Raw genomic sequence first — 113,302 nt, 5'->3', positions numbered from 1 at the left:
CTACGACGGGCTTCTTCCCATCTGATCGATGCTCACCTGCACCTGCCCTCGCTGGCAGGCTCTCGTGCTGCGTGCGTACGACGACGCGGTCGTGGTGTACGACGAGGGGCCCGGTGATCTCCATGCCCTGGAGCCACTCGCCGCCCAGGCCTTGATGCTGTGCCTGGATGGTCAGCCCAGAACGGAGGCTGAGATCGGCGCCGCGCTGTTTGGCGAAACACTGGATGACGAGTGCGCGCAACTCCTGCGCGAATGGCTGCGCACCTTCGAGCGGCTGGGTTGGCTGGTGTGCAGCGAATGAGCCCACGCACACTCGCTGACCTCGGCGACACCGAACTGCGGCGACGACTCGCGGACGACGGGCTGCGGTTCGCCCTGTCGCCCTTCGTGGTGCACGTTCAAAGCCGACTGCCCATCGTGGCCGAGGGGATTGGCCGCCTTTACGCCGAGCGAGAGGTCGTCGACCCCGCAAACAGCTTTGCGGATTTTCATGTGAGCGTGAACGCCAGCTGGAGCGGGTGGCATTGCAGCTTCGAACTCGACGGCCACCGGCCCTTCACACCCTTGGCCGCCGGCGAGGGTTTTGCCTTTCTGGAATGGGGTCTCAACTGGTGCGTAACGGCGCACTGCCATCACTGGCTGCTGGTTCATTCGGCCGTGCTGGCGCGCGACGACCGCGCCGTGCTCATGCCCGCACCGCCGGGCTCGGGGAAAAGCACGCTGTGCGCGGCATTGATGGACCACGGCTGGCGCCTGTTGTCCGACGAGATGGCGCTGATCGACCCTGCCAGCGGCCTGCTCACGCCATCGCCGCGCGCCATCAGCCTGAAGAACCAGTCGATCGCCTTGATCGCCGGCCGCTGCGCCGACGCGGTGATGGGGCCGATGGCCCACGACACCCAGAAGGGCACCGTCGCGCACCTGCGGCCCTCGGCAGCGAGCGTGGCTGCGGCCACGCGCCCGGCGCAGGCCGCCTGGATCGTGTTCCCGCAGTACCAGGCCGGCGCGCCCTTGAGCGTGCAGCCGCACCCGAAGGGCGACGCCCTGATCGCCCTGGCCTCCAACAGCTTCAACCAGCACGTCCATGGCCGCCAGGGCTTTCTCGCCATGGCCGATATGGTGCAGTCCTGCGGTGTCTTTGATCTGCGGTACAGCCAGCTCGACGATGCCCTGGCCTGGTTCGACGGACTACTGGGCCCCCGCACATGAAGCCGCTCGCGTTTGCGGATCTGCGCACCGCCATGTTCCAGCCGCAGGCCTTGCCCGCATGGGCGCCCGCGCAGTGGGACCGCGCCGTACCACAGGCCCGCACCGCAGACCTGCTGGCGCGCGTGGCTGGCGGTGCCGAGCGCGCTGGCTTGCTGGCGCAACTGCCCGCCGAGCCGTTGCGCCACCTGGTGGGTGCGTTGAAGCTGGCGCAGCGCCAGGCGACCGAGTTGCGCAACGAGGTGGCCCATGTGGCGGCGGCCCTGGCGCCCATCGGTGTTCCCGTGGTGCTGCTCAAGGGCGCGGCCTACAGCATGTTGAACCTGCCGGCGGCTCAGGGCAGGCTGGTGTCCGACATCGACATCCTCGTGCCGAGGCAGCGGCTGGCCGACGTCGAAAGTGCGCTGATGATCGGCGGCTGGGTGAGCACGCACCGTGACGACTACGACCAGCGCTATTACCGCCGCTGGATGCACGAGTTGCCACCCCTGCGGCACGTGCATCGGGGCACCGTGCTCGACGTGCATCACGCCATCGCACCCCTGAGCTCGCGCTGGCACCCGGACGCCGCAAAGCTGCTTGCCGCCAGCCAGCCCATTACTGGTGATGCCGCCGTGCGCGCGCTCGCCGATGTGGACCTGCTGTTGCACAGCGCATTGCACCTCTACCTCGAAGGCGAACTTGAACGCGGCCTGCGCGGGCTGATCGACATCTTTGCCCTGCTCGATGACTTCCAGCACGACCCCACCTTCCTGGCACGCCTGCAGGCGCGTGCCGACGAGCTGGGCTTGCAAGTGCCGCTGGCCTGGGCCCTGCGTTACATGGTCTTGCTGCTTCAGCAGCCGGTGGGTGACGAACTTCGCCGCCGCTGGCCTCAGGCCGATCCGGCCCGGCCGGTGGGCGCGTGGCAACGGTGCCAGGACGCGATGTTCGTGCGCGGCTTGGCCCCGCCGCACGCGTCGACCAGCGACATCTGGTCACCGCAGGCCCGCGCGATGCTTTACCTTCGTGGCCATCTGCAGCGCATGCCGCTCTGGCGCCTGGTGCCCCACCTGGTGCGCAAGGCGGGCCGTGCCTGGTTTCGTCAAAGGAAGTCCGCATGAACCGCCGACTGTGTCTGCTGGCCTGCGTGGCCGGTTGCCTCGTTCCTGTCGCCGCGCGCGCCGATCTGCCTGCCGTCATTGAACGGCTCAAGCCGTCGGTGGTGCTGGTCGGCACCTACAAGGCCACCGACAGCCCTCGCTTTCAGATGCGCGGCACCGGATTCGTGGTGGGTGACGGTCTTCAGGTCATCACCAACCTGCATGTGCTGCCCGATCCGCCCGCGTCGGGTGACGCGCCCGCTCTCGTGATTCAGGTGCGGCAGGGCAGCAGCTGGCAGATGCGTGCGGCCACCCTCGTGGGCCAGGACGCGCCGCGCGACCTCGCCTTGTTGCGGGTTCAGGAAGGGGCGGCCATGCCTGCGATGACGATCGGCAATTCGGACGCCGTGCGAGAGGGCGAGGACGTCGCGTTCATGGGCTTTCCCATCGGTGGCGCCCTGGGTTACTCGACCGTGACCCACCGCGCCATGGTCTCCAGCATCACCCCGGCCAACCTGCCCAGCCCCACGGCGGGGCGCCTGCAGCCGCAGGCGATCCGCGGGCTGCGCGAGGACGCATTCAACCTGTTCCAGCTTGATGGCACCGCCTACCCCGGCAACAGTGGCGGCCCGTTGTTCAACCCGGGCAACGGTGAGGTGTTGGGCGTCGTGAGCATGGTGTTGGTCAAGGGCCGACGGGAATCTGCCTTGAGCCAGCCGTCGGGCATCACTTATGCCGTGCCGGCCCGCCATGTGCAGGCTTTGCTGGAGCGCCACCGTTGAGCGCGGAGCGTGTCGACTGCGTGGTGATCGGTGCCGGCGTCGTCGGTCTGGCGGTTGCTCGCGCGCTGGCGCTCGCCGGCCGCGAGGTGCTGGTGCTCGAACGTGAGGCCGCCATCGGCACGGGCACCAGTTCGCGCAACAGCGAGGTCATTCACGCCGGGATCTACTACCCGGCGGGTTCGCTCAAGGCGCGCCTGTGCGTGCGCGGCAAGGCCATGCTCTACGCCTACGCCCAGGAGCGCGGCGTGGCGCACCAGCGCTGCGGCAAACTCATCGTGGCCAACACGGCCTCTCAACTCGGTGCCTTGCCTGGCATCGTGGCGCGCGCCGCGGCCAATGGGGTGGACGATCTGGTGTTGATCGGCGCCGATGCGGCGCGCGCGATGGAGCCAGCACTGGCGTGCCTGGGCGCGGTCTGGTCGCCCTCGACCGGCATCGTCGACAGCCACGCGCTGATGCTGGCGCTGCAGGGGGACCTGGAACACGCAGGGGGATTGGTCGCGTTGCACAGCGGGGTACGCACCATCGCGCGCGATGGCGAGCAATGGCGCGTCCTGGCGGAGGACGGCACCGAGTTGCTGGCCGACACGGTGGTCAACGCCGCCGGGCTGGCTGCCTGCGACGTGGCACGGTCTGTCGACGGCCTGCCGGCGAATCTGGTGCCCAGGGCGCGCTACGCCAAAGGCAACTATTTCACTCTGGCCGGGCGTTCACCGTTCGCGCGCCTGATCTACCCCGCACCCGAACCCGACAAGCACCTGGCCGGCCTGGGCGTGCACTTGACGATCGACCTGGGTGGTCAGGCCAAGTTCGGGCCCGACGTGCAGTGGGTCGACGACCCGACCGATCTGCAGGTGGACCCGGCGCGTGGCGAGGCGTTCTACGCCGAGGTGCGGCGTTACTGGCCCGCATTGCCCGACGGCGCGCTGCAACCGGGCTACGCCGGCATCCGTCCCAAGATCAACGGGCCCGACGAACCCGCGGCCGACTTCCTCATCCAGGGGCCGGCAGCGCACGGCCTGCCGGGGCTGGTGAACCTGCTGGGTATCGAATCGCCCGGACTCACGAGCTGCCTGGCGATCGGCGAACACGTCGCCGCGGTGCTTACTTCCTGAGGCCGGCGATGGCCCGCGCCGATTCGTACACCAGCGCCGGCCCGCGGTAGATGAGGCCGGTGTAGATCTGCACCAGGTCAGCACCGGCGTCGATCTTGCTCAACGCGTCGGCCGCACTCAGCACACCACCCACCCCGATGATGGGGAAGGCCGGGCCCAGGGCCTGGCGCAGCGCGCTGATCACGCGGTTGCTGGCCTGCAGCACCGGCGCGCCCGACAAGCCGCCGGCCTCCTCGGCGTGCGGCAAGCCCTTCACCGCCTCCCGCGAGAGCGTGGTGTTGGTGGCGATCACGCCCAGCGCGCCCGTGGACTGACCATCGCTGGCGCAACCGTGGCGCTGCAGGGTGGCCGCGATCACGCCGATCTGCGCGTCATCGAGATCGGGCGCGATCTTCACGAACACCGGGATGGCGCGGCCGTGGCGCTGTGCGAGTTGCTCGCGCCGCTCCATCACCGCGCCCAGCAGCGCGTCGAGCGCGGCGTCGCTCTGCAGGCTGCGCAGGTTCTGCGTGTTGGGGCTGGAGATGTTGACGGTGACGTAGTCGGCGTGCGGATACACGCCATCCAGGCACGTGAGGTAGTCCTCCGTGGCGCGCTCGATCGGCGTGCTCGCGTTCTTGCCGATATTCAGGCCCAGGCGCATGGGCACGGCGCTGCGTTCGTTGCGAAACCGCGCGCGCTGCACGTTGGTCAGGAAGGCGTCGAGCCCGTCGTTGTTGAAGCCCAGGCGGTTGATGAGCGCGTTGCGTTCGGGCAGGCGGAACATGCGCGGCTTGGGGTTGCCCGGCTGGCCCTTGGGCGTGACGGTTCCCACCTCCACAAAGCCGAAACCCATCGCAGCCAGCCCGTCGATACAGCGGGCGTTCTTGTCCAGGCCGGCGGCCAGGCCCACGCGGTTCGCGAACTGCAGGCCGGCCAGCGTGAACGGGTCGTTCACGCGCGGCTGGCTGTACAGGCAGGTCAGCGGCGAGTGCTGCACCCGCGCGATGGTGCCCAACGTGAGCTCGTGGGCGGCCTCCGGGTCCATGCCGAAGAGGAAGGGGCGCGCGGCGCCGTAGGGGAGGAGTGACATCGGATAATTCGCAGCTTCAAAGCAACCGGCAATTGTCGCAAATGACCCAAGACGAACTCAAAGCCCTGGTGGGGCAGGCCGCCCTGCAATACGTGACCCCGGGCGAGATCGTCGGCGTGGGCACCGGCTCCACCGTCAACAAGTTCATCGAGGCGCTGTCCACCATCAGGCACCAGGTGCCGGGCGCCGTGTCCAGTTCCGAGGCGTCGACCGCGCGCCTGAAGGCCATCGGCATTCCCGTCCTAGAAGCCAACGCGGTGGAGACCATTGGCGTCTACATCGACGGTGCCGACGAAATCGACGGCCGTGGTCACATGGTCAAGGGCGGTGGCGCGGCGCTCACGCGCGAGAAGATCGTTGCCGCGCAGTCGCGCCGATTCGTGTGCATCGCCGACGAAACCAAGCTCGTGACGACGCTCGGGGCGTTCCCGCTGCCGGTGGAGGTGATTCCCATGGCCACGGCGCGCGTGATGCGCCAGTTCGCCGCGATGGGCGGGCAGGCGCGCGTGCGCCTGAAGGACGGCGTGCCACTGGTGACCGACAACGGCCAGCACATCGTCGACGTCACGGGCCTGAAGATCGCCGATCCGCTGGCCTTCGAGAGCGAGGTGAATCAGTGGCCCGGCGTGGTCACCGTGGGCGTATTCGCCCACCAGAAGGCCAGCGTGTGCCTGCTGGGCACGGCGACGGGCGTGCGCACGCTCGAATTCGGCGCCTGAGGCGTCTCGTGTGCAGGCGCCTGCGACGGGCGCCCTCGCTTCAGAAGCGGATGCCGGCCGGGTTGTTGGCGGGTGGCTGCACGGGCACCTCGGCCGGCGCTGTGGGGGCCTGGGTGTCGGTGCTGGCCGCAGCGGGTGAAGCTGCGCCGGCGGGTGTTGCCTGCGTCACGGCCACCAACGGGCTGGGCGCCGGGCGCCGGTAGCTGGAAGGCAACGCCGACTGCGCCGGGTAGCCGGCGGCATTGAGGTACTGCGTCCACTCGGTGTCGGAGAAACCGCGCAGGCGCTGCGCGCCAATGCTCAGGAAAGGCAGGGACGCTTCGCCCGCGAGGCGCTTGAGGGCCTCGATGTCTTCGGGCGTCGTGACGGTCTTTTCGCTGTAAGGGATGCCGCGCGCGTTGAGCAGGTTGCGCCCGCTGTTGCAGGGCGCGCAGTCATTGCCGGTGTAAAGCAACACCGGATAACGCGAAACCACCTGACGCAGCTCGAACGGCAGGGCAGCGCCCCCGGCCGTGCCACCGGCACCAGCGGCGCGGGCGGCGGGCGTTGCAGGGGCGGCGTTGGCGGCCGGCGGCGGGTTGTCGGAGAACGTGACGCGCCCATCGGGGCCGACGATGCGGTACACGCCCTGGGCCGCCGCCGGCAGTGCGGCGCCCAGGCTCAAGGTGGCAATGACGAGTGCGGTTCGGGTGTTCATGCAGGGTCCTGTCGGCGCAGAGGCGGGTTCGATCAAGCCATGCCCTGGTGACGCAGCAGGGCGTCGATGGACGGCTCGCGGCCGCGGAAGGCCACGAAGGATTCCATCGCAGGACGGCTCCCGCCGGCTTCCAGAATCGACCGACGGTAGCGACGACCGGTTTCGACGTCCAGTGTGCTGTGGCCGTTTTGCTGCGCGGCCTCCTCGAAGGCGGCGTAGGCGTCGGCGCTGAGCACCTCGGCCCACTTGTAGCTGTAGTAGCCGGCCGAGTAGCCGCCCGCGAAGATGTGGCTGAAGGTGTGGGGCGTGCGGCTGTAAGCCGGTGGCTTGAGCACCGCCACTTCGTCGCGCACGCGATCGAGCAAGCCCAGGATGGCCGCAGCGTCGGCCGGAGGTTCGGGCTGGCTGTGCAGCAGCATGTCGAACAGGGCGAACTCCACCTGGCGCAGGGTTTGCAGGCCGCTCTGGAAGTTCTTGGCCGCGAGCATCTTGTCGAACAGGGCGCGCGGCAGCGGCTCGCCCGTGTCCACGTGGGCGGTCATGTGGCGCAGCACCTCCCATTCCCAGCAGAAGTTCTCCATGAACTGGCTGGGCAGTTCCACCGCGTCCCACTCGACGCCGCTGATGCCGGAGACGTCGCGCTCGTCCACTTGCGTCAGCATGTGGTGCAGCCCGTGCCCGAATTCGTGGAAGAGGGTGATGACGTCGTCGTGCGTCAGCAGGGCCGGTTTGCCGCCCACGCCGTCGGCGAAGTTGCACACCAGGTGCGCCACCGGGGTCTGCAGCGTTGCGTTGTCGGGCCGGCGCCAGCGGGCGCGCACGTCGTCCATCCAGGCGCCACCGCGCTTGCCGGTGCGCGCACCGGGGTCGAGGTAGAACTGGCCGATCAGGCGACCATCGCGCTCGATGCGGTAGAACTCCACGCCGGGGTGCCAGGTGGGCGCGCTGTCGCGGCGGATCGCCACCTCGAACAAGGTCTCGACGATGTGGAACAGGCCGCCCAGCACCTTGGGCGCCGTGAAGTAGGGCTTGACCTCCTGCTCGCTGAAGGCGTAGCGCGCTTCCTTGAGCTTTTCGCCGATGTAGGGCCAGTCCCAGGCTTGCGGCTCCGCGATGCCGAGCTCCTTTGCGGCGAAGCTGCGCATGTCGGCCAGGTCCTGCTCGGCAAAAGGGCGTGCCTTGGTGGCAAGGTCGCGCAGGAAGGCCACCACCTGCTCGGGCGAGTCGGCCATCTTGGGCACCAGCGACACGTCGGCAAAGTGGCGGTGACCGAGCAGTCGCGCCTCTTCATGGCGCAAGGCCAGCAGTTCGGCCATCACGGCGGCGTTGTCGAATTCGGGCCTGTCGGATTGCTCGCTGGCGCGCGTGACGTAGGCCCGGTACAGGCGCTCACGCAGTGCGCTGCTGTGCGCGAACTGCATGACCGGCAGGTACACGGGCATCTTGAGCGTGAGCTTGTGGCCCTCCAGGCCGTCAGCGCGGGCGGCTGCGGCCGTGGCCTGCACCACGTCCGCGGGCACACCGGCCAGTTCTTCCGCGGGCACGCACAGGGAAAAGGCGTCGGTGGCATCGAGAGCGTTCTCGCTGAACTTCTGCGCCAGCGCGGCCGACCGCTCCTGAATGTCGGCAAAGCGCGCCTTGGCCTCGCCCTGCAATTCAGCGCCGCCCAGCACGAAGCCGCGCAGGGCGTTCTCGCGGGCCCGGGCCTGCTCCGCAGTGAGTGCGGCCGGGTCCATGGCCTTGTATTTCGCGTAAAGGCGTTCGTCAGCGCCCAGCCGCGTCCAGAACTCGGTGACCTTGGGCAAGGCCGCGTTGTACGCGGCGCGCAATGCCGGCGTGTCGACCACGCTGTTGAGGTGGCTCACGGCACCCCAGGCGCGCGACAGCCGCTCGGTGGCAACGTCCAGCGTGCTGGCCAGGGCACTCCACTGGGCCGGGAAATCGGCTGCGGTGGCCTGTCGCAGGGCGCGGTCGGCCTCGTCCAGCAAGGCGTCGATGGCCGGCTCCACCGCCTCGGGCGTGATCGCGTCGAAGCGCGGCAGGTCGGTGAAGTCGAGCAAGGGGTTGAGCTGGGCGGGGTCGGTGCGAACGTTCATGGCGGTTCAGATGGGGTGTGACAGCGGAAGGTTCAAGCGCCTGGCAGCGGCCGGCCCGCAGGCGACTCAGCCCTGGGATTTCTTGACGCTCTTCTGGCGCACTTTGGCGCGTTTGACCTGGCCACCCGGGGTCAGGCGCTGGTTGCCCAGCACCCGCACCACCTTGATTTCGGGCTTTTGCCCCGGGCGCTTGCCGAACTTGAGCACTTTCACGTCCTTCGGGCCGGGCTTGCGCTCCTCGTCCGCGGCACGGGTCTTCTCGGGCATGGGGCGCCAGAGCACCAGCAGCTTGCCGATGTGCTGGATCGGCGCGGCGTCCAGGGCGTCGGCCAGTTGCTCGAGCATGGACTCGCGCAGCGCGCGGTCGTCGCTGAGGACGCGGATCTTGATCAGGCCGTGGGCCTTGAGCGCGGCGTCGGCTTCCTTCCTGACGGCAGGGGTCAGCCCGTCGTTGCCGATGTGGACCACCGGGTCGAGGTGGTGGGCCTCGGCCCGGTGGATCTTGCGCTGGGCGGGGGTGAGGGTAATGGCGGGCATGGGAGAATTATCGACCACCCCCGCCGCGCTGTGCGCGACCCCCTCAAGGGGGCGGCACCTGCGGCCCGGCAAAGCCGGTTCCGCGGAGCCCTCGACGACTCAACCCCCGGACACCGCATGGGCATCAAGGTTCAAACGCAGAGCAAGAAGGTCAACAAGGCCTGGCTCAACGAGCACGTCAACGATCCGTACGTGCGCCAAGCCCAGAAAGACGGGTTTCGCGCCCGTGCAGCCTACAAGCTCAAGGAGATCGACGAATCGCTCGGGCTGGTCAAGCCGGGCATGGCCATCGTCGACCTGGGCAGCACGCCGGGGGCGTGGAGCCAGTACCTGCGCCGCAGGCTCAGTCCGCAGGGGGCAGCGGTTGGCGAACTTGACGGCGCCATCATCGCCCTGGACCTGCTGCCCATGGAGCCGGTTGAAGGGGTGCAGTTCATCCAGGGTGACTTCCGCGAACCCGAGGTGCTGGCCAGCCTGCAGGCGGCGCTGGCCGCCCGGGGAATCGCCAAGCTCGATCTGGTCGTGTCGGACATGGCGCCCAACCTGTCGGGTATTGCCGACACCGACGCCGCGCGCATCGAGCTCCTGATCGAACTGGCGGTGGATTTCGCCCGCGAACACCTCAAACGCGAGGGTGCGCTGGTGGTCAAGCTGTTCCATGGCGGGGCGTACGAGCCGGCGGTGGCGTTGTTTCGCCGCACCTTCCGGGTCGTCAAGCCGTTCAAACCGAAGGCCAGCCGAGACAAATCGGCGGAAACCTTCCTCGTCGGGCGCGGTCTCAAGGGCTGATTTCAGCCCCGGCGTGAAAAAAGCTAACCCCTCGATTGACATTGACTCGTCACCGTTGGGCGGCAGCCGGGCTTGAAAGTCCTAGAATGCCCGGCATATGCGCATGCGCTGTCATTGCGCCCTCAGGAGCTCTCCTTGAACAATCAGTGGTTCTCGAAAATTGCCGTGTGGATGGTCATCGCCATGGTGCTGTTCACCGTCTTCAAGCAGTTCGATGGCCGGGCCACCGCCGGTGCGGGCTACATCGGCTACTCCGAGTTCCTCGACCAGGTGAAGGCGCGCCAGATCAAGAGCGCCACCATCCAGGAAGGTGCGGGCGGTACCGAGATCGTTGCCGTCACGCAGGATGACCGGCGCGTGCGCACCACCGCCACCTACCTCGACCGCGGTCTGGTGGGCGACCTGATCCAGTACGACGTGAAGTTCGACGTGCGCCCCCGCGAGGAGGGTTCGCTGTTGATGACCCTGCTGGTGAGCTGGGGCCCAATGTTGCTGCTGATCGGCGTCTGGATCTACTTCATGCGTCAGATGCAAGGCGGCGGCAAGGGCGGCGCCTTCAGCTTCGGCAAGAGCAAGGCGCGCATGCTCGATGAGAACAACAACACCGTCACCTTTGCCGACGTCGCCGGTTGCGACGAGGCCAAGGAAGAGGTGAAGGAAGTGGTCGACTTCCTGAAGGACCCGCAGAAGTTCCAGAAGCTGGGCGGGCGCATTCCGCGCGGCCTGCTGCTGGTGGGCCCGCCGGGCACCGGCAAGACGCTGCTGGCCAAGTCCATTGCGGGCGAAGCCAAGGTGCCGTTCTTCAGCATCTCGGGCTCCGACTTCGTGGAGATGTTCGTCGGCGTGGGCGCAGCCCGTGTGCGCGACATGTTCGAGAACGCCAAGAAGAACGCCCCCTGCATCATCTTCATCGACGAAATCGACGCCGTGGGTCGCCAGCGTGGTGCCGGCCTGGGCGGCGGCAACGACGAGCGCGAGCAGACCTTGAACCAGATGCTGGTCGAGATGGACGGCTTCGAGACCAACCTGGGCGTGATCGTGGTGGCGGCCACCAACCGCCCCGACATCCTGGACGCCGCGCTGCTGCGCCCGGGTCGCTTCGACCGCCAGGTCTATGTCACGCTGCCCGATATCCGCGGCCGCGAGCAGATTCTCAACGTGCACATGCGCAAGATCCCGCTCGGCACCGACGTCAACGCGTCGGTGATCGCGCGCGGCACGCCGGGCATGAGCGGTGCCGATCTGGCCAACCTGTGCAACGAGGCCGCCCTGATGGCTGCGCGTCGCAACGCGCGCACCGTCGAGATGCAGGACTTCGAGAAGGCCAAGGACAAGATCCTCATGGGCCCCGAGCGCAAGAGCATGGTGATGCCCGAGGAAGAGCGCCGCAACACGGCCTACCACGAGTCCGGTCACGCGCTGATCGGCAAGCTGCTGCCCAAGTGCGACCCGGTGCACAAGGTGACCATCATCCCGCGCGGCCGCGCGCTGGGCGTGACCATGAGCCTGCCCGAGAAAGACCGCTACAGCTACGACCGCGAGTACATGCTCAACCAGATCAGCATGCTCTTCGGTGGCCGCATCGCGGAAGAGGTGTTCATGAACCAGATGACCACCGGCGCGAGCAACGACTTCGAGCGCGCCACCCAGATCGCGCGCGACATGGTGATGCGCTACGGCATGACCGATGCGCTCGGCCCGATGGTGTACGCGGAGAACGAGGGCGAGGTCTTCCTGGGCCGCTCGGTCACCAAGACCACCAACATCTCCGAGCAGACCATGCAAAAGGTCGACAGTGAGGTGCGGCGCATCATCGACGAGCAGTACGCGCTGGCGCGCCGCCTGATCGAGGAGCACAGCGACAAGATGCACGCCATGGCCAAGGCGCTGCTCGAATGGGAGACCATCGACGGCGAGCAGCTCGACGACATCATGGCCGGCAAGCCGCCGCGCCCGCCCAAGGACTGGGCGCCCCGCAACCCGGTGGGTGGCGGTGGCAGTGGCGGCACACCCGCCGTGACGCCCGACGCCGCACCGAACGCGGCCTGAGCGCCGATCACCATCGCAACGGGGCCGCTGGCCCCGTTGTCATTTCCGCGACGCCCGACATGCGCTGGACCACCTCCCGATACGACATCGACCTCAGCGAGCCCCGTGTGATGGGCATCGTCAACGTCACCCCCGATTCGTTCTCTGACGGAGGCCACCATGCCGGTGCGGCGGCGGCCCTGGCGCATGCCGAAACCTTGATCTCGCAAGGCGCGCACATCCTCGACATCGGTGGCGAGTCCACCCGCCCGGGCAGTCCCGCGGTACCGCTGGACGAGGAACTCGCGCGCGTGCTGCCGGTGGTGCGTGAAGCCGTGAAGCTGGGTGTGCCGGTGTCGGTGGACACGTACAAGCCCGAGGTGATGCGTGCCGTGCTCGACCTCGGTGCCGACATCGTGAACGACATCTGGGCCCTGCGACGCGGTGACGCGCTGCAGGTGGTGGCCGCGCATGCCCGCGCGGGTGTCTGCCTGATGCACATGCACCGCGACCCGCAGACCATGCAGGTGGCGCCCATGGACGGCGACGTGCTGCCCGCCGTGCGCGGCTTTCTGCGCGAGCGAGCGCAAGCGGTGCAGGCGCGTGGCGTTGCGGCCGATCGCATCGTGCTCGACCCGGGCATCGGTTTCGGCAAGACGGTTGCGCAGAACTTCAGCCTGCTCGCGCGCCAGCGCGAACTGCTCGATGACGGCTACCCCTTGCTCGCGGGCTGGTCGCGCAAGTCCTCGCTGGGCGCCGTCACCGGCATCGAGGCACCCGGCGACCGCGTGGCTGCCAGCGTGGCCGCGGCCCTGCTGGCGGTGGAGCGCGGTGCGCGCATCGTGCGCGTTCACGACGTGCGTGAGACCATCGAAGCGTTGAAGGTCTGGCGCGCCGCACGCTGAGGCCGGAGCGCGCGCGCCGATAATTGCGCGATCTCACAAGCACAAGAACCCGAGGAGAACGCTTCATGGCCCGCCAGCATTTCGGCACCGACGGCATTCGAGGAACCGTCGGCCAGGCACCCATCACCCCCGACTTCGTGCTGCGCCTGGCGCATGCCGTCGGCCGCGTGCTCAAACGCACCGAGGCGCATCCCACCGTGTTGATCGGCAAGGACACGCGGATCTCGGGCTACATGCTCGAAGCCGCGCTCGAATCGGGCTTCAACTCCGCCGGGGTCGACGTGGTGTTGCTCGGCCCGGTGCCCACGCCCGCGGTGGCTTACCTCACGCGCGCCCAGCGCGCCAGTTTGGGCGTGGTCATCAGCGCGAGCCACAACCCTTTTGCCGACAACGGCATCAAGTTTTTCAGCGCCCAGGGTGCCAAGCTGCCCGATCAGTGGGAGCTCGACGTCGAAGCCGCGTTGGACGAGCCGCCGCTGTGGGTGCCGGCGGCCGAGCTCGGCAAGTCGCGCCGGCTCGACGATGCGGCGGGTCGCTACATCGAGTTCTGCAAGAGCACCTGCTCGCACAGCCTGAGCTTGAAGGGCCTGAAGATCGTCGTCGATGCGGCGCACGGCGCGGCGTACCACATCGCGCCTGCGGTGTTCCATGAACTCGGTGCCGAGGTCATCAAGATCGGGTGCGCGCCCGATGGCTTGAACATCAATGCCGGGGTCGGGGCCACACACCCCGAAGCGCTGCTCGACGCGGTGAAGCAGCACGGCGCCGACTACGGCATTGCGCTCGACGGCGACGCCGACCGTCTGCAGATGGCCGACCGCCACGGCCGCCTCTACAACGGCGACGAGTTGCTCTACCTCATGACCGCCGACCGGCTGGCGCGTGACGAGGACGTGCCGGGCGTGGTGGGCACGCTCATGACCAACATGGCGGTGGAGGTGGCGCTCAAGGCGCGCGGTGTGCAGTTCGTGCGCGCCAAGGTCGGTGACCGCTACGTGCTGGAAGAGCTGGAAAAACGCGGCTGGCTGCTCGGTGGCGAAGGCTCGGGCCACCTGCTGGTGCTCGATCGCCAAACCACGGGCGACGGCCTCGTGTCGGCACTTCAGGTGCTGCATGCCTGCGTGGACAGCGGCAAGACCATGGCGCAGTTGCTGGCCGACGTGACCTTGTTCCCGCAGACATTGATCAACGTGCGCCTGCAGCCCGGGCAGGACTGGAAGGCCAACGCGCGGCTGGCCAGCGAAACGAAAGCCGTCGAGGCCGCACTGGGCGACAGCGGTCGCGTGCTCATTCGCGCCAGCGGCACCGAGCCACTGCTGCGCGTGATGGTGGAAGCGCGCGACGCCACCGTGGCGCGCAACAGTGCCGAGCGGCTGGCCGACGCCGTGCGGGCCGGCTGATGGCAGCCGCCTTCAGCGTACGCCGCGCGGACTACGCCGATCCGCGCGACGCGCAGGCCGTGGTGGACCTGCTCGATGCCTATGCGCGCGATCCGGCTGGCGGTGGTGAACCCTTGTCTGCACAGGCGCGCGAGCGTCTGGTGCCGGAGTTGGCGTCGCGGCCCTGGGCCTTCAGCGTGCTGGCCTTCGATGGCGACACACCCGTTGGCCTGATCAACTGCCTCGAAGGCTTGTCCACCTTCAAGGCCCGACCGCTCGTGAATGTGCACGACGTTGCGGTGCTTGCCAGTCACCGCGGGCGTGGCATCGCCGAGGCCATGATGGCAGAGGTCGAGCGCATCGCGTGCGAACGCGGCGCCTGCAAGCTCACGCTGGAAGTGCTCTCGGGCAACGCGTCAGCGATGCGACTGTACGAGCGCATCGGATTTGCCGGTTACCAGCTCGACCCGGCCATGGGCACCGCGCAGTTCCTGCAGAAGTGGCTCTGAGCGCCGATCAGTAGAGCAGGAACGGCCGGCGCGCCTCGACCCAGGCGGCCTCGTCGGCGCGTGCGACTTCGTCGAAGGCCTCGGGGGGCGCCTTCACGTCGTCCACCCACTCGCGCAGCAACGGGCTGCCATTGATGAGGTCGATCGCCAACCGGTCGTGTTCGTACTCGTAGGGGAAGTCGCGCCACAGCGGGTAGTCGGGCCGCTGCAGGCGGATGGCGCGAAACGCCAGGGTCTGTAGCCGCCAGGGTTGGAAAGCGGCGTGGTCGTAATGCCGCGGGTCCTCCACGTGGATCTGCACGCCCGCGCAGAGCTTGCCCACGTGCTTGTGAAAGGTGGGCTCGAACCAGCATTCCCGCAGCACGCAACCGCGCAGCCATTGCGGCGCCAGCGCGCGCATGTCCTTGAGCAGGCGGGGGACGTCGAGGTCGGGCGCGCCGAAGAGTTCGAGCGGGCGTGTGGTGCCACGCCCTTCGCTGAGCGTCGTGCCCTCGAGCATCACGGTGCCGGCATAGGCGCGTGCCATCGAGAGGTTGGGCGCGTTCGGGCTCGGGTTGACCCAGCTGCGCTCGCCGATGGGCCAGCCGAAGCCCGGCGCCGCATCGGGCTGCCAGCCCTGCATGGTGATCACGCGGTAGTCCACGTCGAGCCCGAGCGTGTGGATGAACCAGTGGCCCAGCTCGCCCATCGTCATGCCATGGCGCATGGGCATGGGGCCCGCGCCGACGAAGCTTTCCCAACCGGCGCGCAGCGTGAAGCCCTCCACCGGGCGGCCGGCGGGGTTGGGGCGGTCCAGCACCCAGACCGCCTTGCCATGTTTCGCAGCCGCTTCGAGCACGTAGCGCAGCGTGGTGATGAAGGTGTAGATGCGGCAGCCCAGGTCCTGCAGATCCACCAGCAGCACGTCGAACGTGTCCATCATCGCGTCGGTGGGGCGGCGCACCTCGCCATACAGGCTGAACACCGGTATGCCCAGCCGCGGATCGGTGAAGTCGGGTGACTCGACCATGTTGTCCTGCTTGTCACCGCGCAGGCCGTGTTGCGGGCCGAAGGCAGCGCTCAGGCGGATGTCGGGCAGCGCCGCGAGCGCGTCGAGCGCGTGCGTGAGGTCGCGCGTCACCGACGCAGGGTGGGCGAGCAAAGCCACACGCCGGCCGGCCAGCGGGGCGCGCAGGGTGGCGTCGGCCACCAGGGTTTCGAGTCCGATCTGCATGGGGCGGGTGTGTCAGGCGGCGGGCAGGTGCAAGGTCCAGCCGGCGGGGTCGTGGAAGTCGGGTTTGTCGCGCGGGTGGTTCAGCGCGCAATGCGCGAGCCGTCCGTGCGTGTCTTCGAGCACCGCAGTCAGGCCCAGTCGCCACGGACCTGGGGGCAGGGTGCGGCGCTCGATCACGGCGATCAGGTCCACGCCGTCGGGTTGATCGATGCGGTCGATCAGAGGCGGCGCGGCCAGCAAAGGGTCGGGGGCACGCTCGCGCGGCGCATGAAAGGCGTAGTGGGCCCACTGGCCCGCGGGCGAAAAATTCAGTTCGTGGTAGCCCGTGGCGCCTTCGGTAGCGATGAAGGCTTCGAAGCAGGTGTGCTGCCACAGGCCGTCGGCGCGGCCGGTGCTGCCCGGTGCAGGCCATCGGAGCAACCGGGCATCACCGCGCAGGCGGTAGTGCAGCACCAACTCGCGCGGCTCCAGACGGCATTCGGCGGTGAGCAGCAGGGGCACCAGGGGCGAGGCGGGGTGCGCGGGCAAAGGCAGGGGTGTGGTCACGGGCCGCATTGTGTCAGGCGGCAGGTGCGCGGCGCAGGCGCCACATGTCACCAAAGCTTCATGGCGTTGCCACCGCTGGGTCATCGCATGGGCCAACCATGAAAGGCCATGGACAACACCTTGCTGCTCGAAGCACCGTTGCGGTCCGTGGCCCTCCCGGTCGCGGCGCCCACCACCCCCTTGGCCACCACCCTGTCGGTGCGCTGGGCTCGCCACCTCGACGAGGTGCGTGCCGCGCAGCGACTGCGCCACGCCGTCTTTGCCGGCGAAATGGGCGCGCGGCTGCGCACCCCGCTGCCCGGCCACGACATCGACCTGTTCGACGATTATTGCGAGCACCTGCTCGTCACCCCACTTGGCAGTGACGAGGTGATCGGCACCTACCGCGTGCTCACACCGGCACAGGCCCGGCGTGTGGGCAGCACCTACAGCGACACCGAGTTCGACCTCACGCGACTGCGCGGCGTGCGCGAGCGCATGGTGGAGCTTGGCCGCAGCTGCGTGCACGCCGGCCACCGCCACGGCGGCGTCATCCTGGCGCTGTGGGGCGCGCTGGGTGGTTTCATGCAGCGCAACGGGCTGGACGTGATGATCGGCTGCGCCAGCGTGCCCATGCACCAGGACGGCCGCCTCGCCGCCGGCCTGTGGCAGCGGGTGCAGCGCGACCACCTGGCGCCGATCGACTGGCAGGTGCGCCCGCGTCTGCCGCTGCCGTTGGATCGCATCGACCCCGCGCCCGATGTGCAGCCGCCCGCGCTCATCAAGGGCTACCTCCGTCTGGGCGCCAGGGTGATGGGCCCGCCTGCCTGGGACCCGGACTTCAACACGGCCGACCTACCGATGGTCATGCGCCTGGGCGACCTCTCGCCGCGGCACCGCAAGCATTTCCTGGGGGTGGCCTGATGCGCTCGGCCTTCGACGCACTCGGGGGCTGGGCGGCCCGCTCGCGCACGGGCGGCGGCCCGCTCGGTGCGCTGCCGATCGACCAGGGCGGCGACGACGCCCAGACCGACGGCCCGGAGCGCGCCCGCTACCGGGCCGTTTTCATATCCGACCTGCACCTGGGCACCGCGGGTTGCCAGGCCGTGGAGCTGCTGGAGTTCCTCAAGCAGCACCCGAGCGAGACGCTCTACCTGGTCGGCGACATCATCGACGGCTGGCAGCTGCGCCGCAAATGGTTCTGGCCCCAGGCGCACAACGACGTGGTGCAAAAGCTGCTGCGCCGCTCGCGCAAGGGCTGCAAGGTGGTGTTCGTGCCCGGCAACCACGACGAGTTTGCGCGCCAGTTCGACGGGCACCATTTCGGCGGCATCGAGGTGGCCAACGAGGCAGTGCACATCACCGCCGACGGGCGGCGGCTGTGGGTGGTGCACGGCGATCACTTCGACGGCGTGATCCAGTGCGCCAAGTGGCTGGCCTACCTGGGCGACAACGCCTACGAATTCCTGCTGCGCCTCAATCGCCACCTGAACTCGTTGCGCGCACGCCTCGGGCTGCCGTACTGGTCGCTCTCGCAGTACCTCAAGCACAAGGTCAAGAAGGCGCTGAACTACGTGATGGACTTCGAGCGCGCGGTGGCCGCCGAGGCCCGATCGCGCGGCTACCAGGGCGTGGTCTGCGGTCACATCCACCGGCCCGAGATGCGCAGCATCGACGGCACGCTCTATTGCAACGACGGCGACTGGGTGGAGAGCCTGTCGGCCCTGGTGGAGCACATGGACGGGCGGCTGGAGCTGCTGCACTGGGTGCCCGGCGCGCTGCCGCGCACGTCGGACGCGGCGCAAGCCATGGCGCCTGCGCAGGTCCATGCCGGATGGCAATAATGCGGGCATGACCGGCAACCCCACTTCACCCAGGTTTTCCCTCCTCGATCGCGATCACAGCATTCTCGCGTTCAACGAGCGCGTGATGGACTGGGCGCGCCGACCCGATGTGCCCGAGCTGGAGCGGCTGCGCTTCCTCAGCATCGTCTCCAGCAACCTTGACGAGTTCTTCGAGGTGCGCATGGCGCCGCAGCTCGCGGCCGCCAAGGCCCACGAGACGCGCGGCCTCTACACCGCCCAGACGTTCGAGGCGCTGTCCGCCAAGGTGCACGAGCTGGTGGCGCGCCAGTACGCCATCTACAACGACGAGCTGCTGCCGGCGCTGGAAAAAAAGGGCATCAAGATCGTGGCGCACAGCGAGCGCAACGCGCGCCAGCGCCGCCACGTGCGTGAGATCTTCCACCACGAGGTGCAGCCGCTGCTGATGCCGGTGGGGCTGGACCCAGCCCACCCGTTCCCGCAGGTGGCGAACAAGTCGTTGAACTTCATCGTGCGCCTCACGGGCAAGGACGCTTTCGGCCGCGAGAACGAGATCGCCATCGTCAAGGTGCCGCGCATCCTGCCGCGCTTCTTCCGCCTGCCGTCGGTGAAGGGCTCCAAGCAAATCCACTTCGTCTCCATCTCCAGCCTGATCCGCTCGCACCTGAACGATCTGTTCCCGGGCCGCCAGGTCACCGAGTTCTCGCAGTTTCGCGTGACGCGCCATTCCGACCTGGCGGTGGACGAGGAAGAGGTGAAGAACCTGCGCACGGCCCTGCGCAAGGGCCTGCAGCAGCGCCACTACGGCCAGGCGCTGCGCCTGGAGGTCTCGGCGGGTGCGTCCGAGTTTCTCTCGAGCTTCCTGCTCGAGCAGTTCGGCTTGCCGCCGGCTTGCCTGTACCGCGTGCCCGGCCCGGTGAACCTGGTGCGGCTGAATCAGCTCATCGACAAGGTGGACGCGCCCGAACTGCGCTTCGAACCCTACCTGCCGGGCTGGCCGGCGCAGCTCACGCCGGGGCAATCGTTCTTCGAGCGCTTGCAGCAGGGCGATGTGGTGATCCACCAGCCCTACGAAAGCTTCGACGCGGTGCTGTCCTTCCTGCGCGAAGCCGTGGAAGACCCGGATGTGCTGGCCATCAAGATGACCATCTATCGCACCGGTGCCAAGAGCGAGCTGATGGACCTGTTGCGCGAGGCCGTGCGCCGCGGCAAGGAGGTCACGGCGGTGGTGGAGCTCAAGGCGCGCTTCGACGAAGAGGCCAACATCAACTACGCCGAGCGCCTGGAATCGGTGGGTGCGCAGGTGGTCTACGGTGTGGTGGGCCTCAAGACGCACGCCAAGATGCTGCTGATCACGCGGCGCGAGCCGCAGGGCCTGCGCCGCTACGCCCACCTCTCCACTGGCAACTACAACCCGGGCACGGCGCGTGTCTACACCGACCTGAGCTACCTCACCGCCGACGACGCGCTGACCGCCGACATCGATCAGATCTTCCTGCACCTGGCGAGCCAGAACCGCCTGGGAAGGCTCAACAAGGCACTGATGGCGCCGTTCCTGCTGCACAAGGCCATGCTGGACAAGCTGGCTGCGGCGGGCGAGGCCGCGGCGCGGGGCGAGGAGGTGCGCATCACGCTCAAGATGAACGCGCTGACCGACGAGCCACTGGCGCGCGCGCTGGCCGCGGCTTCTCAGCAGGGCGCCAGGGTCGACCTCATCGTGCGTGGCGCGTGCGTGCTCCCCGCGGGGGTGCCGGGTTTCACCGACAACGTGCGCGTGCGCTCCATCATCGGGCGCATGCTGGAACATTCGCGGGTGTTCCTGTTCCGCGTCGGCACCACCGAAGAACTCTGGCTTTCCAGCGCCGACTGGATGAACCGCAACATGCTGCGTCGCGTGGAACTGGCGTGGCCGGTGACGGACGCTTCATTGCGCCAGCGCATCATCGACGAATGCCTCAACGCCTACCTGCACGACACGCGTGACGCCTGGCTGCTGCAACCCGACGGGCACTACGTGGCGGCGGGGCAGGGGGCCAGCGGGCGCGCGCGGGCCGTGCAACATTCGGCGCAAGCCAGTCTCATGCACCGCTATGGCGGCAAGGGATGACGACATGCCCGCGCGCGGGATGGACCTGATCCTCTGGCGCCACGCCGAGGCGCAGGACCACCCCGACCCCGAGTACGGCCTGCCCGGCGACGCCCAGGACCTGGCGCGCCGCCTCACGGCGCGCGGCGAAAAACAGGCAGCGCGCATCGGTGCCTGGCTCGACCGGCAATTGCCCGAAGGCGCGCGGGTCTGGTGCAGCCCGGCGGCGCGCTGCGAGCAGACCGCCATGGCGCTCGGGCGCCGGTTCAAGACCAGCGAGGTCATTGCACCCGAGGCCGAGGCCGACGCCCTGCTCGAACTGGTGCAATGGCCGACCGGCAAGTCGCCGGTGGTGGTGGTCGGGCATCAGCCCACGCTGGGGCAGGTCATCGCACGCCTGCTGGCGCTCTCCGAAGACGACTGCCCGGTGAAGAAGGGCGCGCTGTGGTGGTTGCGCCACCGCGATCGGGCTGGCAATGGCCAGACCGTGGTGGTCACGGTCCAGACGCCCGAGATGCTCTGAGCCGACCGGGTTCAGGCCCGGGGCTTGCGCGCCGCCGGCTTCTTCGCCGGGCTGGCCGCCTTGCGGGCCACCGGCTTCCTGGCCGCCGGCTTGCGCGCCGACACCTGGGCAGCGCCCTTGTCTTTGCCCGCCGCTTTACCCACCGCCTTGTCGGCCACCTTGTCGGCCGGGGCAGGGGCGGCAGATTTTGCCGGGGCCTTCTTCTTCACGGGTTTGGCCGGCGCGGGTTTGTCGGCCCCGTCACCCGCCGGGCGCCCGGTCTTGAGGGTGGGCACCGCCGACAGTGCCGCCTTGTAGGCGGCATCGCTCAGGCCTTGCAGGGCCACCAGACCGGCGCGCAGCAACTCGCTCTTCTTCACGCTGGTGCCCAGCGCGATCGCGCGCGACTTGAGCGCGTCGATGGCGGCGTATTCGTTCTTCGGGATGGTGAAGCTGTCGCGAACGAGCTTGGGCTTCTTGGGGCTGGTCTTGTCGGCGGCGTGGGCCATTCGGCGCTCCTGGGGTTGAAAGTGCTAAAGAGTGTAAACCGTATAAACGATTTACACGAAAGCAACCCTCAGCGGATGTCGGCGCTGAACTTCCATGCGGAGCGCTGCCAGGCCAGCACTTCTTCGCCCAGCAACCAGGCCGACTGCGGGTAGCGCTTGGCCCAGCCGGTGGGGGTGCTCAGCCGGAAACTGCCGGGCTTGAAGACGAGCTTGATCGCCTGGTGCTCGGGCAGTTGGCGCGCGTGGCACAGCAGCACCGCCAGGCGAAGGCAGATGAGCTGCTTGGCAAAGAGCTCGTCCTGCAGGGCTTCTTCGAGCTTCTTGAGCTTGCCGCGCTGGCCCAGCACCAGCTGACTCATGCGGTGCAGTTCACGCAGCGAGAAACCGGGCGCATCCACGTGGTCCAGGATGTAGGCGCCGTGGTGATGGCTGCGCTCGTGCGAGATGTGGGTGCCGATCTCGTGCAGCCGCGCTGCCCAGGCCAGTTTCTGCGAGTAGCGGCCATCGCCTTCGTCGTCGGCAGCGGCGATTTGCGCGAACAAGGCGGTGGCCACCTCGCCCACGCGGCGCGCCTGTGCCTCGTCGGCTGAAAAGCGTTGCGACAACCAGCGCACGGTGCGCTCACGGACGTCGCCGCCATCGGTTTCGCGGTCGATGAGGTCATAAAGTGCCCCATGGCGCAGCGCGCCTTGGGCGGGCAGCATCTGGTCGATGCCGAAGAGGTCGAAAATGGCGCGCAGCACCGACAGGCCACCCGCCAGCACCGGGCGGCGGTCGTCCTTGAGACCGTCCAGCCGCAGGTTGTCGACATTGCCGGCCTTCACCAGGCGGTCGGTGAGCCAGTCGAGCCCGGCGCGCGTGACCAGACCCATGGCCCAGCCGTTGCTCCCCAGCATGTCGGCGATCGCGCTCACCGTGCCGGACGAGCCGTAGGCCACGTGCCACAGCGAGGGGGGGAACTTGTCCAGCGCTTCTTCGAGCACGGCCTTGGCCGCCACCTCGGCGGTCTTGAGCGCAGCGGGCGTGAACTGCCCGCGCGGAAAATAGCGCGTGGACCACGCCACACTGCCCAGTCGATACGACTCCAGGATCTCCGCGCTGTAGCCCTGGCCCAGGATCATTTCGGTGGAGCGCCCGCCGATGTCCACCACCAGGCGGCGCTCGTCGGAATGCGGGAGCAGGCGCGAGACGCCCTGGTAGATCAGGCGGGCTTCCTCGTGTCCGGAGACCACCTCGATCGCGAAACCCAGTATTTCCTGCGCTCGGCGCAGGAATTCGTCGCGGTTTCGCGCCTCGCGCAGCGTTTGCGTGGCGACCGCGCGCACCTGGTGCTTCTTGAAGCCGTGCAGCCGCTCGGCGAAGCGCGCCAGGCACTCCCAGCCACGCTGCATGGCCACCACGCTGAGGTTTTTCTCGGCGTCAAGCCCGTTGCCCTGGCGCACCGTCTCCTTGAGGTACTCCACGCGCTCGATGTGGCCCGAGTGGTAGCGCCCGATTTCGAGCCGGAAGCTGTTGGAGCCGAGATCGATCGCGGCGAGGAGGGTACCGTTTTGCATGGAGAAATCTGGGCCGTCGACCGGGGGGTGCCCGGTCGGGAGGCGCCGATTGTGACGCATGCCCGTGGCAGCCAGCGTGAGTCGCCGCAGTCAGACGCCTCTTTGTGACGCCACACCAGTGTCACATGGTTGTCACGAACGCTGCCTAGAGTGCCGTCTGTCCCCTTTGTTCAACCGCGAGGAACAACCATGAACAGCAAACGCACCCTCCTGAAAACCGTGGCCGCTGCCGCCCTGTCCACCCTGGCCCTCGGCACCGCCCACGCCGCCGACATCACCGGCGCTGGTGCCACCTTCCCGTTCCCGATCTACGCCAAATGGGCGGAGATGTACAAGGCCCAGACCGGCACCGGCCTGAACTACCAGTCGATCGGCTCCTCGGGCGGTCTGCGCCAGATCCGTGCCAAGACTGTGGCTTTCGGCGCGTCCGACGCCCCGGTGAGCGGCGCCGACCTCGACAAGGACGGCATGGTGCAGTTCCCCGCCATCATCGGCGGCACCGTGCCGGTGTTCAACCTGGACGGCATCGGCAAGGGTGAGCTGCGCGTGACCGGCCCCGTGCTGGCCGAGATGTTCCTGGGCAAGATCAGCAAGTGGAACGACCCCAAGCTGGTGGCCCTGAACCCCGGCAAGAAGCTGCCCGACATGACCATCACCGTGGTGCACCGCGCCGACGGCTCCGGCACCACCTTCAACTGGACCGACTACCTGAGCGTGGTCAGCAAGGACTGGGCCGACACGGTGGGCAAGGGCGCCGCCGTCAAGTGGCCGGCACCGACTTCGGTGGGCGGCAAGGGCAACGAAGGCGTGGCCGCCAACGTGAGCCGCACCAAGGGCGCGCTGGGTTACGTGGAATACGCCTACGCCAAGAAGAACAACATCCCCGTGATGGCGCTGCAGAACGCCGACGGCAACTACGTGATGCCGGGCGATGACACCTTCCAGGCCGCTGCGGCCGGTGTGGACTGGTTCAGCGTGCCCGGCATGGGCGTGTCGATGGTGAACGCCAAGGGCAAGGACAGCTGGCCCGTGACCACCGCCTCGTTCATCCTCATGTACAAGGAACCGGCCAACAAGGCGGAGTCGGCCGAAGTCCTGAAGTTCTTCGACTGGGCCTTCAAGAACGGCAAACAGGCCGCTCTGGAACTGGACTACGTGCCCATGCCCGACGCGGTGACGCAGCAGATCCGCACCCGCGTGTGGTCGCAGATCAACAACAAGTGAGTCCGGGGCCCAAAGCCCTTTTCCGGATGAACCCATCGGCAGGCGCTGGCCGGCCGATGGGTTTTTGCAGTTCAATGTCTGTCACAAAAGACCCGGAGGGGGTCCGATGAACACCACCACCACCCGAGCAGACAGCAGCATGCCCACGATCCGCAGCGTCTCCCAGGCCGACGAGCAACGCAGCCACGACCGCATGAGCGCCATCGCAGGCCGCCAGCGGCTGCAGGACGCGATCTTTCACCGCCTCACCCAGAGCTTCTCGCTGCTGGTGCTGATTGCCCTGGTGGGCATCATCGTCTCGCTGTTCATCAACGCCTGGCCGACCTTCAAGACCTTCGGCGTGAAGTTCCTCTGGTACGTCGAGTGGGACATCATCAACGAGGAATTCGGCGCCCTGATCGCCATCGTGGGCACCCTGACCAGCGCGGGCATTGCCATGCTCATCGCCGTGCCGCTGGCCTTCGGCATTGCGCTTTTCCTCACCGAGACCTGCCCGGTGTGGCTGCGCCGCCCGTTGGGCACCGCCATTGAATTGCTGGCAGCCGTGCCGTCCATCATCTACGGCATGTTCGGCCTGTTCGTGTTCGCGCCGATCTTTGCCGACTGGTTCCAGATGCCCGTGCAGCAGCTGCTGGGCAGCATGCCGCTGGTGGGCTGGCTGTTTGGCGGCGCCACCAACGGGCTGGGCATTCTGGCTGCGGGCATCATCCTCGCGTTCATGGTGCTGCCTTTCATCGCCGCGGTGATGCGTGACGTGTTCGAGATCACCCCGCCCATCCTGCGCGAGTCGGCCTACGGCCTGGGCTGCACCACCTGGGAGGTGGTCTCCAAGGTGGTGCTGCCGTACACCCAGAAGGGCGTCATCGGCGGCATCATGCTCGGCCTGGGCCGCGCACTGGGCGAGACCATGGCCGTGACCTTCGTGATCGGCAACGCCAACCGGCTGCCCACATCGCTGTTCTCGCCCGGCACCTCCATCGCCTCCGTGCTGGCCAACGAGTTCGGTGAGGCCGAAGGCCTTCACTTCAACACCCTGTTCGCGCTCGGCTTCCTGCTGTTCTGCATCACCTTCATCGTGCTCGCACTCGCGAAATGGATGATCGTTCGCACCGAAAAAGCCAAGGGCGCCTGAGGACAACGATGATGGAAATGAACCAATCCCTCTACCGCAGCCGCCGGCGCACCAACCTCATCGGCCTGGCCCTGTCGATGACAGCCATGGCCCTTGGCCTGTTCGTGCTGCTGTGGATCCTTTGGGTGCTGTTCTCGAACGGCATTGCCGGCATCGATGCCAACCTCTTCACGGCCGACACGCCGGCACCGGGCTCCGAAGGCGGCGGCCTGCGCAATGCGCTGCTGGGCAGCCTGATGATCGTCGGTCTGTCGGTGCTGGTGTCCACGCCCGTGGGCATCCTGGCCGGTGTCTACCTGGCCGAGTACGGCGACACCAGCAAGACCGCCGAATTCACGCGCTTCGTCACCGACATCATGCTGTCGGCGCCGTCCATTGTGCTGGGGCTGTTCGTGTACGCCATCGCCGTGGCCACGGTGGGCAACTTCTCCGGCTACGCGGGCAGCCTGGCGCTGTCGCTGATCGCCATCCCCGTGGTGGTGCGCACCACCGAGAACATGCTGCGCCTGGTGCCGGGCAGCCTGCGCGAAGCCGCGTTCGCCTTGGGCGCGCCGCGCTGGAAGGTGGCGCTCATGGTCACGCTGCGCGCGGCCAAGAGCGGCGTGATCACCGGCCTGCTGCTCGCGGTCGCGCGCATCAGCGGTGAAACCGCACCGCTGCTGTTCACCGCGCTCAACAACCAGTTCTTCAGCACCGACATGGGCGGCCCGATGGCCAACCTGCCGGTGGTGATCTTCCAGTTCGCCATGAGCCCGTACGACAACTGGGTCCGCCTGGCCTGGGCCGGCGCGCTGATCATCACGCTCACCGTGCTGGCGCTCAACATCCTGGCCCGCGTCTTCTTCCGCGAGAAGGTCAAGGTTTGACGCACACCGCATCGACAGACTTCAAGGAAACCGCCATGTCCGAAACCGCCTTTGCCATCCGCCCCGAGAACTTCGCCGCCAGCAGGACAGCGCCCGACGCGGAAGAGGTGCGCAACGCCCTCGAGGTGCGCAACCTGAACTTCTTCTATGGCAAGTTCCAGGGCCTCAAGAACGTCACGCTGGACATCCAGGAAAGGCGCGTGACGGCCTTCATCGGCCCCTCGGGCTGCGGCAAGTCCACGCTGCTGCGCACGCTCAACCGCATGTACAGCCTCTACCCCGGCCAGCGTGCGGAGGGCCAGATCAACTTCTACGGCGAGAACATCCTGGACCCCAAGCAGGATCTGAACCTGCTGCGCGCGCGCATCGGCATGGTGTTCCAGAAGCCGACGCCGTTCCCGATGTCGATCTACGACAACATTGCCTTCGGTGTGCGCTTGTACGAGAACCTGGCCAAGAGCGACATGGACGACCGCGTCGAGTGGGCGCTGACCAAGGCCGCCCTGTGGAAGGAAGTCAAGGACAAGCTCAACCAGAGCGGCCTGTCGCTCTCGGGCGGCCAGCAGCAGCGCCTGTGCATCGCGCGCAGCGTCGCCGTCAAGCCCTCGGTGTTGCTGCTCGACGAGCCGACCTCCGCGCTCGACCCGATCTCCACCGGCAAGGTGGAAGAACTCGTGCACGAGCTCAAGAGCGACTACACCATTGCCATCGTCACACACAACATGCAGCAGGCCGCGCGCTGCAGCGATTTCACCGCCTACATGTACCTGGGTGAGCTGATCGAGTTCGGTGCCACCGAGCAGATCTTCTTCAAGCCGACCAAGACGGCGACCGAGGACTACATCACCGGCCGCTTTGGCTGATGCCGCGCACCACGGGAGACATTCACATGAGCGACAAACACCTCTCCAGTCAGTTCGACGCCGAACTCAACTCCATCTCCACCCACGTGCTCGAGATGGGCGGCCTGGTCGAGTCCCAGTTGCACCAGGCGGTCTACGCGCTGGTCAACATGAGCCTTGAGTCCGCTGCGCAGGTGCTCGACACCGAGAACCGCATCAACCAGATGGAAATGGCGATCGATCACGAGATCATCTCCACCATCGGCCGACGCCAGCCCACCGCGCGTGACCTGCGTTTCCTGATGGCGATCTCGCGCACCACGCAAAACCTCGAGCGTGCGGGCGACGAAGTGGCGCGCATCGCGCGAATGGTCAAGTCCATCATCGAAAGCGGCACGCCGCGCAACCTGCCGATCTCGGAGCTGCGCCTGGCGGCGGATCTGGCCACCGCGCTGCTGCGTCGCTCGCTCGACTCGTTCGCGCGGCTGGACACGCAGATGGCGGTGTCCATCATCAAGGCCGACGACGACATCGACCGCGAGTACAACGGCTTCCTGCGCAAGCTCATCACCTACATGATGGAAGACCCGCGCACCATCTCGCCCAGCCTGGACCTGCTGTTCCTGGCCAAGTCGATCGAGCGCGTGGGCGACCACGCGAAGAACATCGCCGAACAGATCATCTTCATCGTCAAGGGCGAGGACGTTCGCCACGCGCCGGTGGACAAAGTGGAGTCGGTGGCCGGATGAGAAAACTTCCCCGCGTGCTCGTGGTGGAGGACGAACCCTCCATCGCCGAACTGATTGCCGTCAACCTGCGCCACAACGGGTTTGCACCCACCGTGGTGTTCGACGGTGCCGCCGCCCAGCGTGAGGTCGACGCCGTGCTGCCCGACGTGATCCTGCTCGACTGGATGCTGCCGGGCGAGAGCGGGGCTGTGCTGGCCCGCCAGTGGCGCAAGAACGAGCGCACCCGTACCGTTCCGATCCTCATGCTCACCGCGCGCAGCGATGAAGGCGACAAGGTTCAGGGCCTGGACGCCGGTGCCGATGACTACATCACCAAGCCGTTCTCGACGCAGGAACTGCTCGCGCGCATCCGCGCCGTGCTGCGCCGCCGCGCGCCCGAGATCGTGAACGACTCGGTGACGGTGGGCGAGCTCTCGCTCGACGCCGCGACCTACCGCGTGAGCTTTCGCGGCCGCGAACTCAAGGTCGGCCCGACCGAGTTCAAGCTTTTGCATTACCTCATGAAGCACGCCGAGCGCGTGCACACGCGTGGTACGCTGCTCGACAAGGTCTGGGGAGACCATGTCTTCATCGAGGAGCGCACCGTGGATGTTCACGTCAAACGCCTGCGCGAATCGCTCGGCGAGGCCTCCACCATGATCGAGACCGTGCGCGGTGCGGGCTATCGCCTCACTGCCATGAACAGCGCCGCTCGCCCGGCGCAGGGCACGCCCATGTCGGCCACATGAGTCTTCGTGTTCTCGAGTTGATGCTCCTGGTTGCGCTGGGGGCATTGGTGGGCTGGGCCGCCGATGAGGCGGCCCTGGCTTTTGTGGGCGCCCTCGCGGGCGCTGCCATCTGGGCAGCCCGCGACACCGTGCGTGCGGCGCGCGTGCTGCGCTGGTTCAACAAGGCTGACCCTTCGCGCCTACCCCCCTACGGCGGTTTCTGGGGCGAGCTGCTCGACCGCGCGCGCAAGAGCATCAAGAAGCTGGAGAAAAAGGCGCAGAACAGCGATGCCAGGCTCGAGGATTTTCTGGCCGCCATCCAGGCTTCGCCCAACGGCGTCGTGCTGCTGGATGCGGCCGGTCGGATCGAATGGTGCAACCTCACGGCGGCCAGTCAGCTCGGCTTTGATCCGCAGCGCGACCTGGGTCAGTACGTGCGCAACATGGTGCGCCACCCGGCCTTCAGCGCCTACCTGAACGCGGGCGAGTTCGATCGGGAGATCACCATCGACGGCGTGGGACCGCGGCCCTCGCAGCCCACGAAGATCTCGCTGCAGATCCATGCCTATGGCAAGAAGCGCAAGCTCATGCTCACGCGCGACGTCACCGCCGTGCAGCTGGCGGAGAACATGCGCCGCGACTTCGTCGCCAACGTTTCGCACGAAATCCGCACGCCGTTGACGGTGCTCAGCGGTTTTGTGGAGACCATGCAAAGCCTGGAGCTGAGCGCCGAGGAGCGCCACCAGTACCTGGGTCTCATGAGCCAGCAGGCGCACCGCATGCAGACACTGGTGAACGATCTGCTCACGCTGTCCCGGCTGGAAGGCAGCCCCGCGCCGGGCGCGGGCGAGTGGATGGCCGCGTCCGAGCTGCTGGATCATGTGGCGCAGGAGGGGCGTGGCCTCACGCAGGTGATTGCCACCACGCCGCACCGGATCGAGCCGGTGCCCAGTCCATCGCTATGGGTGTCGGGCGCGAAGTCCGAGCTCATCAGTGCGATGTCCAACCTCATGAGCAATGCGGTGCGTTACACGCCGGGCGGTGGTCTCATCGAGCCGGGCTGCCGCCTGCGCGAGGACGGCTGGGTCGAGTTCTTCGTGCGCGACGCGGGGCCCGGCATCGCGGCCGAGCACCTACCGCGGCTTACCGAGCGGTTCTACCGGGTCGACCGCAGCCGGTCGAGGGAAACCGGCGGCACCGGCCTGGGGTTGGCCATCGTCAAGCACGTGGCGCAGCGCCACGGCGGGCGCATCGAGGTGCAGAGCGAGATCGGCCGGGGTTCGACCTTCACCATCGTGCTACCGCCCACCCGCGTGCGCGAGACCGAGCCCGCCTGAGCAAGGCGAACCGGATCAGCCGCCCACGCGCTGGTAAAGCAGCAGGCTTTCCTTGTTGTCGGTCAGGCGGCGCACGGTCGCCTTGAAGGCCCACTGCGTGAGGTTCACGCGTCTGTCCAGGGTTGGTTGGCTTTCTGGCGACACGACCATCGCCTGGCAGCGTGACGCGTCTTGCGCGGTGCTGCGCACCAGCTTGAGCTGGCCGTGATACTGCAGCGCGCTGACCTGCGCCTGTGTCAGTCCGTCCACCAGCACGCACGCATCGGGCGGCACCAGCGTGGCAATGCGGCGCGAGATCGGGCCGTAGCTGCGCCCGAAGTCGAGCAGCGGCAGCCACAACGTCATCAGCAGCAACCAGCACAGCGTGGCCCCCGCGGCCGGCAGCACGAGACTCTTCCAGATCGCCTCGCGGTGGCGGCCGACGCGCCAGGCCACCAACCACAGCCACGCCAGGGTGGCCGCAGCGCCCAGCAGGAACAACAGCAACGAGAACTCGGGCACGAAGCCCGGTGCCAGCCGGGCCACGTTGGCCGCGGGCTTGGCTGGTACGCCGGTCATCATGGCGAACCAGATCACCCAGATGACCAGGGCACAGAACGAGAAGAAGAGCAGGGTGAACCAGTCGATCAGCGACGACACGCTGCGCCGCAAGGTGGGCAGGGCAAAGGCCGCCAGCGCGGCGAACGCCGGCAGCGCCAGCAGCAGGGCGCGGTCGCGCTCCTGGGCCAGGGTGGTGTGCGCCACCACCACCAGCACGGCCCACAGCGGCAACGCCAGGTGGGGCTGCAGCCACTGGTGCCGCCAGCGCCACAGGGTCCAGAGCGCGAGCGGCCACGCCGGCCAGGTGAACCACAGCAGCAGTCGCGCCCAACTGTCCCAGGGCAGGTTACCCCAGGCGGTGGCCACTTCCGGCAACCGCAGCCCACCCACCCAGACGGCCACGCCCAGCGCCAGCACCCAGGCCGCCAGCGCCAGCCACCACGCCACCGAGGGGCTCGTGGCGGAGTTCTCGGCCCCGCGGCGCAGGTGGTGCCAGCCGAGCAGGGCCAACCAGCCCAGGCCGAGCAAGGCCGCCAGCCCGGGCGCGTGACTGAGCATCAGGCCAAGCAGGCCGATCAACCACCAGAGCAGGCCACGCCAGGCCTGCGGCGCGCCGGGCTGGGCCAGGCGGGCGGCGCCCAGCAGCATCAAGGTTGTCCAGGCCAGGCGGGCAAGATCGGGCGTTGTCTCGTGCGACAGCTGGGCCAGCCCGAGGCAGGCAACCAGCGCCAGCAGCGCCGCGTCGGCCAGGGCGCGGGCGTAGTCGGCGGGTTGGGCCTCGCCCCCGAAGGCAAAGGCCACCGGCAGGGCTGCCGGCTGGCGCGCCAGGTGATAGGCCGCGTACCAGGTGGCCGCCAGCGTGAGGGCGAGCAGCAGGCCGAACGGGATGCGAACCGCGAAGTCAGGGGAAAGGAAAGGCAGCGCCTTGATGAAGATGGCGCCGAGCCAGTAGGGCAGCGGCCCGGCGTCAACCACCGCACTGCCCAGCACGGACGGTTGCCACCACGCGGCGGTGCCGCCCGCGAGCTCGAGCATGGCGCCGAAGGCGCCGACGTCGGCGTTCTTCCAGGGCTCACGCCCGAGGAAGCCGGGCAGCACATAGGCCACGCAGAAGAGGATCAAGGCCAGGCGCGGCAAGCGGCGCACGGCCGACTGGCTCACGATGGCAGGCGTCGGGCGATTCACGGCTGGGGACTATACAAGCCGTCTTTGCGGCACAGGGGGTTCGCCAGGGCAGAAACTCGCGGGCGAAAAAAAAAAGCAGCCGGAGACTGGCTGCTTTTCTTCGGGCAGGGACCGTGCTTACTTGGCGGTCTTGCCGTAGCGGTTGCGGAACTTCTCGACGCGGCCGCCCATGTTGTCCACGCTCTTTTGCGTGCCGGTGTAGAACGGGTGCGACTCGCTGGAGGTATCGAGCTTGTACAGCGGCAGTTCGCGGCCGTCGTCCATCTTGATGGTTTCCTTGGTGCTGGCGCAGGAACGCGTGACGAACTTGAAGTTGTTCGACAGGTCCAGGAAGCAGACGTCGCGGTAGTTGGGGTGGATGCCCTCTTTCATGGCGTTTCCTTGTGTTCGGTTGCGACAGCCGCGCCGGAACCCTTCCGACGTACTTGCCGCCAAGCAAAGCGTGGGATTATAGCGCCCCCGCGCCGCCTTCGGCGTCACCCCCCCAGGGGGCGATGCGAGCGGCTTGGCAAAGCCAGTTCCGCCGCATCCTCGGACCGGGCACGCGCTCCGGAGAATGCCAGGCAATGTGAGTTGAGGGGGAGTTCATCCAGAAACACCGAGGAGCCGGCTTTGCCGGGCCTCAGGTGTAGTCCCCCCTCGAAGCGCCGCAGGCGCGCAACAAAGGGGGGAAGCCGCGGCAGCGGCGCAGGGGGGTTATCCCCCTCTACGCATCATGTCGAAGAACTCGGAGTTGTTCTTCGTGGCTTTCATGCTCTTGAGGACCATCTCCATGGCTTCGATCTCGTCCATGTTGTACATGAACTGGCGCAGGATCCGGGTCTTCTGCAGGATCTCGGGCTGCAGCAGCAACTCTTCGCGGCGGGTTCCGCTGCGGTTGAGCTGGATCGAGGGGAAGACGCGCTTCTCGTACAGGCGCCGGTCGAGGTGGATCTCGCAGTTGCCGGTGCCCTTGAACTCCTCGAAGATCACCTCGTCCATGCGCGAACCGGTGTCGACCAGGGCGGTGGCGATGATGGTGAGCGAGCCGCCTTCTTCCACCTTGCGTGCCGCGCCGAAGAAGCGCTTGGGACGCTGCAGGGCGTTGGCGTCAACACCACCGGTGAGCACCTTGCCCGAGGAGGGCAGCACGTTGTTGTAGGCGCGGGCCAGGCGGGTGATCGAGTCCAGCATGATCACCACGTCCTTCTTGAGTTCGACCAGGCGCTTGGCGCGCTCGATCACCATCTCGGCCACGTGCACGTGGCGGGCGGCAGGCTCGTCGAAGGTGGAGGCGATGACCTCGCCGCGCACGGTGCGCTGCATTTCGGTCACTTCCTCGGGGCGCTCGTCCACCAGCAGCACCATCAACTCGACGTCGGGGTGGTTGGCGGTGATGGCGTGGCAGATGTGCTGCATCATCACCGTCTTGCCGCTCTTGGGCGGAGCCACGATCAGCGCGCGCTGGCCGCGGCCGATGGGCGCAATGATGTCGATGATGCGGCCGGTGATGTTCTCGTCGCTCTTGATGTCGCGTTCCAGGCGCATCTGTTCCTTGGGGAACAGCGGCGTCAGGTTCTCGAACATGATCTTGTGCTTGTTGTCCTCGGGGGGCAGGCCGTTGATCTTGTCGAGCTTGTTGAGCGCGAAGTAGCGTTCGCCATCCTTGGGGATGCGGACTTCGCCCTCGATCATGTCGCCGGTGTGCAGGTTGAAGCGGCGGATCTGGCTGGGCGAGATGTAGATGTCGTCGGTGCTGGCCGTGTAGCTGGTGTCCGGCGCGCGCAGGAAGCCGAAACCATCGGGCAGCACTTCGAGCACGCCGTCGGCGTAGATTTGCTCGCCGGTCTTGGCCCGCTTCTTGATGATGGCGAACATCAGCTCCTGCTTGCGCATGCGGCCGGTGTTCTCGATTTCGAGCGCTTCGGCCTGCTTGAACACTTCGGATACGTGCAGGGCCTTGAGTTCGTTCAGGTGCATGGACGTCACTCCAGCGAGGAGGCGATTGGGATGAGCGGGGGGGTGGGCGCCGAGGTCCGGATGTCGGACGTTGCGCGAAGGAGGCACGGGCGCTGTCGCGGCCCGCTTGCGGCGCATTATGACAGGAATCGCGGCGATCGCGGTCTGTCGCCGAGCCCGCGCGGGGCTCGTGGGCCCGGGCCATGCCCGGGCCGCGCAGCCATCAGGCGAGCTGCTGGTCGATGAAGGCGGTGAGCTGCGCCTTGCTCAGCGCGCCGACCTTGGTGGCGGCGAGCTGACCGTCCTTGAACAGCATCAGCGTGGGGATGCCGCGGATGCCGAACTTGGCGGGCACGTCGCGGTTGTCGTCCACGTTGAGCTTGGCGATCTGCAGCTTGCCGTTGTAGGAACCTGCCACTTCGTCGAGGATCGGCGCGATCATCTTGCACGGGCCGCACCACTCGGCCCAGAAGTCCACCAGCACGGGAGCCTTGCTGTCCAGCACGTCGGCCTGGAAGGTCGCGTCGGATACGTGTTTGATGAGATCGCTGGCCATGATCGTCCTCGGAATCGGTAGGCGGGGGAGGTTACAGTTTCAACGCATGCGACGGAAGATGCGACGGAATCGCCGCGCCTCACGGACGCCTCACGCGAGCGGCCGCATTGTGACAGAAACCCCTTTTTCATGACGCCTGCGACCGCGAGACCTCACAGCGAGTCGGCCCTTGCCACGCAAGACCTGCAAGCCCACTGCGAATGCGGTTCGTGGCCGGTTGCACTGGCACGCATCGACGCCCAGTTGCGCGAGCGCAGCGTTGCGGCTTCGCGGGCCGTCGTCCTGGTGCCGCAGGGCGCCCTGGCCGCCGAGGCGCGCCGCGCCTGGGCCGTGGAGCACGCGCATGGCCGCGTGATGCAGGGCCTCGTGCCGCGCTTCGTCACGACCCGGCAATGGGCCGAGTTGCTGCAGCCCTGGCAGGGCGGCCCGCAGGATTGGAGCCGCGATCCGGCGCGCGATGCCCTGGTGGCGGCGGGGTGGCTCGATCGTGTGGTGCGCGAACCGGTCGAGCCCGGCTTGCGCCGCGAACTGGTGGCGCGGCTGGTGGAAGCGGCAGGGCAGCTCGCCCCCCTGGCGGCCGCGCGCCACCCGCAATCGCGCCAGGCCTGGGCCGACGCCGCGCGGGCCTCCCTGGCACCCCCGGGCGGCGGCAACACGCGCTGGGAAGGGTTGGTTGCCCATGTGGCATTGGCCTGGGTGGGTGCCTGCGGCTTCGACACCGACGCTCTCTGGACGCCCGCCGCGCGCAACGACGCCGACCTTTTGATCCTGTTGCCGGGGCACCAGGCCGACCCGCTGGCCGAGGCCTTGATGCAAATCTGGGGTGCCGCTGGCGTGCGGCTGGGGTGGGGCGCGGCGAGCGGCGAACCGGTCGTCGCATCGCCGCGTGTGCGGGCCTGTACGGATTTCGAGCACGAGGCATTGAGTGCAGCCGCCTGCGTGGTCGATCACCTCAATGCGGGCCGGGCGCCCGTGGCCTTGATCGCGAACGACCGCCTGCTCACACGCCGTGTGAGCGCGATCCTGGAGGGCGCGGGCGCGCGCTTGCGCGACGAGGCCGGCTGGAAGCTTTCCACCACCCAGGCGGGTGCCGCCTTCATGGCACTGTTGCGCGCGGCCGCACCGCGCGCCAGCAGCGACGACGTGCTCGATTGGCTCAAGCTGGCGCCCGCCTTCGATGCGACCGAAGTGCAGCGTTGCGAACGGGCGCTGCGTCGCCAGGGCGTGTCGCTGTGGGCCGCAGCACCATCCGACCACCGCCCCGCGGGCGCCGACGCGCTGCTGGGCGCCTTGCAGGCGGCGCGCCCGCTGGTGCATTGGCTGCGCGATGTGGATCGGGCGCTTGAACTCAGCGGCCAGCGGGCAGTGCTCAAGGCCGATGCAGCGGGCCAGCAATTGATGACACTCCTGCGCTTGGGAGAGGCCTCGCACGAACTCGACGGGCTGGGCGAAACGGCCGGTGAGGGCGGGCGCCGCCGCTGGAGCCTGGCGCAGTTCAGCGCCTGGGTGCGCGAGGTGCTCGAAGGCGCCGGCTTTCAGTCGGGGGCTTCGGGCGCGCCCCAGGTGGTGGTGGTGCCCCTGTCACAGCGCCTGGGGCGCTCTTTCGCGGCCGTGGTGGCACCGGGTTGCGATGAGCGCCACCTGCCTGCCAGTCCCGAGCCCACGGGCGCGTGGACCCGCGATCAACGCCAGGCGCTGGGCCTGCCCGATCGCGAGGCGCTGCGTGCCGCCCAGGCATCGGCATGGGCCACCTTGTTCGACGGCACGCCGCTCGATCTGCTCTGGCGTTCCCACGACGGGGGGGAGCCGCGCTTGCCCAGCCCGTTGCTGGACGCCTTGTCACTTCAGCCCGATGCCGTCGCACTCGAGCCGCAGGAGATCGCATCGCGCGGCACGCCGGCGCCGCAGCCGAGCGCGCCCGGGCTTGTGCCCGAGCGCCTGTCCGCCAGCGCCTACGAGGACTTGCGGCGCTGCCCTTACCGCTTCTTCGCGTTGCGCCAGTTGCGCCTGAGTGAAGCCGAGGAGCTCGACACCGAGGCCGATGCGCGCGACCTGGGCAACTGGCTGCACAACGTGCTGCGGGCATTCCATGAAGCACGCCGTGACGCGCGGCCCGGTGAAGCGGCCGACCGTGCGGCGCTCGACGCCCTGGCCGAGCAGGAGGCCGCGCGCATGGGCCTTACGCACGAGGCCGGTGCCGCCGGTTTTCTGCCGTATCGCGCGCAATGGCCGGCGCTGCGCGAGGGCTACCTGCGCTGGCTGCAGGCGCATGAAGCGCAGGGACATCGCTTCGTCGAGGCCGAAGCGGCGCACGAAGCGCGCGCCGGGCGCTGGACGCTGCAGGGCCGGCTCGACCGCATCGACGACGCTCCCGGCGCGCTGCCGCTGGTGATCGACTGCAAGACCGAAAGCCGCCCCACCACCCGCGATCGCGTGAAGCAGCCCTTCGAGGACACGCAGCTCGCGTTCTACGCGGCACTGCTGGGCGCGCCCGCGCTGCGTGCGGCCTACCTCAGCCTCACCGACACCCGCAGCGGCCCGGACGACGCGGCGCTGCTGGTGGAGCAGCCCGAGGTGCTGGCCGCGCGCGACGCGCTGCTGCAAGGCCTGGTGAGCGACCTCGAGCGCATGGCCGCTGGCGCGCCCATGCCCGCACTCGGCGAAGGCAGCACCTGCGACCACTGCGCAGCGCGCGGTCTGTGCCGAAAGGATTTCCTCTCATGAGCGGGCTGGCCTACCGCATCGATGGCCGCCAGGTACCGTCCGAGGCCTTCTACGCACGCGCCTGCGACCCGTCGCGCAGCGTCGCGATCGAGGCCTGCGCGGGCGCCGGCAAGACCTGGATGCTGGTCTCGCGCATCCTGCGCGCGCTGCTCGCGGGTGCCCAGCCGCAGGACATCCTGGCCATCACCTTCACCAACAAGGCGGCCGGCGAGATGCGCGAGCGCCTGCAGCAGGAGCTGGCGCGCTGGGCCACGCTCGACGACAACGAACTTCACGACGCGTTGTGCCAACGCGGTCTGGATGGCGCGACAGCCCGGATGCTGCTGCAGCCCGCGCGCGGGCTGCAGGCGCGCCTGCGGGCGCAAGGCCGCCCGGTGCAGCTGCTTACCTTTCACGGCTGGTTTGCGGCCTTGCTGCGCGCTGCACCGCTGTCGCTGCTGCAGTCGCTCGGTCTGCCGCCATCGTATGAGCTGCAGCAGGACGACGCGCCCTTGATCGAACGCACCTGGCCGCGCTTCTTCGCGGCGCTCGCGTCCGACCTCGCGCTGCAGGCCGACTTCTTTGCCAGCGTGGCCGAGATCGGCCGCCACAACACCGTGGAGGCCTTGCGCAAGGCCGCGGGCAAGCGCGTGGAGTTCACGCTTGCCGACGAGGCCGGCGTGGTGGAACACAGTGTGGAACCCTTTGGTGCGCTCTACCCGCAATGGGCAACGCTGGAGCGGCCCGCGCTGTCGCTCTTGAACGCCGAAGCGCGCCAGCGCTGGCACGAGCGCGCCAGCGCGCTGGGCCGCGAGGCCAACGCCACACCGCGCAAGGCTGCCGACGCGGTGGTCGATGCTTTCTTGTTGCCAGACGAGCCGCAACGCGCGCCCGAGCGGCTGGCGCGGCTGCGCAAGGCCTTCTTCGTGAAAGACGAAGACCGCTTGAGCAAGAATCTGCAGAAGTTCCCGGCCGCCGAAGCCGCCGAGGCTGAACTGCAGGCCCTGTGCGCAGCCGAGCGGCAGCACACCGCCTGGGCGCATCACCAGCGCATGGCGCGCCTCACGCGTCGCTTCCTCACCTGCCTGGCCGAGCTCAAGCGCGAGCGCGGCTGGGTCGACATGAACGACGTGGAAGGCGCGGCGCGCCGATTGCTGGGCGACGCCGAGCTCTCGGGCTGGCTGCAGCAGCGCCTGGACGCGCGCGTGCGCCACTTGCTGATCGACGAGTTCCAGGACACCAACCCCTTGCAATGGCAGGCGCTGTACGGCTGGCTGTCAGCCTATGCCGGCGCGGGGGCGGGCGAGGCACCCAGTGTGTTCCTGGTGGGCGACCCCAAACAGTCGATCTACCGCTTTCGACGCGCCGAGCCGCAAGTGTTTCGCGCCGCCCAGGCCTTCGTGGTGCAGGGCCTGGGCGGGGCGCTGCTGGCCTGCGACCACACGCGCCGCTGCGCGGTGGCCGTGGTGGACGCCGTGAATGCGGTGATGTCGCGCGCGGTGAACGATGGCGACTACGGCGAGGCCGTCGGCGCCGCTTTTCGCCCGCACACCACCGCAAGCAAGGAGGCCGGTGCGGTGCTGGCCTTGCCCGAGGTGGCGCGCAGCGCGCGCGTGCGCGCCGAAGCCGACGCCAGCACCTGGCGCGACAGCCTCACCCAAGCGCGACACCCGCCCGAGGACGCCATGAGCACGCTCGAAGCGCGCCAGGCGGCCGACTGGATCGCCGCCGAAATTGCGGCGGGCCGCGTGAGCGCCGATCAGGTGATGGTGCTCTCGCGCAAGCGCGAGCGACTGGGTTGGATGCACGAGGCGCTGCGCGAGCGTGGCATTGCCAGCGATGAGCCCGAGAAGACCGACCTGGCCGACGCCCCCGCGGTGCAGGACGTCATCGCCCTCATCGACGCCCTGGTCTCGCCGGGGCACGACCTCAGCCTGGCGCGCGCGCTGCGCTCGCCCATCGGTGGTTGGGGCGACGACGAACTGGTGCTCCTGGCGCAACAAGTGCAACGCGTGCGGGGTTCGCAGGCACCGGACACAGCCGATGAGATGCCCCGTGGGACGGCGCGCGACGTGCCCACCTGGTGGGACGTGTTGCGCGACACGGCGCGCACTCCTGACGCCCCCGCCCTGTGGCGCGACACCGCCGAACGCTGGGCCGGCTGGCAGGCCGCCTTGCGGGCACTGCCACCGCACGACGCACTGAGCCGCATTTTTCGCGAGGGCGAACTGCCGGCGCGTTATGCCCGGGCCGCGCCCGCCGCCCAGCGCGCCGGGGTGCTGGCGCAATTGCAGGCGCTGCTGGCCTTGTCGCTGCAGCACGAAGGCGGGCGGTACCTCACCGCCTACCGCCTGGTGCGCGCCGTGCGCGCGGGGGGCCTCACCCTGGCGCCGGTGGCCGCACCGGGCGCCGTTCGTCTGCTCACCATCCACGGCGCGAAGGGGCTGGAGGCGCACACCGTGCTGCTGCTCGACACCCATGCTGCGCCCTCGCGGCCCGAAACCACCGGGGTTCTCGTGGACTGGCCGGGCGAAGCGGCCCATCCGCAGCGCTTCGTCTTCCTCACCCATGAAAAAGCCGCACCGCTGTGTGCCCAGCCTTTGCTCGATGCCGAGCGGCGTGCACGATCGCTGGAAGAACTCAATGCGCTCTACGTGGCCATGACGCGCGCGGCCGAGCGGCTGGTGGTGTCGCATTTCGAGCCGCACCAGGCGCCCGCACAGACCACGTGGTGGGCGCGTCTGTCGCCCGTTGCCACGCCACAGGAGGCCCCTGCGCCCCTGGCGAGCACCGATGCCGGCAGCGCCGCCCCCTGGGTGCTGCACGGCCTGCCGGCGTTGCGCGCGGCGCCCGAGCCAGAACCTCCCGTCATGGCCCCCGATGACGACCCCGCCACGCGCTGGGGCCAGGCGGTGCACCGCTTGCTGCAGTGGTGCCCAACGCCCGCCGCGGGCTTCGATTGGGACGACACCCACCAGCGTGCCATCGAGCGCGAACACGCGCTGGACGCCGCGCGCAGCGCCGACGCCCTGGCTGCGGCGCGCCGCATCGTGCGGGGCGAGGCCGCCTGGGCCTGGGACCCGACGCGCATCGACCACTGGGGCAACGAGGTCGACCTGGTCCATCAGGGGCAGGCCCTGCGTCTGGACCGTCTGGTGCGCGAGGGCGCCAGTGGCGTGTGGTGGGTCATCGACTTCAAATCCCACGACGCCCCCCACACCGTGGCCGAACACCGCGAGCAACTGCGCGGCTACCGTGCGGCACTGCAGGCCACCCAGCAGGGCGGCACGGTGCGTTTGGCCTTCATCACCGCGCAAGGGCGCTTCATCGAACTGGACGCCCCATGAGCGATATCGACGTGGCCATCGTGGGCGGCGGCCCGGCGGGCCTCATGGCCGCCGAGGTGCTGTCACGCGCCGGTGTGGCGGTCGATCTGTTCGACGCCATGCCCTCGGTGGGCCGCAAGTTCCTGCTCGCAGGCAAGGGCGGGCTCAATCTCACGCACGCCGAGGATTTCGAGCCCTTCGTGTCGCGTTTCGGGACGCGCGCCAGCGTGTTGCGCCCCATGCTCGAGCACCTGGGCCCGCAGGCCGTGCGCGACTGGGCGGCGAGCCTGGGGATTGCCACCTTCGTGGGCAGCTCGCGGCGCGTGTTCCCCACCGACATGAAGGCCGCGCCGCTGCTGCGGGCCTGGCTGCACCGCCTGCGCCATCCTGCGCCCGGCGGCGCGCCGGTGCGCTTTCACATGCGCCACCGCTGGATCGGCTTCGCCCCCGATGGCGTCTTGCGCTTCGCAACGCCTGAGGGCGAGGCCAGCGTGCGCCCACGCGCCACGGTGCTCGCACTCGGTGGCGCGAGCTGGCCGCGCCTGGGCTCCGATGGTGCCTGGGTGCCCCGGCTGCGCGACGCGGGCATCGATGTGACAGCCCTCGAACCCAGCAACTGCGGGTTCGATATCGCGGGCTCGCCGGTGCATGGTGTGGCCGAGGGGTGGAGCGCGCTCTTTTCGCAGCGCTGGGCCGGCCAGCCCTTCAAGACGGTGGCGCTCGCGCTCGATGAGCCCACCGGGCGGCATTGGCATCGCGGTGAATTCGTGGCCACTGCCACGGGCATCGAAGGCAGCCTGGTCTATGCGCTTTCGGGCGCGCTGCGCGAACGCATCGCTCGAGAAGGCATTGCCACGCTGTGGGTCGATCTGTTGCCTGACCACAGCGCCGAGCGGGTGCGCGCTGAAGTCGCCCACCCGCGCGGCTCGCGCAGTCTCTCCAGCCACCTGAAGGGCCGTCTCGGGCTCGACGGCATCCGGCTCGCGCTGTTGCACGAATGCCTGGACCGCGACACACTGCACGACCCGGTGCGCCTGGCACCCGCCATCAAGGCGCTGCCGCTTCGGCTGCTGCGCGCGCGCCCCGTGGCCGAGGCCATCAGCAGCGCCGGTGGCGTGCGCTTTGAAGCGCTCGACGAACGCCTGATGGCACGCGCTCGGCCTGGCCTGTTTGTGGCCGGGGAAATGCTCGACTGGGACGCTCCCACCGGCGGCTACCTGCTCACGGCCAGTCTGGCCAGCGGGGCATGGGCCGCAGATGGGTTGGGGCGCTGGCTGCGCAGGCCAGCCTGAGCACGCCGGCTCGGCCGGGTGGCCATGCCGCCGCCTGCGCGGATGGCGCCGATGAACCTTTGGCGCCCGACCGGTTACTCAACGCGAGCCAGAGCGGAGATTGCAATCGCCCGCTCCCCTGCCATCGCCATTCCAGAGAGTTGATTCATGGTTTCACGCACTTCAAGCTCCAAGCTGCATTCCCATGCCCCTTTGAAGGAGCCCCCTGAAAAGGGCAGCGCCACCGCAAAGGCGGCGGACAAAGCCCTCAGCAAACACCCGCAGGCCGCGCGTGTTTTTCTGCACAAGCGCTTCGGCACGAAAGCGTTGTCATTCACCCCCCCCAATTGGCTTCAACGCAAGCTGGGCGGGCATCGAATCGATGCCGACACGCGGGATTTCTTCGCTCAATTGGGCTTGGACAACCTGCTTCATCCGGATCCGGGCGTGCGACGGGCCGCGGCGTGTTTGTTTTTGGGCGCCCGACCGGGCCAGGGTGAATTCGAAGTGACCGAGGGGCTGCGTCTGGCCATCAAGAAGCTGGCCAATCCGCAGGACAAGTCTTTCGATGAATATCAGAAGCAGAACGACCCGCCCGGGAATCACCTGGGTGCCCTGGCGTTCGAGAAGGCGAAAGAACTGTCCCGCACCACACAGCCCACCCCCACGCCGACCCAGGAGCCGGAACCGCAAGCAATGGTCATCACGCCAGCCAAGAAGCCGGATCTCAGCGAGATCGACGGGCTGCTGGCGGGAGTGGGGCCGGCGCCTTTCGCCGCGGCCACGCCCTACAAGTTGGAAGAGCACTACAAGCGACTGACGCGCAACCACGATGCGCACACCGGCCCATTCAGCGACGCAGACGCGGTGAAAGAATTCACCCAGCAGATGCGACAAGCCCACGACTATCACGAGCCCCGGGCCCATGGCCAGGTGTCGGATCTGGTCAGATTCATCTCCTCGGGCAACACCGAGAAGCTGTCAGGCAATCGACTGATGCCGATGAATCAGTTGGGTGACCGCAAGTTCGAGGGGCCGTCCGGGCGGCTCGAAGCCCTTCACCATCTGTGCTTCAACACCAGCTTCCTGCGGGACATGAAACCGGGTCAGGCCGCCTTCTACATGGGCTTGTATAACGAGCTGGCGCAGCAATACGAGAACGCGATGCGCGAGCAGTCGGCCTGATTGCCGCGTCCCCGGCACCATGAGCAACGGGAGATGCCCGATGGCATCCCCCGTTTCGTTTTTCGGTGCGCTGAAGTCCTGTCGGTCAGCGCCGTGCCGGCGGCGACGTTGCCATGGCACGTGGGCAGGGGAGGCGAAATAAGGTGACGAGCCTTGACCCCGGCACTGGCTTCACGGTTAGGGCTGCTTGGTTCCCCACCTGACCCGGTTGGCCGCTTCACCATGCGGGAAGGCCCGTCGCTGGTGATTGTAGGCGACGGCTGTAAAGCCCTCATGAAGGCGTGGACCCCCCGCATAGAATCGCCCGCATGTCTTACGTCGTTCTGGCCCGCAAGTACCGCCCGCGCAACTTCCGCGAGATGGTGGGCCAGGGCCACGTGGTGCAGGCGCTGTCCAATGCCTTGCAGAGCCAGCGGCTGCACCATGCCTATCTGTTCACCGGCACGCGCGGCGTGGGCAAGACCACGGTCTCGCGCATTCTGGCCAAGTCGCTCAATTGCGTGGGTGCTGACGGGCAGGGCGGCATCACCGCCGAGCCCTGTGGTGTGTGCCAGGCCTGCACCGACATCGATGCCGGCCGCTTCGTCGACTACACCGAACTCGACGCCGCCTCCAACCGCGGCGTGGACGAGGTGCAGTCGCTGCTGGAGCAGGCGGTCTACAAGCCGGTGCAGGGCCGCTTCAAGGTCTTCATGATCGACGAGGTCCACATGCTCACCAACACCGCGTTCAACGCGATGTTGAAGACGCTGGAGGAGCCGCCGGAATACCTCAAGTTCGTGCTCGCCACGACCGACCCGCAGAAAGTGCCGGTCACCGTGCTGTCGCGCTGCCTGCAGTTCAACCTGCGGCCGATGGCGCCCGAGACCGTGGCCGAGCACCTCCAACAGGTGCTGCAGTCCGAGCAGGTAAACGCCGAGCCAGCGGCGCTGCGCCTGCTGGCGCGTGCCGCGCGCGGCTCCATGCGCGACGCGCTCTCGCTCACCGACCAGGCCATCGCGTTCGGCAACGGCCAATTGCTCGAAGCGCCGGTGCGGCAGATGCTTGGCGCCGTGGACCGCGGCCACGCGTTTCGCCTGATCGATGCGCTGGCGCAGGGCGATGGCGCGAGCGTCGTGCAGACGGTGGAAGCACTGCGCCTGAACGGCCTGAATGCCGCCTCCACCCTGGAGGAGATGACGGGCGTGCTGCAGCGCATGGCGGTGCACCAGAGCGCGCCCGAGGCGCTGGGCGCCAGCAGCGACCCCGACGAGGCGCAGATCGCGCAACTGGCGCACGCCTTGCCGGCCGATGAGACGCAACTGCTTTACAGCCTGTGCCTGCACGGACGCACCGAACTGGGGCTGGCGCCAGACGAATACGCCGGGCTGACCATGGTGCTGCTGCGCCTGCTGGCCTTCAAGCCCGCGGGTACGGCGGAAAAAAAAACTCCGCTGAAGCCCGCTGAGGCGCGGCCGTCGGTTGCGACCGCACCGGCTGCAGCCGCACCGATACCAGAAGCCATCCCTGCGCCCGGACCTGCACCCGGACCTGCACCCACGCCGGTAGCCGTACCGGTTGCCGCGCCGCAAGCGGTGGTGGCACCAACACCTGCACCGACACCCGCACCGACGTCCACACCCGCCCCCGCCGCACCCGTCCCTCGCCCGGTGCTGGCGGACGAGCCACCCGCCGACGATGCCCCCTGGCCCGAGCCCGAGGAGGATGCGCCGCCCTGGGACGCATCGCCTCCCCCAGCCGCCGCGGTCGTTTCAACCCATCGGCCCGCGCCTCGTGTGGTGCAGGTGCCGGTGCGCGACGCGGGCGTGCCCGGCCGGCTTGACCAACCTCGCCCGAGCACCCCCCTGGTGCCCACGCCCGAAGGTGAGTTCTGGGCCGCTGTGGTGCAGCAGCTCATCGATGCCGGCGCGGTTTCGGCCCTGGTGCGCGAGCTCGCGCTGCAGTCGCAACTGGTGTCGCGCGAGGGTGCGCGCTGGTTGCTGCGCATCGAGCGCGAGTCGCTCAACCAGGGCAGCAACCGCGAGCGCCTTGCCGCAGCCCTGCAGTCCATCGGTCACGCGGTGGAACTGGCGGTGGAGCAGGGCGCCGTGAGCGATTCGCCGGCGCGGCGCAACGCCGCCGAGGCCGAACGCCGCCAGCGAGAGGCCGAGCAGCAGATCCTGGCCGACCCCTTCGTGCAGACGATGATGCGCGACTTCGGCGGCACAATCGTGCCCGGCTCGCTCAAGCCACTGACTTCCCACTGATACCCAAGGATTTCCCCCATGTTCAACAAAGGACAACTCGCCGGCCTGATGAAGCAGGCCCAGGCCATGCAGGACAACCTCAAGAAGGCGCAGGAAGAACTGGCGCATATCGAGGTGACCGGCGAGTCCGGTGCGGGCCTGGTCAAGGTCGTGATGACCTGCAAGCACGACGTGCGGCGCGTCACCATCGACCCAAGCCTGCTGGCCGACGACAAGGACATGCTTGAAGACCTGGTGGCCGCCGCCTTCAACGCTGCGGTGCGCAAGGCCGAGGAAACCAGCAACGAGAAGATGGGCAAGCTCACCGCTGGCATGCCCGGCATGCCCCCGGGCATGAAGTTCCCGTTCTGACCCCGGCGCCACCTTGGCCGACAACCGTTCTCTCGAACGCCTGATCGACGCGCTGCGCCGCCTGCCCGGCGTGGGCGTGAAGTCGGCCCAGCGCATGGCTTTTCACCTGCTGCAGCACGACCGCGAGGGCGCCCAGCGCCTGGCCGGCGCGCTCAGCGAAGCGGTGGGGACCGTGCGCCATTGCGAACGCTGCCACACCTTCACCGAAGACAGCATCTGCCCCACCTGCCGCGACCCCCGGCGCGACCGCAGCCTGCTGTGTGTGGTGGAGACCCCGGCCGACCAGGCCGCCATGGAGCGCACCGGCGCCTACAAGGGCTTGTACTTCGTGTTGATGGGCAAGCTCAGCCCGCTGGACGGCGTCGGGCCGCGCGAGATCGGGCTGGACAAGCTGTTTGCGCGCGTCGACGAACCCGACCCCGAGGTGCCGCTGCGCGAGGTCATCCTGGCGACCAATTTTACGGCAGAGGGCGAGACCACCGCCCACGTGATCGCGCAGGCCCTCAAGGACCGCGGGCTGCAGGTCACGCGCCTGGCGCGCGGCGTCCCGGTGGGCAGCGAGCTCGAGTACGTGGATCTCGGCACCATCGCTCACGCCCTGGTCGATCGGCGCTGAGCCGCTCGGACTTGGCCAGCGTCCCGCAGGACGCAAGCGTACCGCCGTGCTCGGTGTAAACCCGCTCGGGACTCCACCGGATGGCACGAGCGCGCCCCGGCCCTAACCTTGTCTCCGAATGACGCACACACATCGGGGAAGGACCATCGGGCCATGTTGAACCGCCGCCAATGGAGCGCAGCTTGCGCGGGCCTGGCGCTCGCCGCAGCGGAGCCGTTGGCGCGCGCACAGGCGTCCCCTACGCCCCGGGCGGCGGCCTTGCCCCCGAAGCTGGTGGAAACGCGCATCGTCATTGCGCTGGACCATCGCATGGCGCTCTCCAACCTGCCGCTGACGGTGGCCGAACAGCTGCATTACTTCCGCGAGGAAGGCCTGGACGTGGAGCTGCGCGAATTTGCGGACACGCAGCAGGCGCTGGCCGCGGTGCACGGGCGTGCGGCGCACGTGTGGTGCGGCGCCTTCGGCCAGTTGCTGGCTCCCCCATTGCGGGGGCAGGGCTGGCAAAGCTTCGTGGTGCAGGCGCGCGCCCCGCAGGTGGCCTTGGGCGTGTCGGCCAAGGCCTTGCCCGGGTTTCGCGGGGCCGCCGATCTGCGCGGCCGCCGGGTGGGCGTGCGCGCCAACGACCCGATGTGCCTGCAACTGCTGCAGGCCGTGCTGCAGCGCGACGGCGTGCGTGCCGATGAGTTGCAGGTGTTGCCGCAGGCCAGCCCGCTGCAGGCCCTGCAGGCGCTGCGTTATGGCCAGCTCGATGCCTTGAGCCACACCGATCCGGTGATCACGCAACTGGAGCAGCAAGGCGAGCTGCGCGTGGTGGCCGACACCCGCAACCTGCGCGGTACCACGGACGTCTTCGGCGGTCTGGTGCCGGTGGGCTGCCTCAGCGCGCCGGCGGAATTCATCGAACAGTTCCCCCGCGTGACGCAGGCACTGACCGACGCGATGGTGCACGCGCTCAAGTGGTTGCAGACGGCCGGTCCATCCGACCTCATCAAGACCGTGCCCGAGAGCCACTTCCAGGGAGACCGTGCGCTCTACCTGGCTGCGGTGGAGCGCAGCCGCGAGGCCTGGACCCCCGATGGCCTGATGCCCAAGGGTGGCCCCGAAACGGCGGTGCGCATGGCGACACTCAAGCCAATGGCACCGGCCGATCTGGCGCGCGCTTACACCAACGCGTTCGCGGCCCGGGCCAAGGAGCGTTTCCGGGCGTGAGCGCGTCGTGCAAGGCACGCAGCGTCAGTTTTTCGCGGCCTTGCTGGCGCTGCCCGTCGCCACCCGCGTCTTGCTCGTCGATTTCTTGCTCACCGCGGCGACGGGCTTTTTGCGTGTCTGCGTCGCTTTGGCCACCGGCTTCTTGCGCGGCGAGCCCGTGGCCACGGCCGGTTTGGCGCGCGCGGGCAGGTACAGCGTGAGGCGCTGGCCGGCCTTGAGGGCGCTGGTCACGCCCAGGCCGTTCCAGTTGGCCACCTGGGTGGGGTTGAGACCGTGGCGGCGCGCCAGGCGCGTGAGGTTGTCGCCCTTGCGGGCCTTCACCACCACGCGGCGGGTGTTGGCCTCGGGCTGCAGGCTCAGGGTGCCGTTGTCGGCCACGTGGGCCGGCACGTCGCGGTCGAGGCGGCCGTTGCGCGGCACCAGCAGGCTGGAGCCCGCGCGCAGCCGCATGCGCGGCGGGATGTTGTTCACCGATCGCAACTCGGCTTCGCTCATGTCCATGAGGTTGGCCGCTTCGGCGGCGCTCATGGTGCGCGGCACCACCCAGGCGGTCCAGCTCGCCAGCGGCCCGGCGTGCGCCTGCAGGTTGCGCTGGAAGATGGTGGCGTTGTCCCAGGGCAGCAGCACGTGCGGCGTGCCGGCGGCCATCACCACCGGATGCTTGAGCGACGGGTTGAGCAGGCGGAAGTCGGCCTCGCTCACCTCGGCCAGGCGGGCGATGACGGCAACGTCCATGTCGCGCTCGATCGGCACCGCGTCGAAGAACGGGTGGTTGCCGATGTCGGGCAGGGTGGCGCCAAAGCGCTGTGGCGTGGCCACGATGTTCTTCACCGCTTGCAGCTTGGGCACGTAGTGGCGCGTCTCGGCCGGCATGTCCAGGTCGAGGTAGCCGGTGCCGCGGCCGACACGCTGGTTGCGCGTGATGGCGCGGTTCACGTTGCCCTGGCCCCAGTTGTAGGCGGCCAGCGCGAGGTGCCAGTCGCCAAAGCGCCCGTGCAGTTGCTCGAGGTAGTCGAGAGCAGCGCGTGTAGACGCCAGCACGTCGCGGCGGTCATCGCGGAACATGTTCTGCTTGAGGTCGAACGAGGCGCCGGTGGCCGGCATGAACTGCCACATGCCTGCTGCGCGCGCGCTGGAGACGGCCGTGGGGTTGAACGCACTCTCGATGAAGGGCAGCAGTGCAAGCTCCATCGGCATGCCGCGGCGCTCGATCTCTTCGACAATGTGGAACAGGTAGCGGCTGGAGCGCTCGGTCATGCGCTGGATGTAGTCCGGCCGCGCGAGGTACCACTGCTCGTGCTGGCGCACGAGATCGTCGTCGAGATCGCGCATGGCCAGGCCACGGCGGATGCGCTCCCACAGGTCGGCCGGCGCGGCCAGCGTGGCCACCACGGGCGATTCGGCGGGGGCCACGGCGATTGCGCTCAACGGCACATTGGCCGGCAGGCGCTGTGCGGGGCCGCGAAGCACGGGCTCGGCCGGGGCCGTGGCGCTCGTGCCCGGCTGGACGGGAGCGGTGTTGTCGATCGGGGAGACGGTGCTGGCGCAGCCGGCAAGCAGCAGCAGGGACAGGGCAGCGCCGGCGGCCAGGCGCGCGGCACCGCGGGGACCACGGGCGTGAATCGGGTGCCCGCAAGGCAGGGTAGGGGTCATCGGAAAACGTTCTTCCATTCGCGCAGCGTGGCAAGCACCGACACAGGGTCGCTGGCGCTGCCGGGCGCGTGCGCCCGGGCGGCCTTCACCACCTCGGGCTCGCTGGTCCGCAGAAAAGGGTTGATGGCGCGCTCGATGTCGATCGCGCTGGGCAGCGTCGGTTCCCCGCGCGCGCGCAGGGCCTGGCATTGCGCCAGATAGGCCTGCAGGGCGGTGTTGCCGGGCTCCACCGCCACCGCGAAGGCCAGGTTCGAGAGGGTGTATTCGTGGGTGCAGCACACGCGGGTGTTGCCTGGCAGTGCAGCCAGCCGCGCGAGCGAGTCGTGCATCTGGCCTGGTGTGCCTTCGAACAGGCGGCCGCAGCCACCCGAGAACAGCGTGTCGCCGCAGAACACCAGCGGCTGCCCATCCAGCGCGGCGCAGAAGTAGGCGATGTGCCCAGCCGTGTGACCGGGCACGTCGATCACCTCGAAGCGCAGGCCCAGCGCGTCGACAAGGTCGCCGCCGCTCACGCGCGCCAGCGGCTCGGGCATGGTCTCGAAGGCCGGGCCGATCACGCGCGCGCCGGTGACCTCGCGCAGTTCGGGCACGCCGCCGGTGTGGTCGGCGTGGTGGTGGGTGATGAGGATGGTGTCCAGCCGCAGACCCAGGCGTTCAAGCGTCTGGCGCACGCCGCTGGCTTCACCCGGATCGACCACGAGCGCGCGCTCGCCGTCGTGCAGCATCCAGATGTAGTTGTCGTTGAAGGCCGGGATCGGGATCAGGTGCATGGGGCCGGCGGGCAAGGGGCGTGTAGAGTGCGTGGTCGCTCGAAACAGCCCGAAGTGTCGCAGACATTGCCCCCATGACCGAGAACATCCAGAGCCTGACCGAGTGGTTCGCGACCCCGCCCGGCCAGTACCTGCTGGCCTGGGAGCAGGACCGGCTTGACCTGGCGGTGGCCGATGTGTTCGGCTTCAACGCAGTGCAGCTGGGTCTGCCGCAGCTGCAGGCCTTGCGTGCCAACCGCATGCCGCACCGCTGGCTGGCCTTGCACGAAGAACTGCCCGTCGATGGCGTGGCCGCTGCTCTGGTGACGGACGCCGCGGCGTTGCCGTTTCCCGCCTCGTCCCTGGACCTGGTGGTGCTGCCACACACGCTGGAGTTCAGCGCCGACCCGCACCACGTGCTGCGTGAGGTCGAGCGCGTGCTGGTGCCCGAAGGACGCGTCGTCATCTGCGGCTTCAACCCCGCAAGCCTGTGGGGCCTGCGCCAGGGACGCGCTCGGCTCATGCAGCGGCTCGGCGTGCATGCCATGGGCGCATCCCGGCTGTACCTGCCCGAGTCGGGCGCCTTCATCGGCCCTTGGCGGTTGCGCGACTGGCTGCGCCTGCTGAGCCTGGAGATCGAGAGCGAGAACTACGGCTGCTACCGCCCGGCGGTGCGCAGCGACCAATGGCTGCAGCGCAACGCCTGGATGGACCGCGCCGGCTCGCGCTGGTGGCCGATCTTCGGTGCCGTGTACTTTGCGGTGGCGATCAAGCGCGTGCGCGGCATGCGCCTGCTCGGGCCGGCCTGGAAGCCCCGCCGCGCGCCGGCCACCGCGCCGGTGTCGATCGCCAACCGTCGCTGAAACCTTCCCTTGAATTTTTTACCGGAGATCCGTTCTTGAATCACGTGGTGATCTATACCGACGGCGCCTGCAAGGGCAACCCCGGCCCTGGTGGCTGGGGCGCATTCCTGCGCAGCGATGGCCACGAGAAAGAGTTGTGGGGTGGCGAGCGCGACACCACCAACAACCGGATGGAGCTGATGGCCGTGATCGAGGCACTCTCGGCGCTCAAGCGTCCCTGCACGGTGGACCTCTACGTCGACAGCGAGTACGTGCGAAAGGGCATCACCGAGTGGATCCACGGCTGGAAGAAGAAGGGCTGGGTCACCGCGGCGAAACAGCCGGTCAAAAACGCCGAACTCTGGCGGCGGCTGGACGCGCTGGTGCACGACGGCACCCACAAGATCGCCTGGCATTGGGTGAAGGGTCACTCGGGCGACCCGGGCAACGAGCGCGCCGACGCACTGGCCAACCGCGGCGTTCCGGCGTGACAAGAGGCACAAGAGGCACGCCAAACCCCTTCACCCCCGTCAGTCGGCTCGCGGGTATTTACCCGGGATTCACACTCAGGCGACAAAATGTCGGCCACTGTAAGCGCAGCAACCGTTCGCCCGCGCGGGCGTTGCTCCCGAGGCAAGTGAGAAAACAATGGCGAAACCTTCCCTGACCGCAGTCGTGGCGGTGCTTGGTCTGGCGATAGCGGTGGGTGCGGCCTGGTGGTGGCAGCAACGCCCGCAGGCGCCTGCCACCGGTGCGAGCACGGGCGCCGGCGCGGCACCGGCTGCGCGTGGTGGTGCGGGCGGTGGTGGTGCGGGCGGTGGCGCCGGGGCCGGTGCCCCGGCCAGCGTGGAGGTCGTTCAGGTCAAGACAGCGCGCTTGCAGGACGATGCCCAGGCCGTCGGTTCGTTGCGATCGCGCCAGAGTGTCACCCTCAAGCCCGAGACCGCTGGGCGAATCTCGCGCATCGCGTTTGCCGACGGCGCTGCCGTGCGGCGCGGGCAACTGCTGGTGCAGCTTGACGACACGCTGCAGCGCGCTGAGCTGAGCCAGGCCCAGGCGCAGTTGTCGATCGCGCGCGCCAACCTCAAGCGCAACGAGGAGCTGCTGGCGCAGAACTTCGTGGCCGCGCGCGTGGTAGACGAAAGCCGCGCCGCCCTGCAGGTGGCCGAGGCCCAGGTCGATCTGGCGCAGGCGCGGCTGCAGCGCATGCGCATCACCGCGCCGTTCGACGGCACGCTGGGCCTGCGAAGCATCAACCTCGGCCAGTACGTGAAGGACGGCGACGATCTCGTGAACCTGGAAGACACCTCGAAACTCACGGTGGACTTCCGCCTGCCCGAGCGCTACCAGAACCAGATCGCGCCGGGCCAGGGCGTGCAGGTGCAGCTCGATGCCCTGCCGGGCAAACGCTACGACGCGCGCGTGATCGCCGTTGACCCGCTGCTCGATGCGAACGGCCGCTCGATCTCGGTGCGCGCCGAAATGCCGGCGGCGCCCGGGGACGGGCTGCGCCCCGGCATGTTTGCACGCGTGCTCACCGTGTTCTCGGTGGACGACCGCGCGCTCGTGGTGCCGGAAGAAGCATTGGTGCCACAAGGCGGGCGCCAGTTCGTCTTCCTGATCGACGAGCAGGGGCAAGGCGATGCGCGCAAGCGTGTCTCGCGCCGCGTGGAGGTGGAGCTGGGCGTGCGTCGCGGCGCGGAAGTGCAGATCACGAAGGGGCTGAAGGAGGGCGACACCGTGGTGGTGGCCGGCCAGCAGCGCCTGCAGCGCGACGGCACTGCGGTGCGCGTGATCGACATGGCCGCGGGCGCCGCCGCGCCCACGACCAACTGAAGCCTTCGGCTCAACTTCGGAGATCGCGATGCAACTGCCTGAAGTCGCCATTCGCCGCCCGGTGTTCGCCACGGTGCTCTCGCTGCTGGTCGTGCTGGTGGGCCTGGTGGCGTTCAACGGTTTGTCGGTGCGCGAGTACCCGCGCATCGACGAGCCCACCGTCACCGTCACCACACAGTTCGGCGGCGCCTCCAGCGAGGTCATCGAGTCCCAGGTCACCAAGGTGCTGGAGGATTCGCTGGCCGGCATCGAGGGCGTGGACATCATCACCTCCATCAGCCGCCAGGAGCAGAGCCAGATCACCGTTCGCTTCAAGCTCGAGCGCGACCCCGATGCCGCTGCCGCCGACGTGCGCGACAAGGTCAGCCGTGTGCGCCAGCGCCTGCCCGACGACGTGGACGAGCCCACGATCGCCAAGGTCGAGGCCGACGCCACGCCGGTCATCTGGCTGGCGCTCAATTCCGACACGGTCTCTTCGCTGGAACTCAGCGACCTCGCCAACCGCCTGATCAAGCCTCGCCTGCAGACCGCGCCCGGCGCAGCCGACGTGCGCATCTGGGGCGAGCGTCGCTATTCGATGCGCATCTGGCTCGACCCGGACCGCCTTGCAGCCTACGGCCTCACCGTGCAGGACGTGGAGGACGCACTGCGCCGCTCCAACCTGGAGGTGCCGGCCGGTCGCATCGAAAGCGCGCAACGCGAGTTCAACGTCACCGCCGCCACCGACGTGCAGACGCCCGAGCAGTTCCGCGAGATCGGCATCCGCACCGTCAACGGCCAGACCATCCGCATCGGCGATGTGGCGCGCGTCGAGCAGGCGCCCCAGGACGAGCGGGTTTCGGTGCGCTACAACGGGCGCGACGCCGTCTCGCTCGGCGTGATCCGCCAGGCCACAGCCAATCCGCTGGAGCTCTCCGCCGCGGTTCAGGAAATGCTGCCGCGCATCGAGGCGGAATTGCCACAGGGCGTGCGCATCGAGGTCGCCAACGACAACTCCATCTTCATCGACCGCTCGATCAAGGCCGTGTACACCACCATCGCCGAGGCCGTGGTGCTGGTGGCGCTGGTCATCTTCGTGTTCCTGCGCACGCTGCGCGCGTCCGTCATCCCGCTGGTGACGATCCCGGTGAGCCTGATCGGCTCGTTCGCGCTGATGGCACTGTTCGGCTTTTCCATCAACACGCTCACGCTGCTCGCGCTGGTGCTGGCCATCGGCCTGGTGGTGGACGACGCGATCGTGATGCTGGAAAACATCTATCGCCACATCGAGGAAGGGATGAAGCCGTTCGAGGCTGCCATCAAGGGCGCGCGCGAGATCGGTTTCGCCATTGTGGCCATGACGCTCACGCTGGCCGCGGTGTACGCGCCGCTGGCCTTCACGCCCGGTCGCACAGGCCGTCTGTTCGCCGAGTTCGCGCTGGCGCTGGCCGGCGCGGTCGTGGTGTCGGGCTTCGTGGCGCTCACGCTCTCGCCCATGATGTGCTCCAAGCTGCTCAAGCACGTGGACAACCCGGGCCGCTTCGACCGCTTCATGGAGCGCGTGCTGGTCCGCATCAACAACGGCTACGACCGCCTGCTGGCGCTGTCGCTCAACGCGCGCTGGCTGGTGGTGGGCGTGATGCTCGCCAGCGCGGGCGCGAGTTGGTGGCTGCTGCAGACCACCCGGTCGGAACTCGCGCCGATGGAAGACCGGGGCGTGGTGCTGGCCAACATCAACGGCCCCGACGGCGCCACGCTGGCCTACACGCAGCGCTACGTGAACGCCATCGAGAAGATGGCGCAGGAACAGCCCGAGTTCGACCGCATCTTCGCCGTCGTGGGCAACCCGTCGGTGGCGCAGGGCAGTGTGGTGATGCGCGGCAAGGCCTGGGAGGACCGCGAGCGCACCACGATGGAGATCGCGCGCGCCATCGCGCCCAAGATGGCGGCGCTGCCCGGCATCAGCGCCTTTCCGATCACCCCGCCGTCACTGGGCCAGGGTTTTCGCGAGCGCCCGCTCAACTTCGTCATCGTCACCAGCGACAGCTACGAGAACCTCTCGGGCGTGGTGCGCCGGTTCCAGGAGCGCATGGCGCAGAACCCCGGCATCGTGCAGGTCGACACCGACCTGCGCCTGAACAAACCCGAGATCCGCATGGACGTGGACCGCGAGCGCGCGGCCGACATGGGCGTGAGCGTGGACGCCATCGCGCGCACCGTGGAAACCATGCTCGGCGGGCGCATCGTCACGCGCTACAAGCGCGATGGCGAGCAGTACGACGTGGTGGTGCAGACGGTTTCCGCCAACCGCAGCACGCCCGAGGACATCGACCGCCTGTTCGTGCGCGGCCGCGGCGATGCGATGATTCCCCTGGCCTCGTTGATCACCACCCGCGAGGTGGTGGTGCCGCGCGAGCTCAACCACTTCGGCCAGCGCCGCAGCGCGTCCATCACAGCCAACATTGCGCCCGATTACTCGCTGGGCAAAGCGCTGGATTTCATGGAGGAGATCTCGGGCGAGATCCTGCCCGCGGGCTACGCCACCGACCTCAATGGCCAGAGCCGTGAGTTCCGCAATGCCTCGGGCTCGCTGGCACTGGTGTTCGTGCTCTCGCTGCTGTTCATCTACCTGGTGCTGTCGGCCCAGTTCGAGAGCTTCGTCGATCCGCTGATCATTATGCTGTCGGTACCGCTGTCGATGCTGGGTGCCTTGCTTGCGCTCAAGCTCACCGGCGGCACGCTCAACGTGTTCAGCCAGATCGGTTTGATCACCCTGGTGGGCTTGATCACCAAGCACGGCATCCTGATCGTGGAGTTCTCCAACCAGTTGCGCGAGCAGGGCATGGAAAAGCTCGACGCCGTGAAGAAGGCGGCCGGCCTGCGCCTGCGCCCGATCCTGATGACCACCGGCGCCATGGTGCTGGGCGCCATTCCGCTGGCGCTGGCCAGCGGTGCGGGCGCCGAGAGCCGTCAGCAGATCGGCTGGGTGATCGTGGGCGGCATGTCGGTGGGCACGTTGCTCACCATCTTCGTGGTGCCCACCATGTACACGCTGCTCTCGCGCATGAAGTCGCACCAGCCGGCGCATCCGGTGATGCACGACGAGGCGCCGCCGGCCGAGGTGATTCCGGCGAAGTGAGCTCTTGCGGGGTCACGCTGCCCCTCGCGCGCTGCGCTTCACCATTCGCACGCTCGCGGTCGCGGGGTACTCCACTCCGCGGCTGTCCCCCGGACCGCTGCGCGGTCCTCCTCCTTTATGCCGCTGCGTGGAGCACCCCACACCCGCGAGCTGAGGGGCGGCGATTTGAGACCCGACGAGTGCCACGAGGTCGGCGGTGATCGGTGTCCGGCGCAGCGACATAAAGGAGGAGTCCGGGGCGCAGCCCCGGGCGGGGGACAGTCGCGGAGCCGGATACCGGTCGGCGCCGACCGCAGCAGCCGGAGACCCCGGAGACCCCGGAGACCCCCTTCAGATCACCCCGTCGAACAACATGACCTCGACGGTGTCGCCCACGGCCACGTTGCCCTGGTCATGCCGCAGCACGATCAGCCCGTTGGCCTGCACCATGGAGCTGAGCACGCCCGAGCCCTGGTTGCCGGTGGTGCGCGCCACCAGGGAACCATCGGCCTCGCGCACCACCGTGCCGCGCTGGTACTCGGTGCGGCCGGGCTTCTTGCGCATGGCTTCGCCGCTTTTGGCCTGCAGGAGCACCGGCGCCTGAACCTCGGCGCCCATCAGGCGCTGCAGCGCCGGGCGCACGAACGCGAGGAAGGTCACCATCACCGCCACCGGGTTGCCGGGCAGTCCGAACAGCACCGAGGACTTGCCGGCCTCCTGAATGCGGCCCACCGCCATCGGGCGGCCCGGGCGCATCGCGATGCGCCAGAACGCCACATCGCCGAGTTGTCTCATCATGGCCTTGGTGTGGTCGGCCTCGCCCATGCTCACGCCGCCGCTGGTGATGATGGCGTCGGCGCGCGCCGCGGCGCTGCGGAACGCCGCTTCAAGCTGTGCGGGTTCGTCAGGGATCACGCCCATGTCGATGACCTCGACCCCCATGCGCGTGAGCAGGCCGAAGACGGTGTAACGGTTGCTGTCGTACACCGCGCCTTCGCGCGGGGCCTCGCCCAGGCTCAGGATCTCGTCGCCGGTGGAGAAATAGGCCACCTTCGCGCGGCGGAACACGCGCACGGAGGGCAGCCCCAGGCTGGCCACCAGGCCCAGCGCGGCCGGGCCCAGCGTCTGCCCGCAGCGCAGTGCGGCGTTGCCGGCCATCAGGTCTTCGCCAAGCAGACGGCGGTTGTCGCCGGGCTTCACGACGCCTGGCGGGATGGTCACGGTGTCACCGTCGATCTTGACGAATTCCACCGGCACCACGGTGTCCAGCCCCGTGGGCATGATGGCGCCGGTCATGATCTTCAGGCACTCACCGGGCCGCACCGTGCCGGCCCAGGCCTTGCCCGCGAACGCGGTGCCCACGTTGCGCAGGGAGAGTGGCGCATTGCCCAGCGCGGCGCCTGCGAATGCGAACCCGTCCATGGCGGAGTTGTCGTGCGGCGGCACGCTGATCGGCGAGATCACATCCTCGGCCAGCACGCGGCCCAGGGCATCGAAGATGCCGACCGTCTCGGTTTCGGTCTCGCGCAGCGGCTCCACCAGGCGCGCCAGAAACTCGTTGACCTGCTGCGCGGTCAGCGCCTGGGGGTCATAGCCCTGCAGCTCGGCGGCGATCTGCTCGATGGTCTTCATCTGCCGTTCTTCTCCAGCGCCTGCTTTTCGAGTCGGTGGAGCTCTTCGAGCGTGTTGGTGTTGGCAAAGGCGTGCGGGTCGTCACCCGCTTGGTCGAAGGGCACCAGCACCGTGCGGTGCTGCTCGGTCCAGCGGTCGATCTTGCGGCCGCCGGCCTGGGTGAACGCCGTCAGGCTCTCCAGCAAGTCCACGCGCATCAGGCAGAACACCGGCTGCGGACGCACCTGGCCGTCTTCCTCGGGGGCGCTCACCATCGCGATCTCGGTGGCCGGGTCGTCGAAGGCCGCGGCCAGGCGCTGCACCAGATCGGCGGGGAAGCGCGGTACGTCGCAGGGCACCGTCAGCAAGTAGGGCAGTTCGGCGCGCTCCAGCCCGGTGAGGAAGCCCGCCAGCGGCCCGGCGTAGTCGCTCAACGAGTCGGGCCACACGGGCACGCCGAAGGCCTCGTAAGCGGCAAGGTTGCGGTTGGCATTGAGCATGAGATCGCCGATCAGCCCGCCCTCCTGCAATTGCAGGCGCATGAGCGCATGCAGCGCCAGCGGCGTGCCGTTGAAGTTCTGCAGGCCTTTGTCGGCCCCGCCCATGCGTGAGCCACGGCCCCCGGCGAGGACCATGGCGGTGATCTGGTTCTGTTCGATCATGGTGTCTTCGATGGTGACCGCCCGCGGCGGCCGTTGGAGGGCTAGCCTCCGATGTAGGACATTTCGACGCGGCGTGTGCCGCTCGATGCGTCCGGTGGCAGCGAGGCGCGCAGTTCGGAGTAGCGGTCGTCGCGCTGCTGCCAGATGGCGCCGATGGCGCTGGCCAGCTGTTCGTCGCTGGCGCCGCCGCGGATCAGGTGGCGAAGGTCGTGCCCGTGGGTGGCAAACAGGCACAGATAGAGCTGGCCTTCGGTGGACAGGCGGGCTCGGTTGCAGTCGCGGCAGAAGGCTTGCGTGACGCTGCTGATGACGCCGATCTCACCGCTGCCGTCGGCATAGCCCCAGCGTTCCGCGGTCTCGCCCGGCGCCGAGGGTTCCAGCTGAACCAGCGGCATCTCGCGGTGGATGCGCTGCACCACCTCGGCGCTGGGCAGTACCTCGTCCATGCGCCAGCCGTTGGTGGCGCCCACGTCCATGTACTCGATGAAGCGCAGCACGATGCCGCTGCCCTTGAAATGGCGCGCCATCGGCAAGATCTGGTCGTCATTGGTGCCGCGCTTGACGACCATGTTCACCTTGATCGGGCCCAGCCCGGCCGCTCGCGCCGCGGCAATGCCTTCGAGCACATCGGCGACCGGGAAGTCGACGTCGTTCATGGCGCGGAACACCGCATCGTCCAGGCCGTCCAGGCTCACGGTCACGCGCTGCAGGCCGGCTTCCTTCAAGGCCTGGGCTTTCTTCTTGAGCAGAGAGCCGTTGGTGGTGAGCGTGATGTCCAACGGCTTGCCCTCGGGGGTGCGCAGCGCGGCCAGTTGCCCGATCAGGATCTCCAGGTTCTTGCGCAGCAGCGGCTCGCCTCCGGTCAGGCGCAGCTTTTGCACGCCATGTGCCACAAACACGCGGGCCACGCGCGTGATCTCCTCGAAACTGAGCAGCGCGCTGTGCGGCAGGTACTGGTAATCCTTGTCGAAGATCTCCTTGGGCATGCAGTAGCTGCAGCGGAAGTTACAGCGGTCGGTGACGCTGATGCGCAGATCGCGCAGCGGCCGGCCCAGGGCGTCGCCCAGCAGGCCGGTGGCGGGTACAGGCTGCGCCGGCACCTGCGCAGCTCGCGTCTGCAGGCGCTGATCGATCAGGGGAATCACGCGTTCGGACATCCGGCAATTATGGGCGATGCCCCGCAGACGCATGCCCGGGCACAGCCCCACCCATCCGGGGGACATTGCCCTGCGCGAACGCGTCTGTGGCACCGCCACGCCGTCCTAGAATGGGCTGGCCGCCCTCCGTCGGGGTGGCATGGAGGTGCCACTTGGACGGGATCTTCATCAGTTACCGGCGCGACGACGCGTCGGGCTATGCCGGGCGCCTGTACGACCGGCTGGTGGCGCAGTTTGGCGCCCATCGCGTGTTCATGGACGTCGAGGGAATCGAACTCGGTGCCGATTTCGTCACCGCGATCGAGAAAGCGGTGGGTTCGTGCCGGGTGCTCATCGTGGTGATCGGTGACGAGTGGCTCGACATCCGCGATGGTCAGGGCCGACGCCGCCTCGACGATCCGCACGATTTCATCCGCCTGGAGGTGGCAGCAGCCCTGTCGCGTGACATCCGCGTGGTGCCGGTGCTGGTGGACGGCGCTCAGATGCCACGCGCCGAAGACCTTCCCGAAGCCTTGCAGGGCCTGGCGCGGCGCCAGGCGGTCGCGGTGCACCACAACCAATGGGAAGGCTCCACCGCGAAGTTGATCCAGGCCTTGCAGCGCCTGCTCGGCGATGGCCACGACGGTGGACAAGGCGGGCAGGGCACGGGCGCGCGCTGGGCAGCGGCCCTGGGCGCAGTGTCGGCCCTTGCGCTGGGCGGCTGGTGGGTACTGGGTGGCCGCGGGCCCGAGCCGGCACCGCCCGACACGCTGGTGGCGGGAGCGCCGCCAGCCGCGACCGTGGCAGCAGGCGCCGATGCGCGCACACCGCCCGCCACCGCGGCCCGGCCGCCCGCGGCGCCCGCAGCCGTGAGCACGCCCCCGAGCCCACCACCGCCCGCCCCGGTGAGTACCCCACCCGCAGCGCCAACGGCACCCGCGGCCACTGTGCCGGCTCCGCCGCCGCGCCCGGCACCCGCACCCGCGCCAACACCAACGCCTGCAACCGCACCAGCACCAACGCCTGCAACCGCACCAGCACCAGCGCCGGCGCCGGCGCCGGCGCGTTCACCGGCTGCGACGCCAGCCGCGGCACCGACGCCAAGGGCCGAAACCCCCGCAGTGGCGGCCACCACGGCTGCGGTCGATTCGCGCCTGCCCCGCCCGGGCCAGAGCTGGACCTACCGGGTGCGTGGCAAGTGGCCGACGAGCCCGAATCGCGAAGTGGTGATCACCACCAGCGCGGTGCGCGACGGCGTGGTGGACGATCGCTTGAGCGACCCCGCGGCCGCCGAGCCCGTGCAGCGCCGCTCCCGCGCCGGCCAGGGCGGCTTCGTGGTCTGGCCCGGTCTCGGCATGGAATTCAGCCCCTATCTGGCCAGCACCGAGCTGCTGGGCTGGCGCGGCCGCGGCTTCAGCACACCCGACATCGACCCGCAATGGACGCAGTGGCATTCGCAGGCCCAGGCGATCGGCCACGAGGCGGTGACGGTGCCGGCCGGGCGCTTCGATGCGGTGAAGGTGGAGGTATGGAGCAGCCGCACCGCCAATGGTGGCGTGGCGTCGATCAACATCGAACCGGTGCGTGTGCACTACCTCGTCTGGTACGCGCCCGAGGTGCAGCGCTACGTGCGCATGCAGCGCCGGGTAATCAGCGCTGCCGGCCAGGAGATCGAGCGCGACCTGTTCGAACTGGTCGCCCGGCGCGGTGGCTGAGCGCGTGGTTGACGCGCATCAAGGCGCGCGCCGCGCGCACGCCTAGATTGTTCGACAGGTGCTGTGGACTGCGCGGGCCGTTGTGGTTCGCGGCTTGGGCGCCGTTGGAGGAGCCTGTGTCGCGCCGGTTGATCGAACGGGTGCTGCGGGGTGCCAGCCTGGGCGCGGTGTCCCTGGTGGTGGCGTGTGGCGGCAGCGGAAGCAGCTTGCCGATCATCACGCCCTTCTGGGTGTCAGGCGGCATCGTCGTGAGCGATCTCGATGGCGATGGTCGCGCCGACGTGGCCGTGGCGCGCACCTACGTCGACCAGCCACCACCGCACCCGGGTTACGTCGATGTCCATCTGCAAACGGCGCCGGGCCGGTTTGCCCCGCTGCAGCGCTACGCCGTGGCCGCTGATCCCTGGGCGCTGTCCGTGGGCGACATCGATGGCGATGGCCTGCCTGACCTGCTCAGCGCGTCGCCGATGACGACACCACCGCAGATCAACACCGTCAACGACAGCGGCGCCGTGGCACTGCTGCGCCAACGCAACGCGAGTCCGGGGCAGTTCGAAACCGCGCAGGTGCTGGCCGTGGGTGGTGTGACGAACGACGCTACCGCGGCCGACCTCACGGGTGATGGGCGCGCGGATGTGCTCGCGGCCGACGGCGTGATCGTCAACAGCCGAGCGCTGCTGCTGGCGCAGTTGCCGGCAGCCAACAGCTTTGCCACACCGCAGCCCGTGTGCACCGGCGCGGGCGGGTGGAGCGCACTCGCCGTCGGCGACATCGACGGCGATACGCGGTCGGACGTCGCCGGGGTGGGGAGCGGCACGCTCTGGTGGTGCCGCGGCCTGGGCGGGGGCAACTTCGCCGCGCCCGCCGTCATCGGCACCGGGGTAGCCCTGGTGGGCGTGGCCCTGGCCGACCTGGACGCCGACGGGCGGCTGGACCTGGTGGCCGCCGATGCCGGCAATGCGCCATCCGGCGGGCTGGGCGCTGCCGCCGTGCGCTGGTGGCGCCAGACCATGCCCGGCGTGTTCACCGTGCAATCGCAAATCGTGGCAGACGGCGCGCGGCATGTGGTGGTGCGGGACTTGAACCAGGACGGGCGCCCTGACATCGCGGTGATCTCGACCGTCTACCAGACGCAGGCGAACAGCACCTGGATCAGTGTGCTGCTGCAGTCCGCGTCCGTGACGGGTGCGTTCAGCGTGGCGCAGGCCTGGCAAGGGCCCGACGGCGGCAGCTTTCTCGCGGTGGGCGAGGTGACGGGCGACGGCCGCGTGGACATCGTTGTGGAGGGTCCGTTGGTGTACCCGCAATCGTCCACCGCCACAGGGATGTTCCTGTCGGGCACGCCGCTGCCGTAGCTCACCATGCCTTGACCTGGGTCAAGGCGCCACAGCGTCAGCGCTCTAGACTGGCCTCGCAACAGGAGAGCACCATGAGCGAGACCACCGCCACCGTCAGCGCCGCAGCCAGCGCCGACGCACCGCTGACCAACTTCACGCAGTGCCATGCGGGCATCGTGCGTCGCCTGAACGCGCTCGACGAATTGCCCGCCCTGCTCGAGCCCGCGGCACGCGCCCGCAGCCTGGCCGAACAATCGCTGGCGTTCTTTCGCGAAGCGATCTACGAGCACCACCTGGATGAGGAGCGCGAGTTGTTTCCGGCGGTGCTGGCCAGCGCGCAGCCCGGTGTCGAACGCGATCGCGTGCAGACCATGGTCGACCGGCTCACCGCCCAGCATCGCGCGCTGGAGGCGTTGTGGAAATCGATGGAGCGCGAGCTCAAGCGCGTGGCGCGCGGCCAGGACAGCGAGCTCGACGCCAACGACGTGCACCGGCTCGTGAGCGAGTACGTGGCGCATGCGCGCTACGAGGAAACCGATTTCCTGCCCGCGGCCGAAGCCATCCTGGGGCGCAACGACAACCACATGGCCGCGCTCGGCCTGTCGCTGCACCTGCGGCACGCGCCGCAGCCGGTGCCTTACGTCTGAGCCGACTGCGGCACGGGACGCTGCCGGTAGAACGTGAGCGGGCTGGTGGTGGCGCGCGCCACGGCAGGCTTGAGCTTGCCGACCACGTGCATCTCGCACGGCTTGCAATCGAAGCGCAGGGTGAGCTTCTCGTTGTTGTGCGTGATCGTGAGAGGCTCTGCGCGCACCGTGCCCTGCACGCCCGTGACGCCCTTGGCCTGCTTGGGGCACAGGCTGAGCGAGAAGCGCACGCAGTGCTTGGTGATCATGAGGCTGACCTCGCCGGTCTCCTCGTGCGACTCGTAGGCGCTGGCAATCACCTTGACGCCGTGCTTTGCATAGAAATCGCGCGCCTTGTGGTTGTAGACGTTGGCGAGATACGTCAGCGTGTCTTCGGGATAGGGCGCAGGCGGCTCCAGCGGCACGCCACGCGGCAACCGCGTGAATGCCTTTGCGCGCGCGGTCTCGAGCGCGGCCACCGCATCGCGGCGCAGCGGGTTGAGCAAGGACGCCGGCACGAACAACGCAGCGGGCAGGTCCAGCGCGATGTCGATGGGCGCAAACAGCGTCTCGCCCAAGCGGCCCAGCGCCTCGCGCAGTTTCTGGTCGGCTTGCGCGGCGTCGCGCGCGGGTTCGGGTGTGCAGGCCAGTTCGGCGTGCGCGGCGTGGCCGTCTTCGTCGGTGAGGTCCAGGCGCAGGCCGTTGGCGGTCTGCGAGAGCTTCATCCACACACCGATGCGGCGATCGGCAGATTTTTTCTCCAGCGCGCGCACCCAGTCCATGTCGCGGTTGCGGTTGATGACCGTGCCGCGCTTGAGGTGACGCAGGCCTTCCATGGCGTCCTTGGGAAAGACGCGGAATCGCCCGGGTGCACCGGCGGGTTCGGCGCGGTTGATCTGCAGGCCGATGAGTTCGCGGTGCAGGTCCAGATAGCACAGGCCGTCGCCGTTGTGGATGACGGTGGCCTCGTCGTCGCACTGCAGCTCGACCCAGTTCGGGCCGACCTGCGTGACGAAGCCGATCGGGCGACCCGGGTTCTTGGGCGTGTCGAAGGCGCCGATATCGTCCTTGCGGCCGTTGACGAAGTAGTCGGTGAACTCGCGGTTGAAGTTCTGGTCGGGGTCGGGCGTGAAGCTGAAGGTGGTGCGCCCGCTGGAGGCGCGGCCGAATTCGGGGCGCTCCTCCAGGATCTCGTCGAAGAGGCGCCGGTAATGCGCGGTGATGTTCTTGACGTAGCCCAGGTCCTTGTAGCGGCCCTCGATCTTGAAGCTGCGCGCGCCAGCGTCGATGAGGGCGCGCAGGTTCTCGCTCTGGTTGTTGTCCTTCATCGAGAGCACGTGCTTGTCGTGCGCCACGATGCGGCCCTGGCTGTCCTTCACCTCATAGGGCAGGCGGCAGGCTTGCGAGCAGTCGCCGCGGTTGGCGCTGCGCCCGGTGTGGGCATGGCTCACGTAGCACTGGCCGCTGTAGGCCACGCACAGCGCACCGTGGATGAAGAACTCTACGATGCAGCGGTCGGCATCGAGCGCGTCGTATATCGCGCGGATCTGCGGCAGCGTGAGCTCGCGTGCCAGCACCAGCTTGGACAGGCCGGCGTTCTGCAGGAAAACGGCCTTCTCCACCGTGCGGATGTCGGTCTGCGTGCTCGCGTGCAGCTGGATCGGCGGCAGGTCGAGCTCGAGCAGGCCCATGTCCTGGATGATCAGCGCGTCGGCACCGGCGTCATAGAGCTGGCGTATCAGCTTGCGCGCGGGCTCCAGCTCGTCGTCGCGCAGGATGGTGTTGACCGTGACGTAGATGCGGCTGCCGAAGCGGTGGGCATGTTTCGCCAGCCGCGCGATGTCCTGCACGCTGTTGTCGGCCGAGGTGCGCGCGCCGAACGAGGGCCCGCCGATATAGACGGCGTCGGCGCCGTGGTTGACCGCCTCGATGCCGATGTCGGCCGTGCGGGCGGGAGAGAGCAGCTCGATCTGGTGGGGCAGCATGGGGGCGGGCAGAATCGCGAAACCGCGTATTTTCCCGGAGAACCCCCTTGTCTGCACACACGTCCATCGTTCTGGTCCATGGCTCCTGGCACGGCGCGTGGTGCTGGCGGCGGGTGATGCCGCTGCTGCGCGCCGCCGGGGCCGAGGTGCATGCTGTCACGCTCACCGGCGTGGGCGAGCGCGCCCACCTGATGAGCCCCACGATCGACCTCAACACCCACATCCAGGACGTGATCGGGCTGATCGAGGCCGAGGAGCTGAGCCGCGTGGTGCTGGTGGGCCACAGCTACGCGGGCATGGTGATCACGGGCGTGGCCGATCGCCTCCTGCGCGAGCGCCCCGGCTGCCTGGCTCACCTGGTCTACCTGGATGCAGCCTTGCCGTACCCGGGCGACAGCTGGAGCAGCCACCACAGCGAGGAGACCAAGGCCGCGCGCATCGCCTCGGCGCAAGCAAGCGGCGGCCTGCATTTCCCGCCGCCCGATGCAAAGCTGTTCGGCCTCGACGGCGCCGACCGAGACTGGGTGAACCGGCGCCAGACCCCGCAACCCTTCCGGCTCTACCAGCAACCGCTGCCGTTTGACGGGGAGGCGGTGGCGCAGCTGCCGCGCACCTTCATCGACTGCACCTCTCCCGCGCTGGCCACCATCGCGCCCTCGCGGGAGCGCGTGCGCCGCGAGCCGGGCTGGCAGCTCATCGAGATGGCCACCGGGCACGACCCGATGGTGAGCGACCCGCAGGGCTTGTCTCGCCACCTGCTGACGGTGTGGGGCCAGGCGAAATGACACCGCGGTACGACCGCATCGACCAATTGCGCGCCGCCGCGCTGCTGTGGATGACGGTCTACCACTTCTGCTTCGACCTCGATCACTTCGGCTTCATCGACCAGGCCTTCCTGAGCGATCCGTTCTGGACCACGCAGCGCTCGGCCATCGTGAGCCTGTTCCTCTTCACCGCCGGGCTGTCGCAAGCGGTGGCGTTGCACCAGGGCCAGGGCTGGCCCCGCTTCTGGCGCCGCTGGGTGCAGGTGGCCGGTGCGGCGCTGCTGGTGAGCGTGGGCTCCTGGGTCGTTTTCCCACAAAGCTTCATCTACTTCGGCGTGCTGCACGGCATCGCCGTGATGCTGGTGATCGCGCGCCTCACGGGCGGCTGGGGTGTCTGGTTGTGGCCTCTGGGGGCCTTGGCGATCGCGCTGCCCTGGCTGGCGCCCGCGGCCATGGCGCACTGGCCGGCACTGGCGGTGCTCAACGAACCGGGGCCCAACGCGCTGGGCTTCATCACCCGCAAACCCTTCACCGAGGACTACGTGCCGCTCCTGCCCTGGCTGGGCGTGCTGTGGTGGGGCCTGGCCGCAGGCCGCTGGGTCTGCACGAACCGGCCACACTGGCTGGGCGGATCAGGGCGGGGTAGCGGGGCAGGGCGCTTCATGGCCACCTGGGGCCGCTGGAGCCTGAGTTACTACCTGCTGCACCAACCGGTGTTGATGGGGCTCGTGGGGATGTATGTCGCCCTGGCACCTTGACATGTCGTTCGGTCAGGGCGTTCGCGGGCGCTGCATCCGTTCGTAGGTCTGCAGCGTGGTCTCCATGCTGGTGAGGTTCTGGCGGGCCAGCATTTCGTGGTCGGGCTGGTACTGCGGCAGGTAAAAGTAGCGCCCGCCGGGGTGGTTGCCGATGCGTTCGATGAACGCCTTGAGCGCGTCGACCTGCTCGCGCAGCATGGCGGTCTGGGAGGCGGGGTCGGTCCGTGCGCCACCCATGCGCGCAGTCATGGCCTGGATGTCCCACCACACGAATGGCATGTCCGGGTCCATGTTGCGGGCTTGTTGTTGCAGGGTACGAGAGCGCTGGGGGTCGGCGGCATTGCGTGCGGCCACCACCAGCAAGGTGGCGTCCTCGTGTTCGGCGGCCAGACGCTCCATCTCGGCCAGCAGCTCGTTGCGCGCACGCACGTCGCGGCCGGAGGCGAAGTAGAGCTCGGCGGCATCGAGCTTGCGCGGGCCGAAGCGTTCGTAAAGTGCACGCATGGATTCGTGACTCTTCGCCTGGTCACGCTGGATGTTGGCGTAGATCCAGGCGTTGGCAAAGAAATCTTCCGGCTGACGCGGGTTGCTGCGGATGCGCTGGGACTGCGACATGTCGGTCAGCGCCTGTACGTTGCCCGAGATGGCCGCGACGTCGCGTTGAATCAGCCCCAGACGCTCGCCTACGGTCTCGGTGACGGTTTGCCCTTGTCCGACCAGCATGAACACACCGAAAGTCAGCGCCGCGAACAGACCGAAGCGCATGGCATCACAAGTGGGGCACTCCACCACCGCCTCGATGGCGTCCTTGTCGGCCGTGTTCACCCCGCTGGCCTTGCGCCAGCACAACACGGCCGCAACCACCGCGACCACGAAGAACATGCCGGCCAGCAACGGCGGCGTGAGCAGTTCGGTGAAAAAGCTCACCAGGTCTCCGGTGAGACCGATCGCGCCACCCACCACGGCGAACATGGACGCCTGTCTGGGCCAGATAAGGCGACGAATGAGTTGTGCTTTGCCCGTCACGCTGAATCCTTCCCCGGTTCAACGGTCCGCGCCGGACCTGCGCGCGCATGCTAACGGCGGTGGCGGCTTCTGGCAAAGCCAAGAAAAAAGGCGCGGGGTAACCGCGCCTTCAGGAGCTGGCCAGCCAGGAGGCGGGCTTACTGGATCTTCGCTTTCGCGCGCAGGTCCGACTGGAACTTCTGCAGCTTTTGCTGCGTGAGCTGCTGCACCACCTGGGGTTTGACGTCCTCGAGCTTGGGCAGCTCGGCTTCGCGAATGTCGTCGACGCGGATGACGTGCCAGCCGAACTGGCTTTGCACCGGCGCGTCGGTGATCTGGCCCTTGGCGAGCTTGATCATGGCCTGGGAGAACTCGGGCACGTAGCTGGCAGCGGGGGCCCAGTCGAGATCGCCACCGTTGGCGCCGGAGCCCGGGTCCTTGGACTGCTTCTTGGCGATGTCCTCGAACTTGCCGCCTTTCTTGAGGCTGGCGATGATGGCCTTGGCCTCGTCTTCCTTTTCGACCAGGATGTGGCGCGCCTTGTATTCCTTGCCGGCGTTGGCGGCCACGAACTTGTCGTACTCGGCTTGCACCTCGGCATCCGTCACCGGGTTCTTCTTCTGGAAGTCGGCAAACAGGGCGCGGATCATGATGGTCTGGCGGGCGAGTTCCATCTGGTTCTTGAACTCGGGGCTGTTGGCCACGCCGGCCTTCTGCGCTTCCTGCATGAAGATCTCGCGCAGCACCACTTCTTCCTTGATCTGGGCACGCGCCGCGTCATCGACCTGGCGGCCGCTGGCCTCGATCTGCTTGACCAGCGCCTCGACACGTTCCGTGGGCACGGGTTTGCCGTTGACGATGGCCACGTTCTGGGCCATGGCCCAGGGGGCAGATGCAATCAGCACGGCCGCGCTCAGGGTCGACAGGGACTTTTTCATGGATGTCCTACAGGGGAGTGAAAAACGGTTGGAGCCGCCGCACGCTGCGGGGTTCGATACCAGCTTGTGACAGAAGGTTGTCAGCGCTGGATTTCGATGGCCAGGGCATGGAGCCCGGCGTCGGTGAACGGCTGCAGGGCATCATACACAAGGCGATGCTGCGCCACCCGGCCCAGGCCGACGAACGCCGGGGCGGCAATGCGCACACGGAAATGCGTGCCGTAACCCAGGCCGTTGGCGCCTGCGTGGCCGGCATGGGCGGCGCTCTCGTCGATGACTTCCAGCGCTGTGGGCGCCAGTTTATCCCGCAGGCGTGCCTCGAGTGCGGCCGCGGTCGGCACGGCGGTCATGGCTTGGCCTCCGGCTCGTCCTTGAGGTAGCGCGCGATGTACAGGCCCTGGCCAACGATGAAGAGCACCGGGAATATGTAGCCCCAGAGCTTGAAGTTCACCCACTCCTCGGTGGTCTGGTAGGCCGCGAACCAGGCGTTGATGCCGGCCATGAACAGGAAATAGCCGATCCAGGCCACCGTGAGGCGCGCCCACACCGACGCGGGCAGGCTCAACTGGGCACCCAGCAGCATCTGCAGGAAGTTCTTCTTCCAGCCCCACAGTGCGGCGCCCAGCACGACGGCCATGCCGGCGTAGAGCACCGTTGGCTTCCATTTGATGAAGCGCTCGTCCTGCAGGAGCAGGGTGAGCGTGCCGAACACCAGCACCAGCACCAGCGTGATCTTGTGGATGTTCTGCAGCTTGCGGTCGATGGCGTAGATGATGCCGGTCTGCACCAGCGTGGCCACCATCAGCACCGCGGTGGCCAGATAGATGCCCTGCAGCTTGTAGGCGCCAAAGAACAGCAGGATGGGGAAGAAATCGAGCAGCAGTCGCATGCCGGGATTATCCCTGCCGGCGCAAACCCCGGGCGCGATGGGGAACCTTGCCAGGGCTTGAAGGCTCGATGAACGGCCGCACATGCCCATGACGCAGAGGAGAACCCCACATGAACGCACAGGAACAACAAGCGATCCTCACGATTGCCCTCATGGCCGCGCTGGCCGATGGTGACAAGGCCGATGCCGAGCGCGAAAGCCTGCGCGGCATCGCCGAATCGCTGGGCGGCAAGGGTGGCGTGGCAGGCCTCGCGGCCGTGTATCAGGACGTACTGCTGCGCCGGGTCGATCTGGGCGGCACCGTGGCCCGCCTGGGTGACGCCGGCCAGCGCGAACTGGCCTACGAGATGGCCGTCTGCGTGTGCGACGCCGACGGGGCCCGCAGCGCGGCCGAAGCCGCCTTTCTGGCCGATCTGAAGGCCCGGCTCAAGCCCGATGCGGGCGAAGTCGCCGCCTTCGAGCGCACAGAGGCCGAGCTGGTGCAGGCCGCATCCGTTGCCGTGCCGGCCACGGTGGCCACCACGGCGGCGGCACCCGAGGTGCGCGGCCTGGACAACGCGGCGCTGGACAAATCGATCCTCAACTACGCCATGCTCAACGGCGCGCTGGAACTGCTGCCGCAATCCTGGGCGTCGATGGCCATCATTCCGCTGCAGGTCAAGATGGTCTACGAGATCGGCAAGTCGCACGGTGTCGAGCTCGACCAGGGGCACATCCGCGAATTCATCGCTGCGGTGGGCGTGGGGCTGACCTCGCAATACCTCGAGCAGTTCGGCCGCAAGCTCATCGGCGGCCTGCTGGGCAAGGCGGCGGGGCGCACCATCGGAGGCATCGGGCGCGCCGCCACGGGCATGGCGTTTTCGTTCGCCACCACGTACGCGCTGGGCCAGGTGGCCAAACGCTACTACGCGGGCGGCCGGCAGATGAGCACCGAGTTGCTAAAGCAGACTTTTCAGGACTTGCTGGGTCCGGCAAAGCAGATGCAAGCGCAGTACCTGCCACAGATCCAGCAGAAGGCCGCGACGCTGGACGCCGGGCAGGTGATGGCGCTGGTGCGCGGCCGCTGATCAGGCGGCTGCGGCCACGGCGCCTTCGCGCATCGCCACCGCTGCGATGTCGAGCGAGCGCAGGCGAAGCGCCGGGTCGAACACGTCGCTCACCAGAATGAACTCGTCAGCCTCGGTGAGGTCGGCCAGGCGCTGCAGGCCGGCGCGCACCGTGTCGGGGCTGCCGATGACGGCGGCGGCCAGGAAATCGGCGATGCCCTGGCGCTCGTGCGGCGCCAGCGACGCCACGAAATCCGTCACTGGTGGCGGCAGCTGCCCGCGGCGGCCGGTGAGGATGCCCAGCACGCGCTGGTAGGTGCTGCTCGCCAGAAACTCCGCTTCGTCGTCGGTGGGAGCCGCGATCATCGGCACGCCGATGGCGGCGTAGGGCCGGGCGAGCACCGCCGACGGCTGGAACTCGCTGCGGTAGACCTCCAGCGCCTGCAGCAGCAGCCGTGGGGCAAAGTGCGAGGCGAAGGCGAATGGCAAGCCGCGCTGCGCGGCGAGGCGGGCCGAAAACAGGCTGGAGCCGAGCAGCCAGATGGGCACGTTCGAGTTCTGCCCAGGCATGGCGATCACGCGCTGGCCCGGCTGCGCCGGGCCCAGGAAGGCCTGCAGCTCGGCGACCTCGCGCGGGAAATCAGCCTCGGTTTCCACCCGGTCGCGCCGCAGGGCACGCATCGTCAGTCCGTCGGTACCGGGCGCACGGCCCAGGCCGAGGTCAATGCGCCCGGGGTAGAGCGCCTCCAGGGTACCGAAGGCCTCGGCCACCACCAGCGGCGCGTGGTTGGGCAGCATGACCCCGCCCGAACCGACGCGGATGCGGCTGGTGGCACCAGCGATGTGACCCACCAGCACGGCGGTGGCCGAACTGGCGATGCCGGTCATGTTGTGGTGTTCGGCCAACCAGTAGCGCGTGAAACCCAGGCGTTCGGCGTGCTGTGCGGTACGCCGCGCGATGGCAATTGCCTCGGCCACGGTGCCGCCTTCGCGCACCGCCACGAGGTCCAGCATCGATAGCTTGATGTCGGCGAGTTGACTGGGCATCGCTTCATTTCTCCTTCAGATCGATCGCCGCCGAATTCATGCAGTAGCGCAGGCCGGTGGGCGCAGGGCCGTCCTCGAACACATGGCCCAGGTGCGCGCCGCACTGGCTGCACACGGTCTCGGTGCGCACCATGCCGTGGCTGCGGTCGGTGATCTCGGTGATGGCGCCGGGAACGGCTTTCCAGAAGCTGGGCCAGCCGCAGCCGGCGTCGAACTTGGTGCCGGCGTCGAACAGGTGGTTGCCGCAGCAGATGCAGTGGTAGCTGCCGTCGGCCCAGATTTCCTCGTACTTGCCGGTGAAGGGCCGCTCGGTGTGGGCGTGGCGCGTGACTTCGAAGGCGCCACGCTCGGCGCCCTTGGCGGCCAGGATCTCGCGCCACTCGGCGTCGGTTTTCTTGATGGGAAAGTCCATGTCCTGCGGTCCTCTCAGGAAGAGCAGCTGATCTCGATCTGCTGTGCCCAGTCGGGCGGGAAGGCGGCGAGATCGTCCTCGCCTTCGCGTTCGTCGAACGGGGCCATCAAAGCTTTCAGCAGTCGATCCACCTCGCTGAAATCGCCCTGCTGCGCGCGCTCGATCGCCACCTGGCCCAGGTGGTTGCGCAGCACGATGCGCGGGTTCACGCGGCGCATGGCGGCCGCCGTGACCGAGTCATCGAAACCGGGCTGCGACTGCAGCCGCTCACGCCAGCGCGCGGCCCAGGCGTCGAAAGCCTCGCGCTGCAGGAACAGGTCGCGCACGGGCTCGGTGTGGCCCCCGGCCGCATCGCACAGGCGGCGAAAGAGGATGCTGAAGTCGACCGCGTCCTTGTGCATGAGCTGCATCAGCGCTTCGATGAGTTCTGCGTCGCCCTCGCGCACGTCCACCAGGCCGAGCTTGGCGCCCATGCGGCGCGTGAGTGCGGCCGGGAACAGCGTCTTGTAAGGCTCCAGCGCGTCCAGCGCCTGCTGTTGCTCGTCCATGAGCGGCAGCAGGGCCTGACCCAGGCAGAACAGGTTCCAGTAGGCGATGTTGGGCTGGCGGTGGTAGGCGTAGCGCCCGCCACTGTCGCTGTGGTTGCAGATGTGCGCCGGGTTGAAGGCGTCCATGAACTGGAAGGGCCCGTAGTCGATGGTCAGGCCCAGGATGCTCATGTTGTCGGTGTTCATCACCCCGTGGCAGAAGCCCACGGCCTGCCAATGCGCCACCATCTCCGCGGTGCGTGCGGCCACCGCTTCCAGCAGGTTGGCGTAGGGGTTGCCATCACCGTCGCGGCAGGCGGGGTAGTAGCGATCGATCACGAAATCGGCGAGCCGGCGCAGCTCGCCGATCTGCCCGTTGGCCGAAAAATGTTCGAAGTGCCCGAAGCGAATGAAGCTCGGCGCCACGCGCGTGACCACCGCCGCGGTTTCCACCGTCTCGCGGATCACCGGCTGCGGCGAGCCCGTGACGCAAAGCGCACGCGTGGTGGGAATGCCCAGCGCGTGCATGGCCTCGCTGCACAGGAATTCGCGAATGGAGCTGCGCAGCACGGCTCGCCCGTCACCCATGCGCGAGTAACGCGTGAGGCCGGCGCCCTTGAGCTGCAATTCCATCGGGCCCGCGGGTGTGTCGACCTCGCCCAGCAGAATGGCGCGGCCGTCGCCGAGCTGGCCGGCCCACACGCCGAACTGATGGCCGCTGTAGACCGTGGCAACGGGTGCACTGCCGGCCAGCGCACGGTTGCCGCTGAAGGCCTGCAGCGCCTCGGGGTGGGCCAGCCAGGCGACGTCCAGGCCCAGCTCGCGCGCCAGTGCCGGCTGCGTGCCGACCCACTGGGGTTCGGGCAGCGGCGTCGGGCTGGTGCGGGTGAAGAAGGCTTCGCCCAGGGCGGCGAAGCGGTTCTGCCAGGTCCAGCCCAGGTCCAGGGCGGCGGCGTCGACGACAGCGTTCATGCCCCGCATTGTCGGACGCCGGGGCATCGCTCACAGGTCGCAGGGTCTTGGCGTCACGGATGTTGCCCCCGGGACAATCCCGCTCGCGCCAAACCCGCGCTCGCGGCTAGCATGGCAGCTGATCCTTCCAACCACTACCGGAGACTTCCCCATGCTGGGCCAGATGCAGAGCCAACCGCTGCTGATTTCCAACCTCATCGTCCACGCCGAGCGCCACCACGGCAGCACCGAGATCGTCTCGCGTCGCGTCGAGGGCGACATCCACCGCAGCAACTGGGCCACGGTGGCGCGCCGCTCGCGTCAGGTGGCCAACGCCATTGACGCACTGGGCGACGTGGGCTTTGGTGACCGGGTGGCCACGCTGGCCTGGAACGGCTACCGCCATCTGGAGCTGTACTTCGGCGTCAGCGGCACGGGCCGCGTGTTGCACACCCTCAACCCGCGTCTGCACCCCGAACAGCTGGTCTGGATCGTCAACCACGCCGAGGACAAGGCGCTGTGCTTCGACATGAGCTTTCTGCCGCTGGTGAAAGCCGTGTGGAGCAAGTGCACCACGGTGAAGCACTGGATCGCCTTGTGCGATGCCAGCGCGCTTCCGGCCGACAGCGGCATCCCCGGCCTGAAGAGCTACGAAGCCTGGATCGGCGCACAGAAAGACAGCTACGCCTGGCCCGAGTTCGATGAGAACAGCGCCTCGAGCATGTGCTACACGAGCGGCACCACGGGCAACCCCAAGGCAGCGCTGTATTCGCACCGTTCCACGCTGCTGCATGCCTATGGCGCAGCGCTGCCGGACGCGCTCGGTTGCTCGGCGCGCGATGCCATCCTGCCGGTGGTGCCGATGTTCCACGTCAACGCCTGGGGCCTGCCGTACTCGGCCGCGGCCGTGGGCTGCAAGCTGGTGTTCCCGGGCGGTGCGCTTGACGGCAAGTCGGTCTATGAGCTGATCGAGGCCGAGGGCGTGACCATGGCCGCCGGTGTGCCCACGGTGTGGCAGATGCTGCTGGGCCACCTGCAGCAGAACGGCCTGAAGTTCAGCACCCTGAAGCGCACGGTGATCGGCGGCTCGGCCTGCCCGCCGGCCATGATCGCCGCCTTCAACGACCTCTATGGCGTGGAGGTGCTGCACGCCTGGGGCATGACCGAGATGTCACCCCTGGGCACGGTGTGCAACCTCAAGAATTCGCAACTGAGCCTGAGCAAGGCCGAGCAGATGCAGGTGCGCCTCAAGCAGGGCCGCACCGTCTTCGGCGTGGACATGAAGATCGTCAACGAGGCTGGCGAGGAACTGCCATGGGACGGCAAGAGCTACGGCGACCTGCTGGTGCGCGGGCCCTGGATCATCGCCAGCTACTTCAAGGGCGAGGGCGGGGACCCGCTGCGCTACGACGCCCAGGGTCATGGCTGGTTCCCCACGGGCGACGTCGCCACCATCGACGCCGAGGGCTTCATGCAGATCACCGACCGCAGCAAGGACGTGATCAAGTCCGGCGGCGAGTGGATCAGCTCGATCGACGTCGAGAACATCGCCATGGCCCACCCCGCGGTGGCCATGGCCGCCTGCATCGGCATGCGCCACCCGAAGTGGGATGAGCGGCCGATCGTGGTGGTGGTGAAGAAGCCGGGTGCCGAAGTCACGCGCGACGAACTGCTGGCGTTCTACGAAGGCAAGATCGCCAAGTGGCAGGTGCCCGACGACGTGGTCTTCGTCGATGCGATTCCGCTGGGCGCCACCGGCAAGATGCAGAAGATGACGCTGCGCCAGCAGCTCAAGGACTACGTGCTGCCGGGGCTCTGAAGCAGCTCGTCGAGCGGCGCGAAACCGCTCGTGTGTCGCCTGGGGGATAGAAGCGCGGGCATTCCCTGAAGCGGGGCGCGCTGTCTCGCTTTACGCTGCCAGCGTTCGTCCTCTTGGGCGACCCATCCAATCAAGGAGACAAGCGATGAAATGGTTCGTGAAGTCGGTGGCCGGTGCCGCCATGCTCGTGGCCGCAGGCGCGGTGCTCGCCCAGGCGGGTGAGACGGTCAAGCTGGTCCGTATCGACCCGCTGACCGGTCTGCTCGGTCCGGTGGGCGTGAGCCAGTTCAAGGGCTATCAGTTCTTTGCCGAGAAGTTCAGCGGCAAGGGCAACCCGGCCGGCGTGAAGTTCGAGATCACTGCGATCGACAACAAGCTCAGCCCGGCGGAAAGCCTCAACGCGCTCAAGGCCGCCATCGACCAGGGCGCACGCTACATCATCCAGGGCAACGGCTCCTCGGTCGCGCTGGCGCTGGTGGACGCGGTGGAAAAGCACAACGCGCGCAACCCGGGCAAGGAGGTGCTCTACCTCAACGACTCGGCGGTCGACCCCGATCTCACCAACAGCAAGTGCAGCTACTGGCACTTCCGCTTCGATGCCGACACCTCGATGAAGATGGAGGCCATGTCCAGCTTCATCGCCACGCAGCCGGACATCAAGAAGATCTACCTGCTCAACCAGAACTACTCGCACGGCCACCAGGTGGTCAAGTTCGCCAAGGAGACCATCGGTCGCAAGCGCCCGGACATCCAGTTCGTGGGTGAGGATCTGCATCCGCTGGCCCAGACGCGCGACTTCGCGCCCTACATCGCCAAGATCAAGGCCTCGGGCGCCGACACCGTGATTACCGGCAACTGGGGTTCCGACCTGTCGCTGCTGATCAAGGCGGCCAACGAGAACGGCTACACCGGCAAGTTCTTCACCTACTACGCCGGTGTCACGGGCACGCCCACCGCACTGGGCAACAACGGTGCCGGCCGTGTCTATCAGATCGCCTACAACCACTACAACATGGGCGGCCAGATGGAGAAGTGGATGAAGGAGTTCAACCAGAAGTACAACGACGACTTCTACACCGGCTCCACGATCCGCATCTTCGAGATGCTGGGTGCCGCCATGGCCAAGGCCAAGTCCACCGACCCGGTGAAGGTCGCCGCCGCCATGGAAGGCCTGAGCGTCAAGAGCTTCAACGGCGAAGTGCAGATGCGCAAGACCGACCACCAGTTGCAGCAGCCGCTGTACATGTCGGTGTGGCAGAAGGCCGATGCCAAGTACCCTTACAGCCCCGAGAAGACCGGCATGACCCTGGCACCGGTGGCGGAGTACCCGAACTATGTGTCGAGCACGCCCACCAGCTGCCAGATGAAACGCCCCTGATCTGAGCTCGCCTCACAAGAGCCCGAAACGGGGTGCCGTCTCGGGCTCTTTCACTTGCACCGACAACGAGGATCCAGGGAATGGAGTTTTTCATCATCTCGATGCTGAACGGCCTGAGCTACGGGCTGTTGCTGTTCATGCTCAGCTCGGGGCTCACGCTGATCTTCAGCATGATGGGCGTGCTCAACTTCGCGCACGCCAGCTTCTACATGCTGGGGGCCTACGTGGGCTACACGGTGGCGCAGTTCGTCGGCTTCTGGCCGGCACTGATCATTGCGCCCATCGTGGTGGGTCTGCTGGGTGCGGTGTTCGAACGCCAGTGCCTGCGCAAGGTGCACAAATTCGGCCACGTGCCTGAATTGCTCGTCACCTTCGGGCTGTCTTACGTCATCGTCGAGATCGTGCAGCTCATCTGGGGCCGCATCGCGGTGGAGTTCCGTCCCCCCGAGGAGCTGCGCGGCCCTGTGTTCACCCTCATCAACCATTCCATCGACGGCCTGCGGCTGGTGTGGGGCGCCGCGCCAGCCGAGTGGTGCAGCGCTGCCGATGCTGCCGTGCGCGTCGTCTGCTCCCCGTTTCCGGCCACGCGTGGCTTCATGATGCTGGTGGCCGTGGTGATGCTGCTGTCGGTCTGGCTGCTGCTCACCCGCACGCGCATCGGCCTGGTGATTCAGGCCGCGCTGACGCACCCTGAAACGGTCGAATCGCTGGGGCACAACGTGCCACGCGTGTTCATGCTGGTGTTTGGCGCCGGCTCGGCGCTGGCCGGGCTGGCCGGTGTCATCGGCGGCAGCACCTTCCTCACCGAACCGGCCATGGCCGCCACCGTGGGCTCCGTGATCTTCGTGGTCGTGGTGGTGGGTGGAATGGGATCGCTTTCGGGCGCATTCGTCGCCTCGCTGCTGATCGGGGTCATCCAGACCTTTGCCGTGGCCTTCGAGTACTCTTTGCTCACGCTGGCCGAGCAGCTGCGCATTCCGTTGTCGGAGGGGCTGCGCAACAACTCCTACATCAAGCTCACGCTGTCGCAGGTGGCACCGATCCTGCCGTACCTGTTCCTCGTGCTCATCCTGATTTTTCGTCCGCGCGGCCTGCTCGGCAAACGCGAGGGCTGATCCATGAACGCACACGTCCAGCCTTCCGCACTTGCCGTGCCCCGCTTCAATGTCTGGCGTTGGGTCATCTGGGGCAGTTTTGCCCTGGTGCTCATCGTTGCGCCCCTGATCTTCAGCAGCGGCCTGGCGCTCACGGTGCTGTCGCAGATGGGCATCGCCATCATCGCGTGCCTGTCCTACAACATGCTGTTCGGCCAGGGCGGCATGCTCAGTTTCGGGCACGCGGTCTACACCGGCCTGGGCTCGTTCGTGGCCATCCACGCGCTCAACCGCGTGACCGAAGGCCTGATGGACATCCCGGTGTCGCTGATCCCGATCGTGGGTGGTGTTGCCGGCATGGGCTTTGCCGCGCTGTTCGGCTATGTCACCACGCGCAAGGCCGGCACCACCTTCGCCATGATCACGCTGGGCCTGGGCGAACTGGTGTTCGCGCTCTCCCTGATGATTCCCGAGTTCTTCGGCGGCGAGGGGGGCGTCTCGGGCGACCGCATGGCCGGCGAGCCTTTCATGGGCATCACCTTCGGGCCGCAACGGCAGGTGTACTACCTGATCGCGCTCTACACCTTCGTCTGTGTGGCCGCCATGTACGCCTTCACGCGCACACCGCTCGGGCGCATGCTCAACGCGGTGCGCGACAACCCCGAACGCGTGGAGTTCGTGGGCTACGACACGCAGAAGGTGCGCTACTTCGCCTTCATCATTGCCGGCTTCTTCGCGGGCATCTCGGGCGGACTGGGCGCGCTCAACTTCGAGATCGTCACCGCCGAGGTCGTGGGTGCCGCGCGCTCGGGTGCCTACCTGCTGTTCACCTTCCTTGGCGGGGCCACGTTCTTCTTCGGCCCCATCATCGGCGGCGTGCTCATGGTGCTGGCCTTCGTGATGCTCTCCGAGCTCACCCAGGCGTGGTTGCTCTACCTCGGGTTGATCTTCCTGTTCATGGTCATCTATGCCCCTGGCGGCTTTGCAAGCCTGATCATGATGAACCTGCGCGTGGCCGCCTTCGGCCGCCTGCGGGAACTCACCGGCAGCTATCTGGCGCTGTTGGCCACCGGGGTGCTGATGCTGGTCGGTGCGTCCGCCATCATCGAGATGATCTACCACCTGCAACTGAGCACCACGCTCGGCGACGAGCTGAATTTCCTCGGCCTGACGCTGCACGCGCGCAGCGCGGCGAGCTGGGGCGGGGCGCTGGTTGCAGCGGTCGTCGGCTTCGTGCTCTTCGAGCTCGCTCGCCGGCGTTTCGCCCGGCGTTGGGGCGCGATCCAGGAGTTCATCGAGAACGCCATGAAACAAAGGGAGAACGCGTGAGCCAGGCCAACCACACCCCCGCGCTGGAGTTGCGGGACCTGCGCAAGAGCTTCGGCAAGACCGAAATCATCCGCGGCGTGAACATGGCCGTGAACCCCGGCGAACGCGTGGCCATCATCGGCCCCAACGGCGCCGGCAAGTCCACCCTGTTCAACCTGATCAGCGGGCGCTTTGCGCCCAGCAGTGGCCAGGTGCTGCTCAACGGTCAGCGCATCGACGGCAAGCGGCCGTTCGAGATCAACCGCGCCGGCCTCTCGCGCAGCTTCCAGATCACCAACATCTTTCCCAAGCTCAGTGTGTTCGAGAACCTTCGCTGCGGCGTGCTCTGGAGCCTGGGTTACAAGTACACCTTCCTGCGCTTCCTGAGCGATCTGCACGATGCCAACGCACGGGCCGAGGAGCTCATGCACATGATCCAGCTCGATCGCAAGCGCGACGTGCTGGCCATGAACCTCACCTACGCCGAGCAGCGGGCGCTGGAGATCGGCATCACCATCGGTGGCGGCGCCAACGTGATCCTGCTTGACGAACCCACCGCGGGCATGAGCAAGAGCGAGACGGGCCGCTTCATCGGCCTGATCCGCGACGTGACCGAGGGCAAGACGCTGCTGACGGTGGAACACGACATGGGGGTGGTGTTCGGTCTGGCCGACCGCATTGCCGTGGTGGTCTATGGCGAGGTGCTGGCCTTCGACACACCGGACGCGGTGCGCGCCAATGCGCGCGTGCAGGAGGCCTACCTCGGCTCGCACGTGGCAGAAACCCAGGGAGCGGAGCACTGACATGTTGAACATCCGCAACCTGCACGCCTACTACGGCAAGAGTCACGTGCTCCACGGCGTCGAGTTCGACGTGCGTCCGGGCGAGATCGTGGCGCTGCTGGGCCGAAACGGCTCGGGGCGTTCCACCACCGCCAAAGCGATCATGGGCCTGGTGGAAAGCCACGGCAGCGTCGACTGGAAGGGCCAGCAACTGGTGGGGCGCAAGGCATACGAAGTGGCACACCTGGGCATCGGCTACGTGCCCGAGAACCGCGACATCTTCCCCACGCTCACGGTGCACCAGAACCTGTTGCTGGGCCAGAAGGGCGCGGGCAAGGGCTCGCGCTGGAGCTTCGACGACATGTACGCCATGTTCCCGCGCCTGAAGGAACGCCAGCACACCGAGGCCGGCGTGCTCTCGGGCGGCGAGCAGCAGATGCTCACGCTGTGCCGAACCCTGATGGGCGACCCGGAACTCATCATCATCGACGAGCCCACCGAGGGCCTGGCGCCCAAGATCGTGGAGCTGGTGGCCGAGTACCTGCAAAAGCTCAAGGCACGCGGCCTCTCGGTTTTGTTGATCGAACAGAAGCTCACCATTGCGCTGAACATCTCCGACCGCACCCTGGTGATGGGCCACGGCAGCATCGTGTTCGAGGGCACACCCGAGGCGCTGAAAGCCGATCCCGCCATCCGCAAGGAGTGGCTGGAGGTCTGACGCGGGCCTGCCCGTTCGGGCAGTCCTGCGGGCGACACGCGGGGCTTGCCGCGGCATCGGTCGAACCTAGAATCGAACGACCGTTCTTTTTCTGGCAGACCCGGCCAACCGGGTCTGCCCGGCGCATTCCAAACCCGAGGAGATTTCATGTCCGCTGAGTACCAGGTCCACGGCGACGTGGCCGTCATCACGCTGAACAACCCGCCCGTCAACGGCCTGGGCCTGGCCACGCGCCAGGGCATCACCGCGGGCCTGGAAAAAGCGCAGGCCGATCCGGCGGTCAAGGCCGTCGTGCTCACCGGCGCCGGCAAAGCCTTTTCGGGCGGCGCCGACATCAAGGAGTTCGGCACGCCCAAGGCGCTGGCCGAGCCCAACCTGCTGAGCGTGATCCTGGCGGTGGAGAACTGCAGCAAGCCGGTGGTCGCGGCCATCCACAGTGTGGCCATGGGCGGCGGGCTGGAGCTGGCGCTGGGCTGCCATTACCGCATCGCCGCACCCGGCTGCAACGTGGCGCTCCCCGAGGTCAAGCTCGGCCTGATCCCCGGCGCCGGCGGCACGCAGCGCCTGCCGCGCGTGCTGGGCGTGGAGGCCGCGCTGAACATGATCGTGAGCGGCGAGCCGGTCAAGAGCGAGATGCTGGCCATGCTGCCGGGCCAGAAGCTGTTCGACAAGATGGCCAGCAGCGCCGAAGCGCTGGCCGCCGAGGCACTGGCCTTCGCGAAGGAAGTGGCCGCCAAACACGCCGACGGCAGCGCGCTGCCGCTGGTGCGCAACCTGCCCTGCAAACACAAGGACGGCGACGCCTACTTCCAGTTCGCGCGCAACATGGTCAAGGGCATGGCGAAGAACTTCCCCGCGCCTGCCAAATGCGTGGACGCCGTTGAAGCCGCCACCAAGCAGAAGTTTGACCAGGGCATGCTCACCGAGCGCGAGATGTTCATCAACCTGATGTGGACGCCGGAGTGCCGCGCGCTGCGCCACTTGTTCATGGCCGAGCGCGCCGCCAGCAAGATCCCCGACGTGCCGGAAGACACGCCGCAACGCAAGATCGAGAAGGTCGCCGTCATCGGTGCCGGCACCATGGGTGGTGGCATCTCGATGAACTTCCTGAACGCGGGCATCCCCGTGACCATCCTCGAGATGAAGCAGGAAGCACTGGACCGCGGCGTGGGCGTCATGCGCGGCAACTACGAGGCCCAGGTCAAGAAGGGCAAGCTCAAGCAGGACAAGCTCGACCAGCGCATGGGCCTGCTCAAGACCACCGTTGACTACAACGACATCAAGGACGCCGACCTCGTGATCGAGGCCGTGTTCGAGGAGATCGGCGTCAAGGAAGCCGTGTTCAAGCAGCTCGACGCCGTGATGAAACCCGGCGCGATCCTGGCGTCCAACACCTCCACGCTGGACGTCAACAAGATCGCCAACTTCACCAAGCGCCCGCAGGACGTGGTGGGCCTGCACTTCTTCAGCCCGGCCAACGTGATGAAGCTGCTGGAGGTGGTGCGCGGCGACAAGACCGGCAAGGACGTGATGGCCACCGTGATGGCCGTGGCCAAGAAGATCAAGAAGACCGCGGTGGTCTCGGGCGTGTGCGACGGCTTCATCGGCAACCGCATGATCGAGCAGTACGGTCGCCAGGGCGGCTTCCTGCTCGACGAAGGCTGCACCCCCGCGCAGGTCGACCGCGCGATCGAGAAGTTCGGCTTCGCCATGGGCCCGTTCCGCATGGGCGATCTGGCCGGCAACGACATCGGCTGGGCGATCCGCAAGCGCCGCTACACCGAAAAGCCCGACATGAAGTACAGCAAGACGGCCGACCTGCTGTGCGAGAAAGGCCGCTTCGGCCAGAAGGTGGGCAAGGGCTGGTACGACTACGTGCCCGGCAAGCGTGATGCGATCCCGAATGCCGAGGTCGAGCAGATGATTGCCGAGCACCGCAAGTCGCTGGGCATCACGCCGCGCAAGATATCCGACGAGGAGATCGTGCAGCGCCTGGTGTTCTCGCTGGTGAACGAGGCCGCGCACATCCTGGAAGAGGGCATCGCCAACAAGGCCAGCGACATCGATGTGGTCTACATCTTCGGCTACGGCTTCCCGGTGCACCGTGGTGGCCCGCTCAAGTACGCCGACGAGGTGGGGCTGTTCAACGTGGTGCAGGCCATGAAGCGCTTCCAGAAGAACCCGCTCGACGACGCGAAGTTCTGGGAGCCCGCGCCCCTCATTCAGCGCCTGGTCGCTGAGGGCAAGAACTTCAACGGCTGATGGCCGCGATCGAATCAGGAGAAATCACATGAGCAACGCCGTCATCGTTTCCACCGCCCGCACGCCGCTCACCAAGAGCTGGAAGGGCGCCTTCAACATGACCCACGGCGCCACCCTGGGTGGCCACGCGGTGCAGCATGCCGTGCAACGCGCCGGCATCGACGCCGCCGAAGTCGAGGACGTCATCATGGGCTGCGCCAACCCCGAAGGCGCCACCGGCGCCAACATCGCGCGCCAGATCGCGCTCAAGGCCGGCATGCCCGTCACCGTCTCGGGCATGACGGTCAACCGCTTTTGCTCCTCCGGCCTGCAGACGATCGCGCTGGCCGCGCAACGCATCATCGCGGGCGAGGGCAGTGTGTACGTGGCCGGTGGCGTGGAAAGCATCTCCTGCGTGCAGCAAGAGATGAACCAGCACATGCTCAAGGACCTCGCGCTGGAGAAGCAGAAGCCCGAGATCTACTGGAACATGCTTCAGACGGCCGAGCAAGTGGCCAAGCGCTACAACATCGGCCGCGACAAGATGGACGAGTACGGCGCCGCCAGCCAGCAAAAGGCCACGGCCGCACTCGAAGCGGGCCTGTTCAAGGCCGAGATTGCGCCCATCACCGTGACCGCGGGCGTGGCCGACAAGGTCATGGGCCTGATCACCAAGCAGGTCACGGTCGAAAACGACGAAGGCATCCGCCCGGGCACCACGTTCGACGCCATCCATGGTCTGCGCTCGGCGCTGCCCGGCGGCCTGGTGTCGGCCGGCAACGCCAGCCAGTTCAGCGACGGCGCTGGCGCCTGTGTGGTGATGGACGAATCGCTGGCCGAAAAGAAGGGCCTCAAGCCGCTGGGCCGCTTTCTGGGCTTTGCGGTGGCTGGTTGCGAGCCCGACGAGATGGGCATCGGCCCCGTCTTCGCGGTGCCCAAGGTGCTGGCCCGCCTGGGCCTGAAGGTCAGCGACATCGACCTCTGGGAACTCAATGAAGCCTTCGCGGTGCAGGTGATCTACTGCCGCGACAAGCTGGGCATCCCGGGCGACCGCCTGAACGTGAATGGCGGTGCCATCGCGGTGGGCCACCCCTACGGCGTGTCGGGCCAGCGCCTCACGGGCCACGCCCTCATCGAAGGCAAGCGCCGCGGCGCCAAGCGTGTGTGCGTGACGATGTGCATCGGCGGCGGCATGGGCGCTGCCGGTGTGTTCGAAGTCCTCTGATCGCGGGGCGCACCATGTCCCTGCGCCCCACCGTCGACTTCCTGCTGCACGACTGGCTTGATGTCCAGTCGCTGCAGCAGCGCGAGCGCTTCGCCGACCACAGCCGCGAGACCTTCGACGCGGTGCTGGACACCTGCGAACGCATTGCGCGCGAGAAGTACGCGCCCTTCAATCGCCTGGTGGACACCCAGGAGCCGCAATTTGACGGCGAGCGCGTGATCCTGCCGCAAGCCACGCACGACGCCTGGCAGGCCTATGCCGAGAGCGGCATGCTCAGTGCCGCGCAGGATTACGACATTGGCGGCATGCAGCTGCCCTACACGGTGGAGGCGGCGGCGAACGCCTTCTTCGCCATGGCGTCGGTGAGCATCGGCGCCGGCATGCTCACCACGGGCAACGCCAACTTGCTGATGGTGCATGGCACCGAGGCGCAGAAACGCGTGTTCGCACTCAACGAGTTCTCGGGGCGTTTTTCCGGCACCATGTGCCTGAGCGAACCGCAGGCGGGCTCGAGCCTGAGCGACGTGGCCACGCGCGCCGTGCCCGATGGCGAGAACTTCGAAGCCGATCCGCTCGGCCCGCGTTTTCGGCTCAAGGGCAACAAGATGTGGATCTCGGCCGGCGAGCACGAGCTGACCGAGAACATCATCCACCTGGTGCTGGCCAAGATCCCGGGTCCCGATGGCAAGCTGCCGCCCGGCGTCAAAGGCATCTCGCTGTTCATCGTCCCCAAGAAGCTGGTCGACACCGACGGCCAGCTCACCGGTGAGCGCAACGACGTGGCGCTCGCCGGCCTGAACCACAAGTGCGGCTGGCGCGGCACCACCAACACGCTGCTCAACTTCGGTGAAGGCAAGTACCCCGTTCGGGGCGGTGCCGGCGCCGTCGGTTATCTCGTCGGCCGCCCCGGTGAAGGCCTGCGCTGCATGTTCCACATGATGAACGAGGCCCGCATCGGTGTCGGCATGGCGGCCACCATGTTGGGTATGGCCGGATACCTGGCCTCGCTCGACTACGCGAAGAACCGCCCGCAAGGCCGCCCGGTCGGTCCCGAAGGCAAGGACCCATCGCGTCCGCAGAGCCGTATCATCGAACACGCCGACGTGAAACGCATGCTGCTGGCGCAGAAGAGCTATGCCGAGGGCGCGCTGGCGCTGGAACTGTACTGCGCCCGCCTGGTGGACGAGCAGCACACCGGCACGCCCGAGGCCGCCGACGAGGCGCGCCTGCTGCTGGAGGTGCTGACCCCCATTGCAAAAAGCTGGCCCAGCGAGTGGTGCCTGGAGGCCAACAGCCTGGCCATCCAGGTGCACGGCGGCTATGGCTACACGCGCGACTTTCCCGTGGAGCAGTACTGGCGCGACAACCGCCTGAACATGATCCACGAGGGCACGCACGGCATCCAGGGCATGGACCTGCTGGGCCGCAAGGTGCTGATGGAAAACGGCCGCGGCCTGCAGCTGCTGGCCGGTCGCATCAACGCCACCATCCAGCGCGCCATCCAGGTGCCCGAACTTGCGGCGCACGCCAACGCACTGGGCAAGGCGCTGCAGGACGTGGGCGCGGCCACCAAAGCCGCCTGGGCCACCGGCAACCCGGCCGAGGCGCTGGCCAACGCCGTGCCCTATCTGCAAGCCTTTGGCCACACCGTGCTGGCCTGGATCTGGCTCGATGTGGCGCTGACCGCGCACGCCGCGCCCGCCAGCCCCGCACGCACCGGCCGCCTGGGCGCCATGCGTTACTTCCTCCACTACGAGCTGCCCAAGACCGGCGCCTGGCTCGCCGTGGTGAGCAGCCGCGACGCCACCTGCGCGGAATTGCCCGAGGAGGCGTTCTGATGTTGCGCCACATCGTGATGTGGAAGCTCAAGGAACAGGCCGAAGGGGCCGACCGCGAGTACAACAAGCGCAAGGCCAAAGCCCTGCTGGAAGCCTGCGCGACGCTGCACCCGGGCACGCTGCAGTTCCAGGTCGGCCTCGCGCAGGACGGCCTGGAGTGCACCTACGACGTGGTGCTCGACAGCACCTTCACCGACCGCGCCGCGCTCGCGGCCTACCAGACCCACCCCGATCACGTGGCCATCAAGCCGTTCATGAAGGCCATCGTGGCCGAGCGGCAGTGCATGGACTTCGAGGTCTGACGCGGCGCCACCGGCGCGACACACGTGCGCCGCCCGAAGGGCCACAATGGCCCGCACGGTTTCCACTCCCACAGACGAGGCAGACAGCACCATGACCCGCACCATCTCCCAACTCTTCGACCTCAAGGGCAAGAACGCACTCATCACGGGCGGCTCGCGCGGCCTGGGCCTGCAGATGGCCCATGCGCTCGGTGAAGTCGGCGCGCGCGTGCTGATCAGCTCGCGCAAGGCGTCCGACCTGGAGGAGGCCACGGCCGAGCTGCAGGCGGCCGGTATCGACGCGCGCTGGATTGCGGCCGATGGCCAGAGCGAGGAAGAGTGCCGCCGCCTGGTGGACGAGACCCTGCAGCGCCTGGGCGACATCGACATCCTTGTCAACAACGCCGGCGCGGCCTGGGGCGCCCCTGCCGAGGACCACCCGGTGGAGGCCTGGGACAAGGTGATGAACCTCAACGTGCGCAGCTACTTCATCCTGAGCCAGGAGGTCGCGCGCCGCAGCATGATCAAGCGCAAGCGTGGCAGCATCATCAACACCGCGTCCATCGCCGGCCTGGGCGGCAACCCGAGCGGCATGAAGACGATCGCGTACAACACCTCCAAGGGCGCGGTCATCAACTTCACCCGTGCCCTCGCGGCCGAATGGGGCGCCCATGGGATCCGCGTCAACGCCATCTGCCCGGGCTTCTTCCCCAGCAAGATGACGCAGGGCACGCTCAAGGCCATGGGCGAAGAAAAACTGGCGGCGCACGCACCGTTGGGCCGCCTGGGCGACGACGAGGACCTCAAGGGCCTGACCGTGCTCTACGCCAGCGACGCCGGCAAACACATCACCGGCCAGTGGATGGCGGTGGACGGCGGCGTCTCGATCATCACCGGAGGCTGAGGATTTGGAATTCTCGGTACGCATCCCCTTCGTCGAACTGCTTGGCTTTCGCCTCCTGCGCATGGACGGCGGCGAGGCCGAGATCGCCTTCGACCCCGCGCCTGAGCACCAGAACTCGTTCGACGTGGTGCACGGTGGCGCCAGCATGACCCTGCTGGACGTGGTGATGGCGCACGCCGCGCGTTCGGTACAGGACGACATGGGCTGCGTCACCATCGAGATGAAGACCAGCTTCATGCGTGCCGCCAAGGGCCCGTTGCTGGCGCGCGGCAAGCTGCTGCACCGCACGGCCACCATGGCGTTCACCGAAGGCAGCGTGTTCGATGCCAGCGGCAAGTTGTGCAGCCACGCCACCGGCACCTTCAAGTACGTGCCGCGCCTGCCCGTCGGGCCGGGCAGCACGCAAGCCCTCAACCGCATCTCGACGGACTGAACCCATGAGCGATGAACTGCCCGTGGCCCTGGTGACCGGTGCGGCGCGTGGCATCGGCCTCGCGATCGCGCGGCTGTTCCTGCAACGTGGCCACCGCGTGGCCTTGCTCGACAACGACGAAGCCACGCTGGTCAAGGCCGAGGCCGCGCTGCGCCACGAAGGCTTTGGCGAGCCGCTGGCCATGGCGGTGCCGGCCGACGTGTCGCACCCGCAGCAGGTGGACGCGGCGGTGGCGCGAACGCTGGCGCATTTCGGTCGCATCGACGCGTTGGTGAACAACGCCGGCGTGGCGGTGTTCAAGCCCATCGGCGAGACCACTTTTCACGAATGGCGCCATGTGATGGCGACCAACCTGGATGGTGCCTTCCTGATGACGCAGGCGGTGGTGCCGGTGATGCTGGAAGAGGGCGGCGGTGCTGTTGTCAACATCGCCTCCATCTCGGGCCTGCGCGCCAGCACGCTGCGTGTGGCGTATGGCACCAGCAAGGCGGCACTCATCCACCTCACGAAGCAGCAGGCGGTGGAGTACGGCAATGCCGGCATCCGTGTGAACGCGGTGGCGCCCGGGCCCGTGGAAACCGCCATGGCCGCGGCCGTGCACACGCCCGCGATTCGCGCCGACTACCACGACAGCATTCCGCTGGCGCGCTACGGCAGCGAGGAAGAGATCGCCGAGGCGGTGTTCTTTCTCTGCAGCCCGCGCGCCAGCTACATCAACGGCCAGACGCTCGCGGCCGACGGGGGCTTCGACGCCGCCGGCGTGGGCCTGCCGACCCTTCGCAAGACCTGAACCCGATCACGGAGACAACCATGCCCACCAACCGACAGATCCTGCTCGACAACCGCCCCAAGGGTGAGGCCACGGTCGACAACTTCAAGCTGGTCACCACCGAGACCCCGTCGCTCAAGGACGGCCAGGTGCTGGTGCGCCACCACTTCCTGAGCCTGGACCCGTACATGCGCGGCCGCATGAACGACAGCAAGAGCTACGCCGCCTCGCAACCGCTGGGCGAGGTGATGATCGGCGGCACCGTCGGCGAGGTGGCCGAGTCGAAGCACCCGAAATACGCCGTGGGCGACAAGGTGGTCGGCATGGGTGGCTGGCAGGAGTACAGCGTGGTCGACGCCAACCAACCCGGCGCGCTGCGCAAGGTCGACACCACCCACGTGCCACTGAGCCACTACCTCGGCGCCGTGGGCATGCCCGGTGTGACGGCCTGGTACGGCCTCGTGAAGATCATCAACCCCAAGGCCGGCGACACCGTGGTGGTAAGCGCCGCCACCGGCGCCGTGGGAAGCGCCTTCGGTGCGCTGGCCAAGGCGCGCGGCTGCCGCACGGTGGGCATTGCGGGGGGCCCTGAGAAGTGCAAGTACGCGGTGGAGGAGCTGGGCTTTGACGCCTGCATCGATTACCGCCAGCACAAGGACATGTACTCGCTGGCCAAGGCCTTGAAGGAAGCCTGCCCGAACGGCATCGACGGCTACTTCGAGAACGTGGGCGGCATGATTCTGGACGCCGTGCTGCTGCGCATGAACGCCTTCGGCCGTATCGCCGTGTGCGGCATGATCGCCGGCTACGACGGTCAGCCCCTGCCGCTGGCCAACCCGGCGCTGATTCTGGTGAACCGTCTCAAGGTCGAGGGCTTCATCGTCAGCGAGCACATGGAAGTCTGGCCCGAGGCACTCACCGAACTCGGCACGCTGGTGGCCACCGGCAAGCTGCGTCCACGCGAAACGGTGGCGCAGGGCATTGCGTCGGCACCGGAAGCCTTCCTCGGCCTGCTCAAAGGAAAGAACTTCGGCAAGCAGTTGGTGAAACTGGTGTAACCCCCCGCGCCGCCTGCGGCGTCACCCCCCAGGGGGCGCCACCTGCGGCCCGGCAAAGCCGGTTCCGCGGTGGCCCGCGATAGGAGAAGGCATGACCGTGACACACGAGGTCTTCAACCAGCCTGCGCCGCTGGTGGACGTGAACCTGTTCGAGACCAACCGGCCGCTGCAGGCCGCGCTGGCCTTCAACGCGCCGGGGCTGGACACCTCGGCGCTGCGCGATCTCGGGCGCCTGGTCGGCAGCGGTGAATACCAGGCCCATGCCCGGCTGGCCAACGTGTTCACGCCGCAGCTCAAGACGCACAGCCGCTTTGGCCACCGCATCGACCAGGTGGAATTCCACCCGAGCTACCACGCGCTCATGACCGCGGCGGTGGGCGCGGGCCTGCACGGCAGCGCCTTTGCGCCCGATGAACAGGCCAGCGGCACCGCGCACCTGCGCCGCGCGGCCGGCTTCATGCTCTTCACCGAGCTTGAGCCCTCGATGCTGTGCCCGATCTCGATGACCTATGCGGTGACACCTGCGCTGCAGGACAACGCCGCGATCTACCGCGACTGGGCGCCCCAGCTCACCAGCCGCCGCTACGACCCGACGCTCACGCTGTGGCGCGACAAGCCCGGCGTGACCATGGGCATGGGCATGACCGAAAAGCAGGGCGGCTCGGACGTGCGCGCCAACACCACGCGCGCCGAGGCCGACGGCAGCGACGCCTGGGGCCAGCGCTTCAAGGTCACCGGCCACAAATGGTTCTTCTCGGCGCCCATGTGCGACGCGTTTCTGATCCTGGCGCAGACCGCGAGCGGATTGAGTTGCCTGTTTCTGCCGCGCGTGCTGCCCGACGGATCGGTCAACGCGATCCTCATCCAGCGCCTGAAGGACAAGCTGGGCAACAAGGCCAACGCCAGTTCCGAGGTGGAATTCCACGGCGCCAGCGCCTGGCTGGTGGGCGAGGAGGGCCGCGGCGTGCCGCAGATCCTGGCCATGGGCACGATGACGCGGCTCGATTGCGCGCTGGGGACCAGCGGTCTCATGCGCCAGGCGCTGTCCATCGCGCTCAACCACACGGCGCAGCGCAAGGCCTTCGGCAAACTGCTCATCGACCAGCCGCTGATGAAGAACGTGCTGGCCGACCTGGCGCTGGAGAGCGAGGCGGCCACCGCGCTGGCGCTGCGCCTGGCGCGTGCCTTCGACCGCCCGGACGACCCGCACGAAGCCGTGATGGCGCGCCTGCTCACACCCGTGGCCAAGTTCTGGATCTGCAAGCGCGGCAGCCACTTCGCGCAGGAAGCCATGGAATGCCTGGGCGGTAACGGCTATGTGGAAGAGGGCGGCGAAGGCATCATGGCCCGCATTTACCGGGAGATGCCGCTCAACTCCATCTGGGAAGGTGCGGGCAACATCATGGCGCTCGATCTGTTGCGCGCCATCCGCAAGGCCGACGCCGCCGCGGCGCTCGCGCAGGAGCTGGCGCCGGCCAAGGGCATGCACGCTGCTCTCGACCACCTGGCGGCCCGCCTTCCACTGCGTGTGGAGGAAATGGCCACCGAGATGGAGGCGCGCCGGCTGGCGCAAGACGTTGCCCTGGCCGTGCAGGCCGCACTGCTTGCGCAGACCGCGCCCGCCGCGGTGTTCCATGCGTTCTGCGATTCGCGCCTCGGTGGCCATTGGGGGCACAGCTTCGGCTCGCTTTCGTCGGGCACCGAGGTTGACGCCATCATCGACCGGGCCATGCCGCGCTGAGCTTCAGGCAAACGGCCATGCACGCCACCACCATGCACGATCTGATCCTTCACCACTACCCCATGTCGCCTTTCGCCGAGAAGGCCCGTCTCATGCTCGGCCTGAAGGACCTGGCCTGGCACAGCGTGCACATACCGGCGGTGATGCCCAAACCCGACGTGATCGCCCTCACGGGCGGCTACCGCAAGACCCCATTGCTGCAGATCGGTGCCGACATCTACTGCGACACCGCGTTGATTGCCGACGTGCTGGAGCACCGCGTGGCCGAGCCGCCGCTGTTCCCGCCGCACGCGCGCGGGCTGTCACGCGCCGTGGCGCAGTGGGCCGATTCGTCGCTGTTCTGGGCCTCGATGGGATACACCCTCAGCCCCAAGGGCGCCAAGGCGTTGTTTGGTGACAGCCCGGACCAGGGCCAGGCCTTTGCCAGCGACCGCGCCGCCATGCGCCAGAACATGACGCTGCTGCGCCCGGCCGACGCCACCAGCGCCTACCGCAGCTACCTGCGCCGCCTGGCCAACATGCTCGACGATCAGCCCTACCTGCTGGGTGAAGTGCCCTGCATCGCCGATCTGGCCGCGTACCACCCGCTGTGGTTCACCCGCACGCTCAATGCCGGCATGGCCAGCATCCTGGATGCCACCCCCGACGTGCTGGAGTGGATGGACCGCATCGCGACGATCGGGCATGGCCATCCGCAGCGCATGAAGAGCGAGGACGCGATCGGCATTGCGCACGCGGCCACGCCGGAGCCCCTCAAGCCGGGCGAGGTGTTCCAGGACGATCACGGCATCGCGCTGGACAGCCGCGTCACCATCGCGGCCGAGGCCTTCGGCACCGAGACCAGCGAGGGTGTGCTGCTGGCCGCCACCCGCACGCGCTACACCATCGAGCGCCATGACGAGCGCGCCGGCACGGTGCATGTGCACTTCCCGCGCGTGGGCTACGTGCTGCGCGAAGTCAAGGCATGAGTGCCGCGCTCACCTGGCGCTGCCTGCCTTTCGACGACTTGTCTCCACGGGCGCTCTACGATCTGCTGCGCCTGCGCACCGACGTGTTCGTGATCGAGCAGAACTGCGTGTTCCAGGACATGGACGGTGCCGACCCCGACTGCCACCACCTGCTCGGCGAACGCGAAGGCAGGCTCCTGGCCTACGCCCGGCTGGTACCCGCGGGCCTGAAGTTCGCCGAAGCCAGCATTGGCCGCGTGGTGAGCGACCCGGCCACCCGGGGAACAGGCATGGGTCATGCGCTGATGCGCGAGGCGATCTCGCATGTGCACAGGCGTTGGGGCCAGCAGCCCATCCGCATCGGTGCACAGGCGCACCTGCAAGGTTTTTACCGGCAGCACGGCTTCGAGCCTGCTGGCCCGATCTACGTCGAGGACGGCATCGATCACATCGAAATGCTGCGCCGCTGAGCTTTCAACACATGGAGACAACAGGATGATCGACAACTTCCAGGGCAAGACCGCGGTGCTCACCGGCGCGGGCTCCGGTTTCGGGCTTGAATGCGCGCGCATCGGTGCGCAACTGGGCATGAACCTCGTGCTGGTGGATGTGCAGGGCGATGCGCTCGCCAGCGCCGAGGCCGAGATGAGGGCTGCTGGTGCCAACGTGCTCGCCCGCCGCGTGGACGTGTCCGACGCCGCGCAGATGGAGGCGCTGGCCGCCGATGTGATGGCCACCTTTGGCGCGCCGAACTTCGTCTTCAACAACGCGGGCGTGGGATCGGCGGGCCTGATCTGGGAAAACTCGGTCAAGGACTGGGAATGGGTACTCGGTGTGAACGTGTGGGGCGTGGTTCACGGTGTGCGCCTGTTCACGCCCATGATGCTGGCCGCCGCCAAGGCCGACCCGGCCTGGCGCGGCCACATCGTCAACACCGCCAGCATGGCCGGCCTGCTCACACCGCCCAACATGGGCATCTACAACGTGAGCAAGCACGCGGTGGTGGCGCTGACCGAAACGCTCTACCAGGACCTGCGCCTGGTCACCGATCAGATCGGCGCCAGCGTGCTCTGCCCCTATTTCGTGGCCACCGGCATCAGCCAGAGCCACCGCAACAAACCCGCCGCCATGGCCGACGAGAAGCCCACGAAGAGCCAGCTCATCGGCCAGGCCATGACCGACAAAGCGGTCAGCTCGGGGCGGGTCACGGCGGCCGAGGTGGCGCAGGCGGTGTTCAATGCGCTGCGCCAGGACCAGTTCTACATCTACAGCCACCCCAAGGCGCTGGGCAACGCGCGCTCGCGGTTCGACGCCATCGTGGCCGGCACCAATCCGCCCGACCCGTTTGCCGAACGGCCCGAGATCGGCCAGCAGTTGCGCCAGGCGTTGCGCGCCGGCTGATCCACCCCACGCACAGGGCAGCGGCGATGGCCGGATACGCCTGAGCCGTCTTGCGGCCCCGGTGTGGCAGACTCCGGCGCTTCGTTTTTGAGAGAGGCGCCGTGCGGCGCCCGGGCCTTTTCGTCATGCAGAAAATCATCGCGCAGATCGCGCAAGAAATCGGGGTGCAGGAGCGCCAGGTGCAGGCCGCGACGGACCTGCTGGATGGCGGCGCCACCGTGCCGTTCGTTGCCCGCTACCGCAAAGAGGCTACCGGCGGCCTGGACGACACCCAGTTGCGCGAGATCGAAACGCGCCTGGGCTACCTGCGCGAGCTGGCCGAACGCCGCGAGGCCGTGCTCAAGGCCATCGACGAGCAGGGCAAGCTCACCGACGCCCTGCGCCTGGCCATCGCCAACGCGCCGACCAAACAGGAGCTGGAAGACCTCTACCAGCCCTTCAAGCTCAAGCGCCGCACCAAAGGGCAGATTGCGCGCGAGGCCGGGATCGAGCCGCTGGCCGACAAACTCTTCGCCGATCCGACACTGGACCCGCTGGCCGAGGCCGCTGCCTTCACGCGCCCTCCTGAGGTACTGGACGACGGCAAGCCGGGGGCCGATTTCTCCACCCCCGCGGCTGTGCTCGACGGCGTGCGCGACATCCTCTCCGAACGCTGGGCCGAGGACGCTGCCCTGGTGCAGACGCTGCGTGAATGGCTCTGGAATGATGGTCTGCTCAAGAGCAGCCTGCTCGCCGGCAAGGACGCCAACCACCCCGACGTGGCCAAGTTCCGCGACTACTTCGACTACGACGAACCCATCGGCAAGGTGCCTTCGCACCGCGCGCTGGCCGTGTTCCGCGGCCGTGCGGCGGAAGTGCTCGATGTGAAGCTGGTGCAACCGGGCGAGCCCGTGGCGGGGCAACCGTCCTTGGCCGAGGGGCGCATCGCCCACCACCTGGGCTGGCACCACCAGGCCCGCAAGGCCGACGACCTGATCCGCAAGTGCGTGGCCTGGACCTGGCGCGTCAAGCTCAGCCTGTCCACCGAGCGCGACCTGTTCGCGCGTTTGCGCGAATCTGCCGAGACGGTGGCCATCAAGGTGTTCGCCGACAACCTGCGCGACCTGCTGCTGGCCGCGCCCGCGGGCCCCCGCGTGGTGATGGGCCTGGACCCGGGCATCCGCACCGGCGTGAAGGTGGCCGTGGTGGATGCCACCGGCAAACTGGTGGACACCGCCACCGTGTACCCGCACGAGCCCCGCCGCGACTGGGAGGGTGCGCTCCACACGTTGGGACAACTCTGCACGAAGCACGGTGTGCAACTCATCGCCATCGGCAACGGCACCGCCAGCCGCGAGACCGACAAACTCGCTGCCGATCTGCTCAAGCGCCACCCGGGCGCGCAGAAGGTGGTGGTGAGCGAGGCAGGCGCCTCGGTCTACTCCGCCAGCGAGTTCGCCAGCCAGGAGATGCCCGACGTGGACGTGAGCCTGCGCGGTGCCGCGAGCATCGCGCGGCGTCTGCAGGACCCGCTGGCCGAGCTGGTGAAGATCGACCCCAAGAGCATCGGCGTGGGCCAGTATCAGCACGACGTGAACCAGAGCGCGCTGGCGCGCACCCTGGACACCGTGGTGGAAGACTGCGTGAACGCCGTGGGCGTGGACTTGAACACCGCGAGCGTGCCGCTGCTCTCGCGCGTTTCGGGCCTCTCGGGCACGGTGGCCAAGGCGGTGGTGCGCTGGCGCGAGTCGCATGGTGCCTTCCGCAGCCGGCGCCAGTTGCTGGAGGTGAGCGGCCTGGGCGCCAAGACCTTCGAGCAGGCCGCGGGTTTCCTGCGCATCCGCGATGGCGACGATCCGCTGGACATGACCGGCGTGCACCCCGAGAGCTACCCGGTGGTGCAGAAGATCATCGAAACCACCGGTCAACCGGTTCAATCGCTGCTGGGCCGCGCCGACATGCTGGGCAAGTTGCGCCCGGAGCTGTTCGCCAACGACACGGTGGGCGTGATCACCGTCAAGGACATCCTGAAGGAACTCGAGAAACCCGGGCGCGACCCGCGCCCCGATTTCCAGGTGGCGCGCTTCAACGACGGCGTGGAAGACATTGCCGACCTGCGCGAGGGCATGGTGCTGGAAGGCACGGTGAGCAACGTGGCCCAGTTCGGCGCCTTCGTCGACCTGGGCGTGCACCAGGACGGCCTGGTGCACGTGAGCCAGCTCAGTCACAAGTTCGTCAACGACGCGCGCGAGGTCGTCAAGACCGGCGACATCGTGAAGGTGAAGGTGCTGGAGGTGGACGCGGCGCGCAAGCGCATCTCGCTCACCATGAAACTTGACGCTGCACCGGCGCGACGCGGTGACGGCCCGCGCGACAACCGCTTCGAGCCCGCGCGTGGTGGCGGGCGAGGGCGTCAGGACGCGGCCGCGCCCACCGCGCTGGCGTCGGCGTTCGCACGGCTCAAGCGCTGACGCGAGGCCCTGCAAAGGGGTCAAGTTGCGGCGGCAGATGCCGATAAGGGGCACAGAACCCCCAGCCATATCCGCCCGCGTCATACCATGGACCTACAAGCCCTGCTCAACTACCCGGGTGCCCTTCCCGCGATGTCGCGTACCGTCACCGACCTGATGGCGGAGATGAACAAGGACGATCCGGACCCGCGCAAGGTGGGCGAGCTGATCGCACAGGACCCGTCGCTCACCACGCGGGTGCTGCGCCTGTCCAATTCCTCGTTCTTTCGCGCCAGCCGCAAGATCGGGGATGCGCACGATGCCGTGGCCATGCTGGGCATGACGCACGTGCGATCGCTGGTGATGGCCGCCGCGCTCGGTTCGAGCTTCAAGAACGTGCCCGGCGTGAACCTGAACCAGTTCTGGCGTTACAGCCTGCGTGTGGCCGACATCTCCCGGTCGCTCGGCGAGATCCTGCGCCAGAACACCGGCAACGCCTACACCGCCGGGTTGATCCACGCCATCGGTGACCTGGTGATGCACATCGCCATGCCGGATGAGATCGGTCCGCTGGACATGGGGACGCCGCCGCTGGATCTGCAGCGCGCCGCGGCCGAGCGCAACCGCTTTGGCTACACCTACGCCGAGGTCGGCGCGGGCATGGTGGAGCGGTGGAACTTCCCCGAAGCCATCGTCAACGCCCTCAAGCACCAGACCGAGCCGTTCGAGGGCAACACCTACGAGCCGCTGGCCGGCGTGCTCCACCTGGCTTCGTGGCGCGCACGCGCCGAAGAGATCCAGCTCGACGACAGCGGCCTGGCCGCGACCTTTCCCGACATGGTCGGTATCGCCCTGGGGCTGGACCTCGGCGTCGTGCTCGGCAAGGACCCCGAGGAGTGGTCTTTCGAGGACGCGCTGGCCGCCTTTGTGGACTGAGCCCGAAAGTCCTCAAGTTCTCCCGCCGCGATTCGATACACCAGCCAGCCATCCTGCCCGCCAACGTCGAGACCAGCCATGCATCTGGACAAGCTCCTCAAGCAGCCTCAGGCCCTGCCGTCGGTGCCCAAGGTGGTGCGACGGCTGATCGACACCTTCGAGCAAGCCGACGTCGACCCGATGATGGTGGCCTCGTTGATCGAGGAAGACCCGGTGATGGTGGCCAGGCTGCTCAAGACGGCCAACTCGGCTTTCTTCGGCCTGTCGCGCAACGTCACCAACGCGCGCGAGGCGATGAACATCCTCGGCCTGATCAAGGTGCGCGCACTGGTGGTGGCCAGCGCGCTGGGCGAGGGCTTTCACACCGTGGGCGGCGTCAACCTCAACCAGTTCTGGCGCTGCAGCCTCAACACCGCCAACCTGGCGCGCTACATCGCGCTGCCGATCCGCATCGACGAGAACACGGCCTTCACCGCTGGCCTGATCCACGGCATCGGTGAGCTGGTGATGCACGTGGGCATGCCCGAAGCCATGATCGAAATCGACCGCGCCGTGCCGATGCTCGACCTCAAGCGCGCGCGGGCCGAGCGCAGCGTGTTCGGCTACAGCTACGCCGAGGTTGGCGCTGCGCTGGCGCGTGAATGGAAGTTTCCGCGCCGCATGATCAACGCCATCGAACACCAGTGCGCGCCGTTCGACAACGACGTGTACGAGCCCATTGCGGGGGTGGTTCACATCGCCGCCTGGCGCGCCCGTGCCGAAGAGCAGGACATGCGCGGCGAGCTGCTGATCAACACCTACCCCGACCCGGTGGGCCTGGTGCTCGGGATCGACCCCGACACGGTGGTCGCCGAGCGCATTCCTTCGATTTCGCGCCACAACGACTTCGACGAGCAGGAAGCCACGCCCGAGGCCGAGGCCCCGCCGGTGCCGTTCAAGGATTCGATGCCGCATTGAGGCCAACCGCGCTCGCGGACAATCGGCGCATGCATGCACTGCGCCTCTATGCCGGCCCCCGGGCCCTCCAGCACATCTGCGATCACGGTCTGCGCCCCGAACACGTGGGCGTGGTGCCTGCCGCCGCTGGCGGACCGAAAGGCCTGATCCTCGGTCCGGTGGATCGGCTGCTCTTCGGCCAGTGGCTGCGCGAGGCACCACAGACCATCCACCTGATCGGCGCGTCCATCGGTGCGTGGCGCATGGGCACGGCCTGCCTGAACGATCCGGTGCGAGCCTTCGAGCGGCTGGAGCACGACTACATCCACCAGCACTACGAACTGGCGCCAGGCCAGCGGCGCCCGACGGCGCAGCAGATCAGCGACACCTTCGCTGCCAATCTGCAGGCCTTCTATGGCGACCACCTGGAGGAGGTGTTGCACCACCCACGCTGGCGGCTGCACATCGTCACCTCGCGCGGGCGGCGCCTGCTGGCCCGGGAAGGCCGCCTGCGCACCCCCCTGGGTTACCTGGGCGCGTTCACCGCCAATGCGCTGCAACGCCGCGCGCTGGGTGACTGGCTCGAACGTGTGGTGTTCTCTGCCCCCGAGGCCGGCCGCGGCGGCGTGAGCGCGCTGCCCTTTGGTACGCAGGATCTGCGCACGCGCCAGGTTCCCCTGGGTGCCCACAACTTCATGCCGGCCCTGCAGGCCAGCTGCTCCATTCCCTTCGTGCTGCGCCCGGTGGCCGACATTCCCGGCGCACCCAAGGGCATCTACTGGGACGGTGGCATCACCGACTACCACATGCACCTGCACTACCACGCGGCCAACGAGTCGCCGATCGTGCTGTACCCGCACTTTCAGAAAGCGGTGGTGCCGGGCTGGCTCGACAAGGCGTGGAAGCGTCGCCACCGCAGCAGCGACGCGCTCGACCACATGCTGGTGGTTGCGCCCGATCCCGCCTGGGTGCGCACCTTGCCCAACGGCAAGCTGCCTGACCGCACCGATTTCGAGCGCTATGGCCAGAACCTGGCGGCGCGCGTGCAGGCCTGGGGTGCGGCGGTGAAGGCAGCGCAGCAACTGGCCGACGAGCTCGGCGAATGGCTCGCGCGGCCGGATGCGGCGCGCGTCGAACCGCTCTGAGCAACCGCATCTCCCAGCACGCCGTGCTCGCCACCCGGCGAACGGGGCGGGGCAGGGAGGGGCGGGATAATCGGTGCCGCACCCAGCCCCGACCATGCGCTACCTCACCGCTGCCCTTTACAAGTTCGTCGATCTGCCGGAACACGCCACATGGCGCGAACCGCTGCGGACCTTGTGCGGGTCACAGGGCGTCAAAGGCACGTTGCTGCTGGCGCGCGAGGGCATCAACGGCACCATTGCCGGCCCCGAGGCTGGCGTGCGCGCGGTGCTGGCCTGGCTGCGCAGCGATGCGCGGCTGGCCGACCTGCAACACAAGGAGTCCTGGGCCGACACGCCGCCATTCCACCGCCTCAAGGTGCGGCTCAAGCGCGAGATCGTCACGCTCGGCGTGCCGGGCCTGGATCCGACCAGGACCGTCGGCACCTATGTGAAGCCGGCCGACTGGAACGCCCTGATCGAACAGCCCGACGTGCTGCTGATCGACACGCGCAACGACTACGAGGTCAAGATCGGCACCTTCGAGGGCGCGGTCAACCCGGGCATCCGCAGCTTCACCGAACTGCCCGCCTGGCTGGCGCAACAACCGGCGCTGCAAGGCCCGAACAAGCCGCGCGTGGCCATGTTCTGCACCGGTGGCATCCGCTGCGAAAAATCGACCGCACTCCTGAAGATGCAGGGCTTCGAGGAGGTGTACCACCTCGAGGGCGGCATCCTGAAATACCTTGAGGAAGTCCCACCCGGCAGCAGCCGCTGGAGGGGAGAGTGCTTCGTTTTCGACGAGCGCGTGAGCGTGGGCCACGGCCTTGCGCCCGGCGCGTCTGAACTGTGCCGCTCATGCCGCTGGCCGTTGACCGAAGAAGACCGGCAATCGCCGCTGTTCGAGCAGGGCGTGAGCTGCCCGCACTGCCACGACCAGCGCGATGCGGCCGCGCGCGAGCGACTGGCCGAGCGCCAGCGCCAGGTGCTGCTGGCCCGTGAGCGCGGTGCGCAACACATCGGCTCGACAGCGCCTCAGGCGGCCCAGAGCCAGACCGTGTCCAGGTCGGGCTCGGCCACGCCCTGAGCCGCGCTCGAACGAACGCGGTAGCTGGCGGCGTCGCGCAAGCGCCGCCCGGGCGGCGACTGGTGCAGCCAGGCACCGGCCTGGTCGAGTGCCTGCACGATCAGGTCGGCGGACTCGGCGGGGGTCCAGCGCAGCGCGGAGGCAGCCGCCATCGCCAGCAAGCGCTTGGCGGTCGACGGAGGCGCGCCCCGCCAGGCCTGTACCACGAGCTGGCACGCGCGCGATCGTTCGCCGTCGAGCTGCGCGATGGCGGCATCCATGGCGGCCAGCGTGGCCGAACGCGCGCGCACACGAGGCGACCCAGGCATTGCCAGCAGCTGACGCCAGCGTGTGAGCGCACCGCGTGAGCGCACGTGCATGGCGGTGTCGATCGCCATCAGCCACGCGTCTTCACGAAACCAGCGCCCACAGCCCTGCAGCACGGGCACAGCCTGTTCGAGCAGTCCCAGCGCGGCGTGGTACTGCGCGTCCATCCGCAGGCGGCGCGCCACCATCCAGTCACGCACCGCCGCGGTCCGCCTGCTGTCGCGGTCGCTGCATGCCTCGAGCATGGCGATGCAGTCGTCAAAGGTGGCACGGTCGCCCAGCCGCGCCGAAAGCTCGCCGAGGCTGAGCACACACAACGGTTTCACGCTTTTCCAGGCGCTGTGCGCCGCAACATCGCTCGCCCGTTTGAGCCGCTGCCAAGCCTGATCCAGATCCCCGTCCTCCTCGCGCAGCAAGCCGCACTGGTTCAACAGCAGCGCCTGCAGGCCATCGAACAGGCTCGACGCCTGGACCCACGCGTCGAGCCGCTGCGCACCGGCCGTGTCCGCGCCGTCGCCACCGTACAGCCGGTGCTGCAGGTCCGCCAGCAGCCGCCAGCGCCAGGCCGTCGAGCCCGGCGCTGTGTCTGGCGCCTGCAACTGGCGCCACCCTTCGGCCTGGTCCGGCGTGGCGCCCGATGCGTTCAGCAGATACGCCGCGATCGCCGCTGCACGCACCACGTGCACGCCCCCTTTCGCGCGCTTGACGAGACCCATGCAGCGATTCACGCGGCCATGGACTTGCTCCGTGCGCGACTGGTACCACTCGATCATCGCCAGCGACAGCTCGGCCCAGGCTTCGGCCATGGCATCGCCCGCCTGAGCGGCCGCGAAGCGCAACTGGTTGGCAAGCTCGGACGCCGCCGGATCGCCCCGCCACGCAGCCTCCATCACCAGATCGGATTGCTGCTCGAGGGTGGACATCTCGAGCTGTGCACGCCACACCGCGGACAGCAAGGGCTCGGCCTTGCCCAGCACGGGCGCAGGTACATGCGACAAAGCCGCCAGACGCTCCCAGCGCAACTCGGCGCGCTCGCCGTTCGTTGCGGTCACCAGTTCACGCAACCGCGCCAACCAGGCGGCGGACTCGGCGGCCTGCCAAACGGCCTGGAAGGGGGAGGTGGATGAGGCTCTCAACCGCACGGCCTGCGCCGGTTCGAGCAGCAGGTCCACACAGGCCTCGAAACCCATCGGCCCCGGAGCCACCTGGCAACGGGCCTGCGGGATGGGCGGCTCGCCAGCAGTGACCGGCCCTTCCTCCACCGCAATGCCGTGGTTGTGCAGGGCCCAGGCGCCGAACGCGCCCAGAGCCGGGGACAACCAGTCGGGTGCGTCGGGCATGTTGCTCAGCTTCGGGGCTGCCCAATGCCAGGCCTGGCCACCCACCTGGGCCTTCAGATCGGCCGGTGCGAGGCGACGGTGCACGACCTCACCGACCAAGCGATAGCCCACACGGTGAACCGTTCGCAGCGGACCTTCACCTCCATCGGGCAGGCGCAGGGCCTTGCGCACTTTCAGCACGCATTGGGCGATCACCGACAGTGTCACGAATCGGTTGGCCCACACATGTTCCAACAACTCGTCCTTGGTCACGACACGCCCGGCATGCCGCAAGAGATAGACCAGCAGATCGAAGCATCGTCGCTCCATGGGGCGCACGACGTCGTCACAACGCAACTCCCGTCGATCGGTGCGCAGCGCGAACGGACCGAATCGATACTCTTCGGGCGTCGCGCTCACGTTGCTTTTTGCAGCCTGTCGATGGTCAGACGTGCGTCCGCTGGGATCCCCTTTGCTGTGCTTGGGCATGGCGGCTTTCCTCACCTGAAAAGGCGATTAAAGCACTGCCAAAGTCGTCATTTTTCCGTGATTGGATAGGACTTAGGTACGCGAATTTGCACGATTAGCGCATGGATGCCGCCAGCATCTCGCGGTAGTCGTCGGCGCTCGCCACGCGGGGGTTGGTCTTGTGGCAATGGTCCAGAAGTGCGCCGTCGATGACGCGCTCGAACACCGATTCCTCCACCCCCATGGCGTGCAGGCCAGGCGGCAGGCCCAGGCGCGCGCTCATGTCGCGCACGGCCTCGGGCACGTCATCCGCGGAGCCCAGGCCCATGGCCTCGGCCATGCGTTGCAGTCGTTGCTCCTTCTGCAGCGATTCGGTCTGCGCGTTGAAGCGGATCACCGCCGGCAGGAACACCGCGTTGAGCGTGCCGTGGTGCAAGCGGGGGTTGATGCCGCCCAGGCTGTGGCTGAGGCTGTGCACGCAGCCCAACCCCTTCTGAAACGCCATGGCGCCTTGCATGCTTGCGCTCATCATGTTCAGCCGCGCCTCGCGGTCGGCGCCGTTCCTGGTGGCGCGCTCGATGTGCGCCCAGCCGCGGCGCAAACCGTCCAGCGCAATGCCATCGGCCGGCGGATTGAAGGCTGCGCTCATGAAGGTCTCCATGCAGTGCGCGATGGCGTCCATGCCGGTGGCAGCGGTCAGCAGCGGCGGCAGGCCCAGCGTGAGTTCCGGATCCAGCAAAGCGGTTCTGGGCACGAGGTGCCAGCTGTGAAAGCCCAGCTTGCGGCCGTCGTCGACGATGATGATGGCACCGCGCGCGACCTCGCTGCCGGTGCCCGCGGTGGTCGGCACCGCAATCAGCGGTGGTACGGCTGCGGTGATCTTCGGTGACCCGCCTTCGATCGTGGCGTAAGTCTTGAGCGGGCCGTCGTGCGTGGCCGCGATGGCCACACCCTTGGCGCAGTCGATGGCGCTGCCGCCGCCGAGCGCGATCAACCCATCACAGGCCTGCGCCTTGTAGATCGCGACCGCCGAACGCACCGCGGCTTCGGTGGGATTCGACGGCGTCTGGTCGAACACTGCGGGCTGCAGGCCGGGCAGGGCAGCGAGCAGGCGCTGGAGCAAGCCAGCAGCCTTGACGCCGGCATCGGTGACCACCAGCGGACGCGCCATGCCCACGCGTTCGCACTCGGCCTTGAGCTGCGCCAGCGCACCGAAGTCGATGAGGATGTTTGTCACGTACAGGATCTGGGCCATGCATGTCTCCGGTTATGTTCTGGGCTTGCCGAAACTATAGGCCGGCCACCCGTGCGGGCGGTCGCGCAAAAGACAATCCACGCATGTCCGATCACCGCAACCCGCGCGCACGCCTCACGCCGGCCATGCGAGGCGTCATTGACCGCATGACCCGCGCCGGGCACCCGCCGCTTCACGCGCTGTCGCCGGCACAGGCCCGTCAGGCCTACGAGCTCGGCGCCGGCGTGCTGGACATCAGGCCGCACGCGCTGCCCCGGGTGCAGCCGCTGCAGATCCCCACACGCGATGGTGCCTTGTTGAATGCGCGCCTGTTCGTGCCCGGCACCGAGCCTGGCTTGCCGGTGCTGTTGTATTTCCACGGTGGGGGCTTCACCATCGGCAGCGTGGCCACGCACGAACCGCTGTGCCGCGCCCTGGCGCACCAAGCGCACTGCGCGGTGCTGTCGGTGGACTACCGGCTCGCACCCGAAGCGCGGTTCCCGACCGCGGTGCACGACGCCTGGGACAGCCTGCAATGGCTGCGCGCACAGGCTTCGGACCTGCGACTCGATGCCCGACGCATTGCGGTGGGGGGTGACAGCGCGGGCGGCACACTGGCCGCGGTGAGCGCGATTGCCGCGCGCGACGCCGGCCAGGCGCTCGCGCTGCAACTGTTGTTTTACCCGGGCTGCGCCGGCCACCAGGACAGCGGCTCGCACAGGACGTACGCCCACGGCTTCGTCCTGGAGCAGCCACACATCGACTACTTTTTCGGGCACTACCTGCGCGACGCGCGCGATCGCGACGACTGGCGCTTTGCCCCCCTGGACGGACGGGATGAAACCGGCCACCTGAAGGAACTCGACGGCGTTGCGCCAGCCTGGATCGGCCTGGCCGAGTGCGACCCGCTGACGGACGAAGGCATTGCCTATGCCGATCGCCTGCGCCTGGCGGGCGTACCGGTCGACCTCGAAATCTACGCGGGCGTGGTACACGGATTCATCCAGTTCGGCCGCGCCATTCCCGAAGCCCTCACCGCCCACCAGCACGCGGCGCGCGCCCTGCGCCATGCCTTCGAAAGCCACTGACATGAGCAACCACAAGCACCAACGCCGGGACTTCCGTTTCTTCCACCGTCTGCGCGTGCGCTGGGCCGAGGTCGACATGCAGAAGATCGTGTTCAACGCGCACTACCTGATGTACTTCGACACCGCCATCACCGACTACTGGCGCGCGCTGGCCATGCCGTACGAGGAGGCCATGCACAGCCTCGATGGCGATCTCTACGTCGTCAAGGCCACGGTGGAGTTTCACGCCTCTGCGCGCATGGACGACCAGATCGATGTGGCCATGAAGTGCGCACGCATCGGCAACAGCTCGCTCACCTTTCACGGCGCCATCTTCCGCGGCGACGACCACCTCATCAGCGGTGAACTGGTCTACGTGTTCGCCGACCCGGCCACGCAGACCTCACGTCCGGTGCCCGAGCGGCTGCGCGCGGTGCTGCACGGTTTCGAGGCGGGCGAGGAAATGCTCGACCTTCGGGTGGGCCACTGGGACGAACTCGGCGCCCACGCGCGCCCGTTGCGCCAGGCGGTCTTCGTCGAGGAGCAGCGCATTCCGCTGGACATCGAGCTCGACGATGCCGACGCGACCGCCGTGCACGCCGTCGCCCGCAATCGCCTGGGGCAGGTGGTGGGCACCGGGCGCTTGCTGCAGCCCGCGCCGGGCGTGGGCAAGATCGGCCGCATGGCGGTGCACCGGGTGCTGCGCGGCGGCAGCGTGGGCCGGCGTGTGCTGCAGGCGCTGATGGAGGCCGCCCGCGTGCGCGGCGATCGCGAGGTCATGCTGCACGCGCAGCGCAGTGCCGTCGGCTTCTACAGCCGGCTCGGCTTCGAAGCGCGCGGCGAGCCGTTCAGCGAGGCCGGCATCGAGCACCTGGAGATGTTCAAGCCGCTTGGAGCACCGTGAGCCGCTCGCGCCGGTGCACCGCGGTGCTGAACGAAGGCGCCAGCGGGGGCGAATGGGAGGGCGAGGGCGTCAGCGCGATGTGCGTCCATTCATCGAACTGCACGCGGCCGTCCGCACCCCAGCGCAGCACGCTGCTGCAGCGCGTGCCATAGCCGCGCTGCGGCATGTGCACGAAAGGGCTGGAGAGCGCGCGCTCGAACTCGATCGGCACGCCCGATCGCGGCAGTTCTTCATCGCCCGCGGTGCGGGTGTCGGTCAGGGCATCGGCCAGCAGGGCCTCGGCGCGTGCGTGGTCTTCCAGCGCCTGCTTGAGCGCCTGGGCAAGGCGGCGCGCCTTGGGCCAGGGCGTGTTCAGGCTGGCGTTGGACAGGGTGTGCAGCCCCGGGGGCACGGGTGCCAGGTGCAACCGCGCAAGGGTGGCTTCGTGCGGGCGCGTGGGGTCGCAATTGCTGAGCCAATGCCAGCGCCGCTGGCGCAGATCGCCCACCACCAGGTTGAAGCCGCCGTAGTCGCCAGCGTCAATGTCGGCGGCAAAGCCCTCGGCATCGCTGGCTGCGCCGAGCCAGCGAGCCACCAGCTCGCCGCGGCTGCGCGCGCCTTGCTCCAGGCCCGCGCGCCGCACATTGGTGAGCCACGCCACACGCCCACCGGGTGTGATGCCCATCCAGGTGCCGCCCTCGCGCAGGTCGCGCCCGCCGATGACCTCGGTGCCGTCATCCAGGCGCCAGCGCTGCAAGCCGGCGGCGGGCCGCGCGAGGTACTCGTCGCGGTTGGCCGCCACCAGCAGAGGGCAATCCGCGTGGGCATCGATCGCGAAAGCGATGAGGCACATCAGATGTCGTCAAGCAGGGCGTAAGGCAGGGGCAGCAGCGACAGCGTGGCGTCGCCGGCCCGCAAGGGCTGACCATCAGCGGCGCTGGTCTGCATCGAAACGATGGCACGCCAACCGCCCGCCGGATCGGCCGCGGCCTGCACAACGGTGCCAACGGGTTGTTCCGCATCGGACAGCGCGAACACTTCCTGGCCGGCATGCAGTCCAGCGTCGGCCTGTGCCACATAAGCACGGCGCTTGAGCGTGCCGCGGAACTGGCTGCGTGCCACGACCTCCTGCCCGGGGTAGCAACCCTTCTTGAAGTTCACGCCACCCACCGATTCGTAGTTCAACATCTGCGGCACGAACGCCTCCACCACCGGCTGGGTGAGGGTGGCCACACCGCTGGCAGCGTCGAGAAAGGCCCAGTCGGACTCACGCAGCGCCGGGCCGGCCACCACCGCGCCGGCCGGGCCCACCCACAAGGCACGCGGCGTGGCGGCACCGGGGTACAGCCGCACGATGCCCGCATCGCCTGCCGAGAGGTGGCTCCAGGACCTGGCAGGCAGTTCGGCGGGCACCGCGTCCCCCGCAAGTCCGAACACCGCATGCGCGTCGCTCGCATCGACGAGCTTGACCTTGGCGCGCAGCACGAACATCTGCAGCCGCTTGAGCGTGGGCGCCAGCAGGTCGCGGCTGCACACCAGCAGCAGGCGCTCGGGCGAGCGCTTGATGATCACGAAGCTGGCGAGCATGCGCCCCTTGGCCGAGCAGAACGCGGCCAACCGCGCCTCGTGCGCGCCCATCAGGACAACGTCCTGGGTGAGCTGGCCCTGCAGGAACTTGACGGCGTCCTCGCCATCGGCCGCGATCACGCCGAGCGTGGGAAGCGCACAAACGCCATGCAGACATTCAGTGGTGCTGGAAACAGGATGGGTGGTCATGCGGTCGATGAGGGGTGTCCGGCCCGGGACGGGAGGCGGGCCCGCGGTCGCGGAGTGAGAGTACCTGCGAATTATCATGACGGGCCTGCTGCGCCGTTGCCGCCCGGCCCTTTTTCCCCTGACGACAACAAGTTCTCGATGCGCGTTATCCGACTCCTGGTGGTTTATCCGCTGCTGCTCGCCGCCATCGCCTACATGGTGGGTCACTGGTGGGTGCACAACCCGCTGACGCTGCCCGCCGCAACAAGCGAGCAGGCGCCGCTGGAATTCGAGATCCCGCCCGGCAGTTCGGCCCGCACAGCGGCCAATCGCATCGCCGCCGCCGGCGTGGACGTTTCACCGGAGCTGCTGTTCGCATGGTTCCGCCTATCGGGCGAATCCCGAGGCATCAAGGCCGGCGTGTACGAGATCGCGCCCGGCACCACACCGCGCAGCCTGCTGGGCAAACTGGTGCGGGGCGAACAAGCGCTGCTGAGCGTGCAGATCGTCGAAGGCCACACCGCGCGCCAGGCCATCGACGCGTTGCGCGCCATGCCCCATCTCACGCAGGACCTTGAAGGCCTGAGCCCCGAGCAAGTGATGGAGCGCCTGGGCATGGCGGGCGTGCATCCGGAAGGCCGCTTCTTCCCCGACACCTACCGCGTGGTCAAGAACGCCAGCGCGTCCAGCGTGCTTCGCCAGGCCGCACGCGCCATGGAGCAGCGGCTGGCCCAGGCCTGGGAACAGCGCGACCCGTCGGTGCCGTTGCAGTCACCGCAAGAGGCGCTCATCCTGGCCAGCATCGTGGAAAAGGAAACCGGACGCGACAGCGACCGGGAGCGCGTGGCCGGCGTGTTCGCCAACCGGTTGCGCATCGGCATGCGCCTGCAGACCGACCCGACCGTCATCTACGGCCTGGGCGACAAATTCGACGGCAACCTGCGCCGCGTCGACCTCACCACCGACACACCCTACAACACCTACACGCGCGCCGGCCTGCCGCCGACACCGATCTCGCTGCCCGGCATGGCCTCCTTGATGGCGGCGGTTCAACCGGCCAGAACCAACGCGATGTATTTCGTCGCGCGCGGTGACGGCACCAGCCAGTTCAGTGCCACGCTGAGCGAACACAACGCAGCCGTGCGCCGCTTCCAGCTGGGCCGCTGAACCGCATGTCCCTTTCCGCCGGTCTGTTCATCACGTTCGAAGGCATCGATGGCGCGGGCAAGTCCACGCACATCGCGTCCATTGCGCGTGCCTTCGAGGCCACGGGCAGGCGCGTCGTGCTCACCCGGGAGCCTGGTGGCACGCCGCTGGCGGAAAAGCTCCGCGGGCTCGTCCTCAACGACCCGATGGACCCGCTGTGCGAGTCGCTGCTGGTGTTTGCCGCGCGACGCGACCACCTCGCGCAGGTGATCGAACCTGCACTGGCCGATGGCGCCGTCGTGCTGTGCGATCGCTTTACCGACGCCACCTTCGCCTACCAGGGGCATGGACGGGGCTTCGATTTGCGCGTGCTCGAGCAACTGGAAGCCTGGGTGCAACGCGATGCGCACGGCAACCTGCGGCAACCCGACCTCACCGTCTGGTTCGATCTGCCTGCCGCCGTGGCGGCCGAGCGGCTGGCGTCGGCCCGGGTGCCCGATCGCTTCGAATCGCAACCGCAAGCGTTCTTCCAACGCGTGGCCAGTGGTTACGCGGCGCGCGCCGCACAGGCACCGCAGCGCTTTGCCCGCATCGACGCCGACCAGCCGCGCGATGCCGTCGCCGAAGCGGTCCGGCGCGCCTTTGCCCAACGCGGCTGGCTGCCCTCCTCATGAGTACCCAACCCCTGGCCCCCTGGCTGCAGCGCCAGTTGCAGGCGGTGCTTGCCCAGCGCGGGCACGCGGTGCTGCTGGCCGGCCCGTCGGGGCTGGGCCAGTACGACCTGGCGCTCGCCGTGGCGCGCGCCTGGCTGTGTGAACAACCCACCGGGCAAGGCGCCTGCGGCGAATGCGCCAGCTGCCACGCCATCGACGTGCGCACCCATGCCGATCTGTGCACGCTCATGCCAGAGACCTTGTGCGTCACGCTGGGCTGGCCGATCGACGAGAGCGACCAGCGCGAGATCGACGAGAAGAAGCGCAAACCCAGCCGCTTCATCCGCGTGGAATCGGCACGCCAGGCCGTGGCCTTCACCCAGACCACCAGCGCCCGCGGCGGGCAAAAGGTCGTGATGGTCTATCCCGCCGACCGACTGAACGTGGAGGCGGCCAACACCCTGCTCAAGACGCTGGAAGAGCCATCGCCCAGCGTGCGCTTCGTGCTCGCCACCGAGGCTGCGCACCAGTTGCTGCCCACCATCCGCAGCCGCTGCCAGACGCTGCAACTGGCCTGGCCGGATGCAGAGGAGGGCATGGCCTGGCTGCAGGCACAAGGCGGCATGAACCTGTCGGCGGCGCTGGCCTGGTGGCATGCCTCGGGCGGCCGCCCCGACATGGCACTCGCGCTCTCGCGCAGTGGTCTTTCGCCAGAGCAATGGGTGAAGCTGCCTCAGGCGCTGGCCCGCGGCGACTGGAGCGCGCTGTCCGAGCAGCCACCCGCCACCCAGCTCGATGTATTGCAGAAACTCTGCCACGACCTCATGGCACGCGCGGCCGGCGCGCCGTCCCGCTTTTTTCCGCAGGATCAGCTGCCGCCACCGCCGCCCTGGCGCGTGCTGGCCCTGTGGTCGCGCGAGCTCGCACTGGCCGCGCGCAGCGTGGAACACCCCTACCAGGCCGGGCTGCTGCAGGAAGCCTGGGCGGCGCGCGCCCGGGAGGCCCTGGGTGCCGCCCGTCGCTGAAAGGTGTCCGATCGTGACCCAATCCCCGGACAAGTCCCCAAGGTGTGGCTTGAATCCAGCGTTTGCGAGCTGTGATGGACCTTAAACTCGACCCCATGAGTACCAACCCGAGCACCGCTGCGGCCCGCCCCAGCGTGATCCAGCTCTCGATCAAGGAGAAGGCGGCGCTGTACGCTGCCTACATCCCCTTGTTCGCCGAGGGAGGCATCTTCATCCCGTCCTCCCGCGATTACCGCCTGGGCGACGATGTCTACGTGCTGCTCAGCCTGCCGGACGATCCGCAGCGTTATCCCGTGGCCGGCAAGGTGGCGTGGGTGACACCGCCCAAGGCCCAGGGTGGCCGCACCCAGGGCGTGGGCATCCGCTTTCCAGCCGACGAAAAATCGAAACAGCTCAAGCTCAAGATCGAAGAGACGCTGGGCGCCAACCTGTCGTCCGACCGACAGACCCAGACCCTCTGACCAGACTTCAGGCCTGCGCCGACCGCGCCTCGCCGCCCCCGGGTTGCGAGGCGTTTTTCATGGATCATCGGGGTATGTTCACCGACTCGCATTGCCACCTGAGCTTCCCCGAGCTGCGCGAGCAGCTGCCCGCCATCCTCGACGCCATGGCGCAGTCGCGCGTGGAGCGCGCGCTGTGCATCTGCACCACGCTGGAGGAATTCGACACCGTGCACGCGCTGGCCACGGCACACCCCCAGCTGTGGGCCACCGTGGGCGTGCACCCCGACAACGAGGACGTGCGCGAACCGACGCTGGAAGACCTGCTCGCCGGCGCCGCCCGGCCACGCGTGGTGGGCATCGGCGAGACCGGGCTCGACTACTACCGGCTCAATGGCCGCTCGGTGGCCGAGATGGCGTGGCAGAGGGATCGCTTTCGCGTGCACATCCGCGCCGCGCGTCAGACCGATCTGCCGCTGGTGATCCATACGCGCTCGGCCTCCGACGACACGCTGGCCATCCTGCGCGAGGAGGGTGGTTTTTCCGGAGAGGGCAACGCTGCGCGCGGGGTTTTCCACTGCTTCACCGAAACCAGCGCAGTCGCCCGCGCCGCGCTGGATCTGGGCTTCTATATCTCGTTCTCGGGCATCCTGACGTTCCGCAACGCGGTGGACCTGCGTGACACCGCACGCCTGGTGCCGCTGGATCGCCTGCTGATCGAAACCGACAGCCCCTACCTGGCGCCCGTGCCCCATCGCGGCAAGGTCAACACGCCGGCATGGGTGCCGCACGTGGCGCAGCAGGTGGCCGACATCCACGGCGTGAGCCTGGAGGCTGTTGCCGAGGCTTCCAGCGCCAACTTCCTGCGGCTGTTCAACCGCGTGGCGCCGGCGCAGGCGGTTCATTGATCTCACCGATTACTTTAACTTCATGAAAAAGCGCCTTGTTTTAAAAGGAATGCTTGGCCTGTTGTTGTGTCCGCCCGTCTGGGCTGACTCCTACGACGACTTCTTTGCTGCCATCAAGCGCGATGACGTTGCCGCCGTGCAGGCACTGGCGGCCCGCGGCTTTGACCTCAACACGCTGGACCCGGCGGGGCAGCACCCGCTCTACCTCGCCTTGCGCGACGACGCCGAGCGCGCCGCCCTGTACCTGCTCGGGCAGGCGCGCGTACAAGTCGAGTACCGCAACGCCAAGGGTGAATCGCCGCTCATGATGGCGGCGCTCAAGGGCAAGCCCGAACTGGTGCGCCGCCTGATCGAGCGCCGTGCCGAGGTGAACAAACCCGGCTGGGCGCCGCTGCACTATGCCGCGACGCACCCGGGCGAGAACAGCGTGGCCGTGGTTCGCCTGCTGCTCGAACACCATGCTTACATCGACGCCGAGTCGCCCAATCGGAGCACACCGCTCATGATGGCAGCGCACTACGGCCATCCGCGCGTGGTGCGGCTGTTGCTGGAGGAGGGCGCCGACCCTCTGCTGAAGAACGAGCAAGGGTTGAGCGCGATCGACTTCGCGCACCGTGCCAACCGCGCCGACACGGCCGAGGCGATTGCCGCTGCCGTGCGATCGAGGCAACCAGCCGGACGCTGGTAAGGCGGCGGCGTAGGTGAATCCCACATGACCGCCCGCAAGGCGTCCCGCGACAATGCGGGGCTTTGCATACCCGAGGAGACGTCGTGAAAGCCAGAAGCCAGAAGGACTTCGTGTCCGGCCTCATGTTCACCGCCGTGGGCATCGCCTTCGCGGTGGGCGCCACCAATTTCGATATCGGCGGGGCCGCGCGCATGGGCCCCGGTTACTTCCCGTTGTTGCTGGGCATCCTGTTGGCCGTCCTGGGTGTGATCGTCACGCTGCAGTCCTTCGGACGCGGTGTGGCGGAGGAAAAGATCGGCGCGATCGCGTGGCGCCCGCTGGTGTTCATCCTGTCCGCCAACCTGGCCTTCGGCGTGCTCCTGGTGGGCGTGCCGGCGCTGGGCATCCCCGCCTTCGGCCTGATCGTGGCGCTCTATGCACTGATCATCATTGCCGGCTACGCGCGCCCGGGCCACAAGATCAAGGAGTCGCTCGTGCTGGCCACGGTGCTGGCGGTGGGCAGCTACTTTGCTTTCGTCTATGCCCTGAACCTTCAGTTCCCGGTGCTGCCGTGGTTCCTGACGGCCTGATCCCGGAGACAAGAACATGGAACTGATCGAACACCTGTCGTTGGGCTTCAGCGTGGCCTTCACGGCCAAGAATCTGCTGTACGCATTCGTCGGCTGCCTGCTGGGTACGCTCATTGGCGTGTTGCCGGGCCTGGGGCCTTTGGCCACCATCGCCATGCTGCTGCCCGTCACCTATGGCCTGGAGCCGGTGTCCGCGCTGATCATGCTGGCCGGCATCTACTACGGTGCACAGTACGGCGGCTCCACCACCGCCATCCTGGTGAATCTGCCCGGTGAGTCGTCGTCGGTGGTGACCGTGATCGACGGGTACCAGATGGCGCGCAAGGGCAGGGCAGGCCCGGCGCTGGCGGCGGCCGGCATCGGCTCGTTCTTTGCCGGTTGCGTGGGCACCCTGGTGCTGGCCGCCTTTGCGCCGCCGCTCACCGAGGTGGCCCTGAGCTTCGGCCCGGCCGAGTACTTCGCGCTCATGGTGCTGGGCCTCATCGGCGCGGTGGTGCTGGCCTCGGGTTCTCTGATCAAGGCACTGGCCATGATCGTGCTCGGCCTGCTGATCGGTCTGGTCGGTACCGACATCAACTCCGGCGTCGCGCGATTCACTTTCGACGTCCCCGAACTCACCGACGGCATCAGCTTCGTGGTGATCGCCATGGGCATCTTCGGCTACGGCGAGATCATCAGCAACCTGTCGCACGACGAGTCCAAGCGCGAGGTCTTCACCGGCAAGGTCACCGGCATCTTCCCCACCGCCGAAGACTTCAAACGCATGTTCCCGGCCATGATCCGCGGCACCGCGCTCGGCTCGGCGCTGGGCATCCTGCCCGGTGGCGGCGCGCTGCTGTCGTCGTTTGCGGCTTACACCATCGAGAAGAAGACCAAGCTCAAGCCCGGCGAGGTGCCGTTCGGCCAAGGCAACATCCGCGGTGTGGCGGCGCCCGAGTCGGCCAATAACGCCGGGTCGCAGACGTCGTTCATCCCGCTGCTGACGCTGGGCATTCCGCCCAATGCGGTGATGGCGCTGATGGTGGGTGCGATGACCATCCACAACATCCAGCCGGGCCCGCAGGTGATGACCAGCAACCCGGATCTGTTCTGGGGCCTGATCGCCTCCATGTGGATCGGCAACGCGATGCTGATCATCCTGAACCTGCCCCTGATCGGCATGTGGATCAAGCTGCTCACCGTGCCCTACAAGTGGCTGTACCCGGCCATCGTTTTGTTCTGCGCCATCGGCGTGTACTCCACGAACAACAACAACTTCGACATCTGGATGGTGGCGCTGTTCGGGCTGATCGGCTACCTCTTCATCAAGCTGGGCTGCGAACCCGCGCCGCTGCTGCTCGGCCTCATCCTGGGGCCCATGATGGAAGAGTACCTGCGCCGCGCGCTGCTGATCTCACGCGGCGACTGGTCGGTGTTCGTCACGCGCCCGATTTCGGCCTCGCTGCTGGTGGCCGCTTTGTTGCTGCTGGTGATCGTCTTGCTTCCAGCGGTGAAGAAAAAGCGCCAGGAAGCCTTCGTGGAAGACTGACGGGCCGCTGTTGCGCGACAAAAGCCCCGGCGGGAAAACCCCTAGCCGTTCGGTTAAGGAGTTGATTCAAGGGGTCTTCGGACCCCACAATGCGCCCCAAGGTCACACTTGGGGCGTTTTTCATGGTCGAGGAGAAATCTTCTCCGGGAGGAGAGGGGGCAGACCCCC

General features: G+C 68.0%; 103 protein-coding genes and 1 other RNA gene (1 of these 104 cut by a window edge). 74 read left to right on the top strand and 30 right to left on the bottom strand.

Going from position 1 to position 113,302, the window contains the following annotated elements; all coding sequences use genetic code 11:
* The 6 genes in view from M3149_RS06295 to M3149_RS06270 are tightly spaced (at most 3 nt apart) and all read left to right on the top strand, a layout consistent with a single transcriptional unit that may run on beyond the window.
* Positions 1-25, top strand: partial view of a hypothetical protein gene (locus tag M3149_RS06295; RefSeq protein WP_251708475.1) — the 3' portion only. The gene continues 593 nt to the left of window position 1, outside the view; the window shows 25 of its 618 coding nt (coding positions 594-618); its start codon lies beyond the left edge, outside the window; it ends in the stop codon at positions 23-25.
* 3 nt (positions 26-28) lie between these two features.
* Positions 29-301, top strand: coding sequence for an HPr-rel-A system PqqD family peptide chaperone (locus tag M3149_RS06290; RefSeq protein WP_251708474.1), 273 nt, complete (start codon positions 29-31; stop codon positions 299-301).
* A complete protein-coding gene (locus M3149_RS06285) occupies positions 298-1,209 on the top strand; it encodes an HprK-related kinase A (RefSeq protein WP_251708473.1) in 912 nt (303 codons plus the stop codon). The genes M3149_RS06290 and M3149_RS06285 overlap by 4 nt, the downstream gene beginning before the upstream one ends.
* Positions 1,206-2,309, top strand: coding sequence for a nucleotidyltransferase domain-containing protein (locus M3149_RS06280; protein ID WP_251708472.1), 1,104 nt, complete (start codon positions 1,206-1,208; stop codon positions 2,307-2,309). Before M3149_RS06285 ends, M3149_RS06280 begins: the two co-directional genes overlap by 4 nt.
* Positions 2,306-3,070, top strand: coding sequence for a S1C family serine protease (locus M3149_RS06275; protein WP_251708471.1), 765 nt, complete (start codon positions 2,306-2,308; stop codon positions 3,068-3,070). The genes M3149_RS06280 and M3149_RS06275 overlap by 4 nt, the downstream gene beginning before the upstream one ends.
* Positions 3,067-4,185: an NAD(P)/FAD-dependent oxidoreductase gene (locus M3149_RS06270; protein ID WP_251708470.1), complete on the top strand. Its 1,119-nt coding sequence runs from the start codon at positions 3,067-3,069 to the stop codon at positions 4,183-4,185. Before M3149_RS06275 ends, M3149_RS06270 begins: the two co-directional genes overlap by 4 nt.
* Here M3149_RS06270 and M3149_RS06265 read toward each other — a convergent pair.
* On the bottom strand, positions 4,175-5,257 hold the full coding sequence (locus tag M3149_RS06265) for a quinone-dependent dihydroorotate dehydrogenase (RefSeq protein WP_251708469.1): 1,083 nt from the start codon (positions 5,255-5,257) through the stop codon (positions 4,175-4,177). The two genes, M3149_RS06270 and M3149_RS06265, sit on opposite strands and share 11 nt — an antisense overlap.
* 41 nt (positions 5,258-5,298) lie before the next feature.
* Here M3149_RS06265 and rpiA point away from each other — a divergent pair, with 41 nt between their 5' ends.
* The gene (gene rpiA / locus M3149_RS06260) at positions 5,299-5,976 is read left to right on the top strand and encodes a ribose-5-phosphate isomerase RpiA (protein ID WP_251708468.1); all 678 of its coding nucleotides are present in this window, start codon (positions 5,299-5,301) and stop codon (positions 5,974-5,976) included.
* 40 nt (positions 5,977-6,016) lie between these two features.
* On the opposite strand, the gene M3149_RS06255 is transcribed toward rpiA, so the two are convergent.
* The 3 genes from M3149_RS06255 to M3149_RS06245 all read right to left on the bottom strand — a co-directional run bounded on the left by M3149_RS06255 (position 6,017) and on the right by M3149_RS06245 (position 9,306).
* Positions 6,017-6,673: a DUF4124 domain-containing protein gene (locus tag M3149_RS06255; RefSeq protein WP_251708467.1), complete on the bottom strand. Its 657-nt coding sequence runs from the start codon at positions 6,671-6,673 to the stop codon at positions 6,017-6,019.
* A 32-nt stretch (positions 6,674-6,705) separates the two neighbouring features.
* Positions 6,706-8,769, bottom strand: a complete 2,064-nt coding sequence (locus M3149_RS06250) for a M3 family metallopeptidase (protein ID WP_251708466.1) — start codon at positions 8,767-8,769, stop codon at positions 6,706-6,708.
* A 66-nt stretch (positions 8,770-8,835) separates the two neighbouring features.
* On the bottom strand, positions 8,836-9,306 hold the full coding sequence (locus M3149_RS06245) for a YhbY family RNA-binding protein (RefSeq protein ID WP_251708465.1): 471 nt from the start codon (positions 9,304-9,306) through the stop codon (positions 8,836-8,838).
* A gap of 123 nt (positions 9,307-9,429) precedes the next feature.
* Here M3149_RS06245 and M3149_RS06240 point away from each other — a divergent pair, with 123 nt between their 5' ends.
* The 5 genes from M3149_RS06240 (at position 9,430) to M3149_RS06220 (ending at position 14,916) form a co-directional block, all read left to right on the top strand.
* Complete coding sequence (locus M3149_RS06240) at positions 9,430-10,095, top strand: RlmE family RNA methyltransferase (protein ID WP_251708564.1); 666 nt, start codon at positions 9,430-9,432, stop codon at positions 10,093-10,095.
* Positions 10,096-10,230: 135 nt separating this feature from the next.
* Positions 10,231-12,144 (top strand): ATP-dependent zinc metalloprotease FtsH, encoded by a 1,914-nt coding sequence (gene ftsH / locus M3149_RS06235; protein WP_285886594.1) that lies wholly within the window; start codon positions 10,231-10,233, stop codon positions 12,142-12,144.
* A gap of 59 nt (positions 12,145-12,203) precedes the next feature.
* Positions 12,204-13,028, top strand: coding sequence for a dihydropteroate synthase (folP, locus tag M3149_RS06230; protein WP_251708464.1), 825 nt, complete (start codon positions 12,204-12,206; stop codon positions 13,026-13,028).
* A 65-nt stretch (positions 13,029-13,093) separates the two neighbouring features.
* Positions 13,094-14,428: a phosphoglucosamine mutase gene (gene glmM / locus M3149_RS06225; protein WP_251708463.1), complete on the top strand. Its 1,335-nt coding sequence runs from the start codon at positions 13,094-13,096 to the stop codon at positions 14,426-14,428.
* The gene (locus M3149_RS06220) at positions 14,428-14,916 is read left to right on the top strand and encodes a GNAT family N-acetyltransferase (RefSeq protein WP_251708462.1); all 489 of its coding nucleotides are present in this window, start codon (positions 14,428-14,430) and stop codon (positions 14,914-14,916) included. The genes glmM and M3149_RS06220 overlap by 1 nt, the downstream gene beginning before the upstream one ends.
* 7 nt (positions 14,917-14,923) lie before the next feature.
* Here the strand turns inward: M3149_RS06220 and M3149_RS06215 are convergent, their stop codons facing one another.
* Both M3149_RS06215 and M3149_RS06210 read right to left on the bottom strand, forming a co-directional pair.
* A complete protein-coding gene (locus M3149_RS06215; RefSeq protein ID WP_251708461.1) occupies positions 14,924-16,129 on the bottom strand; it encodes an exo-beta-N-acetylmuramidase NamZ family protein in 1,206 nt (401 codons plus the stop codon).
* 12 nt (positions 16,130-16,141) lie between these two features.
* On the bottom strand, positions 16,142-16,675 hold the full coding sequence (locus M3149_RS06210) for a DOMON-like domain-containing protein (RefSeq protein ID WP_251708460.1): 534 nt from the start codon (positions 16,673-16,675) through the stop codon (positions 16,142-16,144).
* Positions 16,676-16,783: 108 nt separating this feature from the next.
* Here M3149_RS06210 and M3149_RS06205 point away from each other — a divergent pair, with 108 nt between their 5' ends.
* Genes M3149_RS06205 through M3149_RS06190 form a run of 4 tightly spaced genes read left to right on the top strand, consistent with a single transcriptional unit; the run spans position 16,784 to position 21,086 of the window.
* Complete coding sequence (locus M3149_RS06205) at positions 16,784-17,578, top strand: GNAT family N-acetyltransferase (protein ID WP_251708459.1); 795 nt, start codon at positions 16,784-16,786, stop codon at positions 17,576-17,578.
* Positions 17,578-18,498, top strand: coding sequence for a UDP-2,3-diacylglucosamine diphosphatase (locus M3149_RS06200; RefSeq protein WP_251708458.1), 921 nt, complete (start codon positions 17,578-17,580; stop codon positions 18,496-18,498). Before M3149_RS06205 ends, M3149_RS06200 begins: the two co-directional genes overlap by 1 nt.
* Positions 18,499-18,505: 7 nt before the next feature.
* The gene (ppk1, locus tag M3149_RS06195) at positions 18,506-20,584 is read left to right on the top strand and encodes a polyphosphate kinase 1 (protein ID WP_251708457.1); all 2,079 of its coding nucleotides are present in this window, start codon (positions 18,506-18,508) and stop codon (positions 20,582-20,584) included.
* Between the two features lie 19 nt (positions 20,585-20,603).
* Entirely contained in the window at positions 20,604-21,086 is a 483-nt protein-coding gene (locus M3149_RS06190) for a SixA phosphatase family protein (protein ID WP_251708562.1), read from the top strand.
* An 11-nt stretch (positions 21,087-21,097) separates the two neighbouring features.
* On the opposite strand, the gene M3149_RS06185 is transcribed toward M3149_RS06190, so the two are convergent.
* Positions 21,098-21,574, bottom strand: coding sequence for a hypothetical protein (locus M3149_RS06185; RefSeq protein WP_251708456.1), 477 nt, complete (start codon positions 21,572-21,574; stop codon positions 21,098-21,100).
* 68 nt (positions 21,575-21,642) lie between these two features.
* Complete coding sequence (locus M3149_RS06180; protein WP_251708455.1) at positions 21,643-23,130, bottom strand: Ppx/GppA phosphatase family protein; 1,488 nt, start codon at positions 23,128-23,130, stop codon at positions 21,643-21,645.
* Positions 23,131-23,319: 189 nt separating this feature from the next.
* Between M3149_RS06180 and pstS the strand changes: the two genes are divergently transcribed.
* From pstS to phoR, 7 genes are all read left to right on the top strand, one after another.
* On the top strand, positions 23,320-24,354 hold the full coding sequence (pstS, locus tag M3149_RS06175) for a phosphate ABC transporter substrate-binding protein PstS (RefSeq protein WP_251708454.1): 1,035 nt from the start codon (positions 23,320-23,322) through the stop codon (positions 24,352-24,354).
* Between the two features lie 139 nt (positions 24,355-24,493).
* Positions 24,494-25,486 carry a phosphate ABC transporter permease subunit PstC gene (gene pstC, locus M3149_RS06170; RefSeq protein WP_251708561.1) on the top strand — a complete coding sequence of 331 codons (993 nt, stop codon included), beginning with the start codon at positions 24,494-24,496 and terminating at the stop codon, positions 25,484-25,486.
* Positions 25,487-25,497: 11 nt separating this feature from the next.
* Positions 25,498-26,352 carry a phosphate ABC transporter permease PstA gene (gene pstA, locus M3149_RS06165; protein ID WP_251708453.1) on the top strand — a complete coding sequence of 285 codons (855 nt, stop codon included), beginning with the start codon at positions 25,498-25,500 and terminating at the stop codon, positions 26,350-26,352.
* A gap of 35 nt (positions 26,353-26,387) precedes the next feature.
* The gene (pstB, locus tag M3149_RS06160; protein ID WP_251708452.1) at positions 26,388-27,215 is read left to right on the top strand and encodes a phosphate ABC transporter ATP-binding protein PstB; all 828 of its coding nucleotides are present in this window, start codon (positions 26,388-26,390) and stop codon (positions 27,213-27,215) included.
* 26 nt (positions 27,216-27,241) lie between these two features.
* Positions 27,242-27,943, top strand: a complete 702-nt coding sequence (gene phoU, locus M3149_RS06155) for a phosphate signaling complex protein PhoU (RefSeq protein WP_251708451.1) — start codon at positions 27,242-27,244, stop codon at positions 27,941-27,943.
* The gene (phoB, locus tag M3149_RS06150; RefSeq protein WP_251708450.1) at positions 27,940-28,671 is read left to right on the top strand and encodes a phosphate regulon transcriptional regulator PhoB; all 732 of its coding nucleotides are present in this window, start codon (positions 27,940-27,942) and stop codon (positions 28,669-28,671) included. The genes phoU and phoB overlap by 4 nt, the downstream gene beginning before the upstream one ends.
* Positions 28,668-29,987 (top strand): phosphate regulon sensor histidine kinase PhoR, encoded by a 1,320-nt coding sequence (gene phoR, locus M3149_RS06145; protein WP_251708449.1) that lies wholly within the window; start codon positions 28,668-28,670, stop codon positions 29,985-29,987. The genes phoB and phoR overlap by 4 nt, the downstream gene beginning before the upstream one ends.
* A gap of 15 nt (positions 29,988-30,002) precedes the next feature.
* Here the strand turns inward: phoR and M3149_RS06140 are convergent, their stop codons facing one another.
* The 4 genes from M3149_RS06140 to trxA form a co-directional block, all read right to left on the bottom strand.
* Complete coding sequence (locus M3149_RS06140) at positions 30,003-31,712, bottom strand: hypothetical protein (RefSeq protein ID WP_251708448.1); 1,710 nt, start codon at positions 31,710-31,712, stop codon at positions 30,003-30,005.
* Between the two features lie 117 nt (positions 31,713-31,829).
* Entirely contained in the window at positions 31,830-32,084 is a 255-nt protein-coding gene (locus M3149_RS06135) for a type B 50S ribosomal protein L31 (protein WP_251708447.1), read from the bottom strand.
* Between the two features lie 324 nt (positions 32,085-32,408).
* On the bottom strand, positions 32,409-33,671 hold the full coding sequence (gene rho, locus M3149_RS06130) for a transcription termination factor Rho (protein ID WP_251708446.1): 1,263 nt from the start codon (positions 33,669-33,671) through the stop codon (positions 32,409-32,411).
* A gap of 202 nt (positions 33,672-33,873) precedes the next feature.
* Positions 33,874-34,206 carry a thioredoxin TrxA gene (trxA, locus tag M3149_RS06125; protein WP_166226671.1) on the bottom strand — a complete coding sequence of 111 codons (333 nt, stop codon included), beginning with the start codon at positions 34,204-34,206 and terminating at the stop codon, positions 33,874-33,876.
* Positions 34,207-34,335: 129 nt separating this feature from the next.
* Here trxA and M3149_RS06120 point away from each other — a divergent pair, with 129 nt between their 5' ends.
* From M3149_RS06120 to M3149_RS06105, 4 genes are all read left to right on the top strand, one after another.
* Positions 34,336-36,930 carry a PD-(D/E)XK nuclease family protein gene (locus M3149_RS06120; protein WP_251708445.1) on the top strand — a complete coding sequence of 865 codons (2,595 nt, stop codon included), beginning with the start codon at positions 34,336-34,338 and terminating at the stop codon, positions 36,928-36,930.
* On the top strand, positions 36,927-40,256 hold the full coding sequence (locus tag M3149_RS06115; RefSeq protein WP_251708444.1) for a UvrD-helicase domain-containing protein: 3,330 nt from the start codon (positions 36,927-36,929) through the stop codon (positions 40,254-40,256). The genes M3149_RS06120 and M3149_RS06115 overlap by 4 nt, the downstream gene beginning before the upstream one ends.
* On the top strand, positions 40,253-41,527 hold the full coding sequence (locus tag M3149_RS06110; protein WP_251708443.1) for a TIGR03862 family flavoprotein: 1,275 nt from the start codon (positions 40,253-40,255) through the stop codon (positions 41,525-41,527). The genes M3149_RS06115 and M3149_RS06110 overlap by 4 nt, the downstream gene beginning before the upstream one ends.
* A 147-nt stretch (positions 41,528-41,674) precedes the next feature.
* Positions 41,675-42,691, top strand: coding sequence for a hypothetical protein (locus M3149_RS06105; protein ID WP_251708442.1), 1,017 nt, complete (start codon positions 41,675-41,677; stop codon positions 42,689-42,691).
* Between the two features lie 142 nt (positions 42,692-42,833).
* Here the strand turns inward: M3149_RS06105 and ffs are convergent.
* Positions 42,834-42,930: signal recognition particle sRNA small type (gene ffs, locus M3149_RS06100), an RNA gene on the bottom strand.
* Between the two features lie 69 nt (positions 42,931-42,999).
* Between ffs and dnaX the strand changes: the two genes are divergently transcribed.
* From dnaX to M3149_RS06080, 4 genes are all read left to right on the top strand, one after another.
* A complete protein-coding gene (gene dnaX / locus M3149_RS06095) occupies positions 43,000-44,937 on the top strand; it encodes a DNA polymerase III subunit gamma/tau (protein ID WP_251708441.1) in 1,938 nt (645 codons plus the stop codon).
* Between the two features lie 18 nt (positions 44,938-44,955).
* Positions 44,956-45,288, top strand: coding sequence for a YbaB/EbfC family nucleoid-associated protein (locus tag M3149_RS06090; RefSeq protein ID WP_251708440.1), 333 nt, complete (start codon positions 44,956-44,958; stop codon positions 45,286-45,288).
* Positions 45,289-45,301: 13 nt separating this feature from the next.
* Positions 45,302-45,904: a recombination mediator RecR gene (gene recR / locus M3149_RS06085; protein ID WP_251708439.1), complete on the top strand. Its 603-nt coding sequence runs from the start codon at positions 45,302-45,304 to the stop codon at positions 45,902-45,904.
* Positions 45,905-46,057: 153 nt separating this feature from the next.
* The gene (locus tag M3149_RS06080; protein WP_251708438.1) at positions 46,058-47,113 is read left to right on the top strand and encodes an ABC transporter substrate-binding protein; all 1,056 of its coding nucleotides are present in this window, start codon (positions 46,058-46,060) and stop codon (positions 47,111-47,113) included.
* A 24-nt stretch (positions 47,114-47,137) separates the two neighbouring features.
* On the opposite strand, the gene M3149_RS06075 is transcribed toward M3149_RS06080, so the two are convergent.
* Both M3149_RS06075 and gloB read right to left on the bottom strand, forming a co-directional pair.
* Positions 47,138-48,766: a transglycosylase SLT domain-containing protein gene (locus M3149_RS06075; RefSeq protein ID WP_251708437.1), complete on the bottom strand. Its 1,629-nt coding sequence runs from the start codon at positions 48,764-48,766 to the stop codon at positions 47,138-47,140.
* The gene (gloB, locus tag M3149_RS06070) at positions 48,763-49,536 is read right to left on the bottom strand and encodes a hydroxyacylglutathione hydrolase (protein ID WP_251708560.1); all 774 of its coding nucleotides are present in this window, start codon (positions 49,534-49,536) and stop codon (positions 48,763-48,765) included. The genes M3149_RS06075 and gloB overlap by 4 nt, the downstream gene beginning before the upstream one ends.
* Positions 49,537-49,610: 74 nt before the next feature.
* Here gloB and M3149_RS06065 point away from each other — a divergent pair, with 74 nt between their 5' ends.
* The 4 genes from M3149_RS06065 to M3149_RS06050 all read left to right on the top strand — a co-directional run bounded on the left by M3149_RS06065 (position 49,611) and on the right by M3149_RS06050 (position 55,311).
* Positions 49,611-50,378 (top strand): class I SAM-dependent methyltransferase, encoded by a 768-nt coding sequence (locus tag M3149_RS06065; RefSeq protein WP_251708436.1) that lies wholly within the window; start codon positions 49,611-49,613, stop codon positions 50,376-50,378.
* Positions 50,379-50,413: 35 nt separating this feature from the next.
* Complete coding sequence (rnhA, locus tag M3149_RS06060) at positions 50,414-50,848, top strand: ribonuclease HI (RefSeq protein ID WP_251708435.1); 435 nt, start codon at positions 50,414-50,416, stop codon at positions 50,846-50,848.
* 157 nt (positions 50,849-51,005) lie between these two features.
* On the top strand, positions 51,006-52,193 hold the full coding sequence (locus tag M3149_RS06055) for an efflux RND transporter periplasmic adaptor subunit (protein ID WP_251708434.1): 1,188 nt from the start codon (positions 51,006-51,008) through the stop codon (positions 52,191-52,193).
* Positions 52,194-52,221: 28 nt separating this feature from the next.
* Positions 52,222-55,311 (top strand): efflux RND transporter permease subunit, encoded by a 3,090-nt coding sequence (locus tag M3149_RS06050; protein ID WP_251708433.1) that lies wholly within the window; start codon positions 52,222-52,224, stop codon positions 55,309-55,311.
* A gap of 330 nt (positions 55,312-55,641) precedes the next feature.
* Here M3149_RS06050 and moeA read toward each other — a convergent pair whose 3' ends face one another.
* The 3 genes from moeA to moaA are packed head-to-tail and all read right to left on the bottom strand — an operon-like array spanning position 55,642 to position 58,720.
* Entirely contained in the window at positions 55,642-56,922 is a 1,281-nt protein-coding gene (gene moeA / locus M3149_RS06045; protein WP_251708432.1) for a molybdopterin molybdotransferase MoeA, read from the bottom strand.
* Positions 56,919-57,563: a molybdenum cofactor guanylyltransferase MobA gene (gene mobA / locus M3149_RS06040; protein WP_251708431.1), complete on the bottom strand. Its 645-nt coding sequence runs from the start codon at positions 57,561-57,563 to the stop codon at positions 56,919-56,921. The genes moeA and mobA overlap by 4 nt, the downstream gene beginning before the upstream one ends.
* Positions 57,564-57,604: 41 nt before the next feature.
* The gene (moaA, locus tag M3149_RS06035; protein WP_251708430.1) at positions 57,605-58,720 is read right to left on the bottom strand and encodes a GTP 3',8-cyclase MoaA; all 1,116 of its coding nucleotides are present in this window, start codon (positions 58,718-58,720) and stop codon (positions 57,605-57,607) included.
* Positions 58,721-58,872: 152 nt separating this feature from the next.
* On the opposite strand from moaA, the gene M3149_RS06030 reads away from it, so the two are divergent.
* The 3 genes from M3149_RS06030 to M3149_RS06020 all read left to right on the top strand — a co-directional run bounded on the left by M3149_RS06030 (position 58,873) and on the right by M3149_RS06020 (position 62,398).
* The gene (locus tag M3149_RS06030) at positions 58,873-60,414 is read left to right on the top strand and encodes a toll/interleukin-1 receptor domain-containing protein (RefSeq protein ID WP_251708429.1); all 1,542 of its coding nucleotides are present in this window, start codon (positions 58,873-58,875) and stop codon (positions 60,412-60,414) included.
* 116 nt (positions 60,415-60,530) lie between these two features.
* Positions 60,531-61,769: an FG-GAP repeat domain-containing protein gene (locus tag M3149_RS06025; protein ID WP_251708428.1), complete on the top strand. Its 1,239-nt coding sequence runs from the start codon at positions 60,531-60,533 to the stop codon at positions 61,767-61,769.
* Between the two features lie 74 nt (positions 61,770-61,843).
* Complete coding sequence (locus M3149_RS06020; RefSeq protein ID WP_251708427.1) at positions 61,844-62,398, top strand: hemerythrin domain-containing protein; 555 nt, start codon at positions 61,844-61,846, stop codon at positions 62,396-62,398.
* Here M3149_RS06020 and M3149_RS06015 read toward each other — a convergent pair.
* Positions 62,389-64,362, bottom strand: coding sequence for a peptidase U32 family protein (locus M3149_RS06015; protein ID WP_251708426.1), 1,974 nt, complete (start codon positions 64,360-64,362; stop codon positions 62,389-62,391). The two genes, M3149_RS06020 and M3149_RS06015, sit on opposite strands and share 10 nt — an antisense overlap.
* Positions 64,363-64,409: 47 nt before the next feature.
* Between M3149_RS06015 and M3149_RS06010 the strand changes: the two genes are divergently transcribed.
* Positions 64,410-65,147: an alpha/beta fold hydrolase gene (locus M3149_RS06010; RefSeq protein WP_251708425.1), complete on the top strand. Its 738-nt coding sequence runs from the start codon at positions 64,410-64,412 to the stop codon at positions 65,145-65,147.
* On the top strand, positions 65,144-65,884 hold the full coding sequence (locus tag M3149_RS06005) for a heparan-alpha-glucosaminide N-acetyltransferase (protein ID WP_251708424.1): 741 nt from the start codon (positions 65,144-65,146) through the stop codon (positions 65,882-65,884). Before M3149_RS06010 ends, M3149_RS06005 begins: the two co-directional genes overlap by 4 nt.
* A 12-nt stretch (positions 65,885-65,896) precedes the next feature.
* Here the strand turns inward: M3149_RS06005 and M3149_RS06000 are convergent, their stop codons facing one another.
* From M3149_RS06000 to M3149_RS05985, 4 genes are all read right to left on the bottom strand, one after another.
* Complete coding sequence (locus tag M3149_RS06000) at positions 65,897-66,856, bottom strand: hypothetical protein (protein WP_251708423.1); 960 nt, start codon at positions 66,854-66,856, stop codon at positions 65,897-65,899.
* 191 nt (positions 66,857-67,047) lie between these two features.
* Entirely contained in the window at positions 67,048-67,827 is a 780-nt protein-coding gene (locus M3149_RS05995; protein WP_251708422.1) for a foldase protein PrsA, read from the bottom strand.
* Between the two features lie 80 nt (positions 67,828-67,907).
* Positions 67,908-68,177 (bottom strand): BolA family protein, encoded by a 270-nt coding sequence (locus M3149_RS05990; RefSeq protein WP_251708421.1) that lies wholly within the window; start codon positions 68,175-68,177, stop codon positions 67,908-67,910.
* A complete protein-coding gene (locus M3149_RS05985; RefSeq protein WP_251708420.1) occupies positions 68,174-68,716 on the bottom strand; it encodes a septation protein A in 543 nt (180 codons plus the stop codon). Before M3149_RS05985 ends, M3149_RS05990 begins: the two co-directional genes overlap by 4 nt.
* Positions 68,717-68,826: 110 nt before the next feature.
* On the opposite strand from M3149_RS05985, the gene M3149_RS05980 reads away from it, so the two are divergent.
* A complete protein-coding gene (locus tag M3149_RS05980) occupies positions 68,827-69,783 on the top strand; it encodes a YcjF family protein (protein WP_251708419.1) in 957 nt (318 codons plus the stop codon).
* Here M3149_RS05980 and M3149_RS05975 read toward each other — a convergent pair whose 3' ends face one another.
* From M3149_RS05975 to M3149_RS05965, 3 genes are read right to left on the bottom strand one after another with little or no spacing between them, the layout of a single operon-like run.
* Positions 69,784-70,809, bottom strand: coding sequence for an LLM class flavin-dependent oxidoreductase (locus M3149_RS05975; protein ID WP_251708418.1), 1,026 nt, complete (start codon positions 70,807-70,809; stop codon positions 69,784-69,786).
* Positions 70,810-70,813: 4 nt separating this feature from the next.
* Positions 70,814-71,221 (bottom strand): peptide-methionine (R)-S-oxide reductase MsrB, encoded by a 408-nt coding sequence (gene msrB / locus M3149_RS05970; protein WP_251708417.1) that lies wholly within the window; start codon positions 71,219-71,221, stop codon positions 70,814-70,816.
* Between the two features lie 14 nt (positions 71,222-71,235).
* Complete coding sequence (locus tag M3149_RS05965; RefSeq protein WP_251708416.1) at positions 71,236-72,720, bottom strand: protein adenylyltransferase SelO; 1,485 nt, start codon at positions 72,718-72,720, stop codon at positions 71,236-71,238.
* A gap of 151 nt (positions 72,721-72,871) precedes the next feature.
* On the opposite strand from M3149_RS05965, the gene M3149_RS05960 reads away from it, so the two are divergent.
* The 23 genes from M3149_RS05960 to M3149_RS05850 all read left to right on the top strand — a co-directional run bounded on the left by M3149_RS05960 (position 72,872) and on the right by M3149_RS05850 (position 99,145).
* Positions 72,872-74,518, top strand: a complete 1,647-nt coding sequence (locus M3149_RS05960) for a 3-(methylthio)propionyl-CoA ligase (RefSeq protein WP_251708415.1) — start codon at positions 72,872-72,874, stop codon at positions 74,516-74,518.
* Positions 74,519-74,663: 145 nt separating this feature from the next.
* Positions 74,664-75,896 carry a branched-chain amino acid ABC transporter substrate-binding protein gene (locus M3149_RS05955; protein WP_251708414.1) on the top strand — a complete coding sequence of 411 codons (1,233 nt, stop codon included), beginning with the start codon at positions 74,664-74,666 and terminating at the stop codon, positions 75,894-75,896.
* An 80-nt stretch (positions 75,897-75,976) separates the two neighbouring features.
* Positions 75,977-77,011, top strand: a complete 1,035-nt coding sequence (locus tag M3149_RS05950) for a branched-chain amino acid ABC transporter permease (protein ID WP_251708413.1) — start codon at positions 75,977-75,979, stop codon at positions 77,009-77,011.
* 3 nt (positions 77,012-77,014) lie between these two features.
* Positions 77,015-78,319, top strand: a complete 1,305-nt coding sequence (locus M3149_RS05945; protein WP_251708412.1) for a branched-chain amino acid ABC transporter permease — start codon at positions 77,015-77,017, stop codon at positions 78,317-78,319.
* Positions 78,316-79,101, top strand: coding sequence for an ABC transporter ATP-binding protein (locus M3149_RS05940; RefSeq protein ID WP_251708411.1), 786 nt, complete (start codon positions 78,316-78,318; stop codon positions 79,099-79,101). The genes M3149_RS05945 and M3149_RS05940 overlap by 4 nt, the downstream gene beginning before the upstream one ends.
* 1 nt (position 79,102) lies before the next feature.
* Positions 79,103-79,798: an ABC transporter ATP-binding protein gene (locus tag M3149_RS05935; RefSeq protein ID WP_251708410.1), complete on the top strand. Its 696-nt coding sequence runs from the start codon at positions 79,103-79,105 to the stop codon at positions 79,796-79,798.
* 147 nt (positions 79,799-79,945) lie between these two features.
* Positions 79,946-82,060 (top strand): 3-hydroxyacyl-CoA dehydrogenase NAD-binding domain-containing protein, encoded by a 2,115-nt coding sequence (locus M3149_RS05930; RefSeq protein ID WP_251708409.1) that lies wholly within the window; start codon positions 79,946-79,948, stop codon positions 82,058-82,060.
* Positions 82,061-82,088: 28 nt separating this feature from the next.
* Positions 82,089-83,264, top strand: a complete 1,176-nt coding sequence (locus M3149_RS05925) for an acetyl-CoA C-acyltransferase (protein WP_251708408.1) — start codon at positions 82,089-82,091, stop codon at positions 83,262-83,264.
* A 14-nt stretch (positions 83,265-83,278) separates the two neighbouring features.
* On the top strand, positions 83,279-85,102 hold the full coding sequence (locus M3149_RS05920) for an acyl-CoA dehydrogenase (RefSeq protein ID WP_251708407.1): 1,824 nt from the start codon (positions 83,279-83,281) through the stop codon (positions 85,100-85,102).
* Positions 85,102-85,404 carry a Dabb family protein gene (locus M3149_RS05915; protein WP_251708406.1) on the top strand — a complete coding sequence of 101 codons (303 nt, stop codon included), beginning with the start codon at positions 85,102-85,104 and terminating at the stop codon, positions 85,402-85,404. Before M3149_RS05920 ends, M3149_RS05915 begins: the two co-directional genes overlap by 1 nt.
* A gap of 91 nt (positions 85,405-85,495) precedes the next feature.
* Positions 85,496-86,287 carry an SDR family oxidoreductase gene (locus M3149_RS05910; RefSeq protein WP_251708405.1) on the top strand — a complete coding sequence of 264 codons (792 nt, stop codon included), beginning with the start codon at positions 85,496-85,498 and terminating at the stop codon, positions 86,285-86,287.
* A gap of 4 nt (positions 86,288-86,291) precedes the next feature.
* Positions 86,292-86,720: a PaaI family thioesterase gene (locus M3149_RS05905; RefSeq protein ID WP_285886581.1), complete on the top strand. Its 429-nt coding sequence runs from the start codon at positions 86,292-86,294 to the stop codon at positions 86,718-86,720.
* A gap of 4 nt (positions 86,721-86,724) precedes the next feature.
* Complete coding sequence (locus M3149_RS05900) at positions 86,725-87,510, top strand: SDR family NAD(P)-dependent oxidoreductase (protein ID WP_251708404.1); 786 nt, start codon at positions 86,725-86,727, stop codon at positions 87,508-87,510.
* A 20-nt stretch (positions 87,511-87,530) separates the two neighbouring features.
* Positions 87,531-88,547, top strand: coding sequence for an NADP-dependent oxidoreductase (locus tag M3149_RS05895; RefSeq protein WP_251708403.1), 1,017 nt, complete (start codon positions 87,531-87,533; stop codon positions 88,545-88,547).
* A gap of 91 nt (positions 88,548-88,638) precedes the next feature.
* Complete coding sequence (locus M3149_RS05890; protein ID WP_251708402.1) at positions 88,639-90,288, top strand: isovaleryl-CoA dehydrogenase; 1,650 nt, start codon at positions 88,639-88,641, stop codon at positions 90,286-90,288.
* A 32-nt stretch (positions 90,289-90,320) separates the two neighbouring features.
* Positions 90,321-91,256, top strand: coding sequence for a glutathione S-transferase family protein (locus M3149_RS05885; protein ID WP_251708558.1), 936 nt, complete (start codon positions 90,321-90,323; stop codon positions 91,254-91,256).
* Positions 91,253-91,705: a GNAT family N-acetyltransferase gene (locus M3149_RS05880; protein WP_251708401.1), complete on the top strand. Its 453-nt coding sequence runs from the start codon at positions 91,253-91,255 to the stop codon at positions 91,703-91,705. The genes M3149_RS05885 and M3149_RS05880 overlap by 4 nt, the downstream gene beginning before the upstream one ends.
* 25 nt (positions 91,706-91,730) lie before the next feature.
* Positions 91,731-92,636, top strand: coding sequence for an SDR family oxidoreductase (locus M3149_RS05875; protein WP_251708400.1), 906 nt, complete (start codon positions 91,731-91,733; stop codon positions 92,634-92,636).
* 125 nt (positions 92,637-92,761) lie between these two features.
* Positions 92,762-95,086 carry a Tex family protein gene (locus M3149_RS05870; RefSeq protein ID WP_251708399.1) on the top strand — a complete coding sequence of 775 codons (2,325 nt, stop codon included), beginning with the start codon at positions 92,762-92,764 and terminating at the stop codon, positions 95,084-95,086.
* An 87-nt stretch (positions 95,087-95,173) separates the two neighbouring features.
* The gene (locus M3149_RS05865) at positions 95,174-96,001 is read left to right on the top strand and encodes an HDOD domain-containing protein (RefSeq protein WP_251708398.1); all 828 of its coding nucleotides are present in this window, start codon (positions 95,174-95,176) and stop codon (positions 95,999-96,001) included.
* A gap of 78 nt (positions 96,002-96,079) precedes the next feature.
* On the top strand, positions 96,080-96,958 hold the full coding sequence (locus M3149_RS05860; protein ID WP_251708397.1) for an HDOD domain-containing protein: 879 nt from the start codon (positions 96,080-96,082) through the stop codon (positions 96,956-96,958).
* A gap of 29 nt (positions 96,959-96,987) precedes the next feature.
* On the top strand, positions 96,988-98,082 hold the full coding sequence (locus M3149_RS05855) for a phospholipase (RefSeq protein WP_251708396.1): 1,095 nt from the start codon (positions 96,988-96,990) through the stop codon (positions 98,080-98,082).
* Positions 98,083-98,176: 94 nt separating this feature from the next.
* Positions 98,177-99,145 (top strand): rhodanese-related sulfurtransferase, encoded by a 969-nt coding sequence (locus M3149_RS05850; protein ID WP_251708395.1) that lies wholly within the window; start codon positions 98,177-98,179, stop codon positions 99,143-99,145.
* On the opposite strand, the gene M3149_RS05845 is transcribed toward M3149_RS05850, so the two are convergent.
* A complete protein-coding gene (locus M3149_RS05845; protein WP_251708394.1) occupies positions 99,094-101,190 on the bottom strand; it encodes a winged helix-turn-helix domain-containing protein in 2,097 nt (698 codons plus the stop codon). The two genes, M3149_RS05850 and M3149_RS05845, sit on opposite strands and share 52 nt — an antisense overlap.
* A gap of 163 nt (positions 101,191-101,353) precedes the next feature.
* Positions 101,354-102,493 (bottom strand): iron-containing alcohol dehydrogenase, encoded by a 1,140-nt coding sequence (locus tag M3149_RS05840; protein WP_251708393.1) that lies wholly within the window; start codon positions 102,491-102,493, stop codon positions 101,354-101,356.
* A gap of 83 nt (positions 102,494-102,576) precedes the next feature.
* Between M3149_RS05840 and M3149_RS05835 the strand changes: the two genes are divergently transcribed.
* Complete coding sequence (locus M3149_RS05835; protein ID WP_251708392.1) at positions 102,577-103,560, top strand: alpha/beta hydrolase; 984 nt, start codon at positions 102,577-102,579, stop codon at positions 103,558-103,560.
* Position 103,561: 1 nt separating this feature from the next.
* Positions 103,562-104,443 (top strand): YbgC/FadM family acyl-CoA thioesterase, encoded by an 882-nt coding sequence (locus M3149_RS05830; protein ID WP_251708391.1) that lies wholly within the window; start codon positions 103,562-103,564, stop codon positions 104,441-104,443.
* Here the strand turns inward: M3149_RS05830 and M3149_RS05825 are convergent.
* Both M3149_RS05825 and M3149_RS05820 read right to left on the bottom strand, forming a co-directional pair.
* Positions 104,421-105,275, bottom strand: coding sequence for an NRDE family protein (locus tag M3149_RS05825; RefSeq protein WP_251708390.1), 855 nt, complete (start codon positions 105,273-105,275; stop codon positions 104,421-104,423). The two genes, M3149_RS05830 and M3149_RS05825, sit on opposite strands and share 23 nt — an antisense overlap.
* The gene (locus M3149_RS05820; RefSeq protein ID WP_251708389.1) at positions 105,275-106,198 is read right to left on the bottom strand and encodes a YgfZ/GcvT domain-containing protein; all 924 of its coding nucleotides are present in this window, start codon (positions 106,196-106,198) and stop codon (positions 105,275-105,277) included. Before M3149_RS05820 ends, M3149_RS05825 begins: the two co-directional genes overlap by 1 nt.
* A gap of 138 nt (positions 106,199-106,336) precedes the next feature.
* Between M3149_RS05820 and mltG the strand changes: the two genes are divergently transcribed.
* From mltG to M3149_RS05780, 8 genes are all read left to right on the top strand, one after another.
* The gene (gene mltG, locus M3149_RS05815; RefSeq protein WP_251708388.1) at positions 106,337-107,344 is read left to right on the top strand and encodes an endolytic transglycosylase MltG; all 1,008 of its coding nucleotides are present in this window, start codon (positions 106,337-106,339) and stop codon (positions 107,342-107,344) included.
* 5 nt (positions 107,345-107,349) lie between these two features.
* On the top strand, positions 107,350-107,997 hold the full coding sequence (tmk, locus tag M3149_RS05810; RefSeq protein ID WP_251708387.1) for a dTMP kinase: 648 nt from the start codon (positions 107,350-107,352) through the stop codon (positions 107,995-107,997).
* A complete protein-coding gene (gene holB, locus M3149_RS05805; RefSeq protein WP_251708386.1) occupies positions 107,994-109,001 on the top strand; it encodes a DNA polymerase III subunit delta' in 1,008 nt (335 codons plus the stop codon). Before tmk ends, holB begins: the two co-directional genes overlap by 4 nt.
* A gap of 95 nt (positions 109,002-109,096) precedes the next feature.
* Entirely contained in the window at positions 109,097-109,462 is a 366-nt protein-coding gene (locus tag M3149_RS05800) for a PilZ domain-containing protein (protein ID WP_251708385.1), read from the top strand.
* 74 nt (positions 109,463-109,536) lie between these two features.
* Positions 109,537-110,349 (top strand): TatD family hydrolase, encoded by an 813-nt coding sequence (locus M3149_RS05795; protein WP_251708384.1) that lies wholly within the window; start codon positions 109,537-109,539, stop codon positions 110,347-110,349.
* A 61-nt stretch (positions 110,350-110,410) separates the two neighbouring features.
* Positions 110,411-111,037, top strand: a complete 627-nt coding sequence (locus tag M3149_RS05790; protein WP_353056803.1) for an ankyrin repeat domain-containing protein — start codon at positions 110,411-110,413, stop codon at positions 111,035-111,037.
* A gap of 83 nt (positions 111,038-111,120) precedes the next feature.
* Positions 111,121-111,606, top strand: coding sequence for a tripartite tricarboxylate transporter TctB family protein (locus tag M3149_RS05785; RefSeq protein WP_251708382.1), 486 nt, complete (start codon positions 111,121-111,123; stop codon positions 111,604-111,606).
* 16 nt (positions 111,607-111,622) lie between these two features.
* On the top strand, positions 111,623-113,134 hold the full coding sequence (locus M3149_RS05780) for a tripartite tricarboxylate transporter permease (protein ID WP_251708381.1): 1,512 nt from the start codon (positions 111,623-111,625) through the stop codon (positions 113,132-113,134).
* Positions 113,135-113,302: the final 168 nt, after the last annotated feature.

The organism is Hydrogenophaga intermedia (assembly GCF_023715105.1).
Lineage (GTDB): Bacteria > Pseudomonadota > Gammaproteobacteria > Burkholderiales > Burkholderiaceae_C > Hydrogenophaga > Hydrogenophaga intermedia_A.
This window is presented reverse-complemented; position numbering and strand designations above follow the sequence as displayed.

Coding starts and splice junctions, on each gene's coding strand:
- M3149_RS06290 (WP_251708474.1), top strand. CDS start 29: ATGCTCACCTGCACCTGCCCTCGCTGGCAGGCTCTCGTGCTGCGTGCG.
- M3149_RS06285 (WP_251708473.1), top strand. CDS start 298: ATGAGCCCACGCACACTCGCTGACCTCGGCGACACCGAACTGCGGCGA.
- M3149_RS06280 (WP_251708472.1), top strand. CDS start 1,206: ATGAAGCCGCTCGCGTTTGCGGATCTGCGCACCGCCATGTTCCAGCCG.
- M3149_RS06275 (WP_251708471.1), top strand. CDS start 2,306: ATGAACCGCCGACTGTGTCTGCTGGCCTGCGTGGCCGGTTGCCTCGTT.
- M3149_RS06265 (WP_251708469.1), bottom strand. CDS start 5,257: ATGTCACTCCTCCCCTACGGCGCCGCGCGCCCCTTCCTCTTCGGCATG.
- rpiA (WP_251708468.1), top strand. CDS start 5,299: ATGACCCAAGACGAACTCAAAGCCCTGGTGGGGCAGGCCGCCCTGCAA.
- M3149_RS06255 (WP_251708467.1), bottom strand. CDS start 6,673: ATGAACACCCGAACCGCACTCGTCATTGCCACCTTGAGCCTGGGCGCC.
- M3149_RS06250 (WP_251708466.1), bottom strand. CDS start 8,769: ATGAACGTTCGCACCGACCCCGCCCAGCTCAACCCCTTGCTCGACTTC.
- M3149_RS06245 (WP_251708465.1), bottom strand. CDS start 9,306: ATGCCCGCCATTACCCTCACCCCCGCCCAGCGCAAGATCCACCGGGCC.
- folP (WP_251708464.1), top strand. CDS start 12,204: ATGCGCTGGACCACCTCCCGATACGACATCGACCTCAGCGAGCCCCGT.
- glmM (WP_251708463.1), top strand. CDS start 13,094: ATGGCCCGCCAGCATTTCGGCACCGACGGCATTCGAGGAACCGTCGGC.
- M3149_RS06220 (WP_251708462.1), top strand. CDS start 14,428: ATGGCAGCCGCCTTCAGCGTACGCCGCGCGGACTACGCCGATCCGCGC.
- M3149_RS06215 (WP_251708461.1), bottom strand. CDS start 16,129: ATGCAGATCGGACTCGAAACCCTGGTGGCCGACGCCACCCTGCGCGCC.
- M3149_RS06205 (WP_251708459.1), top strand. CDS start 16,784: ATGGACAACACCTTGCTGCTCGAAGCACCGTTGCGGTCCGTGGCCCTC.
- M3149_RS06200 (WP_251708458.1), top strand. CDS start 17,578: ATGCGCTCGGCCTTCGACGCACTCGGGGGCTGGGCGGCCCGCTCGCGC.
- ppk1 (WP_251708457.1), top strand. CDS start 18,506: ATGACCGGCAACCCCACTTCACCCAGGTTTTCCCTCCTCGATCGCGAT.
- M3149_RS06190 (WP_251708562.1), top strand. CDS start 20,604: ATGGACCTGATCCTCTGGCGCCACGCCGAGGCGCAGGACCACCCCGAC.
- M3149_RS06185 (WP_251708456.1), bottom strand. CDS start 21,574: ATGGCCCACGCCGCCGACAAGACCAGCCCCAAGAAGCCCAAGCTCGTT.
- M3149_RS06180 (WP_251708455.1), bottom strand. CDS start 23,130: ATGCAAAACGGTACCCTCCTCGCCGCGATCGATCTCGGCTCCAACAGC.
- pstS (WP_251708454.1), top strand. CDS start 23,320: ATGAACAGCAAACGCACCCTCCTGAAAACCGTGGCCGCTGCCGCCCTG.
- pstC (WP_251708561.1), top strand. CDS start 24,494: ATGCCCACGATCCGCAGCGTCTCCCAGGCCGACGAGCAACGCAGCCAC.
- pstA (WP_251708453.1), top strand. CDS start 25,498: ATGGAAATGAACCAATCCCTCTACCGCAGCCGCCGGCGCACCAACCTC.
- pstB (WP_251708452.1), top strand. CDS start 26,388: ATGTCCGAAACCGCCTTTGCCATCCGCCCCGAGAACTTCGCCGCCAGC.
- phoU (WP_251708451.1), top strand. CDS start 27,242: ATGAGCGACAAACACCTCTCCAGTCAGTTCGACGCCGAACTCAACTCC.
- phoB (WP_251708450.1), top strand. CDS start 27,940: ATGAGAAAACTTCCCCGCGTGCTCGTGGTGGAGGACGAACCCTCCATC.
- phoR (WP_251708449.1), top strand. CDS start 28,668: ATGAGTCTTCGTGTTCTCGAGTTGATGCTCCTGGTTGCGCTGGGGGCA.
- M3149_RS06135 (WP_251708447.1), bottom strand. CDS start 32,084: ATGAAAGAGGGCATCCACCCCAACTACCGCGACGTCTGCTTCCTGGAC.
- rho (WP_251708446.1), bottom strand. CDS start 33,671: ATGCACCTGAACGAACTCAAGGCCCTGCACGTATCCGAAGTGTTCAAG.
- trxA (WP_166226671.1), bottom strand. CDS start 34,206: ATGGCCAGCGATCTCATCAAACACGTATCCGACGCGACCTTCCAGGCC.
- M3149_RS06120 (WP_251708445.1), top strand. CDS start 34,336: ATGACGCCTGCGACCGCGAGACCTCACAGCGAGTCGGCCCTTGCCACG.
- M3149_RS06115 (WP_251708444.1), top strand. CDS start 36,927: ATGAGCGGGCTGGCCTACCGCATCGATGGCCGCCAGGTACCGTCCGAG.
- M3149_RS06110 (WP_251708443.1), top strand. CDS start 40,253: ATGAGCGATATCGACGTGGCCATCGTGGGCGGCGGCCCGGCGGGCCTC.
- M3149_RS06105 (WP_251708442.1), top strand. CDS start 41,675: ATGGTTTCACGCACTTCAAGCTCCAAGCTGCATTCCCATGCCCCTTTG.
- dnaX (WP_251708441.1), top strand. CDS start 43,000: ATGTCTTACGTCGTTCTGGCCCGCAAGTACCGCCCGCGCAACTTCCGC.
- M3149_RS06090 (WP_251708440.1), top strand. CDS start 44,956: ATGTTCAACAAAGGACAACTCGCCGGCCTGATGAAGCAGGCCCAGGCC.
- M3149_RS06080 (WP_251708438.1), top strand. CDS start 46,058: ATGTTGAACCGCCGCCAATGGAGCGCAGCTTGCGCGGGCCTGGCGCTC.
- M3149_RS06075 (WP_251708437.1), bottom strand. CDS start 48,766: ATGACCCCTACCCTGCCTTGCGGGCACCCGATTCACGCCCGTGGTCCC.
- gloB (WP_251708560.1), bottom strand. CDS start 49,536: ATGCACCTGATCCCGATCCCGGCCTTCAACGACAACTACATCTGGATG.
- M3149_RS06065 (WP_251708436.1), top strand. CDS start 49,611: ATGACCGAGAACATCCAGAGCCTGACCGAGTGGTTCGCGACCCCGCCC.
- M3149_RS06055 (WP_251708434.1), top strand. CDS start 51,006: ATGGCGAAACCTTCCCTGACCGCAGTCGTGGCGGTGCTTGGTCTGGCG.
- M3149_RS06050 (WP_251708433.1), top strand. CDS start 52,222: ATGCAACTGCCTGAAGTCGCCATTCGCCGCCCGGTGTTCGCCACGGTG.
- moeA (WP_251708432.1), bottom strand. CDS start 56,922: ATGAAGACCATCGAGCAGATCGCCGCCGAGCTGCAGGGCTATGACCCC.
- mobA (WP_251708431.1), bottom strand. CDS start 57,563: ATGATCGAACAGAACCAGATCACCGCCATGGTCCTCGCCGGGGGCCGT.
- moaA (WP_251708430.1), bottom strand. CDS start 58,720: ATGTCCGAACGCGTGATTCCCCTGATCGATCAGCGCCTGCAGACGCGA.
- M3149_RS06020 (WP_251708427.1), top strand. CDS start 61,844: ATGAGCGAGACCACCGCCACCGTCAGCGCCGCAGCCAGCGCCGACGCA.
- M3149_RS06015 (WP_251708426.1), bottom strand. CDS start 64,362: ATGCTGCCCCACCAGATCGAGCTGCTCTCTCCCGCCCGCACGGCCGAC.
- M3149_RS06005 (WP_251708424.1), top strand. CDS start 65,144: ATGACACCGCGGTACGACCGCATCGACCAATTGCGCGCCGCCGCGCTG.
- M3149_RS06000 (WP_251708423.1), bottom strand. CDS start 66,856: ATGTTCGCCGTGGTGGGTGGCGCGATCGGTCTCACCGGAGACCTGGTG.
- M3149_RS05995 (WP_251708422.1), bottom strand. CDS start 67,827: ATGAAAAAGTCCCTGTCGACCCTGAGCGCGGCCGTGCTGATTGCATCT.
- M3149_RS05990 (WP_251708421.1), bottom strand. CDS start 68,177: ATGACCGCCGTGCCGACCGCGGCCGCACTCGAGGCACGCCTGCGGGAT.
- M3149_RS05985 (WP_251708420.1), bottom strand. CDS start 68,716: ATGCGACTGCTGCTCGATTTCTTCCCCATCCTGCTGTTCTTTGGCGCC.
- M3149_RS05980 (WP_251708419.1), top strand. CDS start 68,827: ATGAACGCACAGGAACAACAAGCGATCCTCACGATTGCCCTCATGGCC.
- M3149_RS05975 (WP_251708418.1), bottom strand. CDS start 70,809: ATGCCCAGTCAACTCGCCGACATCAAGCTATCGATGCTGGACCTCGTG.
- msrB (WP_251708417.1), bottom strand. CDS start 71,221: ATGGACTTTCCCATCAAGAAAACCGACGCCGAGTGGCGCGAGATCCTG.
- M3149_RS05965 (WP_251708416.1), bottom strand. CDS start 72,720: ATGAACGCTGTCGTCGACGCCGCCGCCCTGGACCTGGGCTGGACCTGG.
- M3149_RS05960 (WP_251708415.1), top strand. CDS start 72,872: ATGCTGGGCCAGATGCAGAGCCAACCGCTGCTGATTTCCAACCTCATC.
- M3149_RS05955 (WP_251708414.1), top strand. CDS start 74,664: ATGAAATGGTTCGTGAAGTCGGTGGCCGGTGCCGCCATGCTCGTGGCC.
- M3149_RS05950 (WP_251708413.1), top strand. CDS start 75,977: ATGGAGTTTTTCATCATCTCGATGCTGAACGGCCTGAGCTACGGGCTG.
- M3149_RS05945 (WP_251708412.1), top strand. CDS start 77,015: ATGAACGCACACGTCCAGCCTTCCGCACTTGCCGTGCCCCGCTTCAAT.
- M3149_RS05935 (WP_251708410.1), top strand. CDS start 79,103: ATGTTGAACATCCGCAACCTGCACGCCTACTACGGCAAGAGTCACGTG.
- M3149_RS05930 (WP_251708409.1), top strand. CDS start 79,946: ATGTCCGCTGAGTACCAGGTCCACGGCGACGTGGCCGTCATCACGCTG.
- M3149_RS05925 (WP_251708408.1), top strand. CDS start 82,089: ATGAGCAACGCCGTCATCGTTTCCACCGCCCGCACGCCGCTCACCAAG.
- M3149_RS05920 (WP_251708407.1), top strand. CDS start 83,279: ATGTCCCTGCGCCCCACCGTCGACTTCCTGCTGCACGACTGGCTTGAT.
- M3149_RS05915 (WP_251708406.1), top strand. CDS start 85,102: ATGTTGCGCCACATCGTGATGTGGAAGCTCAAGGAACAGGCCGAAGGG.
- M3149_RS05910 (WP_251708405.1), top strand. CDS start 85,496: ATGACCCGCACCATCTCCCAACTCTTCGACCTCAAGGGCAAGAACGCA.
- M3149_RS05900 (WP_251708404.1), top strand. CDS start 86,725: ATGAGCGATGAACTGCCCGTGGCCCTGGTGACCGGTGCGGCGCGTGGC.
- M3149_RS05895 (WP_251708403.1), top strand. CDS start 87,531: ATGCCCACCAACCGACAGATCCTGCTCGACAACCGCCCCAAGGGTGAG.
- M3149_RS05890 (WP_251708402.1), top strand. CDS start 88,639: ATGACCGTGACACACGAGGTCTTCAACCAGCCTGCGCCGCTGGTGGAC.
- M3149_RS05885 (WP_251708558.1), top strand. CDS start 90,321: ATGCACGATCTGATCCTTCACCACTACCCCATGTCGCCTTTCGCCGAG.
- M3149_RS05880 (WP_251708401.1), top strand. CDS start 91,253: ATGAGTGCCGCGCTCACCTGGCGCTGCCTGCCTTTCGACGACTTGTCT.
- M3149_RS05875 (WP_251708400.1), top strand. CDS start 91,731: ATGATCGACAACTTCCAGGGCAAGACCGCGGTGCTCACCGGCGCGGGC.
- M3149_RS05870 (WP_251708399.1), top strand. CDS start 92,762: ATGCAGAAAATCATCGCGCAGATCGCGCAAGAAATCGGGGTGCAGGAG.
- M3149_RS05865 (WP_251708398.1), top strand. CDS start 95,174: ATGGACCTACAAGCCCTGCTCAACTACCCGGGTGCCCTTCCCGCGATG.
- M3149_RS05860 (WP_251708397.1), top strand. CDS start 96,080: ATGCATCTGGACAAGCTCCTCAAGCAGCCTCAGGCCCTGCCGTCGGTG.
- M3149_RS05855 (WP_251708396.1), top strand. CDS start 96,988: ATGCATGCACTGCGCCTCTATGCCGGCCCCCGGGCCCTCCAGCACATC.
- M3149_RS05850 (WP_251708395.1), top strand. CDS start 98,177: ATGCGCTACCTCACCGCTGCCCTTTACAAGTTCGTCGATCTGCCGGAA.
- M3149_RS05840 (WP_251708393.1), bottom strand. CDS start 102,493: ATGGCCCAGATCCTGTACGTGACAAACATCCTCATCGACTTCGGTGCG.
- M3149_RS05835 (WP_251708392.1), top strand. CDS start 102,577: ATGTCCGATCACCGCAACCCGCGCGCACGCCTCACGCCGGCCATGCGA.
- M3149_RS05830 (WP_251708391.1), top strand. CDS start 103,562: ATGAGCAACCACAAGCACCAACGCCGGGACTTCCGTTTCTTCCACCGT.
- M3149_RS05825 (WP_251708390.1), bottom strand. CDS start 105,275: ATGTGCCTCATCGCTTTCGCGATCGATGCCCACGCGGATTGCCCTCTG.
- M3149_RS05820 (WP_251708389.1), bottom strand. CDS start 106,198: ATGACCACCCATCCTGTTTCCAGCACCACTGAATGTCTGCATGGCGTT.
- mltG (WP_251708388.1), top strand. CDS start 106,337: ATGCGCGTTATCCGACTCCTGGTGGTTTATCCGCTGCTGCTCGCCGCC.
- tmk (WP_251708387.1), top strand. CDS start 107,350: ATGTCCCTTTCCGCCGGTCTGTTCATCACGTTCGAAGGCATCGATGGC.
- holB (WP_251708386.1), top strand. CDS start 107,994: ATGAGTACCCAACCCCTGGCCCCCTGGCTGCAGCGCCAGTTGCAGGCG.
- M3149_RS05800 (WP_251708385.1), top strand. CDS start 109,097: ATGAGTACCAACCCGAGCACCGCTGCGGCCCGCCCCAGCGTGATCCAG.
- M3149_RS05795 (WP_251708384.1), top strand. CDS start 109,537: ATGTTCACCGACTCGCATTGCCACCTGAGCTTCCCCGAGCTGCGCGAG.
- M3149_RS05780 (WP_251708381.1), top strand. CDS start 111,623: ATGGAACTGATCGAACACCTGTCGTTGGGCTTCAGCGTGGCCTTCACG.